Raw genomic sequence first — 86,617 nt, 5'->3', positions numbered from 1 at the left:
TATTTGCTCAATGTGTTCGGCTGAGATCGGAAATCAACCATTTGTGTTTGTTAACGTCGTGATTGCGGGTTTGATCACATCCGATTTTCAGAATTGAGCACGATAGTTTTTCGGTTTTGAGCACGGCCACGCCGACCAGACCGCATGCCTTAACGTTGTCGGTGCGTCGTATCGGCAACGAGCAAAGGCAGGAGGGAATGATCGACGTGGACAAGATAGAGGACGCAGGTGGCGAGCTGCAGGGCCATGCTCGAGGCCGAGCTCGCGCACAGGGACGCGACCAAGAGGGCACGGCTGCTCAGGCAGGCGAGGCTCCCCGTGCACAAGTCGGCCGAGGGGTTCGACTGGTCGCACGTGCGGTTCTCCGAGGGCTGGGGCCGCGACGACATGCTTTCGCTGGGCTTCGTCGGCCCCCGCGAGGACCTCGTGTTCTTCGGCAAGACCGGCAGGGGCAAGACCCACATGGCCGTGGCCCTGGCGATGCGCACGGCCGCCGCCATCTGGTCGTCGCCGAACACCGCGCCCCACCGGCTGAACTCCAGGTTCGTGGTGATGACCACCGACTGCCGCTCGTAGGCGTCGGCGAACACCTAGAAGAGCGCGCGCGCCGTCGAGATCCAGCGGCAGGAAGCCGAGCTCGTCGATGACGAGCAGCCTAGCGCAGCCGATGAGCGCGGCCTCACGGTCAAGGCGCCCCTCGTCGCGGGCGCGCCGCAGCCGCATGACGAGCGATGACGCGGTGAAGAAGCGGGCCTCCATCCTCCGCTCGCACGCCAGCATGCACAGCGCCGAGGCCATGTGCGTCTTGCCGGTGCTGACGTCCCCCACCAGCACGAGGTCCTCGCAGAAACCAGTTTCATGGAGCGTTTCATTGAAAATCCCCCTAATCTAGCAACGGTTTAAAGTCTACTAGATTGGGGGGGACGCGAGCCAAGTCGACAAAGGCAGTTAACCGGCGGCTATTCATGCCTCGATTTAGAACCGCTCGAGAATCTCCGCAGCATTCTCTCGCAGATAGATATCTAGGTCCGGCACGGCAAACTGCACGTAGCCCCTCTGTGGTGCCTGAATAACCTCTCTTTGTAGCAATTTGGCCCTAATAGAGCTGATCTCATTGGTCTTTTTACCCATGCGCTTAGCAATCTCGGCTGATTTGGACTGTTGTTTATCCTCGCACATCGCCAAAAGGTATTTGATATCGTTAAGTCCCAGTCCAGAAATCGCGGGCTCGTGAACAACATCGTGAAAACGAGCCTCTGCCAGCGCAATGCCTTCGGTGACATCGTGTTCGCTCACAATGGCACTTTTGGCACGATGCAAGTTGGCGCGCTGCCAAATGGAGTAACCGACCATTTGCACCAGATAGGCATAGCCCTTAGTGGTCTTAGCGGTTCTCGACAGCAGTTAAACCATTGTCTAAAGCGAGAAATACTCACTCTCGGCAGATAAGTTAGGCCCCAACCACGGATCACCCGTCAAGAAAAACTCCGGCCAGCGCTGCATAAACAGCGCTTGCTCGCGCTTCCAGCGGCGCAGCTTTTCCTCGTTGGCCTCTTCCCTGCCGCGCGAGGTGAACTCGTAGTGATACAGCTCGGCATAAGGCGTATAGATGGTGTGGTAGCCCGCCTCCCATACGCGCAGGCAAAAGTCTGCGTCGTTAAAGCCAACGGCGAATTCCTCGTTGTAGCCGCCGACGCGCTCAAATACGTCGCGTCGCACCATCTGGCAGGCACCCGTTACGGCGCTAAAGTTGCCCGGGCGCACAGCGCGGGCAAGATAGCCCTCGCGCTTTGCCGAGAAGTCCTGGTTAGCATGGGCAAGCGCACCACGCACGCCAACCAAAATGCCGGCATGCTGCACCAGATGATCGGCAAAATAGAGTTTGGCACCCACCACGCCCGCATCGGGACGCTGCAGATAACCCATCATCTCTTCGATAAAGTCCGGGCTTATGACCTCGGTATCGTTGTTGAGCAGCAGTAGATAGTCGCCCTTAGCATGCTCAACGCCAAAGTTGATGATCTGGGAGTAATTGAACTCGCCCGGCCAGTACACAACGCGCGCGCTGCCCTTGCCACCAGATGCAGCGGTTACGCGCTCCGGCAGGGTTTCGTAATACGCAAACGTCTCTGGGACTTCGCTGTTGTTCTCCACCAAAACGATCTCGTAGTTGGCATACGTGGCCTTCTGAGCGATCGACATCACGCAGGCGTCGAGCGTCTCGACGTGATCCTTGGTGGGAATCACAATGCTCACCAGCGGTGCAGGCTCTGGCAGCGCATAGCGCATACGGTAGACAAACGGAGTTTCGGACTCCTCGACCGCTCCATGAACGCCCAGCGAGCCAAAGTGACGCTGCAGGGCCAGGCGTCCGGCCTCGATGGCATACGGTTTGCTGTCGGCGGATCCGTCGGCGGTCGACCCCGGATGCACGCGCCAGTGATACAACACGTGCGCAATATGCTCAAAGCGCGCGCCCGCCGCAAGGCAGCGGAGCGTCAGGTCGTAATCCTGGGCGCCCGCGACGTCTTCCGGCGACATGCCAATGCAATCGATGAGCGCCTTCTCCACCATCAGGAAATGCGTCACGCAGTTATGGCTATAGAGCAGGTCGACGTTGAGTCGCGTCTTAAAGACCGGCTGGCCCCACTCCCCCGTTTTCTGGAACATGTCCTCGTCGCAGAACAGGACCTGGGGACGCTCTCCCTCGGCAGCCTTGTTCAGCGCAGAAACATAGTGGAATAATGCGTCCGGTTCCAGGATGTCATCGTGGTCCAAGAACGCGATGTAGTCGCCTGTCGCTTGCTCGATACCTGCGTTGGTGTTGAGCACAATGCCGCCGTTGCCGGAAAGCTCGATGCGGCGAACGCGCTCGTCGTTGGCGTCTGCCGCAAGAGTGGCCACCGCATCCCATTCGGGCGAGGCATCCATGAGCAGCAATTCCCAGTTGTCATAGCTCTGGGCTAGCACCGAGTCCAGCAGCTCGCGCAGGTAGACCCGATCAGTCTTGTAGCACGGCACCACAATGCTCACGAGCGGCCTATAGGCAAAGGCCGCCGAAGCGACACGCTGGCACACCAAATCGCCCGGCTTTGCGCGATGCTGTTCAAACCAACGTCGATAAGCTGCATCGTCTGCACGCGCGTCCTTCATGCGGTTCCAGCTGTCGTCGACCATGCCGTTGTACAGGCGACCATCCATGGCGCAAAACCCGCTCTGGATTAGGCCCGTGGGATCAGCCGCAATCGCGACAAAATCCCGTATATCCTGAGGCATCTCTACGCTCAGATACGTTTTATTGACGCGGCATCCGTTCTGCTGCGGCACGTCAACCTGCGATTCAAAAACATGCACGGTAACATCGATGGCGTTCATATGTGTATCGAAGATCTGGAACTCAGGGGTGCACTGGGGGTCTCCCGCCCAGGTAACCTCATAGCGCCACACCGCGCCGGCGTCTGCCGGCAAATAGCGAATGGCATCGATCTCGTAGCGACCGCAGCATTCGCCACGCTGCGCATCGCGGATAAGCGCGCACAGCGCAGGCTTTGCTTTGTAGTTAACCTTGGATTCCAGCTTGGCCACGCGGCTATCGGGGCGAATGGAGCCAAGCTTTTGGCCATCGGACGCAAATGCGACGTCAATCGTAGAGCCGTCCAAAAAGGGAAGCACCAAGACGGCGAGCTCGCGCTCGTAATCGGAAACGGAAGGGCAAAGCGCCAGCACACGGCCATGATCGACCGGGAGCACCAGCGACGGCACACAAGAACCGCTCGTCGTCGCATGGGCAAACGCTTGAGAACCCTCCCGTTCAATAAGCGCGGCGACATCCTGACCGGCAAAACGAAGCAGCACAAACAGACGGCCCTGACTGCGGCAAAGTGCCAAACGCTTGATACTCATCTACACTTCTCGCTTTCCCAGGGCGTTCGCTGCCATACGTTTGCAGGCACCCAGGCGTCCAAACCTCAAGACGTCGTAATCGAACATGAGCTTTTTGCACTCACGGGCATTGGGGGCCTTGCTGGTAAGCGCCGCACGCACCATAGCGGCAACAGAAGGAGCGCATTGTGCGAGCGCAGCATCGCTGCCCACGGCAGAACCGGCAAGCGCCGCGGCAACGGCGGCAAACACCTTGCCGCAGTCCGAACCCAGCAACCTGAGCGCATCGTACAGCACCAGATCGCATAGGAAGTACGCCAGGTCATCGGCATACTGGACATCGAGACCGTCGCGTTGCCAGTCAGCCAGCACCGCGGAGTAAATCTTCACGTGCTCCAGCAGTCGCGTCTCGTCGTCATAGCGCATGGTGTCCATAAGCGAGCCCTTGCGCGCCACGCGGTAGTCATACAGCTTGTTCGAGATAAGCGCGGTCTTACGCGAACGACCGTACACGGCAAAATCGAAGACCTGGTCCTCGCCATACTTAACGGTTTCGTCAAACACGATCCCGTTGCCCAGCAAAAACTCACGCTTGCAGGCGGTGCGCCATGCAAAGGGGCGAGACGCTTCCTTAAACAGCAGGTCAGAGCTATAGCCTTCAAACGACACATCGCGCGGGCTCAGCACATAGTTAAGCCACGGATACCCCGCCTCCAGCGGATACGGATTCGCGCCAAAGGTCAACACGTCGCAATCCTCGCGTTCAAAGGCATCGACGATCACGCGGCATGCATCGGGCGTAAAGCGGTCGTCGGAATCCAAAAAAGCAACAATAGGCGCCGTGGACGCAGCGATACCCGCATTGCGGGCGCTCGACAGGCCGCCGTTGGGCTTATCGACCAGCGTAAAGCGCGCGTCCTTTTCGCAATAGGCAGCCGCAATATCGCGCGAACCGTCCGGCGAGCCATCGTTGACCAGCACGCCTTCCCAATCGGGCATGTCCTGCGCAAGCAGGGAGTCCAGGCACCAGGCCAGGCACTCCTCCACGTTATAGATAGGAACGACAACGGAAATCTTGGGGGTAGCCATAGTCAAGTGCTCCTACTGTGCGACCGGAACGTCATCGGGGTGCGGGTTGTCGCCGTAGGCGCGCTGATACGTCAGCACGCGCCAGACCAGCGGCAGGCCGCCGATCTTAAAGTAGTGTTTAAACGTATTGAGCTTGCCCGGCTTCTTAAAATCAAAGCGCGAATCGATATAGGCGCGGGGCGACTTGACCATCAGTCGCAAGTCGGTCTCGCCACGCGGGTCGAAGAGAGACAGGTCAAAGCGACCGGCATCCCAATCGGCCTTGAGCTCGGGAGATGCCTTCTCCCAAAACTGCTCGCGCAATTCATCGACCAGGCGCTCATCATTCCAACGGTACGTATCGACCTTCATGCGCATTAAAATACCCTGAAGCTGAGCCTTAAGCTCGGGGCGTTCATCCAAAAAGCGCTGCATCTCGGTATATTCGTCGCACACGCAAAACACCTTGTTAGGAGAATTAACGGAGCTCTTCTCGTTATCTTGGCGATAGCACAAAATGGGGTCCGCGATAAACGCAGCACGCTCGGCGCATGCCCAGACCTTAAAGTTAAAACCCGCATCCTGATACGAAGCACCTGGCGTGGGAAGAAACCGAATCTGATTGTCGTTGAGGAACTCGCGCCGGTAGATAGCCGACCAAATGGAAGGTTTGCGGTAGAAGATGCCCGGGCGATCGACGGGGCGATACGCGGCGCCCGTCATATGCTCGTCGATGATCCCAAACAGCTCACGCCGCTCGCTGGGCGTGGACCAATACAGGTAAAAGTCGCCCTTTACCACATCGGCATGCTCGGCATCGGCCTTGGCGACCAGCTTTTGGAGTGAATCCTCAAACATAAAGTCGTCGGACTCAAGGATGCCCACGTACTCGCCGCGCGCCATCTCCAGGCCGCGGTTCATCGAGTCGCCGTAGCCGCTGTTGGCCTTGTCGATCATCTTTACACGGGGGTCGCGCTCCATGTACTCGCGGATGATATCTGGCGAGCTATCGGTGGAGCCGTCGTTGATGCAGATGATCTCGATGTCCTCGAGCGTCTGCGCCACGGCGGAATCGAGGCACTCACGCAGGTAGCGCTCAACATTGCAGATGGGAACAAGAAGCGAAACTTTAGGGGTATCAGAGTTCTGCAAGAGAACCTCCTGTTGAATAGCGTGTAACAGGGTTATTTTAGCAGCCGAGTTGCGGCGGGCGGCAGCGCTTGGAATTAGATAAAACGCTCCAGGCAGGCTTTGAGACCGCGAGTCGAAAGATAGAACAGCGCGGCATCTGCCATCGAAACGCCCGAGGTCGCCGCAACGAGCTTGTGGGCAACACGGCGAACGGCGCCCTTAGCAGGCATATCCGCCCACTCCGTTCCCAAAAACGTCGTGAGGTCCATGTTGACGCGAGCCGCCACGCGATGGAAGTCATCGGCATCCAAGCGCGCCAGGTCGAACACAATGAGGTCCAGGAACCAGGTGATCAGCTCGCCGGGGCACAGGTCCAAAAGACCGTAGGCCGCCCAGCCCTCCAAGACCTCCTCGAGCATTCTCATGTGGGCGTCAAGCTTTTTGGCGCGAGCCTCGGCACTGTTGAACTCGTGCGTCGCCGATTCGCTCTCCATCACGTAGTGGTAGAACTTGTCCGGCATGACGACGGTCTTGCGGGCAAGCGCATAAGCCGCAAATTGGAAGACGACGTCCTCGCCCAAAGCCAAACCGGGGGCGAAGCGAATGCCTTCGCGATTGAGCAGCTCGCGCGAAAAAGCCACGCGGCAGGCATAGGGCTGCGCATTCGAATGGAACAGAAGTTGGGGATCACGGGCGTCGAAGGTACCGGCTTTGGGGCTCATGAGTTGATGGACGCGTTTGGGGGCAGCATCGGCTGGTTCACAGACGCCGCCAAAAACGGCGGCCTCGGCATCTGCAGACTCCATGGCATGCAGTACGCGCTCGACCGTCTGGGCATCGATATAATCGTCGGCGTCCACAAAAAAGACGGTCTCGCCCTCGGCGGCATCGATACCGGCATTTCGAGCACACGAGACACCCGCATTTTCCTGGTCAATCACCAGTACGCGATCGTCGGCCTGCGCGACCTGGCGCAACACGTTCAACGAATCATCAGTCGAACCGTCGTTGACGCAGACAACCTGAATCGAGCGTTCGGACTGAGCCAACAGCGAATCGAGGCATCGCTGAATGGAGCGCGCAGAGTTGTAAACGGGGACGACAATGGTCGCTTTGGGGGTCAAAGTCTCTCCCATGTCGACCTACCCCCTCAGCGATTCGATGAGGAAGGCAGCAACCACGCCTGGGCCTCCAACCGAGGCGTAATACTTAGCACGCCCCAAGGCACCATCCGTCGCAAAACTCGGATGCTCGTCAACCCAGCCCTCAGGATCTTTGAGGATGGCAGCGAGATTTGCGCGCTTCCACGGCTTGAGGTCGTCAAGCGAAAACTCCCCCGCGTCCAAGGCCGCTTGGAACTCCTTGGCCATCTGAACCAGGAACTCCTTATAGAACTTAGGCGCCAAGCGCACGTAGTTCCACATATACGAATCGTACTTAATGAGCTGATTGAACTTGAGCATGCGCGCGACGTCATCACTTGCGTGGTCACGGGCATAATCCTCTCGAATCCAACGCTCGATCTCGGCATACTCGGTATTGACGCAAAAGACCTTAGCCGAAGAATTGACCGAGGAATTCTCGTTGTCCTGGCGATACGACAGCACGGCATCGTGCAGGTAAACAGCCTTATCGGCGCACGCGATCACCTTAAAGGCGAATGACGTGTCCTGAAAGGATGCCCCCGGAGTCGGCAGGAACGTAATGCCGTTGCGCTCAAGAAAATCGCGACGGTACACGGCCGACCAAATCGATGGCTTTTGCTTAAAGAACTGCGTCGTATCGCTCGGATGCACTGGCTTGCCACAATCCTGAGGTCTAAACATCTCGTGCAGCGAACGGCGTTCCTCGGGCTTAGACCAGTAGAAATCAAAGTTCGCCTTCGCAAAGTCGGCATTATTGCTATCGGCGGCCGAGACAAGCTTTTCGAGTGCGTCGGACGCCATAAAGTCATCGGACTCCAAGATGCCAACGTACTTGCCACGCGCCATCTCCAGACCGTGGTTCATCGAGTCGCCGTAGCCGCTGTTGGCCTTGTCGATCATCTTGACGCGCCTATCGCGCTCCATATACTCGCGAATAATCGCCGGCGAGTTGTCGGTCGACCCGTCGTTAATGCAGATGATCTCAATATCCTTGAGCGTCTGTGCCAGGGCGGAATCGAGACACTCGCGCAGGTAGCGCTGAACATTGTAAATGGGAATAAGCAGCGACAGAACAGGGCTGCCAGAGACGTTAGTAGACAAATGTGCTCCTTAGGAAATACCTGTCGTTTCATGGTATCAAAGGGTCAGCGCGCCAGCGGGCGTTTATATAATCTATGGAGCCTCTTGCGGGCAAAGTAGCCGCACGTCATGCGGCGGGCCCATGGCAGGTTCCTGCGTTTTATTCAAAGCTTGCCGACAAGGTGCGGTGAGCCTTTACAATAGAACAGTCCCAAGGACGTATTCGATAGCTTCCGCGCAGCGCTCGCCCGCCGCGCGTGAAAGGATATATTGCCCCATGCCTTCAACCCTTCCCGCTCCCATCGATAAGCTCGCCATCGTTGTCGTTACGTACAAGCGCCAGGAACTCCTGGCCAACCTGTTCGACTCCATGACCGAGCTCACGGCAACGCCCTGGCGCATCGTGATTGTCGATAACGAGAATTCGCGCGAGACCGAGGCCATGTGCACCGCATTCAACGAGCGCCTGGCCAGCCTGTGGGGCATCGACACCGAGCAGCCCGACGCGCAGGGCGGCACCGACCGTGTCATCTACGCCCCGCAGCTCGAAAACGGCGGCGGTGCGGGCGGCTTCTCCGCTGGCACTAAATGCGCCTACGATCTGGGGGCCCAGTGGTTCTGGGTGATGGACGACGACGTGCTCGTCATCCCCGAAGGCATCGAGCGTCTTGCCAAGTGGACCGACCGCTACGATGTCATCCAGGGTTCGCGCCTGGACTTTGACGGCGGCGCTTTCTTTTGGCAGTACCAGCTCATCCTTTCGCTCGGCATCCCTAACCCCATCGCCAAGTGGGACTTGGGGCCCGAGGGCCACCGCACCATGAACCAACTGTGCTTTGAGGGCGGCATGTTCTCGCGCCGCGTGGTCGACAAGATTGGCCTGCCCGACGCGCGCTTCTTTATCTACGGCGACGATGCCTGCTACGGCTACGTGGCCAGCCAGCACTTCCCCGCCGCCGTGGTTGCCGACGTGGTGCTCAAGCGCGCCCGCGCCGTCTCCAACTGGGATATCGCCGGCAAACGACAGCTCAACTCCACGAGCGACACCAACCGCTACTACATCATGCGCAACCGAGGCTTCCTCGCTCGCTATATGCAGATCTACGGTGACTACCACCCCATGCTGTTCCGTCTGGGCAATGCCGCGACCTTCTGCAAGGAGTTCATTCGTCTGGCAGCAGTCGACAAATGCTTTAAGACCGGCATTCCGGCGCTGCGCCGCGGCATGAAGGACGCCCGCAAGATCGTTAAGGATCCCAACTGGAAGCCCATGCCGCCCCTGAAGGACGCCGAGTAGTAAAGGGCTTTCGCCCGCCGCTACAGTCGTTGACACACCACGGACACACGCTGACCGTCAAAGCCAAAGCCCCAACGCATGCGCCCGACGGCGGGGCGCGGCACGCGGATATCATCGATGCCGTCGCGCTCTATGTCGAGTAGCGCCTGAACCGCCAACAGTTCCAGGCCCAGGGCATCGACGCCAGGGTCGTACAACATGTTGACCGTAATGAGCGGTCGCTCATCAAGCATGCCGAGCGTGTCGGCCACGTCAAACACCCGACCGGTGGGAATCACCTGGATATCCCAGCGATCCGAGACGCCACTTCGCTTGGAGCTGGGATTGCAATAGCCGGGCAGTCCAAAGCAGAGCCCCTGAAGCGCCAGATGATAGGCTGTCGGCATATCTGATTGGCCCACATCGATGCCCAGATCGCCGATAGCACAGCTCAAAGCTTGCTTTACAGTGTCCTCGTCTCCTCGACACAGCCCGTCATGGAACGAGTCGATAACTCCAACGTCCTCAACGGCGCACTCAAACCATTCCAGAATTACAAGACGGAGCGCCTGACGCACTTCGTTATTAGGCAGACGCAGGGAACGAAGGCACGCGCCGTCCTCCGAATGCCCCGTCATATCCGTCGTAAGGAATCCAGACAGATACAGCGCAGTCCAGATATCTTCGGGCTTGGCGGCATCGACCTCCTCGGCATGCATATGCACTGGCGCCTCAATAAACCCATGCGGCTCAACCAAATCGAACAATGTGGACAGGCGAATGAGATTCCAGTCGCCGACGCATGCGCCCAGACGGTCGGCGTAACCATACAGATCCGCCCGAACGGGCGCGACGCAATCGCGATGTGCGTAGTCCACCACGCGCTCCGGGCTCGAGCAATAAAAACCACCAAACAGATAGCCCTCGAGCCACTCACGCGCGTCATCCAGACAGCCGTTGCGACCGATGCAATCCAACAGCACTTGGACTTCGTCGTCCGAAAAACCGAACCATCGATCACACCAACTCGACAACGCCGTCGCCGACCGATAGGAAACCCCACGTTGGGACAACGCAAGCTCGGCAGGACCGGGGCGCTCGCCCATAAGACACGTCAATCGCAACGAGTCGCCGGCGTCGGCAATGGTGTCGAACAGCATTCGGCTGAGCGACTCTAGGGAATCCACGCTACCGTCGTCCTTAGCGTCCAAACGCTTTGGACATACCGCGTCGTAGTCGTCTATCAGAAGAACAACCTGCTCATCGAAAGCTGCCTGGAGCAGCTTGATAAGCACGCCAAGCGCCGCATCGATCTCCTTATCGCTGGCCACCCCACGCGCCGCCCTCTCGATAAGACGAACCTCACGTCTTGACAGATCAGGCGCGGCAAGCAGCGGCAGTAATCGGGCGCACTCGCGCACGACAGCCCCGCGAATTGCTGCCGCAGCACCAGCACCATGCCTCGAAGCGGCAGCTGTAAAGTCGAGCATGATGACCGGATAACTCGCGTACTCATCACGATAGCGACCGCCGCCCGCCTGCCAAATCTGGGTACCAGCGAACAGGCTTCGATCCGGCAGCCGGCGATCAGGTCGTTCCAAATAGCACTTGAGCATCGATAAATTCATGCTCTTGCCAAAACCCTTGGGCCGACAGCAAAGCGCAACAGGTGCTTCACTGTCCAATATATCGGCAATAAACATAGTCTTATCGACGAGTAAACACCGATTGATTGCATCGGAAAAGTCGCGTGCATCAACCGGTAGAGCTGCGCTATCCGCATGATTGAGCAACCGTGCACCAAACGCATGAGTAAAACCACAATTCACCTGTTCAGACACCGTAAACTCTCCTTCTAACGCAGCACGATGCCCATTGTAGCGAGCGGGTAGAGCGCAACAATATCGACATGCAAACGTTTCGGGCAGCGGTAGCAACAGACCCCCGAGGGGGCATAACAAATCGTTGCACAACAAAAAAAGGGGGGCCGATGCCGCCGCACCGGACCCCGTCCCAAACTCTTATAGAAAACGATCTGGAAGATTACTCCTCCAAGCCGTCCTCCCCAGAAGCCTTCTTCTGCTGATCGAGCTTATGCTTACCACTTACGATAGACGTAGCGCCCAGTGTGGCCAAGCTTGCACTGGCAAGGCTCGCCATCACAATCAGATCGCCCGTCTTGGGCATGTTGCCGCCCGAGGACTTGGTAGTTGTAGTCGTCGTGGTCGTGGTGGTCACCGTTTTGGAGTCATTTTGCTCTTGGACCTGGTTGTCAGCACCGCTCTTGTCGTCGTCTTCGGACTGTTTCTTTTCGCCCTCGGCCTTGCTCTTGTCCTTCTCCTCAGATTCAGACTTCTTATCCTCGTCCTTCTTCTGTTCGGACTTGTCGCTCTTCTCCTCAGAGCTAGAACCCTTATCGGATTCGGTCTTCTCGGAAGCCTTGTCCTTGGAGTCGCCCTTTGCGGCTTCGATCTTTTCCGTGGAAACCTGATCAGAGTTGCCCTTGTTCTGGGTCGAGCCGTTATTGACGCCAGCCATCAGCGAAGAGCCCAGCGTAGAACCAAGCTGCTCGGAGAAAGAAGGCTTCTTGTCCGGCGAAGCAACGGGAACGTCCGGCGCCTTATTCGAGTCATCCTTGGAAGCATCGGAACCAGGGGTTGCGTCAGAGCCGGAGCCGTTGTTAGAGCCGGTGCCAACGGACGAATCGCTCGAGCCGGTGGATGAGTTAGAGGTGCCAGCGCCGGTCGAACCAGAAGCGTCGCTGTCCGTATTGCCTGCAGAGCTTGAAGACGAATCGCCCGCAGCAGAGCCGTTCGAAACGGAGCCGTTCGAGGTAGAGCCGTTGTTGGTAGTGCCACCAGCAGAGCCATCACCGTCAGCATCGGTCGAGGGCGAATCCATCCTGTCATCGTTGGCATCGTCGCTCGAGTCGTCATTCGAATCAGGCGTCGGCGAGGGCGCCGGCGTGGGCTCGGGCTGCACGGGCGTCGCAGCGGCAGCGGCCTCGTCCTCGGCGATATAAACCAAGCAGTCCTTCAGCTCGTTGCGGTAGCGGTTCTTCCAGCCCTCATGATACTGGGGCTGGCTCGAATACTTGGTCGCCACGTTATTGACCACACTGTTGGAAAGCGCCGTCACAAACTCGCGATCAGTCATACTGTTAGAAAGGTTTGCCCAACGGAAGAAGTCCCTGCAACCACCGGTGCCGCACATGTTGGTGATGCTCCACACCATGCCCTTGACGCAATCGGCGCGGCCGGAGATGTCAATGCCAAGAGCGCTCTTAAGCCACGCCTCGGTCACCGCATAGTACGAGTTGTACGCATAGGCATCTTGAAGTGCTGAGAACTCAACAGGATCGGTGTTATAAGCACCTTGGAAGGCATCCTGCGCGATATGGCCCAGCTCGGTGAGCTGGCCGTTCTCGTACATGGCATTGCTCGTGTTGGAAATCTCGCTGCCGCGATCAATCGCATCCTTGAGCATGCAGTATTTTTCGGGGTTGTAGTTGTAGGCCTGCTTCATAAACGGGATGAGCGACCAACGACGGTCGAACTGGTAATAACCCAGCGCGTTGTAGCCGTCGCCATACGAAAAGCCCTGGTTGTAGTTGCCATGGCTCTCGTACTTGGTAAAGTACTTCATCTCGGGAGTCACGTTGACAAACGAAACGCCCTGGACCGACCTCAGCACGCCCGAGAAGGACTGCTGGGTGTAGAGACCTTTGTCGATATCGGTGGCATCCGAGGCAACGCCCGGCGTGGGCTCCTCGGCGGCGGCGGGCGCGGGTGCGGTAACGGCGCCAAACGAAAGCGCCAGCGTCAGGCCCGCGACAATAGCAGAATGCTTGGGCTGCATAAGATCCTCCCTGCATTGGTGTAGTTAAAGTGCGGTTTGCAAAGATAGAATTAAGTATTGCAGCTCACCCGTTGTTGCACAACAACCCCTCGGTAAACGGCAACAACCCTCCGCGAAATCCGCGAAATCTAAAGGAATTAAACAAACTGGTCGTCGGGCACCAGAAGAAGATCGCCGTAGCGTCCCATCAGCCCGTCTCTCAACCGACAGAAAGCGGGGATATAGACGTTTAAGATACGCTGAATCAAATCTTGAGCGAGCTTGTTGTCATAGATATGGACGTTCGTATTGCGGTCTCTGAGCATATCTAGCCATGCCGCCTCATCAATAAAGTCGTAGAATCGGTAGGCTTCCTTCAAGATGGCACGAGGAGACCCCGATGCAGCAAGCGTGGCGCCCTCATACTCGAGCAGACGTTTAAGGAGCTTCCAGCTCAGTTCAAACTGAAGGTTGAACTTATTAATCAATCCACTCTGAACAAAATCATTGCTAAGATCCTGATTGGGTGCATCCTCAAGATTCGCCAAGGCGCTGGCAAAGTTCTCATATTTTTTCATACAGAATCACACCATCCCTGGCAATTTCATCGAGCAATTGCTGCGATAAGGACTCATCCAGATTGACGACGTCTATATCTAAAAGAGTATCAAGACGCTCCTCTATCAGATATGAGAAACGGTCGAAATCCCGGCAACCTGCTACAGCAATATCAATATCGCTCTTAGGCAAGTTGTCACCGCGGGCACGAGAACCAAACAGCACAACCCTCTCGGCGTCACATTCCCGAGCAAAAATCTCAATTTGCTTGTACACCTTGTCGAGAGATACCATCTGCAGCCCTACAGCTTAATGTCGAAGTTGATCTCGGGGACGGCAGCAAGGTCGGCCAACGTCACGCCGTCGACGTACTTTTCGATCACGTCGTCCAGACCGCGCCAGAATTTGACGGTCGAGCAAAGATCGCTGCGGGCGCAGCTGTTGTCGATGCCATCGCACGCCACCGGAGCCGTGCTGCCTTCGACGGCGCGCAGGATGTCGCCGGCACGCACCTCGGCCGGGTCCTTGGCCATCATGTAGCCGCCGCCCTTGCCGCGCACGCTCTTAAGTAGGCCCGCCTTCATGAGCGGACGAACCAGCTGCTCCAGATACTTTTGCGAGATACGCTCGCGGTCGGCGACCTCGCGCAGAGCGATCTTGCCCTCGGCGTCGCCCAGCGCTGCGATATAGATCATCAGTCGGAGGGCATAGCGGCCCTTAGAAGAAATGAGCATACCTACCCTCCCATCGCATCTTGGACAACATAACCAGGTTTGTTTGTCCCAAATCTTAAGTAAGTGGGACAAACACAACAGGTTATTTTGTCCCACATCTAGAAAAGTCGAGTGGATTAGTCGGGTTTTCCCTTGACTAACGCCGAACCCATAGTAACTTTATTCCGAGAAGATTCCTAGGGTTTCGTACACCCATGAGTACACCATATACAGAGAGGGACAGCATGAGCGCAAATCCGCTGCTTTCCATCGAAGGTCTAACCGCCTCCGTGGACGAGAAGACCATCCTCCACAACGTCAACCTTAACGTCGCCGCCGGCGAGACCCACGTGTTGATGGGACCCAACGGCGCGGGTAAGTCCACCCTTGGTCACCTGGTCATGGGCGACCCCGTCTACACCGTCAACGACGGCCGCATCATCTTTGACGGCCAGGACATCACCGAGCTCACCACCGACAAGCGCTCGCGTGCCGGCCTGTTCCTGAGCTTTCAGGCCCCGGTCGAGATCCCGGGCGTGCCGCTGTCGAGCTTTTTGCGCGCCAGCATCGCCGGCCGCCCCGGTCTGGAGATGAAGGGCAAGGAGTTCCGCCGCCGCGTCAAGGAGCTCGCGGCCGAGCTCAACATGGATACCGCCTATCTCAACCGCGAGCTGGGCGTGGGCTTCTCGGGCGGCGAGAAGAAGAAGGTCGAGATGCTCCAGCTTCTGCTGCTGCAGCCCAAGCTCGCCATTCTGGACGAGACCGACTCAGGCCTAGACGTCGACGCGCTTTCCACCGTCAGCCACGGCATGGACGCCTACCGCAAGAGCTGCGACGGCTCCATGCTCATCATCACGCACAACACGCGCATCCTGGAGCACTTGGATGTCGACCGCGTCCACGTTATGGTCAAGGGTCATATCGTGCGCGAGGACGACGCCTCGCTGATCCCCTGGATCGACAAGAACGGCTTTGAGACCTTCGAGCGCGAGGCCGCCGAGCAGCGCGCCCAGGCCGAGGCCGCCGCTGCCGAGCAGCAGGCGTAAAGGGGCGACGCAATGACCAAGAACCGCACCGAGGTCGCGGACATCGACCGCAGCCTCTACGACTTCACCTACGGCGAGGAGGGATTCGAGCGCCTCGACGCCGGCATCACGCCCGACATCGTGCGCGAGATCAGCGCCAAGAAGGACGAGCCACAGTGGATGCTCGATCTGCGCTTAAAGTCCCTCGAGATCTTCAATCGTTTTCCCGACCCGACGTGGGGCCCCTCCATCGAGGGCCTGGACATGGACAACATCGTCACCTACGTCAAGCCCAACACCGACCAAAAGCACGACTGGGAGTCGGTGCCCGACGACATCAAGAACACCTTTGAGCGCCTGGGCATCCCCGAGGCCGAGCGCAGCTACCTGGCGGGCGTCGGCGCGCAGTACGACTCCGAGCTGGTCTACCACAACATGCAGGACACCGCGTCCAAGATGGGTATCGTCTATTCCGGCATCGAGGAGGCCCTGCACGACCCGCAGTGGGAGCCGCTCATCCACGAGAAGTTTATGACGCTCATCCCGCCCACCGACCACAAGTTTGCGGCCCTGCACGGCGCCGTATGGTCGGGCGGCTCGTTTGTCTACGTGCCCAAGGGCACCAAGTTGGACTTCCCGCTGCAGAGCTACTTCCGCCTTAACGCCAAGGGCGCCGGCCAGTTTGAGCACACGCTCATCATCGTCGAGGACGACGCCGACCTGCACTTCATCGAGGGTTGCTCCGCGCCCAAGTACAACGTTGCCAACCTCCACGCCGGCGCCGTCGAGCTCTTTGTGGGCAAGCGTGCGCACCTGCGCTACTCGACCATCGAGAACTGGTCCAAAAACATGTACAACCTCAACACCAAGCGTGCGCGCGTGGACGAGGATGGCGACATAGAGTGGATCAGTGGCTCCTTCGGCAGCCACGTGGGCTACCTCTACCCCATGAGTGTGCTCAACGGCCGCCGCGCCCGGTCGAGCTTTACCGGCATCACCTTTGCCGGCGCCGGGCAGAACCTCGATACCGGCTGTAAGGTCGTGCTCAACGCCCCCGAGACCTCGGCAACCGTCGAGACCAAGGGCATCTCCAAGAGCGGCGGCATTCAGACCTTCCGCAGCTCCATCGTGGCCACGCCCAAGGCCGAGGGTTCCAAGGCAACCGTGAGCTGCCAGTCGCTCATGCTCGACGACCAGAGCCGCTCCGACACCATCCCCGCCATGGACATCCGCGCCAAGAACGTCGACATCGGCCACGAGGCCACCATCGGCCGCATCGGCGACGACAAGGTGTTCTACCTGATGAGCCGCGGCATCTCGGAGGAAGAGGCCCGCACCATGATCGTCAACGGCTTTGCCAACCCGGTCTCCAAGGAGCTGCCGCTGGAGTACGCCGTCGAGATGAACAACCTGATCAAGCTCGAGATGGAAGGAGCGATCGGATAATGAAACAGGAAACCAACACCGCTGCTACCACCCTTGAGCAGGTCAACGCGATGCCGGCTGCCACTTGGGGCTGGCTGAAGATGAATCAGACCAAGCTCGAGCTCTCTGACGAGCTTGCCGCCGCTCCCGCGGAGGCCGTTGAGGTCGAAGGCTTGGGCGAGCAGTTTATTGGCGTGACAGACGCGTTCGACGCCGCCATGGACGCCATGGCCGAGCGCTTCCCCGAGCGCCGCTCCTCCGCCCCCGGTGATGCCGCCGACCGCGCCCGCATCACGCCCGAGACCGAGCTCGACGTGCCCGCCACCTCCGTCTACCAGGCCGGCGCCATCAAGCTCGAGGAGGAGCTCTCCCCTGCTGAAGCCTTCGAAACCGGCATGGGCGAGGCTGCCTACGCCTACTTGGCCGAGCACGCTACCAAGCGCATCGTCATCGATGTGCCCGCATACCAGCACGCCACGGTTACCGTGCGTGTGAGCGGTGTCGATGCCGCCGCGGCCATCGCCGCCATCGACGTCGTCGCTCGCCCGCAGGCAACGCTCGACCTGCATATTGCCCTAGACTCTCCTGTTACCGGCGAGGGTGTCGTGGGCTCCGTGCTACGCGTGTGCGCCCACGAGTACGCCACCGTCAACGTGACCTGCACGCAGACACTCGACGACAGCTGGATCGCACTCGACGACACCGGCCTGTTCCTGGACGAGGGCGCGCGCGTCAACGTGCAGCACACCGTCCTGGGTGCCGGCGCCAGCGCCACCGGCCTTGCCGGCGACCTGCTGGGCGACACCGCCAAGGTGACCATCGATACCGATTACCTGGGCGCCCGCGAGCAGGTGCGCGACTTTAACTACGAGCTGCGCCACCGCGGTCGCAAGACCGAGTGCGAGATCGACGCCAACGGCGTGCTGACCGGCACGTCCAAGAAGGTCTACCGTGGCACCATCGACCTCGTGCACGGCTGCAAGGGTGCAACCGGCACCGAACGCGAGACGGTGCTTTTGGCCAACAAGGGCGTCGACAACAAGACCGTTCCCGTCATTCTCTGTGACGAGGACGACGTCGCCGGCAACCACGGCGCCACCATCGGTCACGTCCGCGACGAGCAGCTGTTCTACCTCGCCTGCCGTGGCCTTGACCAAAACGCCGCCGAGGACCTGTTCATCCGCGCCAAGCTGGAGGACGCCGCGCTTTCCGCCACCGACGAGCGCACCCGCGCCGCCGTCGTCCGCCTAGGCAACAACCTGATCGACAACTTTGAAGAGGAGCTCGCATGATCGACACCGAGCACGTTAAATGCGATACCTGTACTGCCCCCGAGCCCATGGAGCTCGACGCCAGCGACGAGGCTTCGCGCGGCTGGCCCACCGTGGACATCGAGACCAACCCCTACAAGGGCCAGTTCCCGCTGTTCCAGCAGCACCCCGAGATCGCCTTCCTCGATAGCGCCGCCACCGCGCAGCGCCCTGCCTGTGTGCTCGACGCCGAACGCGACTTCTACCAGCGCATGAACGCCAACCCCCTGCGCGGCCTGTACTCGCTGTCCGTCGAGGCCACCGACGCCATCGCGAAGGTCCGCCAGCAGATCGCTGACCTCATCGGCGCCTCACAGGCCAACGAGGTCGTCTTCACCCGCAACACGAGCGAGTCGCTCAACCTGGTCGCTAAGAGCTTTGCGCCCACAGTGCTCGAACCGGGCGACGAGGTCCTCATCACCATTATGGAGCACCACTCCAACCTGATTCCGTGGCAGCAGGTCTGCCGCGAGACCGGCGCCAAGCTCGTCTACCTCTACCCCACCAAGACCGGCCAGCTCACCACCGAGGAGGTTCTTGCCAAGGTGGGTCCCAAGACCAAGATCCTAGCCGTGGGACAGGTCTCCAACGTGCTGGGCGTCGAGAACCCGGTCAAGAACCTCGGCAAACTCGTGCACAAGTACGGCGGCTACCTGGTCGTCGACGGCGCGCAGTCGCTGCCGCACATGCCGGTCGATGTGGCCGACCTGGGCGCCGACTTCTTTGCCTTTAGTGCGCACAAGGCCATGGGCCCCATGGGCATCGGCGTGCTGTGGGGCAAGATGGACCTGCTCAACGCCATGCCGCCCATGCTTACCGGCGGTGAGATGATCGACTCGGTTACTGAGCAGGACGCCGTCTGGGCTCCCGTCCCCGAGAAGTTCGAGGCCGGCACGCAGGACGCCGCCGGCATCTTCGCCACAGGCGCCGCCCTCGACTACCTCGTCAACACGGTGGGCTACGAAAACATCCAGGCACGCGAGCAGGCACTCGTCCACTACCTGATGGGCGAGCTCATGCAGCTCGACTTTGTCCAGATCATCGGCTCAATCTATTGGGATAACCACCACGGTGTCGTGAGCTTTAATGTCAAGGGCATCCACCCGCACGATGTCGCGAGCATCATGGACATGGACGGCGTCTGCATCCGCGCCGGTCACCACTGCGCGCAGCCGCTGCTCACCTGGCTGGGCGTCGAGAACCTTGCCTGCTGCCGCGCCAGCGTGGCCTTCTACAACGACAAGGCCGACATCGACAAGTTCATCGCCGGCCTGCATCACGTTTGGAGCACGTTCAATGGGTAATCTGTACACCTCCACCACGTTTATGGAGCACAACTCGCACCCCGACTATAAGTACGAGATGGATGCTCCCACGCACGAGCACGACGGCATCAACCCCAGCTGCGGCGACGAGCTCACCTTGCAGCTGCGCGTCGAGAACGGCGTGATCGAGGAGGCCTCCTTTACCGGCCACGGCTGCGCTATCAGCCAGGCCAGCGCCGACATCATGGCCGACCTCGTCACCGGCGAGACCGTCGAGGAAGCTCACCGCCTGGCAGGGCTCTTCCTCGCCATGATCCGTGGCGAGAAGCTCTCCGAGGAGGACCTGGAAGACCTGGACGAAGCCGCCCAGCTCCAGGACATCTCGCACATGCCCGCCCGCGTCAAGTGCGCCGAGCTCGCCTGGCGCACCCTCGACGGCATGCTCGAGGGGCAAGCAAACCAGTAGCGTATGCCCCGAATCCAAGGTTTTTGATTGCCGAGCCGCCCGATACGGGCGGCTCTGTTTTTTCTAATGAGCGCGAACGCACAAAGTCCGCGCGTCCGGCACCCCGTCTGTCATTTACCACACAGCCAGACGCGAACACGGGCGTTTTCCACAGCACCAAAGGCCTGCGGCAGGGCCACGAGCACGCCTAGCATCGTCCCATGCCCCATCCAGCTGGGCTCCGATTCGCTTCGCGCCTGCTGCAGACGGGTCCCATAGGGAGCGGCGTGCATTTTTGCGAGTATTCAGCACGCCAAGCTATGTGTATACGCATCGAAAGCGTTAATCAACGTCTCCAGGCGCATATATAGTGCGTTTTAGAACAAGCATCGTGGTCTCAGGGGCGCAAACATGAGCTTCGGGAGTGCATCGGCAGACATAAATAGTTTCGGGGGCCCGTATGTTGCAAAATTGCGACGGTAGTGGCAGTACCGCGATGCTGAAAACTCCGTTTTTTGCACGGCGCAGATGGGGGTAGGCACGGGCAAACCCGGACTGAGCCCTTATTTTATGCAAGATGGCGATTGTTCTATGCATATTAAGAAGTGCAGTTACCGCACCAAGCTTTTGAACGCTTGTTGCGGCGTATGGACGACCCCATCTGCGGTGCACAGGCGACCCTACATCACGTTTCCGCCAGTCCGCATCGCCGTCCGCGCGCGGGCACGCACAATACGAGAGACGGTACTTTTGCCAATCCCGGTATAGCGCTCAATCTGGCGCACCGTGAAACCGGCATCGTGTAATCCAACAATAACGGTATCGCGCCGCGCCGGCGGTGCGGCTTTAACCCCGCGGAGCGGAACCCCGAGGCTCTTCGCCAACTTGTCGGCAAAGGCGTGGCGTTCCCACTCCGTCTCTTTCATATCGCCCAGCGTTGGCTCGCCGCCCTCGGGCGTCGAAAGCGAATAGGCAGCAAAGGCCTCGGCAGAACCAAAAAGCTCAAGCATGCAAGAAGGATCGGAAAATCCCCTCGTGGCATCTGCCGCATCACTGTCGTAAGCGCGCAGATGCTCCGCAAAGCTGCTCCAGGGATAACGCTCGATTAGGCCAACGCCCGCCTCCTGTGGATCGGCGTGTACGGAGCGAATAGCCTCCATCACCTGCCAGTCGGTATCGAGCGAGCGCCGGTCAAAACGGTTCTGGAACAGATGCCCCGTGCGCCCCGTGCGTTTATTGAACCGCCGCGCGTACGTCAAAAGCAGCCGGTGCATCGCCGCGCTCATCGCGTCCTCGTAATCTGCAAGCACCAGATGCACGTGATTGCCCATAAGGCACCAGGCGATAACCGTCACGCCCGCCTCGCGGCAGCACTCGCGCATCAGCTCCAAAAACTCCCACCGGTCTTCATCGCCCTCAAAGATGAGCTGCTTGCCCGTACCGCGGGCACAGACATGGTAAAAGCCGGTAACCGTTCTCCAAACGCGCTGCATGGCGCTCCCTTCGCCGGGATCTGATTGCCATCCAATACAGCACGATTGAAGCGTGCCATCAAAACATTCACGCAAAACAATACACTCGCGCGGCCAAAGGCAGTAAACGGGCGGCGAACGGCACCGTTGCAACAGGTCAGACCCCGCAACGCATACAAGAGCTGACCAAAAGCTTGCCCAAGACGAACCCCCTCTACGGAAGTTCGCGACCACAGAACATATAGTTAAACCGTTTCAATTAAAACTTCCGGACTTCTCGCTACGAAAACTGAGCCGTTCGCCGAATATTCCGTGCATTTCGCGGTATTATAGGGGCTGCATGTCATGTCCCTTTCGAAGGGTCGCCCGGCAATCGCCAGCCACGACCCCCAGACGGGACGCCAACACGATAGAGAGGAGAGGCATGCAGTACTCACAGGAAGTGGAGAACATGTGCCCCGTTGCCAAGGGTGCATACCACGGCCCCGCACCCATCCCCGAGGAGGGCAAGTGGGTCCAGGCTAAGGAGATTTCCGACATCTCCGGTCTTACGCACGGTGTGGGTTGGTGCGCACCTCAGCAGGGCGCCTGCAAGCTCACGCTGAACGTCAAGGACGGCATCATCGAGGAGGCCCTCGTTGAGACCATCGGCTGCTCGGGCATGACCCACTCTGCCGCCATGGCTTCCGAGATCCTTCCCGGTAAGACCATCCTCGAGGCCCTCAACACCGACCTCGTCTGCGACGCCATCAACGTTGCTATGCGCGAGATCTTCCTGCAGATCGTTTACGGCCGCAGCCAGACCGCGTTCTCCGAGGGCGGCCTGCCCGTGGGCGCCTCCCTCGACGACCTCGGCAAGGGCCTTCGCTCTCAGGTCGGCACCATGTTCGGCACCAAGGCCAAGGGCGCTCGTTATCTCGAGCTCGCTCAGGGCTACGTCACCCGCATGGCTCTCAACGACAAGAACGAGATCATCGCATTCGAGTTCCTGAACCTCGGCAAGTTCACCGACGCCGTCAAGGCCGGCAAGACCCCCGAGGAGGCCATCGCTGGCGCTATGGGCCACTATGGTCAGTGGGAGAACGCTGCCAAGTACATCGACCCGCGCACCGACGAGGAGACTCACTCCGTCGCCAGCGTGTTCCCGGTTCACGAGTAGAAAGGGAGGGAAATAACTATGACTGTTACGTTCGAAGGTTACGAGCGCCGCGCTGACAAGATCAACAAGTGCCTCGCCGACAACGGCATCGCCTCCCTCGAGGAAGCTCTGCAGATCTGCACCGACAAGGGCTTCAACCCGCGTGAGATCGTCAACAACACCCAGTCCATCGCCTTCCAGAACGCCGAGTGGGCCTACACCCTCGGTTGCGCTCTCGCTGTCAAGCGTGGCGCCAAGACCGCTTCTGAGGCTGCCGCCATCATCGGCGAGGGCATCCAGGCCTTCACCGTTCCCGGCTCCGTCGCCGAGGACCGCAAGGTCGGTCTGGGCCACGGCAACCTGGGCGCTATGCTGCTCTCCGACGACACCGAGTGCTTCGCCTTCCTGGCTGGCCACGAGTCCTTCGCTGCCGCTGAGGGCGCTATCGGCCTGGCTCTGAACGCCAACAAGGCTCGCAAGAAGCCGCTGCGCGTTATCCTCAACGGTCTGGGCAAGGACGCCGCTCAGATCATCGCCCGCATCAACGGCTTCACCTACGTGAAGACCCAGTTCGACTACTACACGGGCGAGCTCAAGGTCGTCGAGACCATCCCCTACTCCGATGGTCCCCGCGCTGCCGTTAACTGCTACGGTTCCGACGACGTCCGCGAGGGCGTTGCCATCATGTGGCACGAGAACGTTGACATCTCGATCACCGGTAACTCCACCAACCCCACGCGCTTCCAGCACCCCGTCGCTGGCACCTACAAGAAGGAGCGCCTCGAGGCTGGCAAGAAGTACTTCTCCGTCGCTTCTGGTGGCGGCACTGGCCGTACCCTGCACCCGGACAACATGGGCGCCGGCCCTGCCTCTTACGGCATGACCGACACCATGGGCCGCATGCACTCCGACGCCCAGTTCGCCGGTTCTTCCTCCGTGCCTGCGCACGTCGACATGATGGGTCTCATCGGCATGGGCAATAACCCCATGGTCGGTGCCACCGTCGCCTGCGCTGTCGCCGTCGAGGAGGCCCTCAAGGCCTAGTCGCGCCCGCGCGATGCTCACATAGTTGAGCTTTGGAGCCGCTACCTTTTAAGGTGGCGGCTCTTTTTGTTTACGCTGTCGCAGGGCAGCTAATGCCGATATATCAGTTGGGGCGAAATACGAGATGTGATGAGACGGAGCGTCAGAACGTCCATGACGCCCACCTGCCATATTTGCCCTTTACCGATTTGCCGAGTCTTTGCGGCTCCATTGCCGATCACCCATGCGACAATGCGCCGGACGAGAAAGGAATCCGATGGAATCGACTGATGTACTGGTAATTGGATCTGGCATTGCGGGCCTTTGCGCCGCCATCGAAGCGGCACGCACGGGCGCAACCGTCGCTGTGGCAAGCGCCGGCAAGACTATGAGTGGATCGAGCTTCTTCCCCGGAACCTGGGGCCTGGGGCTTATCGGACCCGTTAACGAAGACGACGAACAAGACCTCATCGATACCATCCAGACCGTTGGTGGCGGCGTTGCCGACCCTGAACTCGTCCAGACGTTCGTCCACGGCATTCCCCAGGCAATTGAATGGCTCGAGCAAGACTTGGGCGTTGAGCTTCAGCGTCCGCAAAGCGTCGAAAGCGCTCAGCAAAAGCAGTTTATCCCCTGCTTTGACCACAAGACGCGCATGTGGCGCGGCCTCACCCGCAAGCCCCTTGAGGACGCTCTGACGACCCGGATCGAGTCGCTCGGCATTCGCCTGCTCCCCCGCCATGAGCTTATCGACCTTGTTGAGGACATGAACGGCAGAATAACCGGAACCGTGCTCTACGACCTCACCGAAAATCGAATCGTGCCCTTTGCTGCCAAGGCCACGATCATCGCTGCGGGCGGCACGGGTGGCCTGTTCGAGCGCAGCCTCACTTCCGCCGATGTGCTCAGCTCTTCGCAGGCCATCGCGCTGGCGCACGGCGCAACACTTACTAATATAGAGTTCATGCAGATGATGCCCGGCTTCATCGAGCCCAAGCGCAACTTGGTCTTCAACGAGAAAACCTGGCGCTACGTACATTTTGACCAGCCGGTAGATATTGCCGACAACAAGCTGGACGACCTGCTCGAGCAGCGCTCTGGATATGGTCCCTTCACGTCACGCTTGGCCTCCCGCGCTATCGATCTCGTCATCGATCAGGCAGGTGTCGAAGGCCTGGCACTCCACTACGACTTCCCCCGCGAGGATGTCCCAGAGTTTGTGCAGACCTTTGCCACCTGGCTGCAAGACGAGCACGGCATCGCCCCGACTGACGAGATGCGCGTTGCGATGTATGCCCACGCCGCTAATGGCGGCATCAAGATCGATAAGACCGCGCACACGGGCGTTGAGGGCCTCTACGCTTGCGGTGAGGCGACAGGCGGCATGCACGGCGCCGACCGCATTGGTGGCTTGTCAAGCGCCAACGGCATCGTGTTCGGACGCATCGCGGGCGCATCGGCAGCCCAGGCAGCGCTGGACGCTCCTGAGGCGGCCGCACCGATGGATATCGCCCTCCCCCAGCATGGCATAGCTACAGCAGACGCCGAGCGCCTGACCCGCTGCCTCAAACGCACAATGAGTACCTACTGCATGATCAACAGGACCGAAGCGGGTCTATCCAAGGCCCTGCAACAGCTTGAAAGCCTGCAAGACGACGCAACGGCGCTGAGCAAGCCACACGCCAATGACAGCGAAATCGCAGCCCTCGCCCGCCTGCAATCGCAGATTCAACTAGCACAGGAAATGGTCAAAGCCATGCGCAAGCGAACCGAAAGTCTCGGATCGCACTATCGAGCGAATTAAACTGGACACCTATCTAAAGCAAAACACAACTAATCGATATCTATGGGCCCCGTGAACTCGAAGTGGCACGGGGCCCATTCGTGTCCGCACGGCAGCGTATCCTAATTCTGAATACAGAGCGGGCAAAGCCCGCATAGACAATAGGCCAGCGAGGAGGAGATATGGACAGTAGAGATATCGAGAAGTGGCGTGTCAAACTTGATAGCTACGCCAATGTGGAAGACGGCGTTGAGTATTGGCTCGCACGCGATTTAATGGAACCCATGGGGTACACTCGATGGGAGAACTTTGCCGAAGTTGTTAAGAGGGCAAAAGTCTCGTGCGAAACAAACAAAACTCCAGTTGATTCCCATTTTCGTGACACCACGAAAATGGTAACTGCCGGTGTCGCCGCTCGTGCGGTTAAAGACTACAAACTTACGCGCTATGCATGCTATTTAATCGCCCAGAACGGAGATTCAAACAAGCAAGAAATCGCGCTCGCCCAGGCATACTTCGCCGTGCAGACGCGCCGCCAAGAGCTCATAGAGCAGCGCTTCGCAGAGATTCAGCGCTTGCAGGCGCGCCACTCGCTATCTGATTCAGAGAAACAGCTCTCGGGTATTGCGTTCAAACGCGGCGTGGACTCCAAAGGATTCGCGATCATCAAGTCGAAGGGCGATGAAGCGTTATTCGGCGGCAGAAGCACGGCGGAAATGAAGCAACAGCTCGGCGTATCCAAGAGCTCGGCATTGGCGGACAGGCTAGCCGATGTTCTCATCAAAGCAAAGGACCTTACGAACTCGATGACGGCCTTCAACGCCGAGGAACACGACCTGTACGGTCTGGACCAGATCAAGCAAGAGCACGTCGAGAACAACACAAGCGTGCGTGGCAGCCTCATCGACCGCGGAATTGTACCCGAGAACCTACCGCCTGCCGAAGATACAAAGAAGCTCGAACGTCGCGTGAAAGCAGACGAGAAAAAGCTCAAGGAGGGTACAGACGGATTCACCGACCCCCAGGGCAGGCTCGACTTGTAAAGCGTCTGCGCCCTTACGGGTTCGGCCCCATGCGAGGTTAACAAAAAGCGACCAGCCTAAGCCAGCCGCTTTAACATGCTTTGGTGGGCCGTCAGGGGGTCAGCCTGCTTTGCAGGCGGCCGCTTCGGCGCTTTGCGCCTTGCGCGCTGCGCTGGTAAATGCTTACGCATTTCCTCAGCTTCGCGCCCCGACGGGTTCGACCCCATGCGAGGTCAACAAAAAAGCGACCAGCCTAAGCCAATCGCTTTAACATACTTTGGGTGGGCCGTCAGGGGGTCGAACCCTGGACCTTGGGATTAAGAGTCCCCTGCTCTACCAACTGAGCTAACGACCCAAAGCTAAAGTCCGTGGTGGCGGACTTTAGAGGAGATATCGTGTGGTGGGCCGTCAGGGGGTCGAACCCTGGACCTTGGGATTAAGAGTCCCCTGCTCTACCAACTGAGCTAACGACCCGATATCAACACGAAGCAAGAACTGGGGTGGGTAAAGGGACTCGAACCCTCGACCTACGGGACCACAACCCGTCGCTCTAGCCAACTGAGCTACACCCACCGTGTCCTGTGCGCTTCGCGCTCGACTATTATTGCAAGGAACGCCACGCGATGCAAGCCCCAATTTTCAAGAATTTTGAAAAGAGTTTTTCGAGACCATTTCAAGCAAATCCCATCGATTCCATAGGAGTAAACTTGCTCCACCCAATGCTCGAAAGGATAGGCATGAAAGAACTCTCCAACCGCACGGCGGCGTTTACCGATTCGGTCATCCGCCGCATGACGCGCATCTCCAACAAGTATGGTGCCGTCAACCTGTCGCAGGGCTTCCCCGATTTCGATCCCCCGGCGCAGCTGCTCGATAGCCTCAGCACCATTGCCACCGACCCCAAGCCGCTTTACCACCAGTACTCCATCACCTGGGGCTCCCAGGCCATGCGCGAGGCGCTTGCCACCAAGCAGGAGCACTTTATGGGCATGCCGATCAACCCCAACGAGAACATCGTGGTCACCTGCGGCTCCACCGAGGCCATGATGGCCGCCATGATGACGGTCACAAACCCCGGCGACAAGGTCGTCATTTTCTCGCCGTTCTACGAGAACTACGGCGCCGACACGATCCTCTCGGGCGCTGAGCCCATCTATGTGCCGCTCAACCCGCCCACCTTTGACTTCGACCGTGAGGTCCTCGAGGCAGCCTTCCGAGACAACGATCCCAAGGCAATCGTCCTATGCAACCCGTCCAACCCCTGTGGCAAGGTCTTTACCCGCGAGGAGCTCACCTTTATCGCAGACCTGTGCAAAAAGTACGACGCCTACTGCATCACCGACGAGGTATACGAGCACATCGTCTACGCGCCCCACGAGCACGTCTATATGGCCACGCTGCCCGGCATGTTCGAGCGAACCATCAGCTGCAGCTCGCTGTCCAAGACCTACTCCATCACCGGCTGGCGTCTGGGCTACACTATCGCCCCTGCCGAAATCACCGAGCGCATCAAGAAGGTTCACGACTTCCTCACCGTAGGCGCCGCCGCTCCCCTGCAAGAGGCCGTCGTCACCGCCCTCAACTTCGACGACAGCTATTACCAGGAGGTCCTCGACCTCTACACCGCCAAGCGCGACCTATTCTGTCAGGGGCTCGATAGCATCGGTCTTGAGCACAACGTGCCGCAGGGCGCCTACTACGTGATGATGGATATCTCGGAGTTTGGCTATGACAGCGACCTCGACTTCTGCGAGGACCTGGCCTCCAAGGTGGGCGTGGGCGCTGTTCCCGGATCGAGCTTCTTCCGCGAGCCCGTCAACCATCTGATTCGTTTCCACTTTGCCAAGCGAGACGAGACGCTCAACGCTGCGCTTGAGAACCTCAAGTCGCTACGTGATAAAATCAACCCGCGCGGGTAAGGACGGTCAGTAACTAAAGGCACTAAAGAAACCTCGTGAACCCGTTGGGCCATGAGGTTTCTTTTTATAGCGACCTCATTTATTTTTTAGAGCGCTATACTTTAGTCACGGAGCAACTCGTCCAGAGAGGAATACTATGGCAGAGCAGCAGCTTATCGGAGCGCTCGAGGCCGGCGGCACCAAGATGGTCTGCGCCACGGGCTATGCAGACGGCACGGTCCTGGAACGCGAGCAGATTGCGACCACGACCCCGCAGGAGACCGTTGAGGCCGTCAACGCATGGTTTGCCGACAAGGACATCGCCGCGCTGGGCATCGGCGCCTTTGGCCCCACCGCAGTCAACTCTGCCTCGTCCCAATACGGCAAGATCCTGGAGACGCCCAAAACGGCATGGCGCTACTTTGACCTGCTGGGCACCATCCAAAACGAGCTCAATATTCCCTGCGGCTACGACACCGACGTCAACGTCGCCTGCCTGGGCGAGGTCACCTTTGGTTGCGCCCAGGGCCTCACTGACGTGGTGTATCTGACCATCGGTACCGGCGTGGGCGCCGGCGTGCTCTCGGGCGGTAAGCTCGTGCACGGCATGATGCATCCCGAGGCCGGCCACATCCTGGTCACGCGCGACCCGCGCGACACCATCGGCGAGCACAGCGGCTGCCCCTTCCACGACAACTGCCTCGAGGGCCTCATCGCCGGTCCCGGCGTCAAAAAGCGCTGGGGTGGCAAGAGCGCCGGAGAGATGGCCGATGACCCGGAGGCCATGGACCTGCTCGCCGGCTATCTGGCGCAGGCGCTCATGACCTACATCCTGTGCTACGCACCGCAAAAGATCGTCATCGGTGGCGGCGTGGCCGACCACACCCCCATCGTGCCGCTCGCACGCAAGAAGTGCGCCGAGATGCTCAACGGCTACATCGTCACGCCCGAGATGGCCGACATCGATAGCTACATCGTCAACAACAGCCTCGAGGGCAAGCAGGGCATTATGGGCTGCCTGGCCCTGGGCGCACAGGCGCTTCAGTAGCAGACGCACCCACAGGGCGTGGCGCGCCCGGCAAATCCGACCTACGGAACGACGCCACCACGCCTCATATAAGCTCTCAAATAAAAAAGGCCGCCTAGGACCAAACAATACGTCCTAGGCGGCTTTTTTGGCGCACATCAGCGACCGAAAGAGATATCGGAGCACAACGCCCGTTGCCGCACCACAGCAGTCGATCATCACATCGGTGATCATGCCGGCGCGTCCCGGCACAAAGAGCTGAATCGTCTCGTCGATCGAAGGAATCAGCAGCAGGAACACCGCCGTGGGCAGCAGCACGTCAAAGGTGCGCCGGCCCTCAAAATCAAAGGCGTGCGTTGCCAAGATGCCGAGCACCATATACTCGGTAAAATGCGCGCATTTGCGAACAACAAAGTTGGTCACCCATTCATATGGAAGTCCCACGCTGTGCAGGAAACCGCGGATAGCTTCCATGACCGTTAGGCTCAGCGAGCCCGACCCCGAGCCGGGAACCAGCGAATTGCCCCAGATCAAGAGCGCCATCAGGCAGGTCACGACCGCCCATTTTCGATTGATCTTAACCATGCAGAAGTTATGCCTCCGCGCGGAGCGGCGCGAAGCTGGCGGTACCGCCCTCGATAACGCTCAGATAGGCACGGCCCGTACGCTTGGCGGTAGAGGACTGCAGGCGCTCGATCTCTTCCTCGAGGATCTGATTGACGCGCTCGTGACGACGGTTTTCCATAATGCCGGCGGCAATAGCCTCGGCCCGCTCGATGCTCTCGCGCGAGATACGGGCAGTATCCTCGGGGAACACAGCGCTGTGACGGCCGACATAGGCGGGGGCAGCAGGCTGAGGGGCAGCGACGGGAGCGGGGGCTGCAACAGGAGCAGGCTCGTCAATCTCATCCAGAATCGCGGTGGCGGCGGCCCACATGTCCTCGTGGCCCGAGTAATCGGCCATGGGGACATCAACCTCGAGCGAGGCGTCCGGAAGGTCGCCGGTGTCGATGCGATCTTGGGCATCAATCGATGCGGTGATGGCTGCAGGCTCATCGAGGTCATCGAGATCGATGTCCGCGGCACCGGAAATGATAGGCATGCTGGCGAGGTTTGCGTTGTACGGCGCAGCCTCAGCCGCCTGCTGCTGGGCAGGAGCGCCCCAAAGCGAGCTTTCGGCGGCACGGCGGGCGGCAACGGCCTCCTCGTCCGCGGTCATGGCTTCATCAACGTACGAATTATCGGCAGAAACGTTCGCGTCCGCCGAGGTAGCGCTGTAGGCGTTATTGGCTGCCGCGTTGGCAACGAGTGCCACAAAAGCCGCCGTGCTGCCCGCAGGGGCGGCCTGGGAGCCCGACACGGCACGCGCCGCGGCGGCGATGTCGTCGCGATTGAAGGAGCCGGTCTGCCCGCCGTTGGTGAGCTCGTCGATGGCGACTTGATAGACGTCGCGCGAGCGCGCAGGGTCGCAGCTAACCGGCGAATCGTCGTCGAGCATGCTGTCGATCATGGACCAAGCCTCGGCCTCGTCCATAGCATCTGCGGCTCGAGCGATGGTAGGGACACCATCATCGGCATGACGGCGCTGGAACGCACCAGTCAGGCCGGAAAGGAATGCCGAGGTAGACTGCTCCGACTGAGCCTGAGAAGCAGAAGCCGCAGCGTACGGAATCGCATCCTGCTGCTGAGCTGGAATCGAGGCGGTCTTGAACTCGCTTTGATGCTGATTGAGATTGGCGGCACCGCCCATGGCATCGGGCTGGAACAGACGCTCTTCACGCTGCGCACGATACTCGGAGATACCCAGCGAGGCGGCATAGATACCCACGCCCGCCACCGCGCCCACGGCGAAGGGAACTGCACCCGCCACGACCGTCTCGTTCACCGACGAAAACGGCAGCGTCGCGGCATACATAACCACGGGAGCGGCAAGGCCGATCCCGCACGAAAGTCCGGCAAGGACTGCTCGTTGTGTTGCATCAGAAGAAGCCATGAGCTCTCCCCATCTTCCAGCACCCAAATCGCATCATTCAGTTGGCTGCGCGAGAGAAGATGAAGCGGGGCTATGCCCCAAAGCAACGGTATATGGTTCGTTTCATCTGCGTTTTCCGTCGCGAAGCTTAAAAGCTATTATGCGAAACCACCCTGCCGATTGCAAGCGACGATGTCGGATTGAAACGGGAAACCTGCTGCTCGTCGGTCTTACGGTCAAAAATAAGCGCGGAGCGGCGCAATGGAAAGGGGCCGAGGCTCAAAGCCCCGACCCTTTATCGCATTGATGACTATCGCAGCGCGTGGATGACAACCTAGAACGTCTGCTCGTAGTCGCTGTGTTTTTTGGCCGAACGCACCAGGAACTCCTGGTTGGTGTTGGTGCCCTTCAGACCCTTGATAAACGACGCCGCCGCACGCTCGGTATTGTTCATGCCGGCAAGAATGCGACGCAGACCAAAGACAAACGGACGCATCTGCTCGTCGACCAAGAGGTCCTCGTTACGCGTACCGGAGGCAACGGGGTCGATAGCCGGGAAGATGCGGCGGTCGGCCAGGTCGCGGTCGAGCTTAAGCTCCATGTTGCCGGTGCCCTTGAACTCCTCGAAAATGACCTCGTCCATCTTGGAACCGGTGTCGATGAGGGCAGAGGCCAGGATGGTGAGCGAGCCGCCGTTCTCGATATTGCGGGCTGCACCCAGGAAGCGCTTGGGCGGATACAGTGCCGCCGAATCGACGCCGCCCGAAAGGATGCGGCCCGAGGCAGGCGCCGCCAAGTTGTAGGCGCGGGCGAGGCGCGTGATGGAGTCGAGCACCACCACGACGTCGCCACCCAGCTCTACGATGCGCTTGGCGCGCTCGATGACGAGCTCTGCCACGCGGGTGTGGTTGTCGGCAGGCATATCGAAGGTCGACGCCACAACCTCACCCCTGATGGAACGCTGCATATCGGTGACCTCTTCGGGGCGCTCGTCGACGAGCAGGCAGATGAGGTGCACCTCGGGGTTGTTAATCGAGATAGACTGGCAGATCTTCTTGAGGATCGTGGTCTTGCCGGCCTTGGGCGGGGACACGATCAGGCCGCGCTGGCCCTTGCCGATCGGTGACACGATGTCGATGGCGCGACCGGTAATAGAGTCCTTGCCGTGCTCCATGCGCAGCGGCTCGTTGGGATAGACCGGGGTGAGGTCGCCGAACTTGGGACGGTTGCGAATCTGCTCGGGGTCCAGACCGTTGACGGTCGTGATTTTGGCGAGGCCGGCGCGCTTGTCGCCGCCGCGCGAAGGACGCAGCGAGCCCTCGATGACGTCGCCCGTGCGCAGGCGCGCGGAGCGGATGAGGTAGGCGGGCACGAAGGCGTCGTCGTTGGACTTCATGTAGCCATGGGCGTGGATGATGCCGGAGCTGTCCGGGCGAATCTGCAGAATGCCCTTGATGTCGCGGAAGCCCTCGGCCTTCGCAGCGGTGACGTAGATTTCCTCGACGAGCTCGGCCTTCTTCTTGCCGGTCGTCTCGATCTCGAACTCCTTGGCCTTCTCGCGAAGTTCGGCAACCTTCATGGCAGCGAGCTCCTCGCGCGAAAGCGTAGGCTCGGTGGGAGCGGCATTACGCTCCTTGTTGCGTTGCTTGCGATCGCGCTGGCGGTTGCGACGGTCGTTGTTGCGCTCGTCCTTGCGCTCGTTGCGCTCCTCGTTGCGCTTGTGCTGGCGACGGTTGGGGCGAGCGCCGTCTTCGCTCTCGGCGGGGGCGGCACCATCGGTTGCGGTGGTGTCAACATTGGCCGCAGCGGCGTCATTGGCCTCGGCGCCAGAATCAACCTGCGCTTCGACATCAGCATGCTGCTCGGCGGCCTTGGCCTTAACGGACTTCTTGCGACCGCGCTTGGGCTTCTCGGATGCAGGCTGTTCGACGTCCTGGGGCTCGGCGGCATCAGTCGATACATCGGCGGTCGTCTCGGTGGAATCCTCGGACGCGCCCTTCTTGGCAGCCTTAGCCTTGGACGTGCGCTTAGCAGCAGTGCGACGCCTGCGACCGGGACGGACGTCGGCGGGCTCGGCATCGGCAGAAACGGCCTCGGAAGTCGTAGCATCCTGGACGGGTTCATCGGCAGCAGTTGAGGACTTGGCGGTCGCCGCAGCATCCCGAGCGGCGGCGGCTGCGGCTGCGGCCTTCTCGGCCTCGACAAAGGCCTTGGGCTTGCGACCGCGACGGTGCGGGCGCAAAGCCGGATCGACAACGGGAACTTCGCTGGCCTCGACAGGCGCAGCGGGCTCAACAGGCGATGTGCCCTCCCCTGCCGCGGAACGGACCGAAGCCTCAGTGAGCTCGGGGGTTACCTGTTCAGCAACCTGCTCGGCCTTAGCAGCCGTGCGACGGCGTGTGCGCGGTACCGGCTTCTCGGTCGGCTGGTCGGCGACAGGAGTCTCGGTGGCGGCAGGCGTCTCGAGCACAGACGGAGCTGCAAGCTCGGTCAGAGCCGCGGCCTCGCGCTCGGCAGCACGACGGCGGGCGCGCACCACCTGAGCCTCGCTAATCTGCGCCAACGCACGTGCCTGCGCGACCTCATCGGAAATCGGCGCCGAGGAGTCAGCTGCAACGGTGAGCTTGGCGCGCGTCGTGCGCGTGGTACGGCGCTTTGGCTTGGTGACCTCCTCGCCGTCAGCGGCAGGCTTGGCCGTGCGGCGCGTGCGCTTGGGCTTTGCCGGAGCAGCCTCCTCACCAGTTGCAGGCACGGCCTTCTCAGCCGCTACAGGCATAGGCGTCGAAGCAGCCTTAGGCGTCTCAGGAGCCGAGGCTTGCGCGGGCGCCGCGACCTGGTCCGACGCAACCGGTGCAGCGGGAGCGGCCTGCGTCGTCGTTATTTCGTTTTCTTGCTGTTGATCAGACACAGTGTTTGCTCAACTTTCTTTTCAAGCCCTGTGATCACATGCTCCCTGCATAAACCTTCAGGGCGGCTAAACAGTCTAGTTCCGTTCAAAACGACGGACATCATTGATCTGTATCGAGATGATTGCGTCAACTACGCAGCGTTAGTGTAACACAACCGCCGCCACCTGCAACTTAGTCATTGGGGACGTTCTTAAACGACTAGTCAAAAGGGACACTCTTTGTTTGCCACCCACAAATCTGACTGCCTCCGCCAAAACTATGGCGGTTTACTACGATGAATCGCTCAACCGCGACCACTCCGAAACTTGTTGAACTAAAACCGCAGGTAGATGCCTTGCACTTTTTAGCAAAAAGCCGGCGTGGTTAGAATTCCTCAATTCATCGTAGTAAACCGGCATAGTTTCGTATTTCTAGCAGCTCCAAATTCATCAATACGTCGGCGTTTGCGAAAAAAGCCCGACCTCCGTAGGAGATCGGGCTTATAGGGCTCAGTTAAACCAAACCTACACGGTCAAATGACCCGCAGATTACATCTGCTCGGGCGCGGAAACGCCAACGAGGGTAAGCACCAGGGCGAGCGTCACGCGGACAGCGTCGCAAGCTGCCAGACGGGCGCGCGAAAGCTCGGGGTCGACGGGACGGCCCTCGCTCGGCAGAACCTGGCAGGCAGCGTAGAAGCTGTGGAAGTCGCCGGCGAGCTCCTCGGCAAAGTGGGTCAGACGGAACGGAGCGCGATCGCGAGCACAGCTGGCGATCAGGTCGGTGAGCTCGTTGAGCTTGCGCGAAAGGGCGAGCTCGGTCGGGTCGGTCAGCAGCGAGTAATCGACGTTCTCACCGATGGCCTTGGCGGCAACGGCCTTCATGCCCATCTCGTCGGCCTGCTCGGCGGTAACGTCGGCGGCACGGCGCAGGATGGAGCACACGCGGGCGTGAGCATACTGCACGTAATAGACCGGGTTGGAGTTGTCGCGCTTCTTAACGGCCTCGATGTCGAAGTCGACCATCTGGTTGGAGCTCTTGGAGATGAGCGTGTAGCGAGCGGCATCGGAGCCGACCTCGTCGACGAGCTCCTGCAGGGTCACCATGGTGCCCTTGCGCTTGGACATACGGACGGGCTTGCCGTTACGCAGCAGGTTGACGAGCTGACCCAGCAGAACCTCAAACTTGCCGGGGTAACCCAGAGCGTCGCAGACGCAGCGGACGCGCTCGATGTAACCGTGGTGGTCGGCGCCCCAGATGTCGATGACGTGATCGACGCGCTGGAACTTATCCCAGTGATAGGCGACGTCGGAGGCGAAGTAGGTGTACTCGCCGTCGGACTTGATCAGGACGCGGTCCTTGTCGTCGCCCAGATCGGTGGAGCGGAACCACAGGGCGCCGTCCTTGGTGTAGAGGTAGCCCATCTTGTCGAGCTTCTCAAAAGCGCGGTCGACGGCGGAGGTGCCGGCGGTCTCGCCCTCGGTGTCCTTCACATACAGCGAGCGCTCGGAGTACCAACGGTCAAAGTCGCAGTTGACGGCGTGGCAGAGGTCGCGCATGTTGTCGACCATCTTCACGTAGCCGCGCTCACGGAAGCTCTCCATGCGCTCCTGCGGATCGGCGTCGACCCACTTGTCACCGTCGGTGCGCCAGAACTCGGCAGCCTCATCGATGATGTAGTCGCCGCCGTAGGAGTCCTTGCCCAGGGTCTCGGCAAAGTTGTCCTGATACGGATGGGTCTCGGGATGCTCGTCGTTCTCGTCGGCAACGAAGGCGTCGCGATCGGCGATCAGCAGCTTGTGAGCCTCGTCGATATCAACGCCCTGCTTGGCGATGATGTCGGCAAGCTGCATATAGCGCGTGCTGATGGAGTTGCCGAAGGTGTTCATCTGAGAGCCGTGGTCATTGATGTAGAACTCACGCTGGATCTCATAGCCGGCGTGGTCCATAACGCGGCAGAGCGAATCGCCCAGCGCGGCCCAGCGGCCGTGGCCGATGTGCATGGGGCCGACGGGGTTGGCGGAAACGAACTCGACCTGGGTCTTCAGGCCACCACCGACGTTAGACTTAGCGAAGTCCATGCCCTTCTCGCGAGCCTCGCCAAAGATGGCATTCTTGACGGCAACGGAGAGGTAGAAGTTGATGAAGCCGGGGCCTGCGATCTCGACCTTCTCGATCGCGGGGTCCTCGGGCATATGGGCAACGATGGCCTCGGCGATCTTGCGCGGGGCGCAGTGGGCCAGCTTGGCGGACTTCAGGGCCATGGTAGAGGTCCACTCGCCATGAGAAGTGTCAGCCGGTCGCTCGATAGCGCAATCGTCAAGTTCAAATGCGGAAAGGTCGCCGGCCTCCTGGGCCGCAGCAAGCGCAGCGCGTACCAGCTCTTCAATCTTCTCGGGCATAGATCCTCCTTGTGTTAAAGCCCCCGAGCTCTTGGTCACTCGTAGGGCAAAAGCCAGAGTTTGTAGCACTCTATCACAAGCGACGGGCACTGTCGCAGGGTAAAGCTAATAGATATTGCATATGCACAAAAATGACTACAGCTTGCATGGAGTCACTCAAAGATGCCGGTCTGCCTGCAGATTATGCAGGCGTTGAAAATGCATAAAGGTGTGAATGAGCTGCGTCTGTTATCGAATACTCTTACCTATCAGAATTGTGTGCTTTTCCTGCATAAAGTAAGGGTTTCCGCACGTCAGCGTGGTATTCTAGACATACGCAAATTCGTATAAGTTGGAGGTAGCATGTTCTCAATCGGTCAACACGTCATTCATCCGGGTCAGGGAGTCTGCACCGTCGTCGGTTTTAGGGACGACACGCCGCAGCCCATGCTGCTGCTCGAGACCAAGCAGGGGCATGCGCAGACGATTCTCATGTACCCCGTGGCGCAGGCCGACCGTCTACATGCCGCCATCTCTCAACAGGATGCCGAGCACCTGCTGAGCCACTACGACGAGCTGGAATGCGACACCTTTACCGAGCGCAACAGCTCGCTTGAGGAAACGCACTTTAAGCAGCAGCTTAAGCTAGGTGCACCCGAGACAGTCCGTGTGGCAAAAACCATGATGCACCGCATTCGCCAGGCCGAGGAAGCTGATAAAAAGCCCAGCTCCTACTACATGCGCGTACTCAAGGAGGCCAAGCGTCGTTCCATCGAGGAGTTCGCCGTGGCCTTGGGCGTCACCGAGGAGGACGCCGAAGCTCGCCTAGCCCAAGCCGCCCTCAACTAACCCATCCGCGCCAAAAACCACCACAAAGGGGACAGGCACCTTTGTGGTGGTTTTCTTGTTCCAGTAGTATTCATTCTTAGCGATACCCACGAGCACAAGGAGTCTCTTATGGCAGAGCCGCTTACCGCCGGAATCACCCGCGACCGCGCGTTCGAACTGCTCAACGAGCACAACAAGGACCCGTTCCACATCACCCATGGCGAGACGGTCGAGGGCACCATGCGCTACTTTGCGCGCGAGTTCGACCCCGAGAACGAGGAGTTTTGGGGCATCGTCGGCCTGCTGCACGACCTGGATTGGGAGGAGCATGAGGATGACCCCATGAACCACACCATCTATGCGGCCGAGATCCTCGAGGACGAGGGCGCATCGCCCGAGCTCATCCGCGCAATTCAGACGCATACGTCCGACTTCAACTCTTCGCTACCCAAGCCCGAGCTGCAGATGGAGAAGATCCTGTTTGCCTGCGACGAACTCACCGGTCTAATCGGTGCTGCCGTGATCATGCGTCCGAGCAAAAGCGTCATGGACTTTACGACCAAGTCGCTCAAGAAAAAGTTCAAGGATAAGCGCTTTGCCGCCGGCTGCTCACGCGACGTGATTTCGCAGGGCGCCGAGATGCTGGGCTGGGAGCTTCCCGAGCTCTTCGACCGTACCATCGCGGCCATGCAATCCTTCGCGCCCGATCGCGATACCTTCCAGGCCTAACCGCCCACGCCACCTAAAACCACCACAAAGGAGACAGGCGCCTTTGTGGTGGTTTTTCGTTTGCAACAGGTTTAGGGGCGGACCTGGCCGGTGCCGCGGAGCTTGTATTTGTAGGTGGTGAGGGCCTCGGCGGCAAAGGGGCCGCGGGCGTGGAGCTTTTGGGTCGAGATGCCAATCTCGGCGCCCAGGCCAAACTCGCCGCCGTCGGTAAAGCGCGTGCTGGCGTTGGCATACACGGCCGAGGCATCGACCTCGTCCAGGAAGCGCTCGCAAGCATCCGTGTCCTCTGCAACGATGGCCTCGGAGTGCATCGTGCCGTAGCGGTTGATGTGCGCGATGGCCTCGTCCTCGTTCGCCACGACCTTCACGCTCATCTCGAGCGCCAGATACTCGCGACCCCAGTCCTCCTCAGTCGCGGCAACGTAGTCATCGCCCTCGGCAAGCCCGGTGTCGGCGCATGCGGCGCACGTGGCCTCGTCGCCGTGAATGAGCACGCCGTGGTCATGCAGCACGGCCACGACCGCAGGCAAAAACGCATCGGCCACGGCACGGTCGACCAGCAGCGACTCGGCGGCATTGCACACGCCCACGCGCTGCGTCTTAGCGTTGACGATAATATTGAGCGCTTTATCGAAGTCGGCGGATTCATGCACGTAGATGTGGCAGTTACCCGTGCCCGTCTCGATCACCGGAACGAGCGACTCGCGCACGCAGCGCTGGATCAGGCCTGCACCGCCGCGCGGAATGAGTACGTCGACAACACCGCGGAGCTTCATGAGCTCGCCAGTGGCCTCGCGGTCGGTGGACTCGATCATCGACACGGCCTCGCGCGGGAAGCCCTTGGCCTCGAGCGCATCGGCCAGCAGCTCAGAAATCATGGCACACGAGTGATAGGCCAGCGAGCCGCCGCGCAGAATGCAGGCGTTGCCGGTACGGATGCAGATGCCCGCGGCGTCGGCCGTCACGTTGGGACGCGCCTCGTAAACCATGGCGACCAGGCCCAGCGGCACACTCACACGGGTCAGGTCCACGCCGCTTGCAAGCACGCGGTGGTCGAGCACGCGGCCCACGGGATCGGGCAGCTCGGCGAGCTTTTCCAGGCCGGCGGCCATGCCCTCGACGCGCTCGGGCGTCAGCAGCAGACGATCGAGCAGTCCGGCCGAGGTACCCGCATCGCGCGCAGCGGACATATCGAGCTCGTTGGCGGCGACGATGGAGTCGACGCCGTCGCGCAGCGCCGCGGCCATGGCGCGCACGGCCTCCTGGCGCTGTTCATCGCTCGCCGTGGCAAGCGAGGCCGACGCTGCCTTGGCGGCAACGGCAAGATCGTGGACATACGTGGCTATATCGACCGACATGGGCGGCCCTTTCTCCTAGAAGTTTGCAACCATGGTAGCCGATTTGCGCATGGCCTCGCCCGCGGCGGTAGAATTGGTCAACCCGAAACACCGCAACGAACGGAAGACTCACATGGCCCTCATCACTTCGTACCACGTCCCCGGCCTGTATGTCGAGGACCACAGCATCGACGTCCCCCTCGACTGGCGCGGCCTGGAGCCGATGCTCCTGGCCGTCGGCAGCACCATGCGCCGCGGCGCTATACCGACACCCATCGCCGGTGCGCCCGAGAGCATCAAGCTCTTCTACCGCGTGGTTTGCGCACCCGACCGCATCAACGACGACCTGCCGCTCCTTCTCTTTTTGCAGGGTGGCCCCGGTGGCGAGAGCCCGCGTCCGCTGTCGCCCACAAGCGATGGCTGGATCGAAGAGGCCGTCAAGCATTTCCGCGTCGTGCTGCCCGACCAGCGCGGTACCGGGCGCAGCAGCTGTGTAGACGGGCGCACGATTGCCGCACTGGGCGAGCGCGCCGAGGCGGCCGGCTCCGATGCTGCCCGCTCGCAGGCGGACTTCCTCAAGCGCCACCTCGCCAGCTCCATCGTGCGCGATTTTGAGTACCTGCGCCTGGTGGGCTTTGGCGGCAGGCCCTGGGTCACGCTCGGGCAGAGCTACGGCGGCTTTTTGACGCTGAGCTACCTGTCGCTCTTCCCCGAGGGCGTGGCGGCAAGCTTTACCTGCGGCGGCATCCCCCACGTACCGGCGAGCGCAAGCGAGGTCTACGCGCACACCTTCCCGCGCATGGCTGCCAAGACGCAGCAGTATTACAACCGCTACCCCGCCGACGTCGAGCGCGTGGCGGCCCTGGCAGATGCCCTCGAGGAGCAAAAGCCCGTGCTACCCGACGGCTCGCCGATGACGGTCGAACGCCTGCAGCTCATGGGCAGCGACTTTGGCATGAAGCCGAGCTTTGAGCGCATGCATTGGATTATCGATCATGCTTTTGTTGACGGCGACGGCACGCTGGCCTGCGGCGCCTCGGTATCTGACAGCTTTTTGATGCGCGCCTTCGAGCGCACCAACACGCGCACGAATCCGCTGTACTGGACGCTTCAGGAGTTCATCTACGCCGACGGCGACACCATGCCCATTCGCTGGGCCGCGGCAGAAGAGAAGGCCCATCGTGCCGAGTTCGACACGCTCACGCGACCGCTCATGTTTACCGGCGAGGCCATGTTCCCGTGGATGTTTGAGCAGATGCCCGAACTTAAGCCCTTCAAGCCGGCGATGGATCTGCTTATGGAAGACACCAGCTGGGACAAGATCTATGACCCGCAGCGCCTGGCGTGCAACGAGGTGCCCCTGCAGGCCGCGGTGTACTTCGATGACATGTACGTGGACTCGGGCATGCAGCTCGATACGCTCAGCCGCGTGGGCAACTCGCATGCCTGGGTGACCAACGAGTTCGAGCACGACGGCTTGCACGGCAGCGTGGTGTTCAAGCACCTCTTCGACGAAGCCCTCAACCGCGGAGACCTGCGCCAGATCTTCTAGCAAAGGAGTGTCCCAAAGTGCCGGCACATAAGGAACGTCCCCAAGTGCCGGAAAAGGAGAGGCAGCACTGCTGGCAAAACGAGCCGCAGCGCTGCCTCTCTTTATGCAAACACTATCAAGTTGTCCCTATGGATCGCGGGCTTCTCGGCCAGGTCTGCGAGCAGGCGGTTGCTGGCAATCTGGTCCTGGCGGCGGCCGGCGGCAAGCTCCAGCACGTCCGAATCGGCCTCGGCGATACCACGGGCGACAACCATGCCGCTCGGGTCGCACACGTCGAGCACATCGCCCTCGGCAAACTGGCCATCGACCTCGCGAATACCCACCGCGAGCAGCGACGATCCGCGGCTGACCAGCGCCTTCGCGGCGCCGTCATCGACCGTCACCGAGCCGTGCGCCTTGTCGCCCAGTGCAATCCACAACTTGCGCGGCGCAATGTCCAGGCGCTCCGCCGGCGGATCGAACAGCGTACCCACGCTCTCGCCGCGGGCCAGACGCACGAGCGCATCGGGCTCCTCGCCCGAGCAAATCACGCTTTGAATGCCCGCCGTCATGAGAATGCGGCTCGCGCGAATCTTGGTGATCATGCCGCCCGTACCCACCGATGTGGAAGAATCGCCCGCCGAGGCGATAATCTTGGCATCGATCTTATGCACGACCGGGATAAACTCGGCCGTCGGATCCTCATGCGGATTGGCGGTGTAGAGGCCATCGATGTCCGAGAGCGTCACGCACAGATCGGCAGAAACCAGGCAGCTCACAAGCGCCGCCAGCGTGTCGTTGTCGCCAAACTTGATCTCATCGACGGTGACGGTATCGTTCTCGTTGACGACCGGCACCACGCCGAGCTCCACCAGGCGAAGCAGGGCGTCGCGCGCGTGCAGGTAGGACGTGCGGCGCGCCGTGTCGTGACGCGTGAGCAACACGAGCGAGGTGAGCAGGTCGCGCGCATGGAACTCCTCGTCGTAGGCCGACGAGATGATGCACTGACCGGCCGAGGCGCAGGCCTGCAGGCTCGGCAGGTCGCCGACCGGCTTACGGTCGAAGCCCAGCACGGGATAGCCGCAGGCAATGGCGCCCGAGCTCACCACGATCAGGCGCCAGCCAAGCTCGCGCAGCGCTGCGGCCTGGTCGGCAAGCCCGCCGATAAAGGCGCGGTTGACCTTGCCGTCGGCGCCCACCACCGTGGACGAACCGATCTTTACCACCATCGTTTTATAAGAAGTCGTCATACGTCAAACCAATCAACTGTTCAGCGAACGGCCGAGCTGGCGGCCAAGGAAGCGTGACTCGCCCCTACCGCCCAAGGAATTAGTGAGCCCAGGGAAAGGCAGAAGCCGCGGCCATGTTCTTGCGCACAAGCTCGTCGCGCACCTGTGCCAAGCCCTGCTCCATGCCCACCACATAAGTCTGCGGGTACAGGAAGCGCTTGTAGACCGGATCCAGATGGTCCAGTGCCCAGGTGCAACGCTCGCGTGCGTCCTCAATGCTCTCGCGCGGGGCAACGGCGCTGCCATCGCGCACGATCGGCGCCAGCAGCTCGCGATACTCGAGCTCGGACACATCGGTCACCAGCGCAGCATCGTTCACGGCCACGAGGGTATTACCGCGCGCGGCGCCCTCCCCAGACAGATGATCCTCGTCATAGATCATGTCGCAGATCGGGCCGCCAAAGCCGTCGTAATAACGGCGCACGCGCTGCACACCCGGGATCGTGCGCTTGTAGGGCTGCTCGGAGAGCTTAACCACCGGCGTCCACGGATCCGTCTCGCTCGCACGGCGGGCGGAAAGCTTATACACACCGCCAAGCGCCGGCTGGTCGTAGCAGGTCGCGAGCTTGGTACCCACACCAAAGCTATCGATGGGCGCACCCTGATCGAGCAGCGACTGAATCGTGTACTCGTCCAGATCGTTGGAAACCGAGATCCCTACATAGGGCAGGCCCTCGGCATCAAAACGGCCACGCACATATTTGGAGAGCTTGGCGAGGTCGCCCGAGTCGATGCGAATAGCCGACAGGCGCTCGCCCACCGCCTCCATCTCCTTGGCAACCGTAATGGCATGCTCGCAGCCCTCGCGCACATCGTAGGTGTCGATGAGCAGCGTACAGTTCTTGGGGCTCGACTTGGCAAAGGCACGGAAGGCCTCGAGCTCGGAATCGAAGCTCATCACCCAGCTGTGCGCATGCGTGCCAAAGACGGGAATACCGTAGCGGCGGCCGGCGAGCACATTGGACGTAGAGGAACAGCCGGCAACGTAGCTCGCGCGCGCGACGGCCAGGCCGCCATCGGGACCCTGGGCGCGGCGCAGGCCAAACTCGGCCACGGGACGGCCGTCCGCCGCCAGCACCACGCGCGCCGTCTTGGTGGCGACAAGCGTCTGGAAGCCGACGATGTTGAGCAGCGCCGTCTCGAGCAGCTGGCACTCCAGCGCGGGGCCGGTAACGCGCACCATGGGCTCACGCGGAAAGACGAGCTCGCCCTCGGGGACGGCGTCGATGTTTACATGCGCACGAAAATCGCGCAGGTAGTCGAGGAATTCAGGCTTGAACATCGCGCCGCCGGCCGGGGCCTGGAGCGAGGCGAGGTAGTCGATGTCCTCGGGCGTAAAGCGCAGGTTCTCGACCAGCTCGGGCAGCTCGGCGGTACCGCACATGACGGCATAGGCGCTACCAAAGGGATGGTCGCGGTAAAACGCGGTAAAACAACCCTGCTCATTGGCCTTGCCGCTCTCCCACAGGCCCTGGGCCATAGTGAGCTCGTACAGATCGGTAAGCATTGCGATGTCGGTGGGATGAGAGATATCGGTCAAAGCCATGGGGCGACCTTTCGGATGCGTTGTGCAGAGGTTGAGGGTTGGACAAGGGCAGAGTGTTCGGACATGACGCCCGATGTAAATCGGTTAGAGCAGGCCCATGCTGGTCAGGATCGTGTAGCCCATAAAGATGACAAACGCGATGAGGGCAAGGACAATGATGATTTTTTGAGCCGGCGCCATGCCAGGGATCTCGTTCTCGCCCGTAGGCTCCTTGGAGGTAACCATGCGCTGGGCAAAGGTCATCTCGTCACGGCTCGGCTTGGGCTCGACGGACTTGGAACGAGCGGCCTTTTTAGGCTGAGGTTTGGGCGCGGCAGGTGCAGGCTTCGCGGCAGCGGGCTTGGGCGCGGGCGCCGGTGCGGGTGCGGCGTTCGCGGCGACCTCCTCGGCCTTCGCACGCTCGGCACGCAGGGCAGCCAGCTCCTCACGCTCGCGACGGGCCTCTTCCCGAGCCTCGCGGCGTGCCTTCTCAGCGCGGAGCTCTTCCAACTCAGCGCGCTCCTCGTCGGACAATGGTTGGGACTCAAGCTCGGCCATGGTACAGCCCTTTCTTTTAAAAAAAGCCGCCGACACAATGTCAGCGGCTTATCAAATCCAAGGGTGGAGACGAAGGGAGTCGAACCCTCGGCCTCTGCCATGCGACGGCAGCGCTCTCCCAACTGAGCTACGTCCCCAGGACAAGTCGATATTTTACCTACGGCTCGCCAACTGTCAACGCCCAATAACCAGTCTTTTTGGGGCGGGGCTATTTTAGCTACTTTCAGATGCCGGCTCGACCCCTGCCGAGAGTAGTCTTTTTGGGACGGGGCTTTTTAGCTGCCCCTGCCGTTAATCGGCCAAAACGTGTGCGCTCTCTGCTGGGGCTAAAAAAGCCCCGTCCCAAAAAGACTACTCAGCAGAGCTACTTTGCGCTGGTAAGAACACCGGTGGTGTCAAACGCCGGGGTAAAGCTCTCGTCTACCGCGCCGCCCTCTTGCCAAAACATCGTCGTAAAGCCCAGGTCGTCGGCATGGTCGAGCACCTGCTCGTACTCCTCGCGCGTTACGGCACGGGCCAACTCGCCGCCCTGCTCGCGCATGAGTGCATTGGGCGTGTACTGGTTCATAACCGAAATCGGCACGTCGCCCACCGTCTGCCACACCAGGTCCAGCACGCGGCACGAATCGTCCGCATGCCCCGGCAGCACCAGGTGGCGCACGATGATACCGCGCTTCATGAGCCCGTCCTCGTCCACCAGCTCTCCCCCGCGGCGCTCGATCTCGCACGCCATCTGTGCCAGGCCCGACACGGCCACGCGCGGGTAATCCTTAATATGAGAAAGCGACTGCGCAAGCCCGGCATCGGCATATTTAAAGTCGGTGAGCCACACATCGACCAGGTCACCCAGGGCAGCTACGGCACTCGCCCGCTCATAGCCGCTCGTGTTGTAAACGATCGGGATGTCCAGCCCGCGCTCCCTCGCTGCGGCAATCGCGGCCGGCAGCAGGTGAGCATAATGCGTCGCAGTCACCAGGTTGATGTTGTTGGCTCCCTGGTCCTGCAGTTCCAGCATAATCTCGACCAGACGCTCAGGCGAAATCTCAAGGCCAAAATTGCCGGTCGAGATCTCGTGGTTCTGGCAGTAGATACATTTAAGCGAGCAGCCGCTAAAGAAGATCGTGCCCGAACCGGCCTCGCCCGAGATAGGCGGCTCCTCCCACATATGAAGCGCCGCGCGGGCCACCCTGAGCGTGTCGTTAGCACCGCATACGCCGCGCACGCCCTCATCGCGCGCCGCACCGCAACGGCGGGGACACAAATGGCAGGCGGGCGAAAAAAGTTCGGTCAACGACGTCGGCATAAAAACATGCTCCAAAACAACGATTCAGCAGCTCAAACGTAAAGGGCCAGGCCGCGTAGACGGCTCGAGCCCCAAGGCGCCGTAATCGTCCGACACGATTTTTGTAATGTCAAGACTGGAATCGATAAAGTGCCGCTTTATGATGTAGGTATTCCGCCCCCCGCGGAGCAACTGGGTGAACCGTCGCGTTTATTTAGGGAGCCCACACAGTCGTACCTAGTACAGGTATCCTTCGTTGTTAAGGACGCTGGAACAGTCGATGAGGGCACCCACCTGTTTTAGGTGGGTTCATTTTCGTAACGTGGGGGGTGGTTTTCTTTTGCCGAAAATCACCATCACGGTCCATATGGATCCCCGTCGGCATCCCGACAAGCCATCGACAACATCCCAATATCTGGTAAGCGCGTGATTATCGCTGCGTGCAATTACATGCACCCCCCTTGGTCGAGTATTATGGTTCGGCTATGCCCTTTGCGCATGGCGTTCTTCTGACCTTTTCCTTCGACGCTTGGCGGTTTTTAGATTCATGGCTTCATCCCCGAGCTACATACCGTACCTATGCGTGGCAGCGGCGGCCTTTATCACGACCTTCCTCGCGGTGCCCCTGGTCAAGCGCTTGGCAATTAAGCTCGATGCCGTCGACTATCCTTCTAAGCGCCGCATCAACACAAAGCCCATCCCGCGTTTGGGCGGAACGGCGGTGTTTTTGGGCCTGGTCGTTGCCTGCATTGTGCAAATCCTAGGCACCTGGCACCTAGGCTGGCCACCCGTCCTGGTGCCGCACCCGCGCCTTCACATTAGCTATCCCATGCTGGCGCTCTCCTTTACCGTCATCTTTGCGACCGGCGCTATCGATGACGTCTTCCAACTCAAGCCCAAGCAAAAGCTGGCCGGGCAGGTCCTCGCCGCGCTCATCGCCTGTATCGGCGGCCTGCGGATCGGCGTCATCGTCAACCCGTTTGCCCCCGGCGAAATCATGCTCGGGTGGCTCGCCTACCCCATCACCGTAATCTATCTGGTGGCATTCACCAACATCATTAACCTCATCGACGGCCTCGACGGCTTGGCCACGGGCATCTGCGGCATCGCCTCGTTCACCATGTTTTCGATGGCCGTTCTCTCGGGCCGCATCGACGCCGCCGCGCTCTCCATTGCGCTCTTTGGCGCCTGCCTGGCCTTTTTGCGCTACAACTTCAACCCCGCAAGCATCTTCTTGGGCGACTCGGGGTCGCTGCTTCTGGGCTTTGCACTGGGCTCCATCTCGCTGCTCAACGTGAGCCGCACCGCCGCGCTCACCTCGCTTATCATCCCGCTCATCGTTGCCGGCGTGCCCATCATCGACACGTTTAGCGCCATCGTGCGCCGCAGGCGCGCCCACATTAGCATTGGGCAGGCCGACAAGGGCCACATCCACCACCGCCTAATCCAAGAAGGCTACAACCAAAAACAGGCCGTGCTGCTCATCTATGCCTGGTGCATCATGCTTTCGGCCGGCGCCGCCGCGATTAACCAGGTCGAAGTGCCCATGCGTGTGCTCATCTTTACCGTGCTCGCCATTGGCTCGGCGGCCTTCGCCAAGCACCTGCACCTGTTTGAACCCGTGCTACGCCACCATTACAACAAGCGCACGCACGAGGACGAGCTCGTCACCCCCGACGACCCCGCCTTTAAGCAGGAGGAGCAGGCAGCCGAGGAGCGCAAAGAAGAGCGCCACCACAAGCTCTAGGGCAAGCTGCCGAGGATGTGCCAAGGCACCGTTGGCCAAGCGCGGCCGCGCCGCGCCCATCGCACAAGCCGCACCACGCGCGTCCCTCTCCCGCCCTCGCCTACTTACGCACCGCCCCTCCAATAAACGCGTTATCATCTTGACCCATGAACATACGTTAGGAGCAATCATGCCAAACGAGAACAGCTACGAAGTCGCGCTGCAAAAGAGCAACGCCATTCGCGAGGGCCTGACCAAAACGCCCGAGAAGTTCACCATGCTCACCGGCGACCGCCCCACCGGCCGTCTGCACCTGGGCCACTACTTCGGTACCCTCAAGGGCCGTGTTGAGCTGCAGAACATGGGCGCCAAGACCAACGTGCTCATCGCCGACTACCAGGTCATCACTGACCGCGACACGACCGAGCACATCCAGGACAACGTGTACAACATGGTCATGGACTACCTTGCCTGCGGCATCGATCCCGACAAGACCATGATCTACGCGCACTCCGCCGTGCCCGCCGCCAACCAGCTCATGCTGCCGTTCCTGTCGCTGGTCTCCGAGGCCGAGCTGGCGCGCAACCCCACCGTCAAGGCCGAGATGGAGGCCTCGGGCCACGAGCTCACCGGCCTTCTGCTCACCTACCCGGTGCATCAGGCCTGCGACATCCTGTTCTGCAAGGGCAACGTCGTGCCCGTCGGCCGCGACCAGCTGCCGCACATCGAGCTCACCCGCACCATCGCCCGCCGCTTTAACAACCGCTACGGCAAGGTGTTCCCCGAGGTCGACGCGCTGCTGTCCGAGACCCCGCTGCTGCCGGGCCTGGACGGTCGCAAGATGAGCAAGAGCTACGGCAACGCCATCAACATCTCGATGACCGCCGAGGAAACGGCCAAACGCATCAAGAAGAGCCAGACCGACTCCGAGCGCATGATCACGTTCGATCCCGAGAACCGCCCCGGCGTGTCTGGCCTGCTTTCAACAGCCGCCATCTGCACCGGCCGTTCCGAAGTCGAGATTGCCGAGGAGATTGGCATGGGCGGCTCCGGCCAGCTCAAGAAGTACGTGACCGAGGCCGTCAACAAGTACTTCGCACCTATCCGCGAGCGTCGCCAGCGCTACGAGAACGATCTGGACTATGTGAAGGACGTCCTGCATGAGGGCAACCGTCGCGCCAATGAGATCGCCGAGCAGACCCTGGCCGAGGTTCAGGACGCCATGGGCATGGTGTACTAGACCGATTTGCTGGCTTGAGCTTTCGATTGCTTTAGGGCGGGCGCTACGGCGTCCGCCTTTTTTGGAGCCGGACCGCTTCAGCTCCATCCATCACACTCTCCCGACAAACAGGAACAGGCCCGCCGGCAGTTAGCTGCCAGCGGGCCTGTTCCCGAAGTACACCGTTGAATCGCACAGAGGGGAGGGATGCGAATCAAACTCAACAGGGCAGGCTTTTTCATCGCCTATTGCCTGCTCCGTTGCTGAAACCAATATAGTTCACCGTGGCTTACTTTCTAGCGTCAAACTACCCCAACACACCTTCTCCATAAGTTAGCCCAGGTAAACCTGCAACGGAAAGCCACCACAAAGGGGACAGGCACCTTTGTGGTGGCTTTGACCACGGCAGAGCTGTTAGAGTCCAGCAGGCCAACGACAGGCGGCCAGATCAACATGCATGGGATCGGCAAACGTCACGCCCTCCCCCATTAAGAGCTCGCGCTGAGCATCGGGGCCGCCAAAGGCAAAGCCCTCACAGATACGGCCGTCGGCAAACACCACGCGATGACAGGGAATTTGGCCAGGGCGCGGATTACTATGAAGGGCATACCCCACGTACCGCGCACTTCGTGGACGACCGGCAAGCAGTGCCACCTGACCATACGTGGCGACCATCCCCTCGGGGATCTGCTCGACCACCCCGTACACCCGATCAAAAAAGCCCTCAGACGCCATTGCTCGCTCCCTTCCACCCGGAAAAGCATAAACCATCACAAAGGGGACAGGCACCTTTGTGATGGTTTATGGCAGGTCGGTTAGTTGGCGGGCTGGAAGAAGGCTACTGCCACGGCGCCGGGGCCAACGTGGGTTCCGATGGTGGCGCCGATGGTGTGAACGGGCAGTTCGCCCTCGGTGTGACCAGCCCACAGTGCCGCGCTGTCCTCGATATACTTCTTGAGCACCGCATCCGAAAGACCCGTATAGCCGAGCGCCAGCGGCATGGAAAAGTCGATGCCGCCCGCCTTTTCGACCTTTTGGTTCAGCAGGTTGCGGCCGTTCTTGGAACCGCGCGCCTTGCCCAGCTGCACGATCAGACCGTCCTCGACAGCCACCACGGGCTTCACGTTGAGCAGCGTGCCCACGGCGCCGGCCGCAGCAGACAGACGACCGCCGCGCACCAGGTACTCCAGCGTCTCGAGCAGGCCGATAACCACCACACGGTCGCGCACGGCCTCGACAGCCGCCGCGATCTGAGATGCACTGCGGCCCTCGTCCACCAAGCGCAGCGCATACTCGACCAGGACGCGCTCGCCCAGGGTGACGTTGTTGCTGTCTACCACGAACACGTCGCCACCTGGCGCCTCGGCAAGTGCGGTACGGGCACTCTGATTGGTGCCTGATAGCTTAGCGCCCACGGTAATAATCACAGCCTCGTCGCCGGCCTCACGTGCTTCGGCAATCGCCTGCGAAAACGCGTACGGGTTGACCTGGCCGGTCTTGGGCAGCTCGTCGCGCTCCACAAGCATCTCGTAAAAGCGCTGGTGATCGATGTCGACGCCATCCATATACACATCGGTGCCAAAGGTGACGGACAGCGGCAAAACGTCCAGTGCCGGGTGCTCGGCCGGCGACATATCGCTTGCGGAATCGGTAATAATGCGGACGGACATAGCGAATCCTTTCTTGCGCAGGTCCCGCGCAGGGAATTTTGACAGCAATGTCCCGGCACGGCGTACGCGCTCAAACGGGACGATGCAGTTCTTGGCTGAAAGCTAGCGCCAGCGCGGCTCTAGATCTCGCGCAGGGTGTTGAGGATCGTGCGCAGCGATGCATACATCTGCTCGCGCTGCTCCACGCCCATGGCCTTGCCGGTGGTATCGAGCACCTCGCGAATGATGCGATCGGCCTCGCTCATGCTCTCGCCGCCCAGGGCAGTCAGGCGCACCGGAGCACGATACTTGACGGCCGCATCACCCGAGTCGTCAACCTCGACGTAGCCGCCCTCCTCCAGATGTGCCAGTGTGCGCGAAACGGCGGCACGGGTAACGCCGGCCATGCGGGCGAGGTCGGCGCCAGTCAGGCCGTCCTTGCTGCGCTCAAGATAGTACAGGCACATAACGTCGGAGCCCTTGAGGCCCAGCCTTGCGCCTTCGGACGTCTTGATACGCTGAATCTCCTTGTAGAGCCCGCTGATCAGTCCAACAAAGTCCTCGAAACGTGTCTCGTCGTTCTGCTGCATGGGAGACGACCGCCTTTCGCTTGCATAATGCTTACGGGTAAACATCTTAGTCGCATAAGCCGACACCCGTACCCAAATACCCCATTTGTTAACCCATCAACATAAAAACCACCACAAAGGGGATAGGCACCTTTGTGGCGGTTTTGACCGGCGAACATGATCCGCAGGCGCCGCTACAGCTCCACGCAGGGATTGTCGCGAGTCACAAGCGTCTTAACGACAACCGTCGCTCCCAGATAGCGCTCGAGCAAATCGGCAAGACGATCGATGGCGGCCTGGCAGTCCCCCATTCGCTCGGGCTCTACGCACTCAATCGCCAGGAACGCGTCCGCCGAATCGTCGGACAGGGCCGTTCGAACGCCGTCGCGCCAGTTCCAGCAGCGGCACACGGCGCCCGCATCATCGACGTAGGCCAGCTCGCCGGACAGCGTCGGGTCATCCGCTTCCTCGCCAAGCGGCAGGAACGCGTCGCCGCCGTCGGTCACCTTCAAGCGAAGGTCTCCCTCGATCGCATGCAAATCCTCGCCGCCTACGGGTAACGCGTAGGTCAGCGACACCGTGTTGTAAATGTCCACCGCGGGCGTAATGTGGCCCACCGGCTTGCCTTTGAGCACGCGTTTGAGCAGGTTCTCAATTGAGCAACGCGCGCCCTTCTTGGTCTTGAATAGGCGATATGCCTCGCGCCATGCCTTAACCGGCGCATTCTCGCTGATAGTATCGCTGGTCAGATGACGCTCCGCGTCGATATTGGCGCGGTCGAGCAACGCCGCAATCGCGTCCACGTCCTCTTGAGGAATCTGAGCCGCGGGCTTCATGCCCTTTACGACCACAACACCGACAGCCGCCTGCGGAAATAGCTCCCAAAACGAATCCTCGGCAACGAAACTCTTCATGTGCTCTCCCTTCATAGCATGCGCCCGAGCCCGGGTGCCTAAACAAAAAGCGCCCTTACGACGGCCACCTTCAAAGTCCTACGGTGCCGCCACAAGAGCGCTTACGCTGCCCCCATCCGGAGAAGGGAGCGATATGTTAGGCGTATTATAACCCGAGTCATCCGCGCGAGTAAAACCACCACAAAGGTGCCTGTCCCCTTTATGATGGTTTTGGGTCTGAGGCGACGCTAGTGGCGAAGTCCCAGCAGGCCGTGGCCGCGATGACGGGCGTCGGCGTGCACCTGAGCGTGCGGACCGGCGGCCTTGACGGATTCGGGCAGGTGCGAGTACTTCTTCTCGAAGTTCTCCTCGAACATCACGGCCAAGTTGTGCGCGGCCTCGTCGTAGCGAGCGGTGCTCTGCCAATACTGGCGCGGCACCAGGATGCCGTCGGGTACGCCGTGGCACGTGGTGGGAATGTCGACGTTAAAGATGTCGTCGTGCACGAACTCGCTGTCCTCGATGGTACCGTCGAGGGCGCGGGCCACCAGGGCGCGCGTGTAGGCAAGCTCGATGCGATGACCCACGCCGTAGCCGCCGCCGATCCAGCCGGTGTTGACCAGGTACACACGCGTGCGGCCGTCGGCGATGCGCTCACCGAGCATCTTGGCATAGACCATGGGGTCGAGCGGCATAAACGGCTCGCCAAACAGCGAAGAGAACGTGGGCGTGGGCTCGGTGACGCCGACCTCGGTGCCGGGGATCTTGGCCGTAAAGCCCGTCACAAAGTGATACATGGCGGCGTCGGCCGTCAGGCGCGAGATGGGCGGCAGCACGCCAAAGGCATCGCAGGTCAGGAAGAGCACGACGCTTGGAGTGGTGCCCATGCCCTTGGTCCACGCGTTGGGAATGTGCTCCACAGGGTATGCCACGCGCGTGTTGTGCGTGATCGAGATGTCGTCGTAGTTGGGCTTGCGGTTCTCGTCGAGCACCACGTTTTCGCAGATCGCGCCAAAGCGGACAGCGTTGAAGATCTCGGGCTCGTGGAACGCGTCCAGGCCCTCGCATTTGGCGTAGCAGCCACCTTCGATGTTGAAGATGCCCATGTCGGACCAACCGTGCTCGTCGTCGCCGATCAGCAGCCGCGTGGGGTTGGCCGAAAGCGTGGTCTTGCCCGTGCCCGAAAGGCCAAAGAACACGGCGGTCTCGTGCGTGACGGGATCCATGCTGGCCGAGCAGTGCATGGGTAGCACGTCGTCCTCGACGGGCAGCAGGTAATTCATGACGCTAAAGATCGACTTTTTAATCTCGCCGGAGTAGCCGGTGCCGGCGACCAGAATCACGCGTTCCTGGAAATTGATGACCACGGCGGCGCTGGAGTTGAGGCCCTTGATGGCAGGATCGCACTGGAAACCGGGCGCCGCGAGCACGCAGAAGTCGGGCTCGCCGGTGCGCGCGATTTCGCGGGCGAGCGGGCGGGCGAGCATCTGCTTGATAAAGAGTGCCTGGCTGGCACGCTCGCAGGCAACGAGCAGTCGACGCGTGTGGTTGCGGTCGGCGCCTGCCATGCCACGGGTAACGAACACGTCGCGCTCGTTGAGATAGTCGACGATGCCGGCCTTGATGGCCTCATAGCTCTCGACGGACAGCGGGCGGTTGACGGCGCCCCAGGCAATCTTGTCGTGGACATCGGGGGTGTCGACGATAAAGCGGTCATTGGGGGAACGACCAGTGCGCTCCCCCGTCTCGATCACCAGCGCGCCGTTGGATGCCATGCGGCCTTCTTCGCGGCGGATAGCGTGCTCGACGAGCTCCGCGGCGGGTAGATCGACCAGCAGACGGGGCTGATTCTCGGCGGGATCTTCGACCAGCGCAATACCAAAGTTGGACAGAACTTCTGCAGGGGTAACACCAGGCATGGGGCCTCCTTTAAAAGCGCGACACGTGGACGCGGCGCGCACTTTACTCACGTAAAGCCCGTTGTACCCGATATGCAAAAACGTTTTTGCGGCAACGGCGAAGCGCCCGCCCAACGGTCAAAAATCGCAGGCAAGCGGCCTAGTCGTTAGAGACACTCTTGAACAGGCAACAACCAAGGAGCGACCCCGGATGCCGGCACTTAGGGACGTTCCCAAAGTGCCGGCACATAAGGAACGTCCCCAAATGCCGTCTACTGAATGGCGCCGCCGAAATTATCGAACAACCTGTTCAAAAACACGAACGAACACCGTCGCGTCTATACTAGAGCGTAGCAATAGAAAGGACTCCGCTTTGAGCATCACGCCCCTCGATAGCATCCGCCGCGCCATCGCCCGCCGCAATGGCGTCGCCGACCCCGCCATAGCGAGCAGCGGCACCGCAAAGGCCCAGGGCGGACGCATCGAGAACGGCCTGTTCCCCGCATCGCACACCGCCGAGGAGCTCGCGCGAATCCAAGAACTAAGCCAACGTAACGCCGGCGGTCCCGACAGCAGCCAGGCCACACGCCGTCGTCGCGAGCGCGATCGCCAACCCGGCCCCATCCACCGCATGGTCAATGCCTGGTGGAACCGCCTGCTCGGAGCCGTCTACGGCGGCGGCTTCTCCACGCAAGAAGCCGAGTACGAAGATCACGCCACCCGTCGCGACTACCTTTGGAATACCCTGGGCACCGCCGTGTGGGGCATGGTGTTTCCGTTGCTCACCATCGTGTCCACACAGCTCGTGGGCGCCGAGGAGGCTGGCAAATTCTCCATCGCCTTTGTCACCGGCACGCTCATCATGATCGCGTGCAACTACGGCGTGCGCAACTTTCAGGTCTCGGACATCGACGAAAAGACCTCCTTCGCCTCCTACCAGCTCAACCGCTGGCTCTGCGGAGCGCTCGCGCTGGCATGCGGCCTGGTGTACAGCAGCGCCCGCGGCTACGATGCGCAGATGGCCACAATCGGCCTGGGCGTCTACCTGTATAAGGTGATCGACGGCATTGCCGACGTGTACGAGGGCCGCCTGCAGCAGGCCGACAAACTCTACCTGGCCGGCATGAGCCAAACGCTACGATCCGTCGGCGTCATCGCGGTCTTTAGCGTGGCACTGTTCCTCACGCGCAGCATGCCCATCGCCGCCATGGCCATGGGCATCGCCGCGATTGCCTCGCTCGTGCTGGTCACCGCCCCGCTCGCCCTGCTCGAAACCGAAAAATCACGCCGCATGAGTCTGCGCGAGGCTGGCCACCTGTTTGTCCAGTGCGCCCCGCTCTTTGGTGCGCTGTTCCTGTTCAACCTTATCGAGAGCATGCCCAAGTTTGTGATGGAGGGCACGCTGGCATACAAATATCAGCTGTACTTTAATGCACTGTTTTTTCCGGCGCAGGCCATTTTGTTGAGCATTGGATTTATCTATAAACCGCAGCTCCTACGTCTGTCGAGCATTTGGGCGAATCCGCGCAAGCGTCGCCGCTTTGATCTGATTATTGTTGCCGTTATGGCACTGATCGTAGTCATTACTGGAGCGTGCGCCGCATTTATGGCAGGCCCCGGCATTCCCCTCATGAGCTTTATGTACGGCCTCAACTTTGAGCGCTACCGCACGCTTGCACTGCTAATGGTTGTCGCCGGCGGCGTCACCGCGGCAATCGACTTTATCTATGCCATTATCACGGTGTTGCGCCACGCCGGCGATGTCACCAAGATCTACCTGATCTGCTTCGCCGTAAGCGTGGTGGTGCCGGTGATCCTGATTAAGCTGCTGGGTCTGATGGGCGCCGTGGTGAGCTACCTAGCCATCATGGCCCTACTCCTGGTGCTGCTGATTATCGAATACGCCCACATCCGCCAACGCATCGAACGCGACCGCAACCCGTACGGCGCCTAATTGGCGCAATGGGGGGTCTCGTTGCGGACGATTTGCGACACGCAAAACTAAGTGAGTAGACTTTTGCCGAATCCCTGACCACACCGGCAAAACACAAGTCAGTGACCTGCGGTTTTGTTGAGGCAAATTTGCCGGCTGCTCGGCATTTCCAAAAAAGTCTACTCACTTAGCCAGCGGGCAGCCAAAAAAGAACCGTCGCAACGTCGTTTGACTCCGTTGCGACGGTTTTTTGAGCATTTTCGCACTGCCGAGGACGCAGACGCTCCTCATTTCTCGCGCTTACCGAGCAAAAAGGCGCTATTCTCCGAAAGTAGTCAAAAAAGCTCCGTCCCAAATTAGCTACCCTTTGCACCGATTATTCGCCTGGGTTGATGTTCGCATAGAACTCGGCGCCGTCATCAAGGCGCAGGATGCCCACGCGACCGAACTCGGAGCCGGTGGCGGCGGCGCAGTCGATATCGATGCGATCGGGCACGCCGGCGGTATCCTCGCCACCCAGACGCACAATCTGCCCGCGGCCCGACTCCTCATCGAGTCCCGCAAGGCCACCTACCTCGCAATAACGCCCGAGCGACACCGTTGGCGTGTGGCCGCTCACCACGACCGGCCCCTCGCCCTCGGCAGAAAGCAGTCCCGTCGGCGCATCCCAATAGCCGTGACGAATCCACAGCAGGTCATCGAACGACTGCACGGCGAGCATTTGCCGCAGCAGCTCGCTATCGGCATCGACCGCTCCCCTGCCGTCACCGCAATCGACACCATGCTCAAGCAAAAACGCGCGCGCCGCCTCGGTCTGGATGCCGGCATGCACCAGCAGGTACGGGCGCTCCTCGGTCTCGGCCACCGCGTAGAGCGGCAGCGCGGCCATCCATCGCACGAGCTCCTCGTATGCCTCAAATTCCATGTCGTTGAGCTGCTCGCGCGTCGTCCAGCCACCGTTGATATCCCAGGTCTCGGCATCGAGCGGATCCTGGCCAATGATGGCATCGAGCATGATCTGCTCGTGATTGCCCTTGAGCACGTGGGCGTTGGGCAGCGAGCGCACGAGCTTAATAACGCCGACCGGATCGGGCCCGCGATCGATCATGTCGCCCAGCACGTACAGCGTGTCGTCGGACGTCAACGAGATCTTAGACAGGGCCTCGTCAAGCGCACGCACGTGCCCGTGAGCATCAGATGTCACATAGATCGCCATGGTACGCCTCTCCTTGCATTGCGGCCGAAGCCCGGCGCCGCAACTAAAACTTCAAGTTGAACTTAAACGTTACCCATTGTACTCCGTTGCAATAAAGCTGGAAAGGGTTTCCAAGCAGAGGCAAAGACGGCAGCCGTCTATGACGATATCGCGCACGCCCGCAATCCAACCCCATAAACCCACCATCTTTGGGTACAAATAACCGCAGACAACTGACCGTGCCACGCCAACCACCCAGGAGCGGACACCATCCATGAACCAGATCCTTCTCTTTATCGGCCTCGTTATTATTCTGTGCCTGACCATCAAGCCCGTCGGCAAAAAACTCCCCTTCCCCACCCTGCTCATCTTTATCGCGCTCGGCATGCTGTTGGGCGTCAACGGCCCGGCTCACATCGACTTTAGCGACTACGCGCTCACCGAAACCGTCTGCAGCACGGCGCTGCTGTTCATCATGTTCTACGGCGGTTTTAACACCAACATCGACCGTGCCAAGCCCGTCGCCGCGCCTGCGGTGCTGCTGAGCACGCTCGGCGTCGTCATCACTGCCGGCATTACCGGCGTGTTCGCGCACTTTGTACTGGGCTTCGACTGGATCGGCGGCCTGCTGCTGGGATCGGTTGTGGCGTCCACCGACGCGGCCAGCGTCTTTAGCGTTCTGCGCGAGCACAGCCTTTCGCTGAGGGGCGGCACCGACTCGCTGCTCGAGGTCGAATCGGGCTCCAACGACCCCGTCGCCTACATGCTCACCGCCGTGCTCGCCACACTCGCAGCCGGCGGCGACATCAACATTCCCACACTGCTGGCCAAGCAGATTATCCTGGGCGTGGGCCTGGGCCTTGCCATCGGCTGGGCGGCGGGCCACCTGATTGAACGCGCACGCGCAACAGCCGAGGGCGCGCAGACCATCTTTTTGTTCGCCGTGGCAATCGTCGCCTACGCGCTGCCGAGCTACCTGGGCGGCAACGGCTTTTTGGCCGTGTACCTGGCCGGCATTGTGCTGGGCGCGAGCGACATCACCGGCAAGGTCGAGCTGGCGCACTTCTTTGACACCCTCACCGAGATGGCCGAGATGACGATCTTCTTCTTGCTCGGCCTGCTCGTGACGCCCGCCCGCCTGCCGCAAATGCTGCTGCCGGGCCTGGCGCTCATGGCGTTTATGCTCTTTGCGAGCCGTCCCATCGCCGTCGGCATGCTCCTGGCGCCCTTTAAGACGAACCCCCGCCAGGTCGCGCTCGTAAGCTGGGCGGGTCTGCGCGGAGCAGCTTCGGTCGTCTTTAGTCTCTTTGCCGTGGTGGCAGGTGTTCCCGGCGGACACGACCTATTTGACCTGGTGTTTGTGATTGCCGTGTCTAGCATTGTGGTGCAGGGCTCGCTGCTGCCGGCGGTGGCGAAGAAGCTCGATATGATCGATGCGGAAGGCGACGTGCGCCGCACCTTTAACGATTACCGCGACGAGGACGGCATGTCGTTCGTCAAGCTCAAGATGGGAGCTGGACATCCGTTTGCCGGACGTTCGCTCGCCGACATTGGCAGTGCGACGGACATGCTTGTGGTTCTGGTGCTGCGCGACGGCGCGCACCCCGTGCTGCCCAACGGCGATACCGTGATCGAGGAAGGCGACCTTCTGGTTATGGCCGCCCCGACGTTTGAAGAGCGTGCCGAGGTTACGCTGCGCGAGGTCACCGTGACCCCCCACGGTCGCCTGGCCGGCCAGCGCCTGCGCGATGTGCCGCAAGGCAAGCACCCGTTTATCGTCGTGATGCTCAAGCGCGACGGCCAAACGATCATCCCCGACGGCAACACCCTCATATACGCCGGCGACGAAGCCGTCATCGCCACGCTGGCGTCGTAGTGACCAGGGGTTAGCTAATTTGCGACGAAGAAATCAAGCGCCTAGAGAACCTCATGCCTTCGCTCGCAGATTTGGATTTGCCCGAGGAGTAAAGCACCCCTCCCCCATGTAACCATCCTGTAAATCATAGCGGCGCACTCGAGTTTTACCGTGATGCGGTCGCGCCTGACGCTCCACTGTGCTAAAGTATCCCGAACGTTCAAACGACTACGAGGGGAACTAGAAGATGGCACGTGTGCACAACTTCTCAGCTGGCCCGGCCGCACTGCCTACAAGCGTGCTCGCCGAGATCGCCGACGAGATGATGGACTACCGCAGTTGCGGCATGTCCGTGCTCGAGATGAGCCATCGATCTAGCATGTACCAGCAGATCATCGACGACGCCGAGGCAACCCTGCGCCGCCTGCTGAGCATCCCCGATAACTACCGTGTTCTGTTTTTGCAGGGCGGCGCCACGCTGCAGTTTGCGGGCATCCCGATGAACCTCATGCGCCGCGGCCGCGCCGGCTACGTCGTGACCGGCAACTTCGCCAACAAGGCGTACAAGGAAGCCGCCAAGTACGGCGAGGCCGTGCTGCTCGCGAGCTCCGAGGACGCCAATTTCGACCGCATTCCCGCCATGGCCGACATCAACGCGCGCATTGCCGCCGAGGCCGCGGGCGGCGGGCTCGACTACGTCTACATCTGCCAGAACAACACCATCTTTGGCACCATGTACCACGAGCTGCCTAACTTCGGCGACGTACCGCTGGTCGCCGATGTCTCGAGCTGCTTTTTGTCGCAGCCGCTCGACGTCGAGCGCTACGGACTCATCTACGCCGGCGCTCAGAAAAACGCCGGCGCCGCGGGCGTCACCGTGGTTATCGTGCGCGACGACCTGATCGCCGACGGTCCAGCCTTTGCGCAGACGCCGCAGTACATGGACCTTAAGACCCAGGCCGCCAAGGGCTCCATGCTCAACACGCCCAACACCTTTGGCATCTACGTATGCGGCAAGGTGTTCCGTTGGGTGGAGCAAACCGGCGGACTTGCCGCCATGACCGAGCGCAACTGGGCCAAGGCCAATCTGCTCTACGATCTGCTCGAGCACAGCGAGCTGTTCCATGGCACCGCGCAGACCGGCAGCCGCTCCATCGCCAACGTCACCTTCCGCACCGACGATGCCGGCCTCGACGCCGCCTTTGTCGCAGGCGCAGCCGAGCACCAGATTCAAAACGTCAAGGGCCATCGCCTCGTCGGCGGCATGCGCGCCAGCGTGTACAACGCCGTCACCATGGAGGACGTGCAGGCGCTGGCCACGTATATGAAGGACTTCGAAGCGCAGCATAGTTTGAGCCCGCGATCTAACTAGCCCGCAACGAGCGGGCCGACCAGCCACTTCAAACCACTTGTTTTAAACAAACCTGCTAAGGAGCTTTCCATGCGCAAGATCAAGACCATCGACGACATCACCAAAGACGGCGAAGTCGAGTTTGGCGAGGGCTACGAATTTGTGAGCACCGCCGAGGAGGCCGACGCCATCCTGATGCGCTCGACCGACCTGCACGGCTACGAGCTGCCCGAGGGCATCCGCGCCATCGCCCGCTGTGGCGCCGGCGTCAACAACATCCCCGTCGAGGAGTACGCCAAGAAGGGCGTCGTTGTCTTTAACTCCCCCGGCGCCAACAGCAACGCCGTCAAGGAGCTCGTCCTGGGCATGCTGGTGCTTTCGAGCCGCGGCGTGGTGCAGTCGATGAACTGGGTGCGCGACAACGCCGACGACCCCGATATCCAAGTCGACGCCGAGAAGGCCAAGAAGGCCTTTGTGGGTCGCGAGCTCAAGGGCAAGCGCATTGGCGTCATCGGCCTGGGCAACGTGGGCTCCAAGGTCGCCAACGCCTGTGTCGATCTGGGCATGGACGTCTACGGCTACGACCCGTTCATTTCCGTCGAGCACGCGTGGGTGCTGAGCCGCGAGGTGCAGCGCGTGGGCACGCTCGAGGATCTGTGCCGCGGCTGCGACTACCTCACCGTGCACGTGCCCAGCAAGGCCGACACCATCGGTATGATCAGCACCGAGCAGATTAACCTGCTAGCGCCCGACGCCGTGCTCATCAACTACGCGCGCGAGACCATCATTGACGAAGACGCCGTCGACGCCGCCCTGCGCGAGGGCAAGCTCAGCTGGTTTAGCTGCGACTTTGCCACGCCCAAGACCGTCAAGATGCCCAATACGTTTATCACCACGCATTCGGGCGCCGGCACCGGCGAGGCCGAGGCCAACTGCGCCGACATGGCCATCAGCGAGCTCAAGGATTACCTGGAAAACGGCAACATCGCGCACAGCGTCAACTACCCCGCCTGCAGCATGGGCAAGGCGCGCGCCGCAAGCCGTATTGCCTGCCTGCATGCCAACGTGCCCAACATGATCGGCCAGATCACGGCCATTCTCGCCAAGGACAACGCCAATGTGCAGCGCATGACCAACGAGTCCGCTGGCGAGAACGCCTACACCATGTTCGACACCGATGAGCACCTGGACGGCAGCACGATCGAGGCGCTCAAGCAGATTCCGTCGATGTATCGCGTGCGCGTGATTAAATAGCGCCGGTGCCAAGCCTGCCAGACAGACCACGAAGCCCATTCGCCCCCCCCGTATTCACGAAACGGGGGGGGCGATTTTGTTGCTCCGGACGACTTTAAAATGATACCCAGAACAAGTTTTTTCAGATAATCGATAGTGAGGCTCCAGTCGCTAAGCACACCCGCTTTGATAAACAGCTTTATCAGGGACTTTAGTAGGTAAAAATCGGTCTCTATGTGCCGAATGTAAGTTGACTGTCTATTTTCCGAAACAACTTATTCTAGATAGCATTTTTAGGGTCCCTCCAAGGCAAAATTGAAGCCTTTTTGCGACCAGAACTCTAGCTCGCGCTACCGTTTACCCACCGCGCGACTACATTCCCGCCCAATCGATAAAAATCTCCTCACGAAGCCGCCGTTCGAGCTCCTGCTGTCGCGGCGTCTTGTCTTTCAGCGGCACATCGAGATAGGACATGATGAGCTCCATCACCACGCGGAAGGCATCGAAGTCGGCCAGCTGACCATAGGTCATCAGAACGACGGGATATCCCATGGCTTGCAAGGCCGTCGTTCGATCGGAGTCCGAAATCTTGGATTCAATGGATCCGTGAATGGCTTTACCCTGGCATTCAACCAGACACTCTCGGCTGCCGTCCTTATTTGCCAGCAGGATATCGGCATAGCGCCTATCAAGCCCCGAAATCAGGCGGGCGCTGCGCGTCATACGAATCTCAACGTTATTGGTAAGGCGCAGCCCTTCGCCGCCGCGCAACCTCGTAAGGCCAAACAGCATCGAAGCCTGGACCTCGAGCGGCGATGCTGCCACCCCCGTAATGCATTTCGCGGCTCGTATGAACGATTTAGCGCCGCGGAGCCCCCGGACCTTATCGACGAACTCTGTAAGCTCAGAGAGCTCGATCAAGGGAGGTCGTTTCCACAAGTCCGTTGGATTCCCCGAGACATCCTTTACGTTTTCCCAGCCCGACCGTGCGTCACTCCATCGGCTCCCATATGCCTGCTCAAGTGCCGACTTTACCTGAGGCGCAATCTTGCACACGGCAAAGGTGCCGCACATCTCATACATGCACATGATTAGACGCTCGTTTGAGACCGAGGAAGCCAGGGTCAGCAGGGTAAAGAGTGGGGACGCAACATCGAAGCCAAACTCCGTCTGCCGCACGGAATCAAACGGCCTCTCCCCGTTCCAAACATGCCTGACAATGCGATCGCCCTTACGTCCGCAGCTGCCCTGCGCCAACACGTGTAACGGGGTGCCCAGGAAATGCGTGACGAGCGGATGCTCACATAGGTGCTCCCTGCGCGGATCGTCCGCAGAATCGGGCAGGTCCGGCATTATTGCCAAGACCTGTGGAGGTATCCGGTGATACCGAAAGGCAGATATGTCGCACAGCATGTCGTCCATGAAGGGTACGTACCCACCGCATCGTTCGTAAACCCGCCTGGACGGCAAACGCGCTGGCTCGGCCTGCGAACGGTAAATACCGCTGCGCGCACGCCGCGGATCTCTCAAGAGGCTTACAATCGGTTTGGAAAGCAGACTGATTGTGAGGTTGCATATGGTTGATGAGGACTTTGCCTGGCGGCTTGCGCAGGACCTTGTGAAGATTGACAGCTCAGACCCGGGCGCGTATGAGGATGAAATTGAGCGCTTCATTAAGAGGCTCATTGAGCAGCAGCTGGCACAACTTGATAGTTCTGCGCTCGATGCCGTGCAGATTGAGGAGCTCGAAGTGCTGCCCGGGCGCCGCAACCTTAAAGTCACCGTGCCGGGCCAAAGCGACGAGCCGCGGCTGGTCTATATCTGCCACATGGATACCGTCACCTTGGGCGATGGCTGGGACGCAGACATCGCACCGCTTGGGGCGGTTGTGCGCGACGATAAACTCTATGGCCGCGGTGCCTGCGATATGAAGGGTGGCCTGGCCTGCGCCATTGCCGCACTGGTCCATACGCTCGAGCGCGTGGCGGCAAGCGGTGAGCTGCCCCGACGTGGCTTTTCGCTCATCTGCTCGGTCGACGAGGAAGACTTTATGCGTGGCTCCGAGGCGGCCATTGATGCCGGCTGGGTCGGTTCGCGCGAATGGGTGCTGGACACCGAGCCCACCGACGGACAGATCCAGGTGGCGCACAAGGGGCGCACATGGTTCGAGATTGAGATGGCAGGCGTCACGGCGCACGCGAGCCAGCCTTGGAAGGGCGCCGACGCCGTCGCCGCCATGGCAGAGGTCGTCTGCGCGTTGCGCCGCGCGTTCATGGCGCTGCCCGTACACGATGAGCTGGGGCCATCGACCATCACGTTTGGACAGATCGAGGGCGGCTACCGCCCCTATGTCGTGCCCGACCATGCCAAGGTCTGGGTCGATATGCGCCTGGCCCCGCCGACTGATACGGCCGCCGCGACGCGCATGGTAGAGCAGGCCATCGCCGGCGCCGAAGCCGCGGTCCCCGGCTGCCATGGAAGCTATACCGTGACAGGCGACCGCCCCGCCATCGAGCGCGATCCAAGCTCTCCCCTTCTGGCTGCACTCAAGCGTGCCGCCGATGACGTGACGGGCACAGACACGACCGTCGGCTTCTTTACCGGCTACACCGACACTGCCGTCATTGCCGGCAAGACAGGCAACCGCAATTGTATGAGCTACGGCCCCGGCTCGTTGGCGCTCGCGCACAAGCCCAACGAGTATGTGCCCCATGCCGATATCGTTCGCTGCCAAAACGTGCTCATCGCGCTTGCCGATAACACGCTCTGGGACGCAAGCGGCCAAGTTGGGGCATAATAAGCCGCGAACAAACCGACTCGCGCGTTAGGACCGCCCATGAAAGCACTTCCATTTCCCTGCATCCGCCCAGCTCAGGACCGCGTGCTCGAGGCGCTGCCTGCGATGGGCGGTATCCTGAGCGGCAACGACGCCCTGCGCGGCGCCATTGCTGACGGCCTAATGCTCAAGGATCCAGGCGCGGCGTATTACGTGTACGAGTGTTCGGGAGAGCTGGGACGCGTGACGGGCGTTGTGGCAATTTGCCCGGTTGGTGTACTGACGGACGACAACGCGTCCTCCGCAGATGCGGCCGCAGCCGCCCGCGCAATCGCCGAGCTTAAGGTGCAGCCTCGCCCTGTAACGCTCGCCTACGAAGCCTCGCCCGTCATGGATATCATCCTCGGCGCCGCCAAAGAAGGCGCGTCGCTCTATGCCGTCACCGACCCCGCCGGCATTACGCACCGTGTGTGGGAGGTCAAGCGCGAGGACGCCGTTGCTGCCATCCGTGCCATGCTCGATCAGGCACCCGACCCCGTGTTCGCCGGTGACTCCGCCTATGCCGCCGCACTGGCTGGGGCATCGCAGATTCTGGCCGATGAGGCCCGTGCCGCCGGAACGTACACCGGCAAAGAGCCGTTCAACTTTGCCGTAGCTGCGCTCTTCCCCGCCGCGCAGGTCAGCGGCGGCGCGCCGCAGGTTCCGACGGGTCTGCTCACTCACCAGATCTCACGGTTCTAGCGGACTCAAACGCGAAGCTGGAAAACCCAGCATCCAAACAAACAAGGGGCAGGGATGCAATGCCCGTGCATGCATCCCCGCCCCTTTCGCATCAAACAATTTCGCCGGCAAACCGCGCCGCAACGCCAGCGCTACCCGCGCTGCGGGCCTACTACCGCTACAAGCGGTTCAAGCCCCAGCTCGCGCGCGTAATCCTCCTGCGTAAAGACTTCGACCAACTCAAACGTGTCGGATTCGTCGTCAAACGCAAAGTGCAGCACCGAGCAGTTGCCCGGCACGCGATCGCGCTCGTCGGCCGCCGCACCCTTCACGTGATCCATAAACTCCTTGATAGCCGAGCCATGGCTTACCGCGAGCACACACGTATGGTCCGGACGCTGCATGAGTTCGGTCAGCGTCGCCACCATGCGCTCGCGCACCTGGATCTGGCCCTCGCCGCCAAATTGACGATAGAAATCGCGCCACGGGCGCTCGGGCATAAGCATCACGCGCTCGGCCTCAAAGTCGCCAAAGAACCACTCACGCAGGCCGTCCAGGCGCTCGTACGCCAAGCCCGGCCACAAGTTGGCGATAGTCTGCTCGGTGCGATGAAGCGTGGAGGTGTAGGCATGATCGGGCTCAATGCCGCGCGCACGTAAAAACATGCCGGCGCGCGCCGCCTGGTCGCAACCCAACTGCGTAAGCGGCGAGTCACTCCACCCCTGAATGATACGCTTAAGGTTGAATATCGTCTGTCCATGACGGACCAGATACAGATCTTTATTCATAGGGGTCCTTTCGTTCGTTACCAACCCAAGAGCGAAAACGCCCCGTCGCAATAGCCAAAATGAAGCACGGCACCGTTGTCGGGTAGCTCTCCCCCGCCAGTCACATACTCAAGAAACTCCTGGCAGGCTGAGCCGTGGGAAACCGCCAGCACGCAGTCGTGCTGCGGCCGGGCCATAATACGGGACAGCGCCGCGACCATGCGCGACTGAAGCTGCACTTCCGACTCGCCGCCAAAGGCCACCGGATAATCGCCCCAGGGCTGCGGCGGCATCTCGCGATTTGATGTGCCCTCCAGCGAGCCAAAATGCCACTCACGCAGGTCATCGACCAGCTCAATGGAACGGCCCTCGCCAACGATAAGCTCGGCCGTATGCCGCGCCCGGCCCAACGGCGAGGAATACACATGATCAAAGGCCACGCCACGCGCCGCAAACGCCGTACGCGCCGTCAGCGCCTGCTCGCGCCCGCGCGCCGTAAGCGGCGAATCGTGCCAGCCCTGCAAAATGCTCTGCACATTGAGCTCAGTCTGCCCATGCCGCACCAAATACAGATCTGCCACACGCTCTCCCCTCGTACCACCACAAAGGGGACAGGCACCTTTGTGGTGGTTTACCGTCTGATCACGCCGCGGTGACGCTCAGCTACACCAGCACGTCGGCGAGCGGGCGCTTGGGTACGTGGTGCACCTGCGCATCGTCACGCCAGTAATTAATTGAGCCGTCGGGGTTGGAATCGATCGCATCGATCATCTGCGTCTCGGCCGGCACGCCAAAAGCCATGATCAGCTTGAGCTCATACTTGTCGTTATCGAGCCCCATAGCATCGATCGCGTGGGGCGTAAAGGCCTTGAACATGCAGGCTGCCACCTCGGGCGTGGCGCTGCGAGCGGCGAGCATCATCGTCTGCGCGGCAATGCCCGTGTCGACCTCGGTGATGGGCGCGGCGGGCTTACCCGGAACAGCGCGCTCGGCAAGAATCGCGATGTAGCCGGTCGGACGCTCGCCCTCGGCAGGACCCGACCAATCCTTAAGCGCGCCGGCCCATGCAAGCTCATCAAATACACGCGCGCAATCCTCGGCACCGCTCACCACATGAAAACGCAGACGCTGAGCATTGGCGCCGCAGGGAGCCAGGTGCGCCAGTTCCGCCAGCTCGAGCAAAAACTCGCGCGGCACGCGCATGGACTCGTCAAAACGGCGGCACGTACGGGCGCGGCGGACCAGCGCGTCAAACGTGTCCAGGCCAAGCTTTTCGCAACCCTGCTTTGCCATCGACTCGGCGCTTACCGGCGCCGCGGGAACAGCTTCGTTCATAAGACCCCCAATAAAAGCATATTGTTCTTAAGAAAATCTAACCTAAAACGTAGGCAATTACACACAGCGGCGCAATGTTCCACACCTGTTGAATATTCCGCATCCAAACGGGAACAAAGGTAACAATTCGGGAAGATGAGGCTCCCATTCGCCCTTCCCGCCCCACGCGACGGCGCCCTTGGGCGATACTGGTTGCAAGAGCTACGGCTTACGCCGCACGGAAAGGAGACATCATGGGCATCTTTAAGAACGATGACAAGCAATCGAGCGCGTTTGGATTTGACGAGAAAAGCATGGCAGGCAAGGCCGTCAAGGCCGTGCGCTGGATTTACGCCATCACGGGCGTCTTGGCGCTCGTCGCCGGCATCGCACTGCTGTTTGCGCCCGCCAAATCCCTCGTCTTCCTGACGACCGTCTTGGGCATCTACTTTGTGATCACGGCCGCGATCAGGCTGTTTACCGCTGTTTTCGAGCCGCTGCTGCCCACCGGCTGGCGCGTTACGAGCATCATCTCCAACCTGCTCATCATTCTGGGCGGCGTCATAATCCTGCGCAACCAGGCCTTCTCGACCGCGACGCTCACCACGCTCGTGGTGGTCGTCGCCGGCTTTGGCTGGATCGTCGAGGGCGTCATGTCGATTCTGGAATCCGAGCTTTCCGCCAACCGCGCCCTCGCCATCCTGAGCGGCGCGCTCTCCATCATCGCGGGCATGTTCGTGTTTATCTATCCGCTGTGGTCGGCCAAGATGCTCGTCATCTTTAGCGGTGCCGCGCTGCTGGTGTTTGGCGTGACGCTCATTGTTCGCGCCATTCAGTTTGGCAAACTGGTGCGCTAGATGCCAAAGACGCTCTTTATTGATGCCGACGCCTGCCCGGTCACGCGCGAGTCGATTGACTGCGCGCGGCGGGCGGGCGTCGCCGTTGTTATCGCCGGCAACAGCACGCAAAACCTGGAACGGCACATTCGCCGCGACGACCCGCGCGATGCCGAGCACGCGCGACGCGGCTTTTGGATCACGACGCTCGACGTGAGCGTGGGCGCCGACAGCGCCGACTTTGCCATTGTCGAACGCCTGCAGGCGGGCGACGTGGTCGTGACGCAGGACATTGGCTTGGCGAGCATGGTGCTCGGGCGCGATGCCGCCGCTATCGGTGTGCGCGGGCGCGTCTACGACAAAGCAACCATCGACATGCAGCTGTTTATTCGCCACGAGGAAAAGAAGGTACGCCGCGCCGGCGGACGCACTCGCGGTCCGGCAGCATTTACCAGCGAAGACCGCGCCCGCTTTAAACGCAACCTCACCGAGTTGCTGCACTAACCAAGGTAGGTTTTTGGGACATGCCTAATAATCTACCTTTTTGTTTTGCCGATTGACGCGCATCCAACGCCCAGGTCATGGCGGTGGAATTTATGGCATGTCCTAGTTTTACGGCATGCCCCAAACATCCACTTAGAACCCAAAGGCGGAAAGGATAAGGCCCCAGCCAGCGCCGATGACGTACATCATGATCAGGAACACGGCATTTTCGCGGGCGCTGCGGTTGGTGCGGAACAGCACCAGATAACCCACGCCGGCGGAAATGAGCGTGCCGGCGAGCATCGGCGCCAGTTGCAGCGCGCCTTCCAGATACAGCTGTGTAATGACCACGCTCGCCGAGCAATTGGGAATCAGCCCGACAAGCGCCGAACCCAGGACAGCGAGTGTCTCGTTGCCGCGCAGGAACTGCTCGATCGCGGACTCGCCGAACGTCTCGAGCACGGCGACCAGAATCAGCGTCACCAGAAAAATGAATACCGAGACCTGCACGGTGTGCGAGATCGCACTGCGGATGATCGACAGGACAGGCGTCCCTTCGTGGGAGTGAGAGTGACCGTGACCATCATGGTGTTCATGTTCGCCCTCATGACCGTGATCGTGGCCATGTCCGTGTTCGTGCTCGTCTTCGTCTTCATCACATCCGCAATGGTCGCGCTCGCACAGCTCGTGGATGTGGTCGGCGCTCACGCCCGCCTCGGCCACCTCGTCGATGATGTCACCGCCGCTGTGGTCGTCGTGCGCGCAGTTCACGTGGGCCGGATTGGCCGCGGTTCCCAGCACGGTACGGCGAATCGCCGCGTGCGCGCGGGCGTTACGGCGCAGGCCGCGAATGGCAGCGTCCACGATAAAACCCGTGACCAGTGCGATCAGCGCTTTCGAAGCCAAAAGCATCGCCATAGTCTGCACGGGAACCTGCTCGGCAAGCAACAGCGGCAGCATCTCATCGGAGGTCGAAAGGAACACCGCCACCAACGTGCCCAAGGTCACGACACGGCCGGCGTACAGCGTTGCTGCCATGGCCGAAAATCCGCACTGCGGCACCATGCCCAGCAGCGAGCCAACCACGGGACCCGCAGCGCCGGCGCGCTTGATAGCGCCGTTGACGCGGTCGCCCGCAACGTGCTCAAGTGTCTCGAGAGCAAGATACGTCACCAACAAAAACGGCACCAGCGACAGCGTGTCCTTGCCGGCGTCGAGCAGAATATCAATCAGTAAATCCATGACGGACGGAACCTTTCGTGTCTTTCGGCAGCATTGTAAAAGTCCTAGCGGTCAACTAGGGTATTGTAGTTGTCCCGGGCGCGGTGCCAATAGTTGCCTATGGCAAACTATCATCTCGCCATAACTCAGTAACCTCGAGCCGCACAACGCGGCCCGTCCAAGGAGTAGCATATGAACGTATCGCAAGCACTCGAATACGAGCGCCAGCCGTTTATCCCCATGTTTATCTACGGCGACCACGGCGCCATGGAGTCCGAGCGCCAGAAGGGCGAGGAGGCCCTCAAGGTGCTCGAGACCGAGTACTTTACCGCCGAGGGCGACCCCGGCTTCGACTTTGCCACCGTGCGCGACCTGGCCGACCGCAACCGCGACCTGTGCGACCAGATTGGCGAGGCGCGTCTGCGCAACGTGACGCCCGCGACGCTCTCGCGCGGCCTGTCCGACGCCGACACCTGCGCCGCCATCGGCAAGATGCAAAAGCGCACCGCCGCGTCCGTTATGCGCGAGATCCGCGGCGACCGCGACGCACTCGGCGTGGCCTATGCCCGCAAGCCCATCCAAGGCACGGTGCTGGGCATCGACATCGAGACCACCGGTCGCGCGCCCGAGCGCGGCTACATCATCAACGTGGGCTGGGAGATCATGGATCTCACCAGCGACGCCGTGCCGCATGACGCCGAGGCACACTACTGCGGCCTGCCCGACATCTACCGCGGCGAGGATGTGCCGCTATCGAACATCCATCACATCACATGGGACGACATCGACGGCAAAAAGCCGTTCCGCGAGAACAAGGAGCTGCAGAAGCAGCTGCTCAAGCTCATGAAGAAGTACCCGTACATGGCGCATAATGCCGCCTTCGAGGACAGCTGGTTCAAAATTCATCTGGACGGTTACGCTGAGGCGCGCCGCGCAGGCAAGATCATCGTCATCGACTCGCGCCAGATCTGCCGCAGCCTGGACGCCGACGTGCGCTCGCTCCCCCGCGAGTCCGCGCCCGCTGCGCTCGAGAACTGGGCGCGCCGCCGCGGCACCCTCGCCGTCGACGCCAACGAGCAGCACCTGGGCCTCGACGACACCGACCTCATGCTCCGCACCGTCCAAGCCGAGTTCAACCTCAAGAACCTGTTTGCGAAATAGCAACGCCTGCGACAAACACTGCTTGCTCACGAGCGGCCTCGCAGCGGGAAACCCCGCAGCGGGGCCGCCCCACGTTCCATAAGCAGGCCCGCTCTTCACAAATTCTGAACCCTATTTTTTACTTATTTCAGCACTTTCCCGACACGTGATTTGTACTCGGATGGCGATGCACCGATACCAAATGTGCAGCAATTGAGTGTTTCCATGCTATAGCCAAGCTGCGAAAACATTTATTTAGGGCGTACCGACCCATAATTGCGTCAAGCTTTTGGACAGCATTTGGTTAGACCTCTAAAACGACTTTTCCACTCAGCGCCATCAACACGGCATTAGCTGACACGATATATGCCATGAGTATCGTATTGTCACATACCACTGCAAAAGCGGTCTACCAAGCCGCGCATTCGGTGTCTGCGAAAGACATCGAGTCCTGCAGCCCTGCCGCAATTTACGGATCATGCCCCAGCGGAGCACTCCTCGACGCAGCCGCAGAATGGCTCGCCAAACATGATGTTGCCCGCGACGCAAACGATCCCCTCGAGGTAACGGTGTTTGATCGCAGGAACGCGCGCTACGCGATGAACTGTCAATGCCACGTTTCGTCAAAGCGATTCTCAAACTCACGCTTTATAGAGCTCGGAGAAGACATCTTCGTTGTTGGTGTTGAGCTTTGTGCACTTCAGGCCGCCACCTATCTCCCTTTTCGCGAACTAGTGGAGTACTACTTTGAACTGTGCGGCGCTTATTCCCTAGGAACCGGCTCTTCAACCTCCTATACCGAGCGTTTCGCGCTTACCTCGACCGAGAGGCTAAAGCAGTTCTTTAATTCCATTACCAGATGTGACGGTTTGGCCCTTGCCCGAAAGTCGATTCAATGTGTACGCGATGGATGTCGGTCTCCCATGGAAACGGCCTTTGCCATGATGCTTACGTTGCCCAAAAGCGAAGGAGGGCTTGGCATTAAAGGAATTGAGACCGACTACGAGGTGAAGGTCACCGCCGCCGCAAAAAATCTCACGAGACGCAAAAAGTTCTTTATGGATGCATATCTGAAGAAATCTCGAACAGATATTGAATACAACGGGTTTTATCACGACGCTGAAGAAGACCGCGCTATCGACGAGGAGCGCAAGAATGCGCTTGCGTCCATGGGGTACGGAATCATCACTGTCAGCCGTTATTCCTTTATGCATGCCAGCTCTTTCGTTAGGGTCATGGAGGCAATCCAGCGGAAAGAAGGCATACGCCCCTCGCGTCTGCCAAAAGACTTTCAAATCATGCAAGAGGACCTGAGACTGTTTGTGCTCAGACGGTTTATTGAGGAGAAGAAACGAATCCAGGAGGAGCTTCGCCAGGATTCCGAAGAGCGTCAACGAATCGACCTCGAAAAAGCAATGCTCGAAGGCATCACATTGGACGATCCGACGATTAACAAGGCTCCGGCAATCGATGACATGCAGACTGTCGGACTCGACAGCCCATCACTCAACCAAACAAGCAGCTTCACGCCCGAGGGCAGGGTCTTCGGGGCCGGAAACTAGGCTGACTAACAAGGTGGGTACCCTAGCGACGTGCAAAATTGCGAGTATTCAGCAAAGCCGGGTGTCCATCACCCTCGAGTGGATCCAAAAGTGAAGCGAAATCACTCTTGCGTGAGAACGTTAGGCAACATTTGAGGAAGAACTCATCGGTTTACCACCCTAAGACAACTCTTTAGCTGCATTATTTGGCCTGCGATAAGTTAACAGACCCCCTATCGTTGCAGAATACTCCAATTTTTGCACGGCGCAGGGGCACCCACCCCGGCATCACCTATCAAAACCGCTTAGTCCGGAATCTCGTCCGCTTTTCCTCATCATTTTGTACGACGGATTGCCTAAACGATATTGACATATGAACATGCGCTCATATAATCGGAAGTAAGTTATATGAGCGCATGTTCATATGAAAGGATATTGCAATGAGCATCCGCGTTGATGAAACGAAACCCGACATCGAGGCCACCGAGCCCGCGATCCCCACCACCTGCTCGCCCGAGGACCTTCCCGACGAGGAGCTTCTCTACGACCTCGCCGACCTGTTCAAGGTCTTCAGCGACACCACGCGCATCAAGATTCTCTATGCCCTCATGGGCCGTGAGCTCTGCGTGGCCGACATCGCCGAAGCGACCGAAACCTCGCAGTCGGCAGTATCGCACCAGCTGCGCACGCTTAAGCAGTCGCACCTGGTCAAGTTCCGCCGCGACGGCCGCAACATCCTCTACTCGCTTGCCGACGATCACGTCTACACCATGCTCAACCAGGGCATGAGCCATATCTGCGAATAGCAACCAACCGAGGTACCAGCGCGGCCTGCACCCAAGCCGCAAAACAGGGAAAGGAACCCATCATGAAAAAGCAGTTTAAACTCGACGAGATCGACTGCGCCAACTGCGCGCGCGAGCTTCAGGACGAACTTGCCAAGCTCGAGGGCGTCAAATCCGTGTCCGTCAACTTTATGACCCAGAAGCTGACGCTCGAGGCCGACGACGCCGAGTTCGACGAGGTGCTCAACCGCGTTGTAGAGTTTACGGCCGACGCCGAGCCGGACTGCGAGATCATTCTCTAGCCCAGGTTTACGCCAACCTACAAGGCCGCGCTTGCCACGGCCTTTGCTCGCGAAGTTATATGAGCGAGTGTTCATACATTCAAATGGGAGGATACGAGTCATGGCCGCCGCCGACCCCAAAAAGAAAAAGAAGAAGCGCAAGAAAAAAGAGTCACTCGAGCATAAGCGCAACCGCATCCTGGTAGCGCTAGGCATCTTTGCGGTGGTGTACGCCCTCGACGAGCTCGGTACCCTTACTGCCGCATTCGGCACCCCGGGCGACATCTACGCCAGCTTTGTGCTGTTCCTCGTGCCATTTTTGATTGCCGGCTACGACGTACTGCAAAAGGCATTCAATAACATTCGCCGCGGCAAGGCCTTCGACGAGAGTTTCCTTATGGCCGTCGCGACCATCGGCGCATTTGCCATGGTGCTCTTCCCCGACACCGACCCGCACATGGCCGAAGGCGCCGCTGTCATGCTGTTCTACCAAGTCGGCGAGCTGTTCCAGACATACGCCGTGGGCAAGAGCCGCAAGTCGATCAGTGCCATGATGGACATCGCACCCGACTACGCTAACGTCGAGCAGACCGACGGCACGCTCGAGCAGGTCTTCCCCGATGACATCACCGTCGGCACCGTGATCGTGGTCAAGCCCGGCGAGCGCGTGCCTATCGACGGCGTCATCGTCGAGGGCGAAACCCAGCTCGACACCGCCGCACTCACGGGCGAGTCAGTCCCCCGCCCCGCCAAGACCGGCGACGATATCATCAGCGGCTGCATCAACATGACGGGCCTCATCCGCGTGCGCACCACCAAGCCCTTTGGCGAGTCCACCGTCGCGCGCGTCCTGGAGCTCGTGGAGAATGCCAGCGAAAAGAAGGCGCGCACCGAGAACTTCATCACGCGCTTTGCCCGCGTCTACACGCCCGCCGTCACCGGCGCGGCCGCGGTGCTCGCGCTTGGCGGCGGCCTGGTGACTGGCGCTTGGTCCGATTGGATCCTGCGCGGCCTGACCTTCCTGGTCGTCAGTTGCCCGTGCGCGCTCGTGATCAGCGTGCCGCTGAGCTTCTTTGGCGGCATTGGCGGCGCGTCCAAGCTGGGCGTTCTCATCAAGGGCTCCAACTACCTCGAGACGCTCGCCGACGTGGACACCGTCGTCTTCGACAAAACCGGCACGCTCACCAACGGCACGTTCTCGGTGGTCGCGGTGCACCCCGAGGCAGGCTATACCGAGCAATCGTTGCTTGAAGTCGCAGCCCTCGCCGAGTCATTCTCCGACCACCCCATCGCGCAGTCGGTACGCACCGCCTTCCAGGGCGAGCTCGATCCCAAGCGCGTGACGGATTCCACTAATGACGCGGGCCACGGCGTGACGGCAACCATCGACGGCAAGCACGTCGTCGTTGGCAACGCAAAGATGCTCGCCGCGGCCGGCGTTGAAGCACCGGACTGTGAGGTTGTCGGCACGATCCTCCACGTGCTCGTTGACGGCGTGTACGCCGGCCACATCGTGATTGCAGACACCGTTAAGGCCGATGCGGAGCAAACGATTCGCGACCTGCATGCCGCCGGTATCAACCGCACCGTCATGCTCACGGGCGACCGCGAGGAGGTTGCAGCGTCTGTGGCCAAGCAACTCGGTCTCGACGAGTTCCACGCGCAGCTCCTGCCGGGCGACAAGGTCGAGCGCGTTGAGGCGCTACTCGCGGCCGAAAGTGGCAAGGGCAAGCTCGCCTTTGTCGGCGACGGTATCAACGACGCTCCTGTGCTTACGCGCGCCGATGTGGGCATTGCCATGGGCGCCATGGGCTCCGACGCCGCGATCGAGGCCGCCGACGTGGTGCTGATGGACGACAAGCCGTCCAACATTTCCCGCGCGATCCGCGTGGCGCGCAAGACCATGTCGATTGTTTGGCAGAACATAATCTTTGCGCTGGGCATTAAGCTGCTGATCCTTGTGCTGGCAGCGCTGGGTATCGCCAATATGTGGCTTGCCGTCTTTGGCGACGTAGGCGTGGCGATCATCGCCATCCTGAACGCCATGCGCGCGATGGGTGTCAAGAACCTGTAGCACCCGTGGTCCCTCCGGCCGGGGTCGGACTTGGTTTTGAAAACGTCCTCGCGCATGAGGCCCGTCTTTCCTGCTCCTGCGGAGCAACGGAAAGGCGGGCCTCGCGCTGCGGATTGTTTTCAAAACCAAGCCCGACCCCGGCCTGCAGTGACGTAGCTGGCAGTTCTTGGGCATCGCTTGCTGGCGGTGCTCCTTTGCTGAAATGGACTTGGCCGAAAGGGCCGCTGGTCCCGGTCGCTGGTTCGCGCTTTGCGTGAACTCCGCGCTACTGAGGATCCGTTAGGATACCGAGGTTGAATCCGTCGCCTCGCCCCGGCCCAACATCGACCTCAACTTCTCGAAGCTCTCCTCGCTCAGGCAGTGCTCCATGTGGCAGCCCTCTTGCGACGCGACCTCGGGCGTTACGCCTGCGTCCTCTAGCAGACCTACAAAAAAGCAGTGGCGCTCCCACATTTGACGGGCAACCTCAAGACCGCGTTCCGTCAGATGCACGTCGCGTTTGCCCATCTCCACGTAGCCGGTGCTCTCCAAGGCCGCCATGGCTTTAGAGACGCTTGCTTTGGTTACGCCCAACTATTCGGCAACGTCGATCGAGCGCACGATGCCCTGACGTTCCGATAGGACGTAGATCGATTCGAGATAGTCTTCTCCGGATTCACGTAGGGCCATGGGCCGCCTTTCGCGATGATTGCTAGTTAGCCTTTGGATACTTTCCTTGGCTTACTTTACCGCAAAAGTTGACCATGTCTTACTGCATTGACCAAAAAGTTAGCCGCGTTTCACAAAACGTGCGAGATGAAAACAAAATGGGAACGCCCCGCAAGGAGTGTCCCCAGCTGCCGGCAGATAAGGAGCGTCCCCAAGTGCCGGGTCGCAGCTACACGAGGCCAAAGTGCTTCGCGGCGTTGTAGATGCCATCGTCGTCTACGGCGGTCGTCACGTAGGTCGCTGCGGCCTTCACGGTATCCTGCGCGTTGCCCATGGCCACACTTGTGCCCACGGCCGAGAACATCGACAGGTCGTTCTCGCCGTCGCCAAAGGCGATCGCCTCGCTCGCGTCGACACCCAGGCGCTCCAGCGTCGCCGCCACGCCCAAGTCCTTGCCGCCGTTGGCGGGGATAATGTCGCAGAACAGGTCGCACCAGCGCGTGGTGAGCGAATGCGACACCGCGTCGGCCACGATATGCTCGTCGGCCGGGTCCACAAACGCGCAAAACTGGTAGACCGGCGCGTCAAAGGCGTGGTCAAACGGCTCCTCGTGATAGACGATTCCCGCGTTGCTGCCGGCCGCCACCACGCGCTCGGACAGGCGATTCACAAACGAGTTCTCGCCCTGCATGCACAGCGAGTCGTAGCACCCCTCGGCCACCTGGTCCACAATCACCGCGACGTCGTCCGGATCGATCGGGCAGCTGCGGTAGGTGCCCTTGGCATCAAAGCAGTGCTGGCCCGAGAGCGTAATGTACGCATCCCAGCCCAAGTCGAGCAGCCAATCGGGCATCTGATAGGTCGGGCGGCCCGTGGCGATCACGCACGCGATCCCCTGCTCATGAAAGCTGTCGAGCACCTGCTGCGCCGACGCCGGAATCCGATGCGTTTTAAAGCTCAGCAGCGTGCCGTCGATATCGAAAAACGCGGCTTTGATCATCCTCGTTTACTCCTCGCCCTCGAGCTTTTCGCTCGCCTCGAGCCACGCCATCTCCAGCTCGTCCATGGCGGCATGGGCCTCGTCGATCTTTGCCTGCTGCTCGCCGAGCGCTGTGTAGTTGGTGGGATCGACCTGGGCCATCGCGGCCTCGGCCTCCTCCACGCGGGCGCGCTGCGTCTCCATCTTGCGCTCGAGCGAGCTCACCTCGCGGCGGAGCTTCTGGCGCTCGGCATTGGAAAGGCCATTGGGCTGGCCGCTCGACTTGGGCTTTTCGGCTGCAATCGCTGCGGCGCCGGTGTCGAACGTGCCGGTCTTGGCGCTCGGCGCGCCCACGGGCTCGCCCTCGGCCGTGGCGTTGCACAGGCGCAGGTACTGGTCGACGCCGCCGGGCATATGCGTCAGATGACCGTCAAGCAGCGCCCACTGCTGGTCGGTCACGCGCTCCATCAAGAAGCGGTCGTGCGTCACCAGGATCAGCGTGCCCGGCCAGCCGTCGAGCAGGTCCTCGACAATCGCCAGCATGTCGGTATCCAAGTCGTTGCCCGGCTCGTCCAGGATAAGCACGTTGGGCTCGTCCAGGATCGTCAGCAGCAGCGACAGGCGACGGCGCTGGCCGCCCGAAAGATCGCCGATGCGGCTCCAGAGCTGCTGCGTCGTAAAGCCCAGGCGCTCGCAAAGCTTCTCAGGCGAAGTCTCCTTGCCGTCGATGACGTAGTACTTCTTATAGTTGCTGAGCACCTCGCGGATCGTGTCGCCCATGTAGGGCTCGAGCTCCTCGAGCTGCTGCGACAGCACGCCAAAACGCACCGTCTGGCCAATCTTCACGCGGCCGCGAAGGGGCGCGATCTTGCCCTGGATCACGTCGAGCAAGGTCGACTTGCCGGCACCGTTCTCACCCAGCAGACCATAGCGGTCGCCCGCGCCGATAAGCCAGGTCACATCGGAGAGCACCTGCTTGGGCGCGCCGTCGGCATCCGCATAGCCGGCGTCCACGTCGATCACGTCGATAACCTGCTTGCCTAGGCGGCTCACCGCCAGGCGCTTGAGCTCCAGCTCGTCGCGCACAGGCGGCACGTCGGCAATCAGCTCGCGAGCGGCATCCACGCGAAACTTGGGCTTGGTGGAACGCGCCTGGGCGCCGCGGCTTAGCCACGCGAGCTCCTTGCGCGCCATGTTGCGACGGCGCTCCTCGGTAACCGCGGCCATGCGATCGCGCTCCACGCGCTGCAGGATGTAGGCCGAGTAGCCGCCCTCGAAGGGGTCGACTTGGCCGTCGTGGACCTCCCACATGCTGGTGCAGACCTCGTCCAAGAACCAGCGGTCATGCGTGACCACGAGCATGGCGCCCTGACCGCGCTGCCAGCGGGCCTTTAAGTGACGCGCGAGCCAGTTGATGGTGCGCATGTCCAGGTGGTTGGTGGGCTCGTCGAGCATGAGCACGTCGTAGTCGCCGATCAGCAGGCGCGCAAGGTCCACGCGACGGCGCTGACCGCCCGAAAGCTCGCCCACCGTGCCCTCCCAGGGCACATCGCTAATGAGGCCAGCCAGGATCTGGCGCGTGCGGGGGCTCGAGGCCCACTCGTACTCGGGCGTGTCGCCCACAACGGCATGATGTACGGTATCGGTGTCGACAAGCTGGTCCTTTTGGCCGAGCAGTCCGATCGTGGTGCCGCGGCGGTGCGTCACGCGTCCGTCGTCGGGTTCCAGCGTGCCGGCGAGCACGCTCAGCAGCGTCGACTTGCCGTCGCCGTTTTTACCGACAATACCAATGCGGTCGCCCTCGCCCACGCCGAGCGTCACGCTATCGAAAATATGCTTGGTGGGAAACTCTAGGCTGATGGAATCGCATCCCAAAAGAATCGCCATATGCCCTGCTCCTTCGTAGAAATTCAACGTTGTCCATGATAGCAGCGAGCCCCACCCCAAACCACTACGAAGGCGCCTGTCCCCTTTGTGGTGGTCGTTTCGGTCGCAGAGCAAAAGGCGGGCCATCTCGCAAAAGAGATGACCCGCCTCTCCAATCAGTCCCACGGCAACCATGGCCGCCGCGGGCCTCAAGCATGTCCCGGACTAGGAGAACATGCCGGTGAGGTAATCATTCAGCCGCTTATCCTTGGGCCGTTGGAAAATCTCGTCGGTCTCGTCGTACTCGACCATATCGCCCATGTAGAAGAATGCCGTGCGATTGGACACGCGCGATGCCTGCTCCATGTTGTGCGTCACGATGACGATGGCGCGGTCGGCCACGATCGATGACATCAGGTCCTCGATCGCCAACGTCGAGATGGGATCGAGCGCCGAGCAGGGCTCGTCAAACAGGATCACGTCGGGATTGAGCGCGAGCGTGCGCGCGATGCACAGACGCTGCTGCTGGCCGCCCGAAAGCGCATAGGCGCTCTTGTCCAGCTTGTCCTTGACCTCGTCCCACAGCGCCGCGCCGCGCAGGCTTTCCTCGACCATGCGGTCGAGCTCGTCACGGTCGGTGACGCCGTGGCGCTTGGGCGCAAACGTGATGTTGTCGCGAATGGACTTGCGGAACGGGTTGGGCTGCTGAAACACCATGCCAATGGACCGACGCAGCTCGTAGGTGTTCTCGGCCTTGGTGTTCACGTTGCGCCCGCGGTAGTTAATCTCGCCCTCCACGCGGCAGCCGCGAATCTCACGATTCATAAGGTTGAGGCTGCGCAAAAAGGTCGACTTACCGCAGCCCGAGGGCCCAATGAGCGCCGTGATCTCGCCCTTGTGAAAGTCGAGCGACGTATCGCGCAGCGCATGGTGGTCGCCATAGTACACGTTGACGTCCTTGGTGGAGAGCACGACCTCGTCGCTCACGGCCTTGCCGCTCACGCGCACGCGCTTCTCGCTCTCCCCCACACTCGACAGAAAGTCCTGGGTCTCGGACGTGGCCGCCTCGGTTGCGGGCATTGCATATATCTCGCTCATTCGGCCGTCATCTTCCTTGCCAGTTGCTTGCCCACGATACGGGCGACTACGTTAAACAGCAGCACGCAAATCATCAGCAGCGCCGCGGTGCCCCAGACGATCTGCTGGGCCTCGGGGCTACCCTCGCCATAGATCTTGTAGATGTGCACGGCGAGCGACTCACCGGGGCGGAACACGTTCCAGGCACAGGTGGGGCTCGACAGGTTAAAACTCAAGAAGTTCAGGCGAACCGGCGAGCTCATGCCCGAGGTAAAGAGCAGTGCCGCGGCCTCGCCAAACACGCGGCCGGCCGAAAGCACGATGCCGGTCACGATGGCGGGCATGGCCTCGGGGATCAGGATGTGCAGCGTGGCCTCCCAGCGGGTAAGGCCCATGGCCAGGCACGCATCGCGCTGGGCCTGCGGCACGTCCTCGAGCGCCTGCTGAATCACGCGCACTAGGATGGGAATGTTAAACATGGTGAGCGCGACGGCGCCGGAGATGATGGAGTACTTCCAGCCCAGCTGCACCGAGAACACCAGAAAGCCGAACATGCCGACGACGATGGAGGGCAGCGAGGACAGCGTCTCGATGGCGGTGGAGGCGATGTCGCGGATGGGCCCGTCCGGCGCGTACTCAACCAAAAAGACCGCGCCGCCCAGACTGATGGGCACCGAGATGACTAGGGTGATCAGCAGCAGGTAGAACGAGTCGAACAGCTGGTAGAGCACGCCGCCCTGGGTTCCGTTGGCGCGCGAGGGCTGCGTGAGAAAGCCCGGCTGAAACAGCGTCGAAATCCCCTCGAACAGGATATAGGCCACCATGGAGGTGACGATGAGCATGACGATGGCGACGATTGCCGTCAGCACGCCCGTGGCGATGCGGTCCTGCTTTTGGACACGCCCGAGTCTCGCCTCATCGATATGGATGCGCGTGCTAGCCACGAGCCTTCGCCCCCTTGCGGCCAATGAGATGGATGATCAGGATGAAGATGAGGCTCATGCCCATCAGCAGCAAGCCAAGTGCCCAAAGGACGTCGTCCTGGGCCGAGCCCTCGGCATAGACTGCCATGGACGTGGTGAGCGTGGTGGTAATGGTCGAGGCCGGCGACAGCAGCGACGTCGGCATGGCCTCGATGCCGCCGATAACCATGCGCACGGCGAGCGTTTCGCCAAAGGCACGGGTCATGCCAAGGATGACCGCGGTCATGAGCGACGGCATGGCGGACTTGAGCACCACGTGCCAGATGGTCTGCCAGCGGGTGTAGCCCAGCGCGAGCGAGCCCTGACGGTAGCTGTCGGGCACGGCGCGCAGGCCATCGACCGAAAGCGTGGTCATCGTCGGCAGAATCATGACTGCCAGCACGATGGCGCCGGGCAAGATGCCCAGACCCGTGCTCACGTGGAAAACGCTTTTCATAAGGCCGACGACCACGTGAAAACCGATCAGGCCAAAGACGACCGAAGGAATGCCGGTCAAAAGCTCAATAAGCGGCTGAAAGACCTTGGAACCAAACTTAGGCTGGATTTCGACCGCAAAGATGGCAGAGCCGATGGCGATGGGCAGCGCAATGAGCGTGGAGAGCACCATGACCGCAAACGAGGTGACGATCAGGGGCAGGGCGCCGGTATAGGGCAGGCCGTTTTCGGCCGTGTTGGCCAGGTCCCACTTGGTGCCGGTGAAGAACTCAACGATCGAGACGCCGTCCTTAACAAAAGCCGAAAGGCCCTTTTGGGCGACCATAAAGATGAGCGCGGCAACGACAAGCGTCACGAGCGCAACGCACGCGCCCGTGACGCCCAGGCCCACGTTCTCAAGGTCGCGCTTTGGCAGCTGTTTTGCCATTACAAACCTTTCCGGGGCGATTGCTTATTTAGCAGAGACCTTGCCGCTGGCGTCCTTGACGACCTTCATGGCAGAGACGGGAATAAAGCCCTGCTCCTCGACGAGCTTGCCCTGGACGTCGTCGGAAAGCATGAACTCCAGAAAGGCCTTGGTGGCCTCGTCGGCGTCCTTTGCGCAGTACATGTGCTCGGTCGCCCAAATCTTAAAGGAGTCGTCGGTGACGTTTGCGCTCTTGGGCTCCACGCCCTCGACCTTGATGGCGTTGAACTTGGAGTCATCGAAGTGCGAGAAGTCGAGGTAGGAGATGGCGTTGTCGGTGCTGCCCATCTGAGTCTGGACGTCGCCGGACTTGTCGAGCTCGGCGTCGCCCTTAAAGTCGACGGCCTCGTCGCCAAAGACGGCAGCCTCGAAGGTGGCGCGGGTGCCGGAGCCGGCCTTGCGGTTGAGGACGACGATGGTAGCGTCGTCGCCGCCGACCTCCTTCCAGTTGGTGATCTGGCCGGAGAAGATGCCCTTGAGCTGCTCGAGGGACAGGTCGTCGACCTTGACGTTCTTGGAGACGACGGGGCCCATGCCCACGACGGCGACCTCGTGGTCGACGAGGTTCTTGACCTGGTCGGCCTCGAGCTTGGTCTCGGCGAAGACGTCAGAGTTACCGATGGTAACGGTGCCGGCGGCGACGGCGGTCAGGCCCTTGCCCGAACCGTTACCCGAGCCGGAGACGGAGACGTCGGGGTTGGCATCCATGAACTTCTCGGCAGCGGCCTCGAGGAGCGCCTGGAACGAGGAGGCGCCGTCGTAGGTCACCTCGCCCGAGACGGACTCGGCAGCAGCGGCGCTGCCCTTGTCGGCGGCGTTGGAAGCGCCTGTGCCGCCGCAACCAACGAGGCCGAGGCCCACGAAGCTGGCAAGACCACCAGCGAGGCCGAGGAACTGACGACGAGAATAAGCCTGATCGAGCATGATCTTCCTTTCATACATGCGACTCGCGGACACCCTGCCCGCTTTGCTGTTTGGAAAGATACGGCCCCGACCGGTCAGCGCCCGCACCAACTGCGGTTTCTTACTGGCTTTTGATAGACCCTTACCGCAAGCGCGGCTCGGCTTTACAAACGAATAACAAACCCGCCACCAAGCATGACCCGCCTTTTACACCAATAAAAACAAAGTTGCGGTGAAATAGTTCCTGCTTGGCCATCAAATGGCCCATTCTAGGAACTATTCCACCGCAACTTAAAAAGCCCGGACGAAAGGGGTGCTAAGTTGTTAAAACGCCGCAGCCTTAAAGCTCAAGCTCGTTCAAACGTAAGATCGCCACGATATAAATCTTGAGCGCCTGCTTGAGCTGTTCCTCGTTGGCGCACTCGTTGGGACCGTGCATCTGGCCGCCCCACTCGGGCAGCTCCAGACCGGTCTCCTCGGGGCCAAACGAGACGGCGCGGGCAAAGTTGCGCGCGTACGTGCCGCCGCCCATGGCAAAGGGCTCAGCATGCTTGCCCGTAAACTCGTTATAGGTATCAATAAGCGCCTTCACGGCCGGATCGTCGGCAGAGACCGAGAACGGCACCTTCGCACGACCCACACGGCACGTCACGCCAAAACGGCCCACGAGCGGATCGAGCTGCTCGCGGATGGTATCGGCACTCGTGCTGTCGGGGAAGCGCACGTCGATGACCTGCTCAATATGGCTATCCGCCACGCGGATGACGCCAGCGTTGCAGGTAAGCGGGCCAAACGCCGGACTCGTCGCATCGATACCCAGGCCGCGACCATAGGCGTCCGCATGCACAAAGGCCAGGAACTTGACGAACTCGTGCTCGGCAGGCGTCAGCAGGCGCTCGTCGCGTGCACCAAACGCGTCCTCGGCCTCGCGCAGATACGCCACGATCAGCCCGACGGCGTTGATCGTTCCCTCTGGCATCGAGGCATGACCGCCAATGCCGTGGGCGAAAATCTGCGCATGCCCGTTATCGAGCGCCGTGATCTCCAGGCGGTCGCCGTTCTCGACCGGCGCCGGCAGCTCATCGGCGGCAATCGCAAGCTCGCAGATAGACTGCGACGGAATGGCGTTGCTCGCCTCGGCACCGCTCCAGGACACAATGCGCCCGCCGTCGATCTTGGAGCTCACAAATGTCGCCCCAAACTGGCCCTTCTCGGCATTACAGACCGGGAACTCGGCATCGGGCGTAAACAGAAAGTCGGGGTTCGCGTGGTTCTCCAGATAATGGTGAACGTCGGACATGCCCACTTCCTCATCGCAGCCCAGCAGTGCGCGGAAGGTGTAGCGCGGAACAATGCCGTGCTTGAGCAGATAGGCGCCGGCGTAGAGCGACAGCACCGCCGGACCCTTGTCGTCGATAACGCCGCGGCCGAGCAGCCAGCCCTCGCGACGCTCCATCGCAAACGGGTCGGTGTTCCAGCCCGGGCCGGCGGGCACCACGTCCACGTGGCAGATGGTCGCGAGCTGCTTGTCGCCGCGGCCAGGAATATCGGCAATGCCCACATAGCCCTCGTCGTCGCTCGTCTGATAGCCGAGCTTCTGCGCGATGCCGAGCGCACAGTCGAGCGCGTCACGGACCGGGCGGCCAAACGGCGCGCCGGGCTCTGCATCGGCAGAAACTGCCACGGACGGATAGCTCACCAGCTGCTCGATATCGGCGACGACATCTTCCCAGACCTCGTCGACATACTCGGCGACGCTCTGCTCCACCTGATTCATGGACGACCTCCTTACCAATGAGCGGCGAGCGCGCTCGCCCCTCACATTACGTCATTAGATAGCGAAAAGTTTAGCAAGCTCGGCCACCGAGTGCACCACCGCATCGGCACCCGCCGCCTCGTGCTCGCCCGGCGCCGCCGCGCCCGAATAGATGCCGATGCACGGCACGCCCATTGCGTGCGCGCCCTCCACATCGTTAAAGCGATCGCCGATCATCACGGCATCGTCGGCCGTCGCGCCGAGCGCCGCCAGGGCATCGCGGACCGAATCGGCCTTGGTCTCGCGTCCCTGCGGCGGATTCATGCCAATCACCGCCTCAAACTGAGAGAGCCCGAGCTCATGCACCATGTCGATGCACTTGGCCTCCATGCGCGACGTCGCCACGGCCATACGTTTGCCTTGGGCGACCAACCCATCCAGCAGCTCGGGGACCCCATTGAACACGGGATACTCCTCCGGTCCCAGTTCATCAAAAAAGGCGCGGTACTCATCGGCCACCACAAGCGACTCCTCGCGGGAAAAGCCGTAAAAGTCGTGAAAGCTCTTCCACAGGGGCGGCCCGATCATGCGGCGCAGATCACCCATCTGCGTCTCCGAAAACCCGCGCGCAGCCAGCGTCTTGCGCGTCGAGGTCATCACTGCCCGACCCGTATCGGCCACCGTGCCGTCAAAATCGAACAGCACAACCGGCCGCTCGCAAAGTTGCAATGCCGCCATCGGCACCCTTCTTCCCCAGTTGATGATTTCCACACCACCGCTTCAAACTGTTGACTATTCAACAATTGAACCTAGCAATGTAGAGCAACTCCACTATACTTGTCGCACTTTGCTTTCAGAAGGCGGCGCTGCCGCGCCCCAACGAAAGGTGCAATTATGTCTTTTGCCATCATAACCGACTCCACGTCGGACATCTCCCCCGCCCGTGCCCAAGAGCTCGGCATTTACGTGATTCCGCTGCATGTGATTATCGAGGGCGAGGACCTGCTCGACCAGGTGCAGATTACCGCCGAGGAATACGTCGCCCGCATGGCCGGCTCCGAGCAGCTGCCGCACACCTCGCAGCCGAGCGCCGGCGAGTTCAAGGCGCTGTTTGACCGCGTACGCGCCGATGGCCACGACAGCGCGATCTTTATCTCGCTGTGCAGCGAGTGGTCCGCCTGCTATTCCAACGCATGCCTGGTCGCCGAGACCCACGAGCTCGACGTGCGCTGCATCGATTCGCGCACCGGCTCGGGCGCCGAGGGCCTGCTGGTGGAGTACGCGCTTGCCATGCGCGAGGACGGCCGCAGCTTGGACGAGACCGAGGCGCAGATCCGCGCGACGCTGCCCGAAGCCCACCTGCTGCTGATTCCCCGCACGCTCGAGAACCTGGTCAAAAACGGCCGCGCCCCCAAGCTCGCCGGCCAGCTGACGCAGATGCTCAACATTCGCCTGGCCGTTTCGCCGGAGTGGAAATCGGGCGAGATCAAGGCAATCAAAAAGGGCCGCGGCGCCAAGCGCATCGTCGCCAACACCATGGCAGATTGCCTCGCGTTTTTGGACGAGCACCCGGGCTCAAGCGTGCGCGTGCTCACGACCGGCGCCGCCGAGGAGCAGGAACTTGTCAACGAGGCGCTCGCGGGCCAGGACTACGTAGACGCCGGCACTGGCCCCATCGGCTGCACCATCGCCACCCATGTAGGCGTCGATGCCATCGCCATCAGCTACTGCCCCCGCTACCAACCTGCCAATTAGGGACAGGTTTATTTTGGCAGGTTTTATCTGGGCAAACGTTAAACGGTAACAAGGCTTGCCTGGCAAGATCGGACATGCCAAAGCCGTCGAACAACCGAAGTACACCCAGCCACAACAAAGCCATCACGCCGACGCGCCGCAACTCAAGGCGCGCCGGCGTCTTTTTAGGAGTCGCGGCGGAAAAGGGGCCGTTTTAGCCAAAAGGCCGCGAAACGCTTCCCATTACGCCGCAACTTCATTGCCGCCCAACCAGCCAATCGAGAAATTGGCGGCGATCGATGCTTTGTCCAACCCCCTTGCGATACCCTCTGGGCAAAAAATGGCAAATATGAGTACTGTTACCAGTTTAGTAACAGCGCAATCTGGCTGAATTTGCCATCTTCTGTCAATTCCGAGCGTCATAAAGGGTAGCGCACAGAGATGTGGTGTAAGAGGCGGGGCATGCCC

At 60.7% G+C, this 86,617-nt stretch carries 74 protein-coding genes, 4 tRNA genes and 1 pseudogene; 32 read left to right on the top strand and 47 right to left on the bottom strand.

The genetic code is table 11. The features are described 5' to 3' along the window. Positions 1 to 246 precede the first annotated feature (246 nt). Entirely contained in the window at positions 247 to 576 is a 330-nt protein-coding gene (locus DWV20_RS06455; protein ID WP_117757953.1) for an ATP-binding protein, read from the top strand. Here the strand turns inward: DWV20_RS06455 and DWV20_RS06450 are convergent. The 7 genes and pseudogenes from DWV20_RS06450 to DWV20_RS06420 form a co-directional block, all read right to left on the bottom strand. Then, a pseudogene (locus DWV20_RS06450) lies at positions 546 to 798 on the bottom strand (ATP-binding protein); the annotation flags it as partial. The gene DWV20_RS06455 and the pseudogene DWV20_RS06450 sit on opposite strands and share 31 nt — an antisense overlap. Positions 799 to 975: 177 nt before the next feature. Then, complete coding sequence (locus DWV20_RS06445; RefSeq protein WP_187361856.1) at positions 976 to 1,296, bottom strand: hypothetical protein; 321 nt, start codon at positions 1,294 to 1,296, stop codon at positions 976 to 978. Positions 1,297 to 1,416: 120 nt separating this feature from the next. Continuing rightward, complete coding sequence (locus DWV20_RS06440) at positions 1,417 to 3,903, bottom strand: glycosyltransferase (RefSeq protein ID WP_118256626.1); 2,487 nt, start codon at positions 3,901 to 3,903, stop codon at positions 1,417 to 1,419. After that, a complete protein-coding gene (locus tag DWV20_RS06435; protein WP_117646341.1) occupies positions 3,904 to 4,971 on the bottom strand; it encodes a glycosyltransferase family 2 protein in 1,068 nt (355 codons plus the stop codon). It lies immediately after the preceding gene. A gap of 12 nt (positions 4,972 to 4,983) precedes the next feature. Further along, positions 4,984 to 6,102 (bottom strand): glycosyltransferase family 2 protein, encoded by a 1,119-nt coding sequence (locus DWV20_RS06430; protein ID WP_158548912.1) that lies wholly within the window; start codon positions 6,100 to 6,102, stop codon positions 4,984 to 4,986. 74 nt (positions 6,103 to 6,176) lie between these two features. Beyond that, positions 6,177 to 7,217: a glycosyltransferase gene (locus tag DWV20_RS06425; protein WP_117563896.1), complete on the bottom strand. Its 1,041-nt coding sequence runs from the start codon at positions 7,215 to 7,217 to the stop codon at positions 6,177 to 6,179. 6 nt (positions 7,218 to 7,223) lie between these two features. After that, a complete protein-coding gene (locus DWV20_RS06420) occupies positions 7,224 to 8,327 on the bottom strand; it encodes a glycosyltransferase (RefSeq protein WP_117629109.1) in 1,104 nt (367 codons plus the stop codon). Between the two features lie 256 nt (positions 8,328 to 8,583). Between DWV20_RS06420 and DWV20_RS06415 the strand changes: the two genes are divergently transcribed. Further along, positions 8,584 to 9,603: a glycosyltransferase gene (locus DWV20_RS06415; protein ID WP_118065024.1), complete on the top strand. Its 1,020-nt coding sequence runs from the start codon at positions 8,584 to 8,586 to the stop codon at positions 9,601 to 9,603. A gap of 20 nt (positions 9,604 to 9,623) precedes the next feature. On the opposite strand, the gene DWV20_RS06410 is transcribed toward DWV20_RS06415, so the two are convergent. The 5 genes from DWV20_RS06410 to DWV20_RS06390 form a co-directional block, all read right to left on the bottom strand. Continuing rightward, entirely contained in the window at positions 9,624 to 11,411 is a 1,788-nt protein-coding gene (locus tag DWV20_RS06410) for an AAA family ATPase (RefSeq protein WP_255413316.1), read from the bottom strand. Positions 11,412 to 11,625: 214 nt separating this feature from the next. After that, positions 11,626 to 13,440, bottom strand: a complete 1,815-nt coding sequence (locus tag DWV20_RS09890) for a hypothetical protein (protein ID WP_158566330.1) — start codon at positions 13,438 to 13,440, stop codon at positions 11,626 to 11,628. Positions 13,441 to 13,577: 137 nt separating this feature from the next. After that, entirely contained in the window at positions 13,578 to 13,997 is a 420-nt protein-coding gene (locus DWV20_RS06400; RefSeq protein ID WP_117758329.1) for an HI0074 family nucleotidyltransferase substrate-binding subunit, read from the bottom strand. Further along, positions 13,984 to 14,271 carry a nucleotidyltransferase family protein gene (locus DWV20_RS06395; RefSeq protein ID WP_117655961.1) on the bottom strand — a complete coding sequence of 96 codons (288 nt, stop codon included), beginning with the start codon at positions 14,269 to 14,271 and terminating at the stop codon, positions 13,984 to 13,986. The genes DWV20_RS06400 and DWV20_RS06395 overlap by 14 nt, the downstream gene beginning before the upstream one ends. Positions 14,272 to 14,279: 8 nt before the next feature. Further along, positions 14,280 to 14,711 (bottom strand): Rrf2 family transcriptional regulator, encoded by a 432-nt coding sequence (locus tag DWV20_RS06390; RefSeq protein ID WP_099431873.1) that lies wholly within the window; start codon positions 14,709 to 14,711, stop codon positions 14,280 to 14,282. A gap of 224 nt (positions 14,712 to 14,935) precedes the next feature. Between DWV20_RS06390 and sufC the strand changes: the two genes are divergently transcribed. From sufC to sufU, 5 genes are read left to right on the top strand one after another with little or no spacing between them, the layout of a single operon-like run. Beyond that, complete coding sequence (sufC, locus tag DWV20_RS06385; protein WP_117842588.1) at positions 14,936 to 15,736, top strand: Fe-S cluster assembly ATPase SufC; 801 nt, start codon at positions 14,936 to 14,938, stop codon at positions 15,734 to 15,736. A 12-nt stretch (positions 15,737 to 15,748) separates the two neighbouring features. Further along, positions 15,749 to 17,161 (top strand): Fe-S cluster assembly protein SufB, encoded by a 1,413-nt coding sequence (sufB, locus tag DWV20_RS06380; RefSeq protein ID WP_022094821.1) that lies wholly within the window; start codon positions 15,749 to 15,751, stop codon positions 17,159 to 17,161. Beyond that, a complete protein-coding gene (locus DWV20_RS06375) occupies positions 17,161 to 18,432 on the top strand; it encodes a SufD family Fe-S cluster assembly protein (RefSeq protein ID WP_117758330.1) in 1,272 nt (423 codons plus the stop codon). Before sufB ends, DWV20_RS06375 begins: the two co-directional genes overlap by 1 nt. Beyond that, positions 18,429 to 19,754 (top strand): aminotransferase class V-fold PLP-dependent enzyme, encoded by a 1,326-nt coding sequence (locus tag DWV20_RS06370; RefSeq protein ID WP_199581798.1) that lies wholly within the window; start codon positions 18,429 to 18,431, stop codon positions 19,752 to 19,754. The genes DWV20_RS06375 and DWV20_RS06370 overlap by 4 nt, the downstream gene beginning before the upstream one ends. Beyond that, the gene (gene sufU, locus DWV20_RS06365) at positions 19,747 to 20,181 is read left to right on the top strand and encodes a Fe-S cluster assembly sulfur transfer protein SufU (protein WP_118256624.1); all 435 of its coding nucleotides are present in this window, start codon (positions 19,747 to 19,749) and stop codon (positions 20,179 to 20,181) included. The genes DWV20_RS06370 and sufU overlap by 8 nt, the downstream gene beginning before the upstream one ends. Before the next feature lie 659 nt (positions 20,182 to 20,840). On the opposite strand, the gene DWV20_RS06360 is transcribed toward sufU, so the two are convergent. Then, positions 20,841 to 21,653, bottom strand: a complete 813-nt coding sequence (locus DWV20_RS06360; RefSeq protein WP_118256623.1) for a transposase — start codon at positions 21,651 to 21,653, stop codon at positions 20,841 to 20,843. Between the two features lie 403 nt (positions 21,654 to 22,056). Between DWV20_RS06360 and DWV20_RS06355 the strand changes: the two genes are divergently transcribed. The 4 genes from DWV20_RS06355 to dinD all read left to right on the top strand — a co-directional run bounded on the left by DWV20_RS06355 (position 22,057) and on the right by dinD (position 26,619). After that, positions 22,057 to 22,791 (top strand): iron-sulfur cluster assembly scaffold protein, encoded by a 735-nt coding sequence (locus tag DWV20_RS06355; RefSeq protein ID WP_006235554.1) that lies wholly within the window; start codon positions 22,057 to 22,059, stop codon positions 22,789 to 22,791. A gap of 18 nt (positions 22,792 to 22,809) precedes the next feature. After that, positions 22,810 to 23,814 (top strand): GGGtGRT protein, encoded by a 1,005-nt coding sequence (locus DWV20_RS06350; protein WP_055252290.1) that lies wholly within the window; start codon positions 22,810 to 22,812, stop codon positions 23,812 to 23,814. A gap of 256 nt (positions 23,815 to 24,070) precedes the next feature. Then, positions 24,071 to 25,597: an FAD-dependent oxidoreductase gene (locus tag DWV20_RS06345; protein ID WP_118256622.1), complete on the top strand. Its 1,527-nt coding sequence runs from the start codon at positions 24,071 to 24,073 to the stop codon at positions 25,595 to 25,597. Between the two features lie 161 nt (positions 25,598 to 25,758). Continuing rightward, positions 25,759 to 26,619 carry a DNA damage-inducible protein D gene (dinD, locus tag DWV20_RS06340; RefSeq protein WP_117806391.1) on the top strand — a complete coding sequence of 287 codons (861 nt, stop codon included), beginning with the start codon at positions 25,759 to 25,761 and terminating at the stop codon, positions 26,617 to 26,619. Positions 26,620 to 26,880: 261 nt separating this feature from the next. Here dinD and DWV20_RS06335 read toward each other — a convergent pair. From DWV20_RS06335 to DWV20_RS06325, 3 genes are all read right to left on the bottom strand, one after another. Continuing rightward, a tRNA-Lys gene (locus DWV20_RS06335) sits at positions 26,881 to 26,953 on the bottom strand. Between the two features lie 43 nt (positions 26,954 to 26,996). Beyond that, positions 26,997 to 27,072: transfer RNA gene (locus DWV20_RS06330), tRNA-Lys, on the bottom strand. 22 nt (positions 27,073 to 27,094) lie between these two features. Next, positions 27,095 to 27,171: transfer RNA gene (locus DWV20_RS06325), tRNA-His, on the bottom strand. 164 nt (positions 27,172 to 27,335) lie between these two features. On the opposite strand from DWV20_RS06325, the gene DWV20_RS06320 reads away from it, so the two are divergent. Next, complete coding sequence (locus tag DWV20_RS06320; RefSeq protein ID WP_118256621.1) at positions 27,336 to 28,517, top strand: pyridoxal phosphate-dependent aminotransferase; 1,182 nt, start codon at positions 27,336 to 27,338, stop codon at positions 28,515 to 28,517. Between the two features lie 136 nt (positions 28,518 to 28,653). Next, positions 28,654 to 29,544, top strand: coding sequence for an ROK family protein (locus DWV20_RS06315; RefSeq protein ID WP_118256620.1), 891 nt, complete (start codon positions 28,654 to 28,656; stop codon positions 29,542 to 29,544). Between the two features lie 114 nt (positions 29,545 to 29,658). Here the strand turns inward: DWV20_RS06315 and DWV20_RS06310 are convergent, their stop codons facing one another. The 4 genes from DWV20_RS06310 to argS all read right to left on the bottom strand — a co-directional run bounded on the left by DWV20_RS06310 (position 29,659) and on the right by argS (position 36,785). Beyond that, the gene (locus DWV20_RS06310; protein WP_118256619.1) at positions 29,659 to 30,108 is read right to left on the bottom strand and encodes a VanZ family protein; all 450 of its coding nucleotides are present in this window, start codon (positions 30,106 to 30,108) and stop codon (positions 29,659 to 29,661) included. 7 nt (positions 30,109 to 30,115) lie between these two features. After that, the gene (locus tag DWV20_RS06305; protein ID WP_118256618.1) at positions 30,116 to 31,516 is read right to left on the bottom strand and encodes a hypothetical protein; all 1,401 of its coding nucleotides are present in this window, start codon (positions 31,514 to 31,516) and stop codon (positions 30,116 to 30,118) included. 313 nt (positions 31,517 to 31,829) lie between these two features. Next, positions 31,830 to 34,403: a transcription termination factor Rho gene (gene rho, locus DWV20_RS06300; protein WP_369831522.1), complete on the bottom strand. Its 2,574-nt coding sequence runs from the start codon at positions 34,401 to 34,403 to the stop codon at positions 31,830 to 31,832. A 528-nt stretch (positions 34,404 to 34,931) separates the two neighbouring features. Next, on the bottom strand, positions 34,932 to 36,785 hold the full coding sequence (gene argS / locus DWV20_RS06295) for an arginine--tRNA ligase (RefSeq protein WP_117800437.1): 1,854 nt from the start codon (positions 36,783 to 36,785) through the stop codon (positions 34,932 to 34,934). A gap of 342 nt (positions 36,786 to 37,127) precedes the next feature. Here argS and DWV20_RS06290 point away from each other — a divergent pair, with 342 nt between their 5' ends. Continuing rightward, positions 37,128 to 37,613, top strand: coding sequence for a CarD family transcriptional regulator (locus DWV20_RS06290; protein WP_022094807.1), 486 nt, complete (start codon positions 37,128 to 37,130; stop codon positions 37,611 to 37,613). A 108-nt stretch (positions 37,614 to 37,721) separates the two neighbouring features. Then, positions 37,722 to 38,321, top strand: a complete 600-nt coding sequence (locus DWV20_RS06285; protein WP_117758339.1) for an HD domain-containing protein — start codon at positions 37,722 to 37,724, stop codon at positions 38,319 to 38,321. Between the two features lie 71 nt (positions 38,322 to 38,392). Here the strand turns inward: DWV20_RS06285 and DWV20_RS06280 are convergent, their stop codons facing one another. Continuing rightward, positions 38,393 to 39,679 carry a glutamate-5-semialdehyde dehydrogenase gene (locus DWV20_RS06280; protein ID WP_117655690.1) on the bottom strand — a complete coding sequence of 429 codons (1,287 nt, stop codon included), beginning with the start codon at positions 39,677 to 39,679 and terminating at the stop codon, positions 38,393 to 38,395. 112 nt (positions 39,680 to 39,791) lie between these two features. Between DWV20_RS06280 and DWV20_RS06275 the strand changes: the two genes are divergently transcribed. Next, complete coding sequence (locus DWV20_RS06275; RefSeq protein WP_117758340.1) at positions 39,792 to 41,210, top strand: alpha/beta fold hydrolase; 1,419 nt, start codon at positions 39,792 to 39,794, stop codon at positions 41,208 to 41,210. Between the two features lie 101 nt (positions 41,211 to 41,311). Here the strand turns inward: DWV20_RS06275 and proB are convergent, their stop codons facing one another. The 5 genes from proB to DWV20_RS06250 all read right to left on the bottom strand — a co-directional run bounded on the left by proB (position 41,312) and on the right by DWV20_RS06250 (position 45,864). Continuing rightward, on the bottom strand, positions 41,312 to 42,439 hold the full coding sequence (proB, locus tag DWV20_RS06270) for a glutamate 5-kinase (protein WP_089572036.1): 1,128 nt from the start codon (positions 42,437 to 42,439) through the stop codon (positions 41,312 to 41,314). A 79-nt stretch (positions 42,440 to 42,518) separates the two neighbouring features. Next, on the bottom strand, positions 42,519 to 44,024 hold the full coding sequence (locus tag DWV20_RS06265; RefSeq protein ID WP_117655692.1) for a nicotinate phosphoribosyltransferase: 1,506 nt from the start codon (positions 44,022 to 44,024) through the stop codon (positions 42,519 to 42,521). A gap of 84 nt (positions 44,025 to 44,108) precedes the next feature. Next, the gene (locus DWV20_RS06260; protein ID WP_117716822.1) at positions 44,109 to 44,561 is read right to left on the bottom strand and encodes a hypothetical protein; all 453 of its coding nucleotides are present in this window, start codon (positions 44,559 to 44,561) and stop codon (positions 44,109 to 44,111) included. A 64-nt stretch (positions 44,562 to 44,625) separates the two neighbouring features. Continuing rightward, positions 44,626 to 44,698, bottom strand: a tRNA-Ala gene (locus DWV20_RS06255). Between the two features lie 227 nt (positions 44,699 to 44,925). Continuing rightward, the gene (locus DWV20_RS06250; protein WP_117716821.1) at positions 44,926 to 45,864 is read right to left on the bottom strand and encodes a radical SAM protein; all 939 of its coding nucleotides are present in this window, start codon (positions 45,862 to 45,864) and stop codon (positions 44,926 to 44,928) included. 526 nt (positions 45,865 to 46,390) lie between these two features. Between DWV20_RS06250 and DWV20_RS06245 the strand changes: the two genes are divergently transcribed. Then, positions 46,391 to 47,590: an MraY family glycosyltransferase gene (locus DWV20_RS06245; RefSeq protein WP_117716820.1), complete on the top strand. Its 1,200-nt coding sequence runs from the start codon at positions 46,391 to 46,393 to the stop codon at positions 47,588 to 47,590. A 169-nt stretch (positions 47,591 to 47,759) separates the two neighbouring features. Next, positions 47,760 to 48,809 carry a tryptophan--tRNA ligase gene (trpS, locus tag DWV20_RS06240; protein ID WP_117758341.1) on the top strand — a complete coding sequence of 350 codons (1,050 nt, stop codon included), beginning with the start codon at positions 47,760 to 47,762 and terminating at the stop codon, positions 48,807 to 48,809. A gap of 393 nt (positions 48,810 to 49,202) precedes the next feature. On the opposite strand, the gene DWV20_RS06235 is transcribed toward trpS, so the two are convergent. From DWV20_RS06235 to pckA, 5 genes are all read right to left on the bottom strand, one after another. Beyond that, the gene (locus tag DWV20_RS06235; protein WP_117716818.1) at positions 49,203 to 49,523 is read right to left on the bottom strand and encodes an MGMT family protein; all 321 of its coding nucleotides are present in this window, start codon (positions 49,521 to 49,523) and stop codon (positions 49,203 to 49,205) included. 80 nt (positions 49,524 to 49,603) lie between these two features. Next, positions 49,604 to 50,458 carry a DegV family protein gene (locus DWV20_RS06230; RefSeq protein ID WP_117758342.1) on the bottom strand — a complete coding sequence of 285 codons (855 nt, stop codon included), beginning with the start codon at positions 50,456 to 50,458 and terminating at the stop codon, positions 49,604 to 49,606. Between the two features lie 119 nt (positions 50,459 to 50,577). After that, positions 50,578 to 51,027 (bottom strand): MarR family winged helix-turn-helix transcriptional regulator, encoded by a 450-nt coding sequence (locus DWV20_RS06225; protein WP_022093866.1) that lies wholly within the window; start codon positions 51,025 to 51,027, stop codon positions 50,578 to 50,580. A gap of 173 nt (positions 51,028 to 51,200) precedes the next feature. Beyond that, positions 51,201 to 51,920, bottom strand: a complete 720-nt coding sequence (locus DWV20_RS06220) for a B3/4 domain-containing protein (RefSeq protein WP_117758343.1) — start codon at positions 51,918 to 51,920, stop codon at positions 51,201 to 51,203. Positions 51,921 to 52,147: 227 nt separating this feature from the next. Then, complete coding sequence (gene pckA, locus DWV20_RS06215) at positions 52,148 to 53,818, bottom strand: phosphoenolpyruvate carboxykinase (ATP) (protein ID WP_199411431.1); 1,671 nt, start codon at positions 53,816 to 53,818, stop codon at positions 52,148 to 52,150. A 352-nt stretch (positions 53,819 to 54,170) separates the two neighbouring features. Here pckA and DWV20_RS06210 point away from each other — a divergent pair, with 352 nt between their 5' ends. Beyond that, the gene (locus DWV20_RS06210; RefSeq protein ID WP_233539789.1) at positions 54,171 to 55,751 is read left to right on the top strand and encodes a lipopolysaccharide biosynthesis protein; all 1,581 of its coding nucleotides are present in this window, start codon (positions 54,171 to 54,173) and stop codon (positions 55,749 to 55,751) included. Positions 55,752 to 56,106: 355 nt separating this feature from the next. Here the strand turns inward: DWV20_RS06210 and DWV20_RS06205 are convergent, their stop codons facing one another. After that, the gene (locus tag DWV20_RS06205; protein WP_117655697.1) at positions 56,107 to 56,946 is read right to left on the bottom strand and encodes a metallophosphoesterase family protein; all 840 of its coding nucleotides are present in this window, start codon (positions 56,944 to 56,946) and stop codon (positions 56,107 to 56,109) included. Positions 56,947 to 57,199: 253 nt separating this feature from the next. On the opposite strand from DWV20_RS06205, the gene DWV20_RS06195 reads away from it, so the two are divergent. The 3 genes from DWV20_RS06195 to DWV20_RS06185 all read left to right on the top strand — a co-directional run bounded on the left by DWV20_RS06195 (position 57,200) and on the right by DWV20_RS06185 (position 61,385). Beyond that, positions 57,200 to 58,801 (top strand): potassium/proton antiporter, encoded by a 1,602-nt coding sequence (locus DWV20_RS06195; protein ID WP_117758344.1) that lies wholly within the window; start codon positions 57,200 to 57,202, stop codon positions 58,799 to 58,801. Positions 58,802 to 59,027: 226 nt separating this feature from the next. Next, positions 59,028 to 60,152 carry a 3-phosphoserine/phosphohydroxythreonine transaminase gene (gene serC, locus DWV20_RS06190; protein WP_117833492.1) on the top strand — a complete coding sequence of 375 codons (1,125 nt, stop codon included), beginning with the start codon at positions 59,028 to 59,030 and terminating at the stop codon, positions 60,150 to 60,152. Positions 60,153 to 60,221: 69 nt separating this feature from the next. Then, on the top strand, positions 60,222 to 61,385 hold the full coding sequence (locus tag DWV20_RS06185; RefSeq protein WP_118237783.1) for a phosphoglycerate dehydrogenase: 1,164 nt from the start codon (positions 60,222 to 60,224) through the stop codon (positions 61,383 to 61,385). A 351-nt stretch (positions 61,386 to 61,736) separates the two neighbouring features. On the opposite strand, the gene DWV20_RS06180 is transcribed toward DWV20_RS06185, so the two are convergent. Continuing rightward, a complete protein-coding gene (locus DWV20_RS06180; RefSeq protein ID WP_117758347.1) occupies positions 61,737 to 62,786 on the bottom strand; it encodes a hypothetical protein in 1,050 nt (349 codons plus the stop codon). 154 nt (positions 62,787 to 62,940) lie between these two features. On the opposite strand from DWV20_RS06180, the gene DWV20_RS06175 reads away from it, so the two are divergent. Further along, the gene (locus tag DWV20_RS06175; RefSeq protein WP_118237787.1) at positions 62,941 to 64,161 is read left to right on the top strand and encodes a M20 family metallopeptidase; all 1,221 of its coding nucleotides are present in this window, start codon (positions 62,941 to 62,943) and stop codon (positions 64,159 to 64,161) included. A gap of 39 nt (positions 64,162 to 64,200) precedes the next feature. Beyond that, positions 64,201 to 64,881, top strand: a complete 681-nt coding sequence (locus tag DWV20_RS06170; protein WP_117758349.1) for a DUF1015 family protein — start codon at positions 64,201 to 64,203, stop codon at positions 64,879 to 64,881. Positions 64,882 to 65,012: 131 nt separating this feature from the next. Here DWV20_RS06170 and DWV20_RS06165 read toward each other — a convergent pair whose 3' ends face one another. From DWV20_RS06165 to DWV20_RS06155, 3 genes are all read right to left on the bottom strand, one after another. After that, positions 65,013 to 65,648, bottom strand: coding sequence for a histidine phosphatase family protein (locus DWV20_RS06165; RefSeq protein ID WP_117758350.1), 636 nt, complete (start codon positions 65,646 to 65,648; stop codon positions 65,013 to 65,015). A 17-nt stretch (positions 65,649 to 65,665) separates the two neighbouring features. Further along, positions 65,666 to 66,208 (bottom strand): histidine phosphatase family protein, encoded by a 543-nt coding sequence (locus DWV20_RS06160; protein ID WP_055252053.1) that lies wholly within the window; start codon positions 66,206 to 66,208, stop codon positions 65,666 to 65,668. Positions 66,209 to 66,290: 82 nt separating this feature from the next. Beyond that, on the bottom strand, positions 66,291 to 66,962 hold the full coding sequence (locus DWV20_RS06155) for a nitroreductase family protein (RefSeq protein WP_117563980.1): 672 nt from the start codon (positions 66,960 to 66,962) through the stop codon (positions 66,291 to 66,293). A 233-nt stretch (positions 66,963 to 67,195) separates the two neighbouring features. On the opposite strand from DWV20_RS06155, the gene DWV20_RS06150 reads away from it, so the two are divergent. Both DWV20_RS06150 and DWV20_RS06145 read left to right on the top strand, forming a co-directional pair. Next, positions 67,196 to 67,798, top strand: coding sequence for an HdeD family acid-resistance protein (locus DWV20_RS06150; protein WP_117583774.1), 603 nt, complete (start codon positions 67,196 to 67,198; stop codon positions 67,796 to 67,798). After that, complete coding sequence (locus DWV20_RS06145; protein WP_117758351.1) at positions 67,799 to 68,281, top strand: DUF188 domain-containing protein; 483 nt, start codon at positions 67,799 to 67,801, stop codon at positions 68,279 to 68,281. A 132-nt stretch (positions 68,282 to 68,413) separates the two neighbouring features. Here DWV20_RS06145 and DWV20_RS06140 read toward each other — a convergent pair whose 3' ends face one another. Further along, positions 68,414 to 69,502 (bottom strand): putative manganese transporter, encoded by a 1,089-nt coding sequence (locus DWV20_RS06140; RefSeq protein WP_117759706.1) that lies wholly within the window; start codon positions 69,500 to 69,502, stop codon positions 68,414 to 68,416. Positions 69,503 to 69,673: 171 nt separating this feature from the next. On the opposite strand from DWV20_RS06140, the gene DWV20_RS06135 reads away from it, so the two are divergent. From DWV20_RS06135 to DWV20_RS06115, 5 genes are all read left to right on the top strand, one after another. Continuing rightward, entirely contained in the window at positions 69,674 to 70,642 is a 969-nt protein-coding gene (locus DWV20_RS06135; protein WP_117759705.1) for a 3'-5' exonuclease, read from the top strand. 350 nt (positions 70,643 to 70,992) lie between these two features. Next, entirely contained in the window at positions 70,993 to 72,183 is a 1,191-nt protein-coding gene (locus DWV20_RS06130; protein ID WP_117759704.1) for a hypothetical protein, read from the top strand. Between the two features lie 419 nt (positions 72,184 to 72,602). Beyond that, a complete protein-coding gene (locus DWV20_RS06125) occupies positions 72,603 to 72,968 on the top strand; it encodes a helix-turn-helix transcriptional regulator (RefSeq protein ID WP_055285819.1) in 366 nt (121 codons plus the stop codon). A 62-nt stretch (positions 72,969 to 73,030) separates the two neighbouring features. Then, entirely contained in the window at positions 73,031 to 73,249 is a 219-nt protein-coding gene (locus DWV20_RS06120; RefSeq protein ID WP_035137286.1) for a cation transporter, read from the top strand. A gap of 100 nt (positions 73,250 to 73,349) precedes the next feature. Next, on the top strand, positions 73,350 to 75,302 hold the full coding sequence (locus DWV20_RS06115; RefSeq protein WP_199569892.1) for a heavy metal translocating P-type ATPase: 1,953 nt from the start codon (positions 73,350 to 73,352) through the stop codon (positions 75,300 to 75,302). 279 nt (positions 75,303 to 75,581) lie between these two features. On the opposite strand, the gene DWV20_RS06110 is transcribed toward DWV20_RS06115, so the two are convergent. From DWV20_RS06110 to DWV20_RS06070, 9 genes are all read right to left on the bottom strand, one after another. Next, positions 75,582 to 75,842, bottom strand: coding sequence for a metal-dependent transcriptional regulator (locus tag DWV20_RS06110; protein ID WP_233539788.1), 261 nt, complete (start codon positions 75,840 to 75,842; stop codon positions 75,582 to 75,584). A gap of 337 nt (positions 75,843 to 76,179) precedes the next feature. Continuing rightward, positions 76,180 to 76,950, bottom strand: a complete 771-nt coding sequence (locus tag DWV20_RS06105) for a Cof-type HAD-IIB family hydrolase (RefSeq protein ID WP_117759698.1) — start codon at positions 76,948 to 76,950, stop codon at positions 76,180 to 76,182. Between the two features lie 6 nt (positions 76,951 to 76,956). Then, positions 76,957 to 78,816 carry an ABC-F family ATP-binding cassette domain-containing protein gene (locus DWV20_RS06100; RefSeq protein WP_117759696.1) on the bottom strand — a complete coding sequence of 620 codons (1,860 nt, stop codon included), beginning with the start codon at positions 78,814 to 78,816 and terminating at the stop codon, positions 76,957 to 76,959. Positions 78,817 to 79,020: 204 nt separating this feature from the next. After that, the gene (pstB, locus tag DWV20_RS06095; protein WP_117759695.1) at positions 79,021 to 79,893 is read right to left on the bottom strand and encodes a phosphate ABC transporter ATP-binding protein PstB; all 873 of its coding nucleotides are present in this window, start codon (positions 79,891 to 79,893) and stop codon (positions 79,021 to 79,023) included. Continuing rightward, positions 79,890 to 80,816, bottom strand: a complete 927-nt coding sequence (gene pstA / locus DWV20_RS06090) for a phosphate ABC transporter permease PstA (RefSeq protein ID WP_199411493.1) — start codon at positions 80,814 to 80,816, stop codon at positions 79,890 to 79,892. The genes pstB and pstA overlap by 4 nt, the downstream gene beginning before the upstream one ends. After that, entirely contained in the window at positions 80,809 to 81,717 is a 909-nt protein-coding gene (gene pstC / locus DWV20_RS06085) for a phosphate ABC transporter permease subunit PstC (RefSeq protein ID WP_117759691.1), read from the bottom strand. The genes pstA and pstC overlap by 8 nt, the downstream gene beginning before the upstream one ends. Before the next feature lie 24 nt (positions 81,718 to 81,741). Continuing rightward, complete coding sequence (locus DWV20_RS06080; RefSeq protein WP_117759689.1) at positions 81,742 to 82,680, bottom strand: phosphate ABC transporter substrate-binding protein; 939 nt, start codon at positions 82,678 to 82,680, stop codon at positions 81,742 to 81,744. Positions 82,681 to 82,999: 319 nt separating this feature from the next. Further along, entirely contained in the window at positions 83,000 to 84,436 is a 1,437-nt protein-coding gene (locus tag DWV20_RS06075) for a M20 family metallopeptidase (protein WP_117759687.1), read from the bottom strand. 54 nt (positions 84,437 to 84,490) lie between these two features. Then, positions 84,491 to 85,186 carry an HAD hydrolase-like protein gene (locus tag DWV20_RS06070; RefSeq protein ID WP_233539786.1) on the bottom strand — a complete coding sequence of 232 codons (696 nt, stop codon included), beginning with the start codon at positions 85,184 to 85,186 and terminating at the stop codon, positions 84,491 to 84,493. A gap of 123 nt (positions 85,187 to 85,309) precedes the next feature. Here DWV20_RS06070 and DWV20_RS06065 point away from each other — a divergent pair, with 123 nt between their 5' ends. Beyond that, positions 85,310 to 86,170, top strand: coding sequence for a DegV family protein (locus DWV20_RS06065; protein ID WP_117759683.1), 861 nt, complete (start codon positions 85,310 to 85,312; stop codon positions 86,168 to 86,170). A 222-nt stretch (positions 86,171 to 86,392) separates the two neighbouring features. Here the strand turns inward: DWV20_RS06065 and DWV20_RS10065 are convergent. Further along, on the bottom strand, positions 86,393 to 86,617 hold a 225-nt coding region (locus DWV20_RS10065), incomplete at its 5' end, for a hypothetical protein (protein WP_233539785.1).

Origin of the sequence: Collinsella sp. AF02-46-1, assembly GCF_003465825.1 — a bacterium.
Classification (GTDB): domain Bacteria; phylum Actinomycetota; class Coriobacteriia; order Coriobacteriales; family Coriobacteriaceae; genus Collinsella.
The sequence above is the reverse complement of the archived record's forward strand: the minus strand, read 5'-3'. Positions and strand labels throughout refer to the sequence as shown.

Coding starts and splice junctions, on each gene's coding strand:
- DWV20_RS06150 (WP_117583774.1), top strand. CDS start 67,196: ATGGGCATCTTTAAGAACGATGACAAGCAATCGAGCGCGTTTGGATTT.
- DWV20_RS06125 (WP_055285819.1), top strand. CDS start 72,603: ATGAGCATCCGCGTTGATGAAACGAAACCCGACATCGAGGCCACCGAG.
- DWV20_RS06355 (WP_006235554.1), top strand. CDS start 22,057: ATGCAGTACTCACAGGAAGTGGAGAACATGTGCCCCGTTGCCAAGGGT.
- dinD (WP_117806391.1), top strand. CDS start 25,759: ATGGACAGTAGAGATATCGAGAAGTGGCGTGTCAAACTTGATAGCTAC.
- DWV20_RS06205 (WP_117655697.1), bottom strand. CDS start 56,946: ATGGCGATCTATGTGACATCTGATGCTCACGGGCACGTGCGTGCGCTT.
- DWV20_RS06285 (WP_117758339.1), top strand. CDS start 37,722: ATGGCAGAGCCGCTTACCGCCGGAATCACCCGCGACCGCGCGTTCGAA.
- DWV20_RS06235 (WP_117716818.1), bottom strand. CDS start 49,523: ATGGCGTCTGAGGGCTTTTTTGATCGGGTGTACGGGGTGGTCGAGCAG.
- DWV20_RS06310 (WP_118256619.1), bottom strand. CDS start 30,108: ATGGTTAAGATCAATCGAAAATGGGCGGTCGTGACCTGCCTGATGGCG.
- DWV20_RS06230 (WP_117758342.1), bottom strand. CDS start 50,458: ATGTCCGTCCGCATTATTACCGATTCCGCAAGCGATATGTCGCCGGCC.
- DWV20_RS06265 (WP_117655692.1), bottom strand. CDS start 44,024: ATGGCTTTGACCGATATCTCTCATCCCACCGACATCGCAATGCTTACC.
- DWV20_RS06415 (WP_118065024.1), top strand. CDS start 8,584: ATGCCTTCAACCCTTCCCGCTCCCATCGATAAGCTCGCCATCGTTGTC.
- DWV20_RS06400 (WP_117758329.1), bottom strand. CDS start 13,997: ATGAAAAAATATGAGAACTTTGCCAGCGCCTTGGCGAATCTTGAGGAT.
- DWV20_RS06315 (WP_118256620.1), top strand. CDS start 28,654: ATGGCAGAGCAGCAGCTTATCGGAGCGCTCGAGGCCGGCGGCACCAAG.
- pckA (WP_199411431.1), bottom strand. CDS start 53,818: ATGCCTGGTGTTACCCCTGCAGAAGTTCTGTCCAACTTTGGTATTGCG.
- DWV20_RS06100 (WP_117759696.1), bottom strand. CDS start 78,816: ATGGCGATTCTTTTGGGATGCGATTCCATCAGCCTAGAGTTTCCCACC.
- DWV20_RS06350 (WP_055252290.1), top strand. CDS start 22,810: ATGACTGTTACGTTCGAAGGTTACGAGCGCCGCGCTGACAAGATCAAC.
- DWV20_RS06260 (WP_117716822.1), bottom strand. CDS start 44,561: ATGGCCGAGCTTGAGTCCCAACCATTGTCCGACGAGGAGCGCGCTGAG.
- DWV20_RS06290 (WP_022094807.1), top strand. CDS start 37,128: ATGTTCTCAATCGGTCAACACGTCATTCATCCGGGTCAGGGAGTCTGC.
- DWV20_RS06250 (WP_117716821.1), bottom strand. CDS start 45,864: ATGCCGACGTCGTTGACCGAACTTTTTTCGCCCGCCTGCCATTTGTGT.
- DWV20_RS06455 (WP_117757953.1), top strand. CDS start 247: ATGCTCGAGGCCGAGCTCGCGCACAGGGACGCGACCAAGAGGGCACGG.
- DWV20_RS06360 (WP_118256623.1), bottom strand. CDS start 21,653: ATGCAGCGCGTTTGGAGAACGGTTACCGGCTTTTACCATGTCTGTGCC.
- trpS (WP_117758341.1), top strand. CDS start 47,760: ATGCCAAACGAGAACAGCTACGAAGTCGCGCTGCAAAAGAGCAACGCC.
- DWV20_RS06170 (WP_117758349.1), top strand. CDS start 64,201: ATGAAAGCACTTCCATTTCCCTGCATCCGCCCAGCTCAGGACCGCGTG.
- DWV20_RS06375 (WP_117758330.1), top strand. CDS start 17,161: ATGAAACAGGAAACCAACACCGCTGCTACCACCCTTGAGCAGGTCAAC.
- DWV20_RS06425 (WP_117563896.1), bottom strand. CDS start 7,217: ATGGGAGAGACTTTGACCCCCAAAGCGACCATTGTCGTCCCCGTTTAC.
- DWV20_RS06120 (WP_035137286.1), top strand. CDS start 73,031: ATGAAAAAGCAGTTTAAACTCGACGAGATCGACTGCGCCAACTGCGCG.
- DWV20_RS06320 (WP_118256621.1), top strand. CDS start 27,336: ATGAAAGAACTCTCCAACCGCACGGCGGCGTTTACCGATTCGGTCATC.
- serC (WP_117833492.1), top strand. CDS start 59,028: ATGGCACGTGTGCACAACTTCTCAGCTGGCCCGGCCGCACTGCCTACA.
- proB (WP_089572036.1), bottom strand. CDS start 42,439: ATGACGACTTCTTATAAAACGATGGTGGTAAAGATCGGTTCGTCCACG.
- argS (WP_117800437.1), bottom strand. CDS start 36,785: ATGCCCGAGAAGATTGAAGAGCTGGTACGCGCTGCGCTTGCTGCGGCC.
- DWV20_RS06195 (WP_117758344.1), top strand. CDS start 57,200: ATGAACCAGATCCTTCTCTTTATCGGCCTCGTTATTATTCTGTGCCTG.
- DWV20_RS06080 (WP_117759689.1), bottom strand. CDS start 82,680: ATGCTCGATCAGGCTTATTCTCGTCGTCAGTTCCTCGGCCTCGCTGGT.
- DWV20_RS06305 (WP_118256618.1), bottom strand. CDS start 31,516: ATGGCTTCTTCTGATGCAACACAACGAGCAGTCCTTGCCGGACTTTCG.
- DWV20_RS06130 (WP_117759704.1), top strand. CDS start 70,993: ATGAGTATCGTATTGTCACATACCACTGCAAAAGCGGTCTACCAAGCC.
- DWV20_RS06165 (WP_117758350.1), bottom strand. CDS start 65,648: ATGAATAAAGATCTGTATCTGGTCCGTCATGGACAGACGATATTCAAC.
- DWV20_RS06440 (WP_118256626.1), bottom strand. CDS start 3,903: ATGAGTATCAAGCGTTTGGCACTTTGCCGCAGTCAGGGCCGTCTGTTT.
- DWV20_RS06075 (WP_117759687.1), bottom strand. CDS start 84,436: ATGAATCAGGTGGAGCAGAGCGTCGCCGAGTATGTCGACGAGGTCTGG.
- DWV20_RS09890 (WP_158566330.1), bottom strand. CDS start 13,440: ATGCAGCCCAAGCATTCTGCTATTGTCGCGGGCCTGACGCTGGCGCTT.
- DWV20_RS06105 (WP_117759698.1), bottom strand. CDS start 76,950: ATGATCAAAGCCGCGTTTTTCGATATCGACGGCACGCTGCTGAGCTTT.
- DWV20_RS06220 (WP_117758343.1), bottom strand. CDS start 51,920: ATGAAGAGTTTCGTTGCCGAGGATTCGTTTTGGGAGCTATTTCCGCAG.
- pstB (WP_117759695.1), bottom strand. CDS start 79,893: ATGAGCGAGATATATGCAATGCCCGCAACCGAGGCGGCCACGTCCGAG.
- DWV20_RS06145 (WP_117758351.1), top strand. CDS start 67,799: ATGCCAAAGACGCTCTTTATTGATGCCGACGCCTGCCCGGTCACGCGC.
- DWV20_RS06370 (WP_199581798.1), top strand. CDS start 18,429: ATGATCGACACCGAGCACGTTAAATGCGATACCTGTACTGCCCCCGAG.
- DWV20_RS06345 (WP_118256622.1), top strand. CDS start 24,071: ATGGAATCGACTGATGTACTGGTAATTGGATCTGGCATTGCGGGCCTT.
- DWV20_RS06110 (WP_233539788.1), bottom strand. CDS start 75,842: ATGGCGGCCTTGGAGAGCACCGGCTACGTGGAGATGGGCAAACGCGAC.
- DWV20_RS06390 (WP_099431873.1), bottom strand. CDS start 14,711: ATGCTCATTTCTTCTAAGGGCCGCTATGCCCTCCGACTGATGATCTAT.
- pstC (WP_117759691.1), bottom strand. CDS start 81,717: ATGGCAAAACAGCTGCCAAAGCGCGACCTTGAGAACGTGGGCCTGGGC.
- DWV20_RS06135 (WP_117759705.1), top strand. CDS start 69,674: ATGAACGTATCGCAAGCACTCGAATACGAGCGCCAGCCGTTTATCCCC.
- sufC (WP_117842588.1), top strand. CDS start 14,936: ATGAGCGCAAATCCGCTGCTTTCCATCGAAGGTCTAACCGCCTCCGTG.
- DWV20_RS06180 (WP_117758347.1), bottom strand. CDS start 62,786: ATGGACGACATGCTGTGCGACATATCTGCCTTTCGGTATCACCGGATA.
- DWV20_RS06140 (WP_117759706.1), bottom strand. CDS start 69,502: ATGGATTTACTGATTGATATTCTGCTCGACGCCGGCAAGGACACGCTG.
- sufU (WP_118256624.1), top strand. CDS start 19,747: ATGGGTAATCTGTACACCTCCACCACGTTTATGGAGCACAACTCGCAC.
- DWV20_RS06245 (WP_117716820.1), top strand. CDS start 46,391: ATGGCTTCATCCCCGAGCTACATACCGTACCTATGCGTGGCAGCGGCG.
- DWV20_RS06275 (WP_117758340.1), top strand. CDS start 39,792: ATGGCCCTCATCACTTCGTACCACGTCCCCGGCCTGTATGTCGAGGAC.
- DWV20_RS06065 (WP_117759683.1), top strand. CDS start 85,310: ATGTCTTTTGCCATCATAACCGACTCCACGTCGGACATCTCCCCCGCC.
- DWV20_RS06115 (WP_199569892.1), top strand. CDS start 73,350: ATGGCCGCCGCCGACCCCAAAAAGAAAAAGAAGAAGCGCAAGAAAAAA.
- DWV20_RS06435 (WP_117646341.1), bottom strand. CDS start 4,971: ATGGCTACCCCCAAGATTTCCGTTGTCGTTCCTATCTATAACGTGGAG.
- DWV20_RS06185 (WP_118237783.1), top strand. CDS start 60,222: ATGCGCAAGATCAAGACCATCGACGACATCACCAAAGACGGCGAAGTC.
- DWV20_RS06395 (WP_117655961.1), bottom strand. CDS start 14,271: ATGGTATCTCTCGACAAGGTGTACAAGCAAATTGAGATTTTTGCTCGG.
- DWV20_RS06175 (WP_118237787.1), top strand. CDS start 62,941: ATGGTTGATGAGGACTTTGCCTGGCGGCTTGCGCAGGACCTTGTGAAG.
- DWV20_RS06225 (WP_022093866.1), bottom strand. CDS start 51,027: ATGCAGCAGAACGACGAGACACGTTTCGAGGACTTTGTTGGACTGATC.
- DWV20_RS06280 (WP_117655690.1), bottom strand. CDS start 39,679: ATGTCGGTCGATATAGCCACGTATGTCCACGATCTTGCCGTTGCCGCC.
- sufB (WP_022094821.1), top strand. CDS start 15,749: ATGACCAAGAACCGCACCGAGGTCGCGGACATCGACCGCAGCCTCTAC.
- DWV20_RS06155 (WP_117563980.1), bottom strand. CDS start 66,962: ATGAACGAAGCTGTTCCCGCGGCGCCGGTAAGCGCCGAGTCGATGGCA.